We start from the raw sequence: 115343 nt of genomic DNA on the forward strand, positions 1-115343 counted from the left end.
CGATGCCGGCGCTCTGCTCGTGGCTGGCGTTGGCGATGTCGCCCATGATGTCCGTCACGCGACGGATGCTGGCGACGATTTCTTCCATCGTCGCGCCGGCCTGGTCGACCAGCACACTGCCCGTGTTGACTTTATCCACGGAATCCTCGATCAATCCCTTGATTTCCTTGGCCGCAGCCGCCGAGCGCTGCGCCAGGTTGCGCACCTCGGTGGCGACCACGGCGAAGCCACGGCCCTGCTCGCCCGCGCGCGCCGCTTCGACAGCCGCATTCAGCGCCAAAATGTTGGTTTGGAAGGCAATGCCGTCGATCACGCCGATAATGTCGGCGATCTTCTTCGCCGATTCGTTGATGGAACCCATCGTGCCCACCACTTGCGCCACTACGGCGCCACCCTTGCGGGCCACGTCCGAGGCGGACACGGCCAGGGTATTCGCCTGGCGCGCATTGTCCGTATTCTGGCGCACGGCCGAGGTCAGCTCTTCCAGGCTGGAGGCGGTTTCTTCCAGCGACGACGCCTGCTGCTCCGTGCGCACGGACAGGTCCGCATTGCCGGCGGAAATCTGCGCGGCCGCAACGCTGACCGTATCGGCCGAGGTGCGCACGGTGGCGATCACGTCGACGATGCGCTCGAGGAATTTATTGAAGGCGGTGGCCGTACGGCCCACTTCATCCATGCGCTCGACGGGCATGGCGGCGGACAGGTCCAGCGAGGCGCTGACGCGCTCCAAGGTGTTTTCGATATTGCCCAGGCCGCCGCTGATGGTGCGGTAGATATGCCAGGCCAGCGCGCCCGTCAGCAGCACGGCTACACCCAGCACGGCCAGCATGGTATTGAACGCCGTGTCGTAGGCGGCCAGGCTTTCAGCCTTCACGTCATCGACCAGCTTGTTGTTGTAGGCGATATGGTCATCCATGCTCTTTTTCGCGGCAGCGGCCGTGATGGCCAGCGGCGTGCCGGCCAGCAAGGTGGCACGCACGCCATCCATGTCGCCCGCGTAGGCGGCGGCAAAGAATGGCACCAGCGCGCGGCGGTACGCTTCCATGGCGGCCTGGTCGGCGTCGAGCATCTTGCTGTCCGTCGCGTCGTACAGGCGCTCGGCGCGGTAGGTGGCGATGACCTTGTCGAAATTCGTGTTGGCGCTGGCCACGGCCTTGTCCAGCGCCGTCTTGTCGGCCAGGTTCGAGAATACGGACAAGCGGTAGCCGGCCAGACGCGAATCGGCCAGGAAACCCTTGGCCGCATTTAAGCCCTGGATGCTGGGGATGATGCGGTTTTGCACGGTGTCAAAACGTTCCTGGGCGCGCTGCAGCTGGATGGCGCCGCCGGCGCCCAGCAATAGCAGGGCCAGCAAGGCGATGGTGAGGGTCAGAATTAATTGCTTGGTGATATTCATGGTGTTTCACAGTCAAAAAAGCAGCCTGGCAGGGCCAGGCGGGATGAGTAGCTGCCGATCAGGTGGCCGGGACCGGTTGCAAACGGCGCGCGCTTTAGGCCGCCAGCGGGGAAACTTCAGGCGTGCGGCGCAGCAAGTCGCCATGCTGGCGGCAAAACGCCAGGCCCGCCTTGTGGCCCACGTCGAACAGCAGCTGCATGTTCGAACTGGACCAGTCCAGGGTGTCGGGCCAGTGTTGCTCCGGGATGCCGCCCATCAGATCGAGTTTCAGCAGACGCCGCTTGGGCTGGCCCGTGCGTGCATCCGTGTTGTGCTCAAGCTCGAACAGGCGCAGTTCGCTTTTGGAAATTTTCACCAGTGGCGTGATGATGGAGCGCACCCAGGCGTCGTACAGATTGCGCGGCTTGCGCAGCAGGCGTTCGTCGCCGAGGATGTCGAGGATGACCAGGGTGTCGGCGTCAGCGTGTTCGCCCTTGCCTTCGATAAACGGCTCGAAATTGAGCGTGTCGAGCGCCGCGCCTTCGATGTAGTCGTCGCCATCGATGGTGGTGGGCGCATACAGAAAGGGAAACGACAGGGCCGCGCGCACGTGGATCGGTGCGATCTCGTGCTTGCCCCAGATTTGCATGCGGTGCTCGCTGAGGTTGTAGGCATTGATGTAGAAATCGGGGCGCATGCGCGCCACGCCCGAGAAATCCACGGCTTTTTCCAGGAAGGGCAGATGCGCGCACAGGCCCAGGCTTTTGGCCGACAGGTCCGATGGCGACAGCGATGACACCATCAATTTCCCCCAGTCCGACCAGGCCGTGGGCACGCCCGCAAACGTTTGCTGGAACGCCTGAAAAAAAGGATTGTTGGCCGGCGGCTGGAAGGCGTCGCGGAAAGTGCTCGCCTGCATGCCCGGCTTCTGGAACACCTTGTAGTTAATCGGAATCATCTTGTAGATGCTGTCGGCCACGCCCGTGTCGGCCCAGCTTTGCAAGGCCTGGCGCGGCGCGGCTTCGTGCGGCGTCGTGTAAAGCAAGCCCATCAGCACACCGGCGCCGGAGGCGGAAATGACGTCGAATTCGATGCCTTCATCGAGAAACGCGGCCAGCGCGCCCGCGATCAAGGTGGAATTTGGTGCACCGCCACCAAGCAGCAGGCCCGTCTTGCGGGCAGGTGTCGCGGCTGGCGCCGGATGTGGCGGCGTCGTGCTTGCTGTCTTCATGCACACTCCCTGAATGGAACCGGGCTCACGCCCTAATTGTTGGTGACTACGCTGATGCATGCCCATGTTCCAGCAACAGGAAACTATTGCAATATTGCCGAAACAGATATGAAATTAACATAATTAAATTCCTTATGGCAATTTAATTAACGCATGATGGGTATTCAGAAAGGGTATAAGTTGACGGCACGCGGCGTGGCGTGACGCATCGCAGCAAATAAATATTTCGCAATGTTAAGAAAAATCTCTTTGGGGTAGGAATATTCCGCAACTGGCCGCCATGGCGGCGGCCAGGCCGCTCAGGGGACGGGAGGTGGGGCTGAAAAATGCAGGTGGGTACACAGATGGTCAACAAAGACGCGGATTTTCGGTGACAGATGGCGGCTCGATGGCCACAGCACCCAGAACTTGCTCGCGTACAGCAGGTAGTCGCCGAGCACGGCTTGCAGTTCGCCCCGCCCGATAGCGTCGCGCACGATAAAGTCGGGCAAATACGCGAGGCCCACGCCCTGCGTGGCGGCGCCGATCAAGGCTTCGATATTGTTGCAGGTCAAGGCCGTCGGCAAACGCAGTTCGCCGCCGCTGTCGCCCTCGGCACGCTGCAGCGTCCATTCCTGCAACTTGCCCGTGGTGGGGAATTTATAGCGCACGCAGGCGTGCCCTTCCAGCGCGCGCGGCGTGGCCGGCACGCCATGGCGGGCAAAATACGCGGGAGAGCCCACGATGGCAAACGCGAACGGCCCCAGTTCGCGCGCCATCAGCCGCGAATCCGTCAAGCTGCCGCTGCGTACGGCCACGTCGACGCCTTCGGCCACCACGTCGACCAGGCGGTCGTTGAAATCGAGGTCGAGCTCGATCTCCGGGTACTTGCGCGTAAAGTCCGCCAGCAGGGGCAGGATGATGCGGTAACCGATCACGGGCAAGCTGACCTTGAGCTTGCCGCGCGGCGCCTCGGCCAGGTGCGACAATTCCGCCTCGGCATCACCGAGGTCGGCCAGGATGCGCTGGCAGCGCTCGTAAAACAGCGCGCCCTCGTTGCTCAGGCTGATGCGCCGCGTGCTGCGGTTGAGCAGGCGCACGCCCAGCTTTTCTTCCAGCCGTGCCACGCTCTTCCCAACGGCCGAGGCCGACACGCCAAGCAGCCGGCCGGCCGCCACATAACTGGAAGTTTCCGCCGCGCGCACGAAGGCGGCAATGCCGTTCAGATTATCCATGCCACCTCGCCATCTCCATTAAGGAATATTTGTCCGTTATGAGTGGATTTTCAGCCACTTTTTCATCGATTGCGTCCATATTATCATCAGATTCCCTCTTTCTGGAATCACTCCCATGGATACAAACTACCGTATGAAGCCAGCCTCCCCGGCCCGGCGCGCCTTCGTGCTGGCCGCCGTCTGCCTGGCCGCGCTGTGCATGCCGCTCAGTTTTACGGGGCCGGCCATCGCCATCCCCGCCATCGCCGCCGACTTGCATGGCACGCCGCTGGCGCTGGCGTGGATCACGAATGCCTTCATGCTCAGCTTTGGCGGCTGCCTGATGGTGGCCGGCGCGCTGGCCGACCGCTATGGCCGCAAGCGCGTGTTCTTGCTGGGCATGGGCGTGTTTTCCGCCGCCGCGCTGGCGCTGTCAGCCGCGCCCGGCATTGTGTGGCTCGACGTGCTGCGCACCGTCCAGGGCCTCGGTTGCGCCATGGCCCTGTCGAGCGGACTGGCGGCCCTGGCGCAGGAATTCGATGGCGCGGCCCGCGCGCGCGCCTTCAGCCTGATCGGCACGGCCTTCGGCGTGGGCCTGGCTTTCGGTCCCTTCCTGGCCGGCACCTTGATCACGCACACGGGCTGGCGCGCCATCTTCATCGCCACGGCCGTGGCCGGCCTGACCGCCCTGCTGGCCGCCGCGCGCGCCATGCGCGAATCGCGCGACCCGCAGGCGCAGGGCGTCGATTGGCCCGGCGCGCTGACGTTTACCGGCGCGCTGTCGCTGTTTACGTATGGCTTGCTGCAGGCGCCCGACAGTGGCTGGGACAGCGCGGCCAGCGTGGGGCTGCTCGGTAGCGCGGCCCTGCTGCTGGCCGCGTTCATCCGCGTGGAGCGCCGCGCCGCGCGGCCCATGCTGGACTTGACCCTGTTTCGCCTGCCCGCCTTTGCCGGCGTGCAACTGCTGGCCGCCGCGCCCGCGTTTTCCTTTGTCGTACTGCTGGTATTGTTGCCGGCCCGCTTCATCGGCATCGAAGGCTACAGCGCGCTGGAAGCGGGACGCATGATGATCGCCCTGTCGGCGCCCATGCTGGTGCTGCCTATCCTGGCCGGCATGGCGGCGCAGCGCATTGCCGCCGCGCACATCTGCGCCTGCGGCTTGCTGCTGGCGGCAGGCGGCTTGCTGTGGTTGTCCACCTGCGCGCCAGGACAGTCGCCCGCCAGCTTGCTGGGACCGCTGCTGCTGATCGGCTGCGGCATCAGCCTGCCCTGGGGCTTGATGGATGGCCTGGCCATCAGCGTCGTGCCCGTCGAGCGGGCCGGCATGGCGGCCGGCATCTTCAATACGACGCGTGTGGCGGGCGAAGGCCTGGCGCTGGCCATCGTCAGCGCGCTGCTGGGCACCTTTGCCGTGGCGGCGCTGGGCCGCGCCGGCCTTGCCGGCATCGGCGCGCAACAGGCGGCGCATGCGGGCCCCTTCCTGGCGCTGGGCGAGCTGCGCCATGCGGCTACCCTGTTGCCGCAGGCGGGCGCGGCCGAACTGGCGCAAGCGTATGGCACGGCGTTCCGCCACTTGCTGTATGTGCTGGCCAGCATTACGACGGCCTCGGCCCTGCTGATCCTGGCATTTTTGCGTCATCCTGCGCCTGCCGCAACGGACACGGCCGCCCTGCCCGCCTGCAAGGCACAGCAATAATTCACCATCGTAGTTTCTCTTGCCGCACACGGCGGCGCCCCCGCGCCGCCGCCCGCCTTTGATGTTTCTCCGCAACACATCAAAAGTTCAAGAAGAATTCAAAGAACAAAACTAGTTTACTCATCAAAGCGCTTTGAACTATACTCAAAGCGCTTTGAAACATAGTTAAAGCGCTTTGGTTGTGCAAAGTGATGCGCACCGATCCCACACCTATAAAAACACTGGAGACGCAATGAACAAACATTTCTTGAAAACTTTGCCTGCCGCCGTGGCGTTGGCCTTGAGCGCTTCGGCTGCCCAGGCTGCCCTGCCGATCGACTTCGGCGGCTACATCCGCTCGGGCCTCGGCACCAGCAGCGAAGGCGGCAAGGAAGCCTGTTTCGGCCTGGCTGGCGCCTCGTCCAAGTATCGTCTGGGCAATGAGTGCGAAACCTACGGCGAGCTGAAATTCGGCGGCGAAGCCTTCAAGGCAGCCAACGGCACCACCTTCCGCATCAACACCCTGGTGGCGTTTTCCGTCAACCAGAACCAGGACTGGGAACAGTCGGACCCGTCGTGGCGCGAAATGAACGTGGTGGCTGACAAGATCGGCACGGGCGCCTTCGCCGAAGCGCGCGCCTGGGTCGGCAAGCGCTACTACGACCGCCAGGACGTGCACATCACCGATTACTACTTCTGGAATAACAGCGGCCCCGGCGCCGGCCTGGAAAACATCGACCTGGGCGCCGCCAAGCTGGCCTACGCCGTCGTGCGCACGGCCGATGACGGCGACAGCAAGCGCATGGGCCTGTCCCACGACTTGCGCTTTTCCGGCATCAAGGTCAACCCGGACGGTGAACTGACGCTGGGCCTGCAATTCAATCAGAAACGCAACGCGCAAGGCGCGGCCCCCATCGCCAGCGGCCACTTGCTGACCATCATGCATACGCAGGGCAACCTGCTGGGCGGCTTCAACAAGGTGGCATTGCAGTATGGCAAAGGCAGCGCCGCCAACACGGGCGGCTTCAGCCTGGGCGCCGGCAAGGATGACAAGGTCGTGCGCCTGACGGAACAGATCATGATCCAGCCCAAAGGCGCCTGGTCGGGCATGGGCACCTTCGTCTATGAAGACAAGGAAACGGCGGGCGTCAGCAGCAAATGGACCTCGATCGGCGCACGCCCCGTCTACCACTTCACGGACAACTACAGCCTGGCCGTGGAACTGGGCCACGACATCGTCAAGCCGGAAGGTGGCGAGAGCCGCAACCTGACCAAGCTGACCTTCGCGCCGCAACTGTCGGCCGGCAACAGCTTCTGGTCGCGCCCCGTGCTGCGCGCCTTCTACACCTATGCCAAATGGAACAAGGCAGCCCAGTCGGCCGCCGCAGCGGAAACCGCGCTGTCGTCGACGGGCGTGTTCGGTGGCAAGACCAACGGCAGCTCGGTCGGTTTCCAAGTGGAATCCTGGTGGTAAGCGCGAGACTCTAGAACTTTGGCAAGCGTCCCTGGACACTTGCCACAGGCAGCAACACCGCCCGCTTTTTCAGGGGCAAGGAATATCCGGACCCACCATTTCGCCGCTGCACGCGATGGCCGGCAGCTTCAATGTAGTGATTCAGCAGTATCCTCTTTTAGCGCGGGCGCCCCTGGGTTTGCCCGCGTATTTTTTTGGGCGCCGCCGCCGCTGGTCATCCCCCTGATCATTCCGGCATTTATCAGATAAACTACCCGTCATTGCACGACACCGCAACGCTCCCGACCCACCCTGGATAGACCCCGACTGCAGCATCCATGAACCTCAAAAATCTCGCCAAAACGCTAGGAATATCCGAAACCACCGTCAGTCGCGCCTTGAATGGCTATCCGGAAGTGAGCGAACGCACGCGCGAGCGGGTGCTGGCCGCCGCGCAGGCCGCCGGCTACCGTCCCAATCCCATGGCGCGCAGCCTGGCCGTGGGACGCACGAATATCGTCGGCATCATCTACCCGCTGATGCCGAACGACCTGGCCGACCCCATGTTCATCGACATCGTGGGCGGCATGTCGGAAGCGCTGGAAGCGCAGCAGATGGACATGATGATCGCGCCCGCCTCGGCCACGAATGAATTCCACACCTATCAACGCATGGTCAAGGGCCGCCGCATCGATGGCCTGATCGTCGGACGTACGAAACCGTACGACGAGCGCATCGCCTACCTGGCGCAGCAAGGCATGCCGTTTGTCGCGCATGGCCGCACGCAGCTGAACCAGCCGCACGCCTGGTTCGACTACGACAACGAGGCGGGCATGCGCCTGGCCGTCGAGCGCCTGGCGCAGCTGGGCCACCAGCGCATCGGCCTGATCAGCGCAACGCCCGACCTGAACTTCGTGCGCCAGCGCGTCGAGAGTTTCCAGCACGCCATGCAGGCGGGCGGCCTGGCCGTCGATCCGGACAACCTGGTCGACAATGCGCACGACCGCCGCGCCGGCTACCAGGCCATGCAGCGCCTGCTTGCCCGCTCGCCCCGCCCCACCGCCGTCATCGTCGACAATCACATGTCGGGCGTGGGCGCCGTGCGCGCCCTGCTCGACGCGGGCATCGCCATCGGCAGCGAGATGTCGCTGATCGTCTGGGGCGTGATGGAAGATTCCCTGGCCGGCCACAACGTCACCACCGTCGTCCAGCCCGACCCGCGCGGCGCTGGCGCGAAGATGATCCACATGCTGCTGGCCCTGATGGATGGCACGCCCGTCAGCGACTTGCAGGAACTGTGGCCGTGCGAACTGTTGCCGGGCGAGTCGGCCGGGCCGGTAGCGGCCTGATGCCCCTGCGCCGCAGCCCTTGAGCAGCGTGGACGGCGTGCGCCTCAGCGGGCCTGGCTTGGCGAGATAATCTGCAACTGCTGCGCGCTTGCCGCGGCCTGTCCAGCACATTGGCTGACCTTGTCTTCGCTCCCCTCGCAGAACAGGACGGAAACTCCTTTTTTCAAGGCCAGACCATGGGTGGGCGCCAGAAAATATACGCCGCCTTTGCGTTGTGTAATCCTGTTCATCGCCGCCGAAAAATCAGGTGGCGAAGGCTGCCCGGTCCTCGCTTCCAGCCATGCAAGCAAGATCGGCTTGGTCTCCAGGGCCGGCACCTGGCTCCCTGGCTCAAATCCAGGATGAAACATCAGGGCCGAATCGGGCTGTTCGGAGGAAAATTCCCTCACCTCGCCGCCCATGAATGCGATTGCGCATGCCGATGCGCAAATGCCTTCGGCAACCGTTGTTAATTTTTTCTCTGCAATTAATTTCCCGACCCTGAGCCCCCAGGAAAATGAACCGCCGCCTGAATTCTTGAAGACGACCTTGGAAATTTTCTCAGTTGCAAGAATTGCAGATAACTTTTCATACTCTTCCAATCCGATGCGGCCGCTGACGGTGACGGCATGCCCGTCGGCAACCACATCGGCCCTGGCCGCATGGGCGCCAAGGATGAACAGCAGGAAAAATATCGCGATGAAACGATAGAGTAATGCTTGGCGGTAAAGAATTTTCATCGGTGGAAAGCGCAACCCTCGAGTCTTCGCCTTGCGCAGGGCCAGAACAGGTTTCCTCGACGCACGACGATGCCGCCATTATGCAACTGTTCCACCCGCACAGGCGCTGGAAAACAGGGACAGTGCAGGCGCCACGGCGCCGGGCCGCGGCCTCGAAAAAATTTCACGGTTTCGGCACACGGTATCGCTTTACTTTTCAAAGCGCTTTGAACTATACTCATTTCATACCCAAAGCGCTTTGAATTTTAAAATAAGACGTTCGCCTACCAACCAGCAGCGCTGCCCTGATAGCCAAGGCTACAGGCAACTTTTAAGAAATCATTCATGCCGACCATCCAGAACAATCTCGCCAACCTGCCCGCCGACTGGTGGCGCAGCGCCGTCATCTATCAGGTCTATCCACGCAGCTTCCTCGACAGTAATGGCGACGGCATCGGCGACTTGCCCGGCATTACCTCCAAGCTCGACTACATCGCCGCCCTCGGTGCCGACATCGTCTGGATCTCGCCCTTCTTTACGTCGCCGATGAAAGACTTCGGCTATGACGTGGCCGACTTCTGCGACGTCGACCCCATGTTCGGCAGCCTGGCCGATTTCGACCGCCTGGTGGCGCGCGCGCATGAACTGGGCCTGAAAGTGATGATCGACCAGGTGCTGTCGCATTCGTCCGACGTCCACCCGTGGTTCGTGGAAAGCCGCTCCAGCCGCGACAATGCCAAGGCCGACTGGTATGTATGGGCCGACCAGAAACCGGATGGCACGGCGCCCAACAACTGGCTGTCCGTGTTCGGCGGTTCCGCCTGGCAATGGGAGCCGCGCCGCGGCCAGTACTACCTGCACGATTTCCTCGTCAGCCAGCCCGACCTGAATTTCCATAACCCGGCCGTGCAGCAAGCGCAGCTGGACAACCTGCGTTTCTGGCTGGAACGCGGCGTCGATGGCTTCCGCTTCGATTCCTGCAACTTCCCGTATCACGACCAGTTGCTGCGCGACAATCCGCCAGCCGCCCAGCGCGATGCCAGCAGCGTGTCGGCCATCAACCCGTATGGCATGCAAGCGCACGTGTACGACAAGACGCAGCCGGAAAACATCGCCTACCTGCAGCGCGTGCGCGCCATACTCGATGAATACCAGGCCATTTCCATCGGCGAAGTGGGCGACGACAATGCGCTGGCCACCATGGCTGCCTACACGGGCGCCGACAAGCTGCACATGGCTTACAGTTTCAACTTGCTGACGGCGGAGTTTTCCGCCGCGCACATCCGCACACAGGTGGAAGAGTTCGAAGCGCAAGTGGCCGACGGCTGGGCTTCCTGGTCCGTGGGCAACCACGACAGCGTGCGCGTCATGACGCGCTGGGGCGGCGAAAACCCGTCGCCATCGCTGGCCAGGGTGGTGCTGGCCGTGCAAGCGGCGCTGAAAGGCACGCCGTGCCTGTACCAGGGCGACGAGCTGGCCCTGACGGAAGCGGACATTCCTTTCGAGGCGCTGCAGGACCCGTACGGCATCCCATTCTGGCCCCAGTTCAAGGGCCGCGACGGCTGCCGCACGCCGATGCCGTGGGTGGCTGACGCGCCGCATGGCGGCTTCAGTTCGGCAAAACCCTGGTTGCCCGTGCCGCCCGAGCATCTGGCGCGCGCCGTCGACGTCGAAGCGCGCGATAGCGCCTCGCCCTTGACGTTTGCGCAGAACATCCTCGCCTGGCGCCGCACCCTGCCGCAATTGCTGCGCGGCGATATCGTCTTCTTCGATGCGCCGGAACCCGTGCTGGCCCTGCGCCGCGACTTGGCCGGCCAACCGTCCGTGCTGGCCGCCTTCAACCTGGGCACCGAAACGGTCACGTTTGACTTGCCGGCCGCCGCAGCAGCGACCGACCTGGCCGGCCACGGCTTGCCGGGTAGCAAAGATGGCCAGCAGATCAGCCTGCCACCGCATGGCGGCTGGTTCGGCACTCTGGCGTAAATCGCAGGCTTTGGCGGCCGTGCCGCCAATTACAATAACGAGCCCCGCGCATCAGCGGGGCCGAATTGACAGAATGAGGATGGAGACATGGCTGGACTGAAGTTAACAGGCCTGAAGAAGGCATATGGCGACGTGCATACCCTGCACGGCATCGACCTGGAGATCGCCGATGGCGAATTCATGGTCTTCGTGGGCCCGTCGGGTTGCGGCAAATCGACCTTGCTGCGCAGTATCTGCGGCCTGGAAGAAATCAGCGGCGGCGATTTGTTCATCGGCAAGACGCGCATGAACGACGTGCCGCCCGCCAAACGGGGCATCGCCATGGTGTTCCAGAGCTACGCCCTGTACCCGCACATGAGCGTGGCGCAAAACATGGCGTTTGGCCTGAAACTGGCTGGCATGAGCAAGGTGCAAATTGCCGATGCCGTGCAGCGCGCCGCGCAAATCCTGCGCATCGAACCGTTGCTCGAACGCAAACCGAAAGACTTGTCGGGCGGCCAGCGCCAGCGCGTGGCCATCGGCCGCGCCATCGTGCGCAAGCCCGACGTCTTCCTGTTCGACGAACCGCTGTCCAACCTGGACGCCTCGCTGCGCGTGCAGATGCGCATCGAACTGGCAAATCTGCACCGCGAATTGCGCTCGACCATGATTTACGTCACGCATGACCAGGTCGAAGCGATGACCCTGGCCGACCGCATCGTCGTGCTCAACGCGGGCCGCATCGAACAGGTGGGCGCACCGCTGGAGCTATACCACCACCCCGCCAACCTGTTCGTGGCCGGCTTCCTCGGTTCGCCCCGCATGAACTTCCTCAAAGGCAAGATCCACAGCTACGTCGACGGCGTGGCCACCATCGCCACGAATGCGGGCGGCATGCTGCAGGCGGCATTGACGCAGCCATTGGCCAGCGGCACACAAGTTACCATCGGCGCGCGTCCCGAACACGTGCAGGCGTGCGCGCCCGGCGCTGCGGCCGCCATCACGGCTACCGTACAGGCGGTGGAAAAATTGGGCGACATCAGCTATCTGTATGTGCAGGTACCGGGCGGCGACGAGCCGCTGGTGGTGCGCGCCGATGCCGATACGGACTGGGCGATTGGCCAGTCCGTGGCGCTGCAGGTGGCGCCCGCGCGCGTCCACGTGTTCGACGAACACGGCCAGACCCGTACCTGATTGCGAATTTAAGGGGCCAGGCGCTACAGGCGCCGCCTGGCCTGGTTGCATCGTTTCAGCCTTGATACTCAACATAAACTTAGCATAAAAAAAGATACTGGAGATTGACATGTCCTTCACGCACCCGAAACGCAGCTTCATCAAAACCACCCTGATCGCCGCCGCCCTGGCCGGCATCGGCAACCTGGCCGCCGTCAGCATGGCGCACGCGGCCGAAGCAGGTACCCTCCTGATCTGGATCAATGGCGACAAGGGCTACAAGGGCCTGGCCAAGGTCGGCGAAGAATTCACCAAGAAGACGGGCATCAAGGTCGTCGTCGAACACCCGGAAGATGCACCGAACAAATTCCAGCAGGCAGCCGCCGCCGGCAAAGGCCCGGACATCTGGATCTGGCCGCATGACCGCATCGGTGGCTGGATCGACGCCGGCTTGCTGCAACCAGTAACGCCAAGCAAGGAAGCGCGCGCCGCCATCCTGCCGCTGGCGTGGAACGCCTTTACTGTCGGCGGCAAGACCTGGGGCTACCCGATCTCCATCGAAGCCGTCGCCCTCGTCTACAACAAGGACCTGGTGCCGAACCCGCCCAAGACGTTCGAGGAAATCGCCGCGCTGGACAAGAAACTCTCGGCACAAGGCAAGAAAGCCATCCTGTGGGATTACACGAATACCTATTTCACCTGGCCTTTGCTGGGCGCGGGCGGCGGCTTCCCGTTTGAAGTCAAGAGCGACGGCCGCTACGATGCGGCCAAGACGGGTGTGAACAATGCCGGCTCGCAGGCGGGCGTCAATGCGCTGATGACCCTGATCAACAGCGGCGCCATGCCGAAGGGCGCCGGCTATGCCGAGATGGAAGCGGGCTTTAACCAGGGCAAGATCGCCATGATGATCAACGGCCCATGGTCGTGGGACAATGCGCGCAAATCGAAGATCAATTACGGCGTGGCAACGATTCCTACCGTGGCCGGCAAGACGGCCACCCCATTCGTTGGCGTGCTGGGTGCGATGATTTCGAAAGCCAGCCCGAACAAGGACCTGGCGACGGAATTCCTGGAAAACCAGATGCTGCAACTCAATGGCCTGAAGACCATCAACGCCGACGTCCCGCTGGGCACGCCAGCTAATAAAGTGCTGTTCGCGGAATTGAAAACCAATCCGAACATCCAGGCGACGATGGAAAGCGCCCAAGCGGGCCGTCCGATGCCGAACAACCCGGAAATGGGCCGCTTCTGGTCGTCGATGCAATCGGCGCTGGAAAACATCACGCAAGGCCGCCAGACGACCAAGGATGGCCTCGATGCGGCGGCGAAGCGGATTACGACCGCGAATTAAGCGATTATCGTTGGCTTGGTTGATGCTTTCAACATGAATTAACCCTAAACCCAAAACGACATCCGGGGTCGGACCCTCAGGGTCCGACCCCGGCCGTTCAACGGGTTCAGCCATCAACACGCCAACATCGTTTTAGCACCATCCTTACAGCGCTTCATTTTCACAGGTATCCATCGTGCGCAAGTTTATCGGCCCTACGGTATTGACCATCAGCATGGCGCTGGGTCTGTATCTGCTCTTCATGTTGTACATTTCCGGCCAGACCATGCTGGCCGCCGTTTTCCTCGGCTTGCTGACCCTGACGACGTTTGTCTTCACGTCGCCGCGCGCCTATGCCTACCGTTATCTGTTTCCCGGCATCACGGCGGTCATCGTCTTCGTGCTGCTGCCGATGGTGTACACGGTGTCGATCGGCTTTACCAATTTCAGTTCGCGCAACCTGCTCACCTATGAGCGGGCCACGCAATATTTGCTGGACGAGACGCAGCGCGTGGAAAGCACGGGCTACGCGCTGACCGTGCACCCGGACAACAAGGAATACCGCTTGCGCCTGGAAAGCCCGGACACGGGCGACGTGCTGCTGTCCGAGCCGCTGGCCCTGAAGCGCGCCGTACCTTTGACCGTGGAGGTAGCGCCGCTGGACCCGGTGCAGGCGCCCGTGCTGGCCCCGCCGCTGGGCATCAAGGACATCATCGCGCTGCAAAAGGATATCAAGCTGCTCACGCTGGTCATGCCGAACAAGATCGAGCTGCGCATGGTGGGCTTGCGCGAATTCGGCCCCGTCGCGCATGTCTACAAGCAGCTGCCCGACAAGACCCTGAAGAAAATCGCCACGGGCGAACTGGTCACACCGAACTTCAAGACGGGCTTTTATGAAATGCCCGATGGCACGAAACTGGAACCGGGCTTCAAGGTCAATGTCGGCTTCGCCAACTTCGTCAAGATCTTCTCGGACGAAGCGTTCCGTGGCCCCTTCCTGCGCATTTTTGTCTGGACCGTCGTTTTCGCCCTGATCAGCGTGGCCACCACGACGGGCCTGGGCATGGTGCTGGCCGTACTGCTGAACTGGGATGCGCTGCGCTTCCGCGGCTTGTACCGCACCCTGCTGTTCCTGCCGTACGCCGTACCGGGTTTCATTTCCATCCTGGTGTTCAAGGGCCTGTTCAACAACAACTTTGGCGAAATCAACCTGGTGCTCGACGCCCTGTTCGGCATCAAGCCCGCCTGGTTCTCGGACACCACGCTGGCCAAGGCCATGATTTTGATCGTCAATACCTGGCTCGGCTACCCCTACATGATGGTGGTGTGCATGGGCTTGATCAAGGCGATCCCGTCGGACCTGTACGAAGCCTCGGCCCTGGCCGGCGCGGGACCGCTGACGAATTTCTTCAAGATCACCTTACCGCTGATCATCAAACCGCTGACGCCCCTGATGGTGGCCAGCCTGGGTTTCAATTTCAATAATTTCGTACTGATCAGCTTGCTGACGGGCGGGCGTCCCGATTTCCTCGACACCACCTTACCGGCCGGCACGACGGACTTGCTCGTGTCCTACACCTACCGCATCGCGTTCGAAGATTCCGGCCAGAACTTTGGCCTGGCCGCCGCCATCTCGACCCTGATCTTCTTCCTCGTGGCCGCGATTTCGCTGGTCAACATGCGCCTGACGCGCATGAACAAAGCATAAAGGACAGACCATGGCTATCGTTGTCGACCGTTCCAACCGCTGGCGCATCCTGGCGGCCCACGTCGCCGTGATCGCGCTGATCGCGCTGGTGATGTTCCCCTTCCTGATGATCTTGTCGATCTCGCTGCGACCCGGCAACTTCGCCTCGGGCAGTCTGATCCCGCCCGAGATCAGCTTCGAACACTGGCGATTGGCGCTGGGCATGTCTTACCAGGCGCCCAACGGCACCCTGGTCGAACCGGACTTCCCCGTGCTGCTGTGGCTGTGGAATTCCATCAAGGTGGCCAGCATGAGCGCCACCGTGACCGTGCTGCTGTCGACCACCTGCGCGTATGCATTCGCGCGCATGCAGTTCCGCTTCAAGTCGCAGACGCTGTCCGCACTGATGCTGCTGCAGATGTTTCCTGCCGTGCTGGCCCTGGTGGCCATCTACGCCATCTTCGATGTGCTGGGCAACTACGTGCCATGGCTGGGTATCGACCACCACGGCAGCCTGGTGCTCGCTTACACGGGCGGCATCGCCCTGCACATCTGGACCATCAAGGGCTACTATCAAACCATTCCCATCGAAATCGAGGAAGCGGCCAAGGTCGATGGCGCCACGCAATGGCAGGCGTTCATCTACGTGCTGCTGCCGATGACGGTGCCCATTTTGATGGTGGTGTTTTTGTTGTCCTTCATCGGCGCCATCATCGAATATCCGATCGCCTCCGTACTGCTGCATGAACAGAACAACCTGACCCTGGCCGTCGGTTCGAAACTGTTCCTGTACGAGCAAAAATACCTGTGGGGCGACTTCGCCGCGGCAGCCATCTTGTCCGGCTTGCCCATCACGGCCGTATTCCTGCTGGCGCAGAAGTGGATGATCTCCGGCCTGACGGCTGGCGGCGTGAAGGGCTGACCATGCGCCGCACCCTGACTACGCTGGCCGCCCTGTTACTCAGCGCTTCGGCGCAGGCAGGCAAGGTTTCAGATAAATTCGCTGACAACCCCATCGTCTACTTTGCCGTGACGGACCGTTACGCCAACGGCAATCCCGGCAACGACCACAGTTATGGCCGCGCAGCCGACCCGCAAGGCGGCGATGTCGGCAGCTTTCACGGCGGCGACATCGCCGGCATCACGCAACAGCTGAAAGCCGGCTATTTTCAAGAGCTGGGCGTCAACGCCCTGTGGATCACGGCGCCGTATGAACAGATCCACGGCTGGGTGGTGGGCGGCAAGCAGCAATTCCAGCACTACGCCTACCACGGCTACTGGGCGCTCGATTACACCACCATGGACGCCAACATGGGCACGCGCGAAGAATTGCGCGAGATGATCAACACGGCGCATGCGCAAGGCATCCGCGTGCTGTTCGACGTGGTGCTGAACCATCCCGGCTATGCGGACTTGCGCACCCTGGCCGAATACAAGGTGCCCGTGCTGTGGCCCGGCCACGAAAAGGCCGGCCTGCGCGACTATCACAGCTTCATCGACTACAACAACTTCGCATTCGCGCAGTGGTGGGGCCCGGACTGGGTGCGCGCCGGCTTGCCCGGCTATCCCGATGGCGGCAAGGACGACTACACCATGCAGCTGGCGTATCTGCCCGACTTCCGCACGGAAAGCGGCAAGGCCGTCGGCTTGCCGCCCATCCTGCAGCGCAAGGCCGACACGCGTGCCGTGGCCCTGCCCGATGCGACAGTACGTTCTTACCTTGTTCATTGGCTGGCCGACTGGGTGCGCGAATTCGGCGTCGACGGTTTCAGGGCCGACACCGTCAAGCACGTGGAACCAGCCAGCTGGCTGGCCCTGCGCGCGGCAGCCACCGATGCCCTCAAGGATTGGAAGGCGCGCCATCCGCAGCAAAAGATCGATGACGCGCCGTTCTGGATGACGGGCGAAGCGTGGGGCCACGGCCCCGAACGCAGCAGCTGGCATGACGCGGGTTTCGATTCGATGATCAATTTCGATTTCCAGAATCGCGCCGGGGCCGACTGGAAAAGCATCGATGGCGTGTACCGCCAGTACGCGGGCTTGCTGAATAAGCGTCCCCGCTACGACATCCTGTCGTATATCTCCTCGCACGACACCAGCCTGTTCCCGCGCAATCAATTGAAACATGGCTTGTCCGCCCTGCTGCTGGCGCCGGGCGGGGTGCAGCTGTTCTATGGCGATGAAAGCGCGCGCCAGCCTGGCGCGGCACCCGCCGGCGACGAACAGCAGGCGACACGCTCCGACATGAACTGGACATCCATGGACTCTGCAACTCTTGCGCATGCGCGCAAGCTGGGCCAGTTCCGGCTGCGCCACCCTGCCCTGGCGCGCGGCGAGCACCGGTTCATCAACGACAAGCCGTACGCCTTCGCCCGCGTGATGAAGGACGACGCCGTCATCGCCGTGCCCGAAGCGCAAGGCGCGCTCGACCTGCAGGTGCACGGCGTGTTCGCCGACGGCGCCCTGCTGCGCGACGCCTACACCAATCAAACCTACCTGGTGAAAAATGGCGCCGTCGCCGTGAACGCGGCCGGCAGCGTCCTGTTAGAAAAGGCAGCACCATGAGTAGCTATGACATCTTAGTGGTCGGCGGTGCCGGCATCGACACCATCGTGCGCGTCCCCGACCTGCAATTGCCCGTCGCCGATTCGCTGCACGTGCCGCCCATCCGCGACTACGTGGCGCACACGGGCAATGGCGTGGCGCTCGGTTGCCACGCGCTGGGCTTGCGCTGCAAATTCATCGACTTCATCGGCGACGATGCGCAAGGCGCGGCCATCCTGCAGCGCTACAAGGAGACAAAGCTCGATTTTTCGCATCTCGTGGAACCCTCGGGCACGCGGCGCAGCGTCAACCTGGTCGACCAGCAGGGACGCCGGCTGTCGCTGTACGACGGCCGCCATCCAGAAGACCTGCGCATGCCGGCCGCCTTTTATCTGCCCTACCTGGGACCGGCGCGCCACGCGCATTTTTCCATCATGGGCTGGGTGGCCGCGCTGTTTGACGACGCGCAAGCGTGCGGCACGACGGTATCGACCGATTTGCACGACTGGGATGGCGTCAACCCGCACCACAGGACATTCGCGTTGCGCGCCGACCTGGTCTTCCTCAGCACGGCGGCGCTGGGCGACCGCATGGAGGCCGTCATGCGCGCGATTGTCGCGCAAGGCCGCGCGCAGCTTGTCGTGGCCATGGCGGGCGCCGACGGCGCCTACCTGCTGGAACGCGCCAGCGGCGAAGTGCGGCACTACCCGACGGCATGCTTGACGCTGCCCGTGGTGGACACGAATGGCGCCGGCGATTCGTTCGTCGCCGCCTTTTTGCACGCCTGGCTCGATGGACGGCCACTGGACGAGGCCATGCGCCGCGGCGCCATCGGCGGCGCATTCGCCTGCGCCCAGCATGGCACGCATGAACGGTTTATCGGCCAGGCACAGCTGCATGACTTAGATCAAGACGGCACTAGCTTATGACTTAATATTCTATCAAGCGTAGCAACGGGCTAACGGACGCATGGCACAATGGCTGCGGATTTCACCACACAGACTATTGAAACCGGAGACCACATGAGAATCGAAACCCTGGCCGTGCACGCCGGCTACACACCCGACCCGACCACCAAGGCCGCCGCCGTCCCCATCTACCAGACGGTGGCCTACGCCTTCGACAATGCCCAGCATGGCGCCGACCTCTTCGACCTCAAGGTAGCCGGCAATATCTACACGCGCATCATGAACCCGACGCAGGACGTGCTGGAAAAGCGCGTCGCGGCGCTGGAAGGCGGCGTGGCCGCGCTGGCCGTGGCGTCGGGCATGGCGGCCATCACCTACGCGATCCAGACCATCGCGGAAGCGGGCGACAATTTCATCTCCGCCAGCCAGCTGTATGGCGGCACCTACAACCTGTTTGCCCACACCCTGCCGCAGATCGGCATCGAAGTACGCTTCGCCGACGCGCGCCAGCCCGAGACCTTCGCCGCGCTGATCGACGCGCGCACCAAGGCCATCTTCTGCGAATCGATCGGCAACCCGCTGGGCAATGTCACCGATGTGGCCAAACTGGCCGAGATCGCGCATGCGCACGGCATCCCGCTGATCGTCGATAACACGGTACCGAGCCCCTATCTGTTCCGCCCCATCGAGCATGGCGCCGACATCGTCGTCCATTCGCTGACCAAATACCTGGGCGGTCATGGCACCACCGTGGGCGGCGCCATCGTCGACAGCGGCAAGTTCCCGTGGGCCGAGCACAAGGAGCGCTTCAAGCGCCTGAACGAGCCGGACGTGTCGTATCACGGCGTGGTCTACACGGAAGCGTTCGGCCCCGCCGCCTTCATCGGCCGCGCGCGCGTCGTCCCGCTGCGTAACATGGGCGCGGCCATTTCGCCCTTGAGCGCCTTCCAGCTGATCCAGGGCATCGAGACCCTGGCCTTGCGCATGGACCGCATCTGCGACAACACGCTGGCCCTGGCCAAACACCTGAAAAACCATCCGAAAGTCGCGTGGGTCAATTACGCGGGCCTGGAAGACCACCCGGACCACGCCCTGGTGAAAAAATACATGAACGGCCGCGCCTCGGGCATTTTATCGTTCGGCCTGAAACTGGCCGATGGCGAAGATCCGCGCGCAGCCGGCGCCCGCGTGCTCGACGCCCTGCAGCTGTTCACGCGCCTGGTCAATATCGGCGACGCCAAGTCGCTGGCCACCCACCCGGCGTCGACTACGCACCGCCAGCTCAATCCGGCGGAACTGGCCAAGGCCGGCGTGTCCGAAGACATGCTGCGCCTGTCGGTCGGCATCGAGCATATCGACGACTTGCGCGAAGACCTGGAACAGGCGTTGAACGCGGCCTGACTCCGCTTGAAATCAGGCTGAAAACCCGTCCCGGCATAGGCATGCAGACCCCGCCGGGACAGGTTCCTGCAAACCGTAAAGCCAAGCCGGCGTTCACGCAGAGCGCCAGCGACGCGTCTGTCATCGTCCCCATGGTGGCACTGGATCGCCCCCCGGTCCAGCCCGGAACCTCCTTGTCGCTCCCTCCCCGCATCCCCTGATATCACGCCTATGCCATGGCAAGTGCCGGGCAGCTGACGTATGCGCCGCCCTTCATGGTCGATATGCTCGTGTTGCGAAAACGAATCGAAACGAACAAAAAAGAAGAATTATATGTTGTTAAATTTTCGAACGTGCGTAGAATAAACAAAAAAAAGGCGCGTTATTCTTCACTTCAGCGCAGTTCTCTTTCTGTTCGCATGAACGCCCGGATGCGCCCATGGCAGTGGCAGGCAGGCGCATGGCAGCGACTGCGTGGCACGATGAGAAACACCTGAAACCATGCACTTTTTATAGCCCATAGCGGCCTATCACCACCTTCAGGATCATGATGCAATCGACAATCAAGCAGCTAGCGCAACAGGACTGTGATCTTTTAATCGTCGGCGGCGGCATCAACGGCGTCGGTATCGCGCGCGATGCGGCCGGCCGCGGTTTGCGCGTCATCCTGTGCGAGCAGCACGATCTGGCCCAGCACACGTCCTCGGCCAGCACCAAACTGATACACGGCGGCCTGCGTTATCTTGAATATTACGAATTCAAACTGGTGCGCAAGGCCTTGCAGGAACGCGAATTGCTGTTGCGCACGGCACCGCACATCATGTGGCCGCTGCGCTTCGTCATGCCGCACGATGCCGGACAACGGCCGGCCTGGATGATCCGTGCCGGACTGTTCCTGTATGACCATCTGGCGCGACGCGCTTTCCTGCCGGCCTCGCAAGGCGTGTCGCTGCGCCGGCACGTGGCGGGCGGCCCGCTGAAAGGCGATTTCGGCAAGGGCTTCGTCTACTCCGACGGCTGGGTGGACGATGCGCGCCTGGTGGTGCTCAATGCGCTGGACGCCAGCGAACGCGGCGCCAACATCCTGACCCGCACCCGCTGCGCGGCGGTGCGCCAGGAAGGCCAGGGCTGGCACGCCACGCTGGAGAGCGAGCAGCATGGCCGCATCGAGGTGAAGGCGCGCGCCATCGTCAACGCCGCAGGCCCCTGGACCGCGCAATTCGCCAACGCCGCCTCGGGCGTGAGCAATACGCACGGCCTGCGGCTGGTCAAGGGCAGCCACATCATCGTGCCGCGCCTGTTCGACCATCCTTACGCGTATATTTTCCAGAACCAGGACAAACGCATCATCTTCGCCATTCCCTATCAGGACGAGTTCACCCTGATCGGCACCACCGACCTGGAATACACCGGCGCGCCCGGCAAGGTGACGATCAGCGACGGCGAAGTGAGCTACCTGTGCGAGGTGGCCAACCGTTACTTCACCAAACAGATTGCACCGAGCGACGTGGTCTGGACCTATTCCGGCGTGCGACCGCTGCTCGACGACAGCGCGCAAAACGCCTCGGCGGTGACGCGCGACTACCTGCTCGAATGCGACCCGAACACCGCCCCCTTCCTCAATATCTGGGGCGGCAAGATCACCACTTACCGGAAACTGTCGGAAGAGGCGCTGGCCATGCTGCAGCCGCGCCTGGGCGGCGATGCGCCGGACTGGACCGCCTCGGCACCCTTGCCGGGCGGCGACTTGCAGCAAGCGGGTGCGCTGGTTGAGAACATCGACTTCGAGCGCTTCGCACAACAACTGCACGCCCAGTACCCATGGCTGCCGGGCAAGCTGGCGCAACGTTATGCGCGCTGTTACGGCACCCGCGCCAGGCGCATGCTCGGCACGGCAAAGAATATGACGGATCTGGGCGAGGAACTGACGCCCGGCGTGTACGAACAGGAAGCGCGCTATCTGTTTGAGGTGGAATGGGCGCGCTGCGCCGAAGACATCCTTTGGCGCAGAACCAAATGCGGCTTGTATTGCCAGCCGCGGCATGTGGCGCGTCTGGAGGAATGGATCAAACAGATGTCGATGCCTGAGATGAGCGCTTGAAAAAAAAGCCTGAGAGCCAGGCGGCTTTTCCTTGTCTGGGCCATCTCCATGGACACGGGATACCAGTTTACCGAGTGACCGGCGCGGCAAAGACCGGCAAAAAAAATCAACTATAGACGGAGAAGAAGACATGCAGAAAATGGCGATGCAGGACCAATACATTCTTGCGCTCGATCAGGGAACGACAAGCTCACGCGCAGTATTGTTTGATCGGGCCGGCAACATCGTCTCGGTAGCACAAAAGGAATTTCCGCAAATATATCCGCAGCCGGGTTGGGTCGAACATGACCCGCAGGATATCTGGTCGACGCAGGCCGGCGTCGCCGCCGAAGCCGTCACGCACGCGGGACTGAATGGCGCATCGATCGCCGCCATCGGCATCACCAACCAGCGCGAAACGACCATCGTCTGGGACCGCGAGACGGGCCGCCCGGTGTACAACGCCATCGTCTGGCAAGACCGCCGCACGGCCGATTTCTGCGATGAACTGAAAGGCCGCGGCCTCGAAGCCATCGTGCGGGAAAAAACCGGCTTGCCGATCGATTCGTATTTCTCCGCCACCAAGATCCGCTGGATACTCGACAATGTTCCAGGGGCGCGCGAACGCGCCAACCAGGGCAAGCTCGCCTTCGGCACTGTCGACAGCTGGCTGGTCTGGAATCTCTCGCAGCAGGGATTGCACGTCACCGATGTCACCAACGCCTCGCGCACCATGCTGTTCAACATCCACACGCTGGAATGGGACGACGAGTTGCTGGCCATGATGGATATCCCGCGCAGCATGCTGCCGGAAGTGCATCCTTCTTCCGCCGTCTACGGCACCACCAAAACCACCTTGTTCGCCTCCGCCGTGCCGCTGGCCGGTATCGCCGGCGACCAGCACGCGGCGCTGTTCGGCCAGATGTGCACCAAGCCAGGCATGGTCAAGAATACCTACGGCACAGGTTGCTTCCTGGTGATGAACACGGGCGACAAACCGATCGAATCGAAGAACAATCTCGTCACCACGATCGCGTGGCAGATCGGCGAGCAAGTCAACTACGCGCTCGAAGGCAGCATTTTCATCGGCGGCGCGGTCGTGCAATGGCTGCGCGACGGGCTCGGCATCATCAAGAGCGCCTCTGAAATCGAGGAACTGGCACGCTCGGTGCCGCATGGCGACGGCGTCTATCTGGTGCCGGCCTTCGCCGGCCTGGGCGCACCGCATTGGAATCCGCGTGCCCGCGGCACGCTGTTCGGCGTGACGCGCGGCACCACGTCGGCCCACATCGCGCGCGCTGCGCTCGACAGCATCGCCTACCAGTCGCTGGACGTATTGAAGGCCATGGAAGCCGACTTGGGCGGCAAGATCACCGAATTGCGCGTCGACGGCGGCGCGGTGGCCAACGATTTGTTGATGCAATTCCAGTCGGACCTGCTCGGCGTGGACGTGGTGCGCCCGCAAATCACCGAAACGACGGCCCTGGGCGCGGCATATCTGGCCGGCCTGGCGGTCGGCTACTGGAAGGATGTCAGCGACATACAGGACCAATGGAAACTGGACCGCCGTTTCACGCCGGCGCTCGACGCGAACACAGTGAAGAGCCACATACAGGGATGGCAGCGTGCGGTCAACGCCAGCAAAGCCTGGGCCGATGCGGTCTGATCGACCACAAGCCCATCCCCACCACCTCACTGGAAGTTTCACATGCATCCTTTATTCGCCGAATTCATCGGTACCACCTTGCTCGTCCTGCTGGGCAATGGCGTAGTCGCCAACGTCATCTTGCAAAAAACCAAGGGCCACAACAGCGGCCTGATCGTGATCGCCATCGGCTGGGCGATGGCGGTCTTTGTCGCCGTGCTGTGCACCGCCACCGCCAGCGGCGGCCACCTCAATCCGGTGGTGACCGTGGCGCTGGCGGTGGTCGGGAAATTTCCCTGGGCAAATGTCCCCGCCTATGTCGCCATGCAGATGCTCGGCGGCATGATGGGAGCGTTTCTGGTCTGGGTCATCTACTACAAGCACTTCGAGGCCACCTCCGATGGCGACACCAAACTGGCGGTCTTTTGCACCGGCCCGGCGATCCGTGGCACCTTCGGCAGCCTCGCTTCCGAAATGATCGCCACCTTCGTTCTCGTGTTTGCCGTGTTGAACATGGCGGCGCCGAGCTTCGGACTGGGCGCCATGAGTGCCTTGCCGGTCGCCCTGCTGGTGCTGGGCATCGGCGTGTCGCTCGGCGGCACCACCGGTTACGCGATGAGTCCGGCGCGCGACTTCGGTCCGCGCATCATGCACGCGATCCTGCCCATCCCGGGCAAGCGCGACAGCGATTGGCGCTATGCCTGGGTGCCGGTCGTCGGCCCGCTGCTGGGCGCCGTTCTGGCGGCACTGCTGTACAACTATAAATCTTAAATTCCACTACTCCCCCGCGTCTGCCGTACAGGGCCGTCTTGCCATGCAGGACGGATGACGACGCACGGCCGACGCGGCGTGGAGCAGGCACTTTCACCAGGAGACACACATGGCAGCGAAAAAAATCTTGTTTTTGACCGGCGATTTTGCGGAAGATTATGAAATGATGGTGCCGTTCCAGGCATTGCAGATGGTCGGCCACACGGTGCATGCCGTCTGCCCGGGCAAGAAGAGCGGCGACAAGATCAAGACCGCGATTCACGACTTCGAGGGCGACCAGACCTATACCGAGAAGCCGGGGCATCTGTTTGTGCTCAATGCCAGCTTCGACGAAGTCGAGGTGGACAACTACGACGCCCTGATGATCACGGGCGGTCGCGCACCGGAATATCTGCGCCTGAACCCGCGCGTGATCGAGATCGTGCGCCAATTCGCGGCGGCCGGCAAACCGATCGCGGCCATCTGTCATGGCGCGCAAGTACTGGTCGCCGCCGATGTCATCCGCGGAAAGCGCATTGCGGCGTATCCCGCGTGTGCGCCGGAAGTGCGCCTGGCCGGTGGCGACTATGTGGACATTGCAGTGGACCAGGCAGTCACCGATGGCGCTTTCGTCACGGCGCCGGCATGGCCCGCGCATCCGCAATGGCTGGCGCAATTTCTCCAGCAACTGGGAACAGCCATCACGCTCTGATCCGTGACAAAGATTGGCCTAGCGCCCGTTCCGGACGCGAGGCCACCCGCAGCGCCGCCTTGAAAGCCGAACCATCATGCCCTTGCATTGTCCCCGCTACAGAATCGGTCTGGCTGCAAACCGGGCGCATCAGGATGCCGCCGACTCGGCCCTGGTGCGCTTGCTCCAGGGTGGGCAGGCGGCGATCGAAAACCACCTGCAGCCGCAACTCGTCGTCGTGGGCAGAACCCTCGATGCGATCCTGAGCCACGGTTTGCTGCCGCACTACCCGTCGATCGAGCGCTTTCCTTATGGCCGCGAAGGCGGCCTGATGATGCTCGTGTCGCGCGTCGTCGAGAGCGATCCGGCCAAGGCGCTGGACGCAGTGATTTACCTGATGGACCCGCTGGACCCGTCGTCCAATTTTCCCGAAGCGCTGGCCTTGAAACGTCAATGCGTCATTCATGGCAAACCATTCCTGTCGACCCTGGCCGGCGCCAGGGAGTGGCTCGAACTGGAAGCGGTGGCCGTTGGCGCAGCGCCCGATGCGACGCTCGATTCCACCTTTGACCTGGCCAATGAAAGCATCGCCCTGATTGCGCACGACGCGATGAAAGGCTGCATGCTGGCCTTGGCGGAGCGGCATTTCGCATTGCTGGACAGCTTCGCGATGCGCTGCGCCACGGGCACCACAGGCGGCTTGCTCAATCAGCTGGCGCAAAAGATCAAGGGAGAAGTGGCAGGCCGCAACTGGGTGCGACCTTTCCGCAGCGGTCCCCTGGGCGGCGATGCGCAAATTGCCGAACTGATCCTGAACCGCCAATGCCGCCGCGTGCTGTTTCTCGAAGACCCGCATGTGGCGCGCCAGCACGAGGCGGACATTCAACTGCTTGAACGCGCGGCGCGCACCGTCACCGACTATGCATCGTGCAGCAGCGATGTGAAAGGCGTGGAACGCTGGCTCAATTTGCTGGCCCTGCGCTGCAAGCGGGTGGCCTGAACGCCCTTGCGTGACGGAAGCGTTGGCATGTCAGCGATAACAATGAGCATGGCAAGGCCATGATGGTAGTGGCTTCTGTCTTGCCGAAGATAATCAACAGGAGTACGCCAGCATGAACCGATCGAACACCGCAGCAACCACCCCGAACCCGGCCTTGATCGCGGCGCTGCGCGCACGCTTGCCGGACGCGCGCGTCATCACCGATGAACTGCGCCGCCTGAGCTGGGGCAGCGACGCCAGTTTCTACCGCATGCTGCCCCAGGTGGTAGTGGTGGTGGACGACGAGGCCGACGTGGCGCATGTGCTGCAGGTGGCGCGCCAGCATCAGATGCACCTGACCTTCCGCGCCGCCGGCACCAGCCTGTCCGGGCAAGCCGTGACCGACGGCATCCTGGTGTTGCTGGGCGACGGCTTCGCGACCTATGCGCAGGACGACGGCGCGCTGAGCGTGCGACTGGGGCCGGGCATGATAGGCGCCGAAGTGAATCGCCGCCTGGCGCCGCTGGGCCGCAAGATCGGCCCCGATCCGGCCTCGATCGCCACCTGCAAGATCGGCGGCATCGCCGCCAACAATGCCTCGGGCATGTGCTGCGGCACCTCGCAAAACAGTTACCGCACCCTGCGCGCGATGCGCGTGATGCTGGCCGATGGCGCCCTCCTCGACAGCGCCGACCCGCTCAGCGTCGCCGCCTTTCAAGCCAGTCACGGCGCACTGCTGTCGACACTGGCGCAACTGGGCCGGGAAACGCGCGCAAACCTGGCGCTGGCGGCCCTGATCCGGCGCAAGTACAAGATCAAGAACACGACCGGATACAGCCTGAACGCACTGGTCGACTTTGACGATCCGATCGACATCCTGTGCCATCTGATGATAGGCTCGGAAGGCACGCTCGGTTTCATTTCCAGCATCACCTACGACACCGTGCCGGAACACCGGCACAAGGCCAGCGCGCTGGTTTTTTTCGCCGACATCGCCGGCGCCTGCGCCGCCGTGCTGGCGCTCAAGCCACTGGCCGTGTCGGCGGTGGAGTTGCTCGACCGCGCCGCGCTGCGCTCGGTCGAGAACAAGGCCGGTCTGCCGCCGATGCTGCGGCAACTGGACGCCGGCGCGGCCGCCCTGCTGATCGAAGTGCGCGGTGGCGACGAAGCGGCCCTGGAACGTGGCGTGGCGGCGGCACTCGCAGCGCTGCAAGCGTTTGACACGCTAGCACCGGCGCGCTTTTCGAGCGACCCGGCGCAATGCGACATCTACTGGAACGTACGCAAGGGCATCTTCCCCAGCGTCGGGGCGATGCGCGCGACAGGCACCACCGTCATCATCGAAGATGTCGCCTTCCCGCTCGATTCGCTGGCCGCCGCGACGCTCGATTTGCAAGCCTTGTTGCGCCAGTACGCATACCACGAGGCGGTCATTTTCGGCCATGCGCTCGAGGGCAATTTGCACTTCGTGTTCACGCAGGATTTCGGCCAGGCACAGGAAGTGCAGCGCTACCGCCGCCTGATGGAGGCACTGTGCGACCTGGTGGTGAACAAGTACCAGGGCTCGCTGAAGGCTGAACATGGCACCGGACGCAATATGGCGCCTTTCGTCGAGCTGGAATGGGGCCGCGAGGCGACCGCCCTGATGTACCGCATCAAGCAAAGCTTCGACCCCGCCGGTTTGCTCAATCCCGGCGTCATCCTCAACGACAGTCCCACATCCCATCTGGAGCATCTCAAGCCGCTGCCAACCGCCTCCGCATTGGTCGACAAATGCATAGAGTGCGGCTTTTGCGAACCGAAGTGCCCCTCGCATCAGCTCACGCTGTCGCCGCGCCAGCGCATCATCGCCTGGCGCGAACTGTCGCGGCGTGAACTGGCCGGCGAGGCACCCGGCAAACTGGCCGAAGACTACGTGTACATGGGACTGGGCACCTGCGCCGGTTGCAGCCTGTGCGCCAGCGCCTGTCCGGTCGGTATCGATACCGGCGCCCTGGTGCGCGATTTGCGCGGCCGCCGGCACAGCGGCGCGGCGCGCCGTATCGGGCGCTGGAGCGGCGACCATTTCGGCGCCGTCGCCCTGCTCGCGCGTCTGGGATTGCGGCTTGGGCACAGTGTCGCCAGTATCGTCGGCGAACGGACGCTGGACACGGTGTCGGGCGGCGCCTGGCGCCGCAGCATGCCGCGCGCCGCCGCCAAAGTGACGCAGCATGCTCCCGGCCCCGGCGAACCGGTGGTGTATTTCCCCAGTTGTGCCAGCCGCATCTTTGGACCGGATCAGGCCGGCGAAGCACCGCTGCCCGAGGTGATCCAGACATTGCTGCAGCGCGCCGGCTACGCGCCACGGCTACCGCGCGGTGTCGAACAACTGTGCTGCGGCCAGATGTTGGCCAGCAAGGGCATGACGGAACAAGCCGATGCCAGCGCCAGGCGGCTGGAAGCGGCGCTGGCCGAAGCCTCCGAAAACGGGCGCTATCGCATCGTCACCGATGCCAGCGCCTGCACCCTGCGCCTGCAACAGCACATGGCCGGGCGCCTGAGCGTGTCCGATTTCCATGAATTTGCGCATGACGCCTTGTTGCCCAAGCTCAGCCTGGTCAAACAGGCTGGCCCGATTGCCTTGCATATCAATTGCTCGGTTCAGAAAAGCGGTTCAGACAAAAAACTGCGGGCCGTGATGAGTGCCTGTGCCGAACAGATCGTGCAGCCAGCCAGCGTGGGCTGCTGCGGTTTCGGCGGCGACCTGGGCTTCGCGGCGCCTGAACTGAACCGCCACGCGCTGCGCAAGATCGAGGCCGAACTGCCCACCGGCTGCGCCTGCGGCGTATCGACCAACCGCACTTGCGAGATCGGGCTCTCGTCCGAAACGGGCCGCCCGTATCGCTCGATCGCCTGGCTATTGGAACTGTGCAGCCGACCAGCGGGCCAGGTATCACTGCCGGCATAAATCGACGACTGGCGCGACGAGCTGGAACCGGCCTTGCACGCGGCATGAGGCCCTGTTGCAAACCGCACGCAGGGGACTTCATGCCATAATCGGCGGCATGTCTACTCCTCCTGCTCCCCCTGAACAGCCGCTATCTTGCCAGGTCCGTGGCCAGTTCCGCGCCGAATATGCGCGGCGCATGAATGCCGTGCTCGATCATATCGACCGCCACCTTGACACGCCGCTGGACCTGGCGCAGCTGGCCGACGTCGCGCATTTTTCGCGCTTCCACTTTCACCGCGTGTTCGCCGCCTGGATGGGCGAAACGCTGGGCGACTATGCGCGCCGCCGGCGCCTGGAAACGGCCGCCTTGCGGCTGGCCTGCCGCGCCGACGAAGCGATACTGGACATTGCCCTGGCGACGGGCTTCGGTTCCGGCGAAGCGTTTGCGCGCGCCTTCAAGCTGAAATTCGGCTGTACGCCGACAGCCTGGCGCGCCGGCGTCGCCGCGAAAAACGCCGCCATGCTCACGGCCATGCGCCAGCGCCGGCAAGATAGCAATCCGGATCAGGCCATGCGCAATGCGGATCAGGCAGACCTGTCGAACTTCCAGCACCATGGGTACTCCAATCCATTTTATAGAGAGCGTCCCATGCAAGTTACCATCCTCGATCTGCCGCCCGCCAGCGTGGCGTGCCAGCGCCATATCGGCCCCTACGGCCCCGCCATCAGCGCCTTCTGGCGCGACACCGTCGCACCGTGGATGCAGTCGCACGGCCTGGCCGACGCCATTTGCTACGGCATCGGCCATGACGATCCCAGCATCACGCCACCGGACAAATGCCGCTACGACGCCTGCGTCGCCTTGCCAGATGGCTTCCAGGCCGGTGGCCGGGCAAGCATCACCACCCTGCCCGGCGGGCGCTATGCGGTAGCGCAGTTCAAGGGACCGTCCAGCGCCATCGCCGAGACGTGGACGCGCATGACGCGCGAATGGCTGCCGGCCAGCGGCCTGCAGTGGGACGAGCGCCCCTGCTTCGAGCGCTTTTCCGCCGCCACGGCAATGGACCCGGCCACCGGCGAATTCTCTTGCGAGATCTGCATTCCCGTGCGGCCGCTGTAGCTTCGGCGCGCGGCGCTGGCCGCCCGCCGGTCAGCCAGTGAGGCCGTAGCGCGATGCCGGCTTGCCGTGCATCGCGCCTGCGAACAGCGCTAGGCGGGCCGCGTCGAAGCGCTCCCACAGCGCCTGGTCTTCGACGGAAGGCAAGGTCACCAGCTCGCCCTGGTCCAGGCCCGCCAGGGCCGCATCGACGCAGTCTTCCGCGCGCATGATGGTGGCCTGGTCCAGCTGCGCCAGCGGCACGCCGCTCAATTCCCAGATTTCCGTCGCCGTCGATGCGGGTAGCACCAGTTGCACCGTGATGCCCGTGCCGGCCAGTTCCTGCTGCAAGCCCCGCGTGAAATTCATCACATAGCCCTTGGTGGCGCTGTAGATCGTGCTGACCGGCAGGATGTGGAAGGACAACACGGAACCGATGTTGATGATGGTGCCGCTGTTGCGCTGCTTGAATTGCGGCAGCACGGCGTAGGTCAGCTGGGCCAGCGCCGTCACGTTGACCCGGTCCATCGCGGCGATGCCCTCGCGCGGCGAGTCCACCACGGCGCCGAGGGTCGAGACACCCGCGTTATTCACCAGCATGGTGATGGCCGGGTTGCCGGCCAGTTCATCGGCCACGCGCTGCAGGTCGGCCGGAGCAGACAGATCGGCCGCCATGGCGCGCACGGCCACGCCATACTTTTCCGCCAGCGACTTGGCCAGCACGCCCAGGCGCTCGACCCGGCGCGCCACCAGGATCAGATCAAAGCCACGGCTGGCCAGGCGGTCCGCATACACGGCGCCCAGGCCAGACGATGCCCCAGTGACGAGGGCCGTTCCTTGGATATTGCTTGTACTCATGATGATTCCTTTAGGATTCTCAAATTGAAATGCAGGGACAGCAAGCATGATGCTGATCATGCTTCGATGCGACATTAAACATGATGATCATCATGTTTAATGTCGCAAGCATGACGTACGTCATGTATGATGTCAACAGAAATGTGCAATGAGCGGAGAACACCATGCGATACCCAGCGGCCGAGACGGCAGAAAAACACCAGCGTATCCTGCGGGAAGCGGCACGGCTATTCCGTGAGCAAGGCTTTGACGGCGTCAGCGTGGGACAGATCATGCAGGCGACGGGGCTGACGCATGGCCCCTTCTACAACCACTTCGCCTCGAAGGAAGCGCTGATGGCCGAAAGCACCCTGCACGGCTCGGAACACTCGCGCGCGGCGCTCGATGCGGCAACCCTCAGCCCGGAAACCATGCGCCAGTATGTGCGCGACTATGTAAGCGCGGCCCACCGCGATGCGCCGGGCAATGGCTGCCTGCTGGCGGCCCTGGCCGGCGACGCGCGCAAGCAGCCGGCCGTGCGTCCCGCCTTTACCTTCCACCTGAAATCCATCATCGGCAAGCTGGCGACGCATTTTCCGTGGCAGAAAAAGCGCAACCCACGCCAGGACGCGATCGTCATGCTGTCGACCATGGTGGGCGCCGTGGCGCTGGCGCGCGCCGTCGACGATGAAGCGTTTTCCGATGAGATCCTGAAAGCCGTGAACGCTGCTTTTACGACGTAGGTCGGATTAGCGGCGCAGCCGCGTAATCCGACAACATTGTTGACGTATGTGGTGATGTCGGATTACGGCCCTTCGGGCCTAATCCGACCTACGCGCGAGCCACTGCGCGACTTGCCCGACCCTGTCTGCGATCGTGCCGGACATATTGACATAGAAGATGCCCCGCCGCGCCAGCTCGACCTGGTACCACGCATGCTGGCGCGCGCGGAAATCGCCGTCACGGCGCGTGCCATCCTGGATGAAGGGAAAGTCGGGCGCGCACAGCAGCACCAGGTCGTAGCGATGTTCGGCCAGCTGCGCCAGTTCTTGCTCGGCCCTGCCGAACATCTCGACACAGTAAAAATAGGTGGTCAGGGGCGACGTGTCGCAAAACAGCCAGCGCTGCGCGGCCATGGCGGCTTGCGCTTCGCGGCGCAACTGTTCCCTGCCGATGTTCAGCAGATCGTCGTAGTGCAAAATGCCATCCTGGTTTTCCCACAGCTCGCGGCCATACTCGGCCACCCAGCCGGTATCGAAATGCGCTGCCAGCGCGGCGGCCAGGGTGGTCTTGCCACTCGATTCGCCCCCCAGCACGCACACCCGCGTGACGAAGTCGGCGCGCACGACGGGCGACAGGAAGGCGCTGTGCGCCTGCGCGTCTTGCCTGACCTGCGTTCCGGACACGGGCACCAGCGTTCTCGCCTGATCCACGCTGACATGCGCCACCGGGCCAGCGGCATAATGCCGTTCCAGCACCTGCGCAAAGCCGGGACCGTAGTCCTCGCTGCTGAACACCGCATCGACGGGCAGCGCCAGCACCGTCCAGCACAGCCAGCCCATGAAGTGGCGATGCGCATCGCCCTCGTCGTCGTTGTGCGGCAACGGACGCGCAGGCACGCCGCGCGCCGCGCACAGGGCGGCCAGGCGCGCATCGTCGAGCACCACGATATGCGCCTGCGGGAACTGCGCGCGCAGCCAGGTTTCCCGGCGCGCCGGCTCCAGGCCGGGAAATTCAGGCTTGGTGTAGCTGACCACCAGCAGTTCTTCGCAAGCGTCTTGCGCACGCTTGATCAACAGTTCGTGGCCCAGATGCAGCGGACAGAATTTGCCCACCACGAGGCCGCGTTTATAAAGGTTCATGCCACTGCTTCCCGCAAATCCGAGGTGTATTGAATGATCTTGTCTTCCGCCAGCAAGGTCTCGACCGTGATGACGCCGAAAAAAGGCGCGAGCAAGGTGCGCGCCCGGTCAGCCTGCGGCATGGCGCCCGGCGCCAGGCGCAGGACGACGCTGCCATCGCCATGCTGGTGCACGCCGAACAGGGCGATGGCCAGCGGCTTCAAGGCGTGCGTGATGTCGATATTGTTGATCCATGCGCCATTGATCGTCCTGTAGCGCAAGGGACTGCGGCCCGCCAGGCCCACCAGCACGGGACCGTGCGGGCCATGCGCCAGCGAGGCGTAGTCGCCCGTGCGGTAGCGCAGCAGGGGCAGGCAAAAGTTAAAACCTCCCGTCACGGTGATTTCGCCGCGTGTCCCATCCGGCACGGGCTGGCCCGCACTATCGAGGATTTCCACATACAAGCGGTGCTGCAGCAGCACGTGGCCCCCCGCCTGCTCGTCGTAGACGGCCACCGGTCCCACTTCATTGAGCGAATAGATGTCGAGTACGGGGCAGCCGAACGCCGCCTCCAGGCGCGCGCGCATGCCGGGCAAGAGCATCATCGAGACGGACAGCAGCGCGGCCGGCTTGTGCGTCATGGGCAGGGATAACAGCTCGGCAAACGAGATGGGGTCGCCCGCGATCAGCTCGGGCGCCATGGCGTCCAGGTAGCGCGCGCGGTCGTCAGCTTGACGCCAGTCGTCCGGGTGCAGATTGATCTTCGCCAGGCCCGATTCGTCCATCGTGGGCGTGACGGAGACATAGGTGAAGCAGCGGCGCTGGTGCCCCAGCAGCATGACGCCCACCTGGCCCGCGCCATGGCGCAGGGTCACGCCGAAGCGGCGCAGCGCGCGCTTGTGGAAGGCCAGGTAGCGCCCCGCCACCAGCGGGTGCGAGGCGATCAGCAGCGGGTGGCCCGTGGTGCCCGTGGTCTGGAAATTGATCATGCGCGCCAGATCCGCCTCGTCGGGCACGAAGGCGGCGATATCGTGCGCCAGCTCGGCGCGGCTGATGGGCGCCACGTCCTGCAAACGCGCTGGCGGCGAACCGCAGGCGCGATAGTACGGCACCGTGGCATAAGTCGCCTTGAGAAAATCGGGCAGCCAGGATGGCGGCGCAGCCGCGCTCCAGGCGATCATCGCCTGCATGACTTCCTGCTCATAGGCGCGCAGCGCTTCAACCTCCCCGGCCAGCAGCTTGTTGCCGCTGCGGTTGCGGTACTGGGGCGCGCAAGGATGGCCGCGCAGTTTTTCCAGCATGCGCGCGCCCGCCAGCGTCAGGGTGGGACAGTAGTCGCGGTCCGATTCCCAGGCGCCGCCCGGCAGATTGACGTCAGGTTTGCCAGCGAGCGTCATTCGCGCGACCACTTGTCGGCCGATTCCTCGGCCGCCTTTTTCGCCAGCGCCTCGCGGATTTCGCGCGCGCGCTGCTCGGCCAGGCGGCTCGCTTCGAGCAGGCGGCGGCGCTCCGTGCCGCTGATGGCGGACAATCTGTCCGTGGCCTGCGCCACGCTTTCGTCGCGCGGCCGAAAGCCCAGGCGCGCCAGCACGATGCGCGCCAGTTCCTCGCGCCGCTCCGGGTCTTGCGTGAACTGGTGGGCCGGCGTGGCGGCTGCCAGTTCGCGCGCCGCCTCGCCCAGCACCTGCAGCAGATCCTGCTGCGGCAACTGCTGGCCGATGAACCAGTCGTCGGCCAACAGCCAGCACAAGATCATGGCCAGGGCCAGACGGTTGCGGTCCGCCTTCACTTGCGCGCCGATAAAACCCTGCAGGGACGCGGCCGGCGCACGTGCGCCATGCAGCAGCAAAATGTCGTTGACCAGCGCGGCAACCGCCACCGCCTGCGCGTTGGCGACGCCGGCGATGCGGGGTTCGGCGAGGAACTCGACGGGGGTGTCGGCCAGGCGGTGGGTCAGGGTTTCGAGCAATGGGCCAGGAGTATTCATCTTTTTGCTTTGAAATTCCAACCCCAAAATGCAACTGCCGGGGTCGGTTCCTTCGGAATCGCAATACGGTCCATTGGACCGTATTGCCCCGCCGGGTCCGACCCCAGGTTTAGACGTTGGGGTAATTTATACATAATGCCTGCGGCTGAACGCGCGCGCAAAGTCCAGCAAGTCCTCGTAGCGCTCGACGGCGTGGATATCCCAGCCCTGCTCGCGGCGTGCGCGCTTTAAATCGTCATAGGTTTGCTGCAGCCACTTGTTGGCCGCCGCGCCATCCCAGTCGCGCTCCAGGTTCAGGGCCATGGTGCCGCCCGCGCCGCCCTGGGCCAGCGCCTTGGCGGAAATATCCCAGCCGCTGTTGCCCAGTTCATCGTTGTCGAACATGGTGGTGATGCCATCGTCGGAAATCATCAAAATGTGCGCGGGCCGTTCGCGCTTGCCCGCATAAGTCTGGCGCAGGCGGTGGATGGGAAAGCACGTGCCGCCGCCAAAGAATTCCGTCAGCACGCCGAGGATCATGTCTTCATCGCGCACGAAACCGGGCGTTTGCATCACCTCGTTCTTGCCGCTCCACAGTGTCACTTGCACTTTCGCGCCGGCGCGCAGGGCGGACAAGGCGATGACGGCGCCGGCCAGGGTCAGGAACGAGGTGTGCGCCTGCGGATTCGGCATGGAGCCGGAACTATCCACATACATGTCCAGGTCGACGGGCACGGCGTCGATGGCGCGCGCCGGTTCGCGGCCATATACGCGGCGCACGGTGGTCACGCCCGGCACGGGGCGCGGCGACTGCATCACCGATTGCAGCCAGTCGATGTCTTCCAACGGGTCGCCGATTTCCCACGCTTCCAGCCCTTCCATCTGCGGCTCCTGCGACTCGGGCGCGGGGCGGCTGGGAAACGCCACCAGGTGCGGCAAGGCCCGCTCGCGGTAATAGCGGATGGCGATTTCATGGTCGCTCAGGTCCACGCCCGAGGCCCTCAAAATGTCGCCCAGCTCGAACGGTTCGCGCAGTTGCCCGCCACCCGATCTGGCAGGCGCCTCGGCCGGCGGCTCCTCGCCATCAAGGCCCGAGATGCGTTTGTCGTGCACGGGATGGATGGCGCCGCCCTCCTCGTCATCCTCGATCTGCTGCGCGCCGTAGGTCTGGCAGCCCCTGGCCGCGTCGCGCGTGTCGAGAAGGTAGCGGCTCGGGCTCAAGGCATCCGTATCCTCGACCAGGTAAGGCAGCAGCAAGGTGGCGAAGCGCCCCGCCGCCAGCATCCAGTCGTTCGCGTAGACGCGGATCAGGCGCGCGCCCAGCCAGGCGTCCGTGTCCAGGCGCTCATCCACATTGGCGCCACCCAGCTCGCCCTTTTCCAGCTGCCACAGGTTTTCATAGATGCGCATGTACAGGGTCCATACGCCGCCGCTGGCCTTGTCCTTGGCGTCAGCTTGCGCCGTGGGCCCCTGCTGCAGCTTGCGGTAGATGTCGGCCATGCGCAAATTCGCCTGGCGCTGCAAGCGGTCGTTGATGAACAGGTCCGTGTACAGGTTGGCCACCATGGGCGCGTGCTGCTCCAGGGTGGGCAAGGCGCGGCGCATGCGCGCCAGCAGGCGGAACTGGTCGCTCGCGCTGCCCGGCGCGAGGATATGGTGGCCGATTTCATGCGCGAGGATTTCCAGCGCATAGCCGTCCAGCCCCAGTTCCGTCACCAGCGGCAAATCTACCACCACGCTCTGGTCCAGCAGGCGGATCATGGCGAAGCTGCCGGACAGCCCCTGCTTGCTGGCCTCGACGCGGCTGGCGCACAGATTCGGGTCGCGCAGGCGCGTAAATTTGCTCCACACGGCCAGCGCTTCGGGCCAGGCGGCACGCCAGGCGTCGATCAGGGTGGTGTCGGCGCTCGTCTTCATGCGAGCGGCAGCAGGCGGATCGCGTGCGTCCACGGCGACGTGATGGCCAGCGTATGCGCATTCGCGGCAAGCGCGATGTCGCCGGCCGGCAGGTCGAGCGCGATGCTGCGCGCGCCGAGATGCACGGTCGCGCCATCGAGGCGCACAGACGATGGCATGCCGGTATTGGCCTGCTCATACTCCTGCGCCGTGGCGCCATGCAGCACGGCGCCGTAGGCATCGGCCACCAGCAGATAATGGCGTTCGGCGCTGCGCACGACAAAGCCATCATCCGTGGCGCGCACTTGCGGCGGCGTGCCGAAGTCGCCGCCCAGGCCCGTAAAGGAACCGAACTCCCTTCCCTCGGCACTACCGCGCCACGGATTTTCCTGTAACTGCGCACGCACCTGCGGCCATTGTGCACCGGGCTCGCCAAAGGCGGCCAGCGCCAGCGCGGGCGGCAAGGTGTCGGCGGCCGCCAGCGCGCCCTGGCGGAAATGCGCGACGCCGGCGCGCCACGCCAGCACCTGGCCCACGGCGCGCAGCTGCGCCAGCGTGGCAATCTGCGCTGCCAGGGCAGCCAGCTCGCGCTGCCACTGCGCGGGACGCGCACCGGCCACGGAGGCGATGTGGATGGCGGCATTGCTGAGCATGCCCAGCACGTCGACGGGGGCCGTCGCCAGCAGTGGCGCAAACGATGGTGCGAGTTCGCGCCAGACGGTATTGACGAAAGGGTTTTTCGCGGCCGGACCGGCCAGGACATGGCCCACCAGTTCCAGGGCCATGTCATAGGCGGCCAGGGTCACGCCGCCCACGCGCTCGGGCGCAGCGGCGGCCACGGCCACCACCAGCGGATCGACGCCATCGTGTAAAAAGGCACCAAAGGCGGCCATGTCGAGCGAGGGAAAGCGCCGACGCGCTTCCACCGCGCGGCCGTTGAACTGGGCGCGGCCGCTGGCGAGTATCGAGGCAAAGGCAGGAGAAATCATCGCAGCCTGTCAGTCGCTGTGCGAAAAGTGCAGCAGATAGCGTTCATCCCCCAGTTCGAACGCGATCTCGTCCCAGTGGATCGCGTACCAGAAACCGGAGGGTGGCGTCATCGTCACGGCGTGCAGGGAAAATCCGCACAGCGCGTCGTCGATCGACTCGATGAAGGCGGCCACCAGCTGCGCGCGGAAGCGCCCGGCCGGCGCCACCTGCATGTGCCGCGACGAGAAAAACCAGCGCTGGCACACTTGTTCCAGGTGCGCGCGCGCGCACGGCGCCGGCTCGATGTGCCACAGTGCTGCCGGCAAGTCGCGTGCGGGTGCGATGACGTGCAAGGCGTAATGCTCGACGCGCAAGCCCAGCGCCGTGGCGAGATCGGGCGCATCGGGCAGGCGCTGCAACGCGTAGCTCGCACACAGGTCGCTCGCTTCACTATTGAGTAGCGCCAGCGCTTCCAGGAAGCCTTGACAATGCAGGACACTCATTGCGAACGCAGCCAACTACGGTAATTCGTATAGCGCTGATGCAGGTATTTGAGCTTCAGCAAATCGTCGTACAGGGGGCCATACAGTTTTCTGCCCTTCGTGCGTTCGCCGATCAGCTTTTCGATGCGGTTCAGGCGCGCCAGGGTTTCGCGCTCGCTGACGCCATCGAGACCCAGGTCGAATTCGGCCGACAGCACGCCCACCGGGTCATCGCGGTCCAGGTCCAGGCGGTTGAATTCATCGTTCGACAAATCGAACAGACGGCGCAGCCAACCCAGTCTGTCGCTGCGGTAGGCGGCGTTTTCCGGCAACGCGAAGAATGGCGCGTCCGGGTCCGGCTGCAGCTTGTTATGCAGGACGAAGGGCAGCACCTGGCGCAAGTCTTCCAGCTCCACTTCACCGTTACCGCGAAAATATGCCATGGCCTTGGCGTAGATCATCAGCGCCATCAGGGTGCGCACGGAAATGCCATTCAAGGTCTGGCAGCCGAGGTCCTTCAAACGGTCGCGCCCATTGTCGGCCGCCTGCGCGGCGCCCCGGTCTGCGCCGGCCAAACGGGCCGTATCCTTGGTCATGTATTCGAACTGGCCACCGGCCGTCTCGAACAGCTCGAACTGGCTGGCGAAAAATTCCAGGCGCCGGCGCACGGCGTCCGGTATGCCCACCTGGCGGATCGCTACGCCGATCTGATCGACCTCGCCTTCCGTGAAGATGATATCGGGCGGCACCAACTCTTCGGGGCGCACGTTTTCTTCCACGCGCAGCAGCAGCTCATTCAAAAAGCGCGGGTTGAAGGCCAGCGCCTGCACTGTCACGTCGACCCGGTCGCGCAGCGCTTCGATCACCTGGTAGGTGCCGCCGCCCTGATCGTCGTTGGCCGTCAGATACCAGGCCGCTTCCGGACACTCGTAAATGTGGTTCAGCACTTCCGCGTAATTGTCGCCCATGACGGTCAGCAGCGCGCTTTGCGTGCGCGTGGGAATGCGGTTGTATTCATCGACGATTTTCACGCGCATGCCCAGCCAGGCACGCCAGGCGATGCGGATATCGTCCATGCTTTGCGCGTTGACCAGGTCCGCCGGCAGCGGATTGCCGAGCAAATCGGCCACCGTCATTTGCGGGTGACCATGCTGCATGGCGCGTTTCACCTCCTTGACGGTGGAACCGGCCAGCACGCCCATCAGCAGCGCGCTGGCCGTCTTGCCCCGCCCCGGTCCGCCGACGAACAGGCATTTGCGGCGCGTGGCAAACGTCAACAGCGGCAGCAAGATAAAACTGGAATAGCTTTGCGCCGACGGCAAATTCAAGGTGCGGCGGCTGTCGCCCACGGAGTACGTCTGCGACGGGCCATCGTTGTATTCGATGTCGTAATGGGGGCTGATGATGGCGTGGTTGACGATCCAGAAATACGCCTGGCGCAGCTTCTCATCGAAAGGCCGCGCTTGCGCCTCGCCTTCTGTTCCCAGCGCAATGGGGCCCTGGTACAGGTCCGCCACGTCGAACTGCCGCGCAACGGGGGCCACCTTGGGCTTGGTGGGGGCTTGAGAAAGACGCTGGAACAAGTTAAAGGCGGACATAATGTACAGGCAACGTGAGGGAAACGAAATTATTGCATATCGTTCCCACTACGCCTTGTTCAAATCAACAACCGTTTCTTCCAGCTTGCGCCAGCGCCACCAGCCCAGCGCCACGCACGCTAGAAGCAAGGCCAGCAAGCCTGCCACTTCATGGCGGATTTCATACAGCGAGGCGCCCATCTGGTTCAGTGCGACAAAGCCCTGGATGCCGGCCGTCGATGGCAGCAGCCAGCGCAGCCATTGCAGCACGACGGGCATGGACGACACGGGCCAGGTCAGGCCCGCCAGGAACAGCACCGGCATCGAGGTCGCGATCATCAGCTGCGTGCCCCGTTCGCGCGTGCGGAACAGCATGCCCAGCAGCATGCCGAAGGCCGCTTCCGCCAGCGAGAACAGCACAAGCAGCAAGAGCATGCCGCCAAAGTTGCCGCCACGGGGGTAATCCTGGAACCAGAAGACGAAACCGAAGAAATAGCAGCAGTTGAGAAATGCCACGCAGGCAAACGCCAGCAGCATGCCCGCATAGCCGCCAGCGGTGCGCTTGCCCGCCAGGGGAAAGCTCTTGCGCTGATACCAGGTGCCGAACAGCATGGTCATGCCGATCAGCAAGGTCTGCTGCACGATCAAGGTCGCCACGCCCGGCACGACATACGCGCCATAGCCTTCCTTGACGTTAAACAGGGGCACGGCGTCAAACGCAATGGGCGAACGCTGCTGGCTGGCCTGCACGCTGGACGGCGTGCCCGCGCCCAAACGTTTCAATTCAATACCGGCCGACACGGTGCCCACCACTTCGGCCAGGCCGTTCAAGGCCACCTTGTTGAGCATCAAATACAAGCCATTGCCCGCCACTTGCGCATGGGCGGCGCGGCCGGCCAGCACGTCCGTCTGCAAGCCCTCGGGCAGGATCAAGACGCCCATGACCTCGTCGCGCCACAATAAATCCTGCGCGACCGGCAAGTCCGGCGTGACGGCCACGACTTGCAATGAAGGATGGGCCATGGCGAAGCGCGTCAGCTGGCGCGACATGGCGCTGCGGTCCTGGTCGACGACCGCCACGGGCACGCGCTGGACGATTTCCGTCGAGTACGGCAAGGGATAGAAGAAGGAATAGATGATGCCGCCGATGAACAGCAAGGTCAGCGCGCCCTTGTCCGTCAGCATGGCGCGCCAGGTGGCGAGGAAGGATTGCCACATCATGTGCGTCCCCAGGCGGCAGGCGTATTCGCGCGGCGCGCCAGCAGGAAGACGCCCACGGCGCCGCAGCCGACGGCAAAGCCAGCCAGTATCAGCATTTCCTGCACGCCATAGCGCCACGGTGCGCCGGCCAGCCAGTATTTCGTTTGTAGTTGCAGATAATGCGTGAGCGGCAAGGCTTCCGCCCAGGCGCGCGCCGGCGCCGGCATGGCCATCAAGGGAAAGGCCTGGCCCGCAAACGCGAAGGCCGGCGCCGTGATGAAGGCCGCGCCCGACAGGGCCAGGCGCAGCGACAGGGTGGCGGCGATCAGCAAGGTAGCCAGGCCACAGTAAGCAAGCACCAGCAGCAGCATACTCATCAGCAAGGCGGGCAAGCTGCCCGCCACGGCCCAGTCCCGCACCAGGCTGAAGAACAGCAAGTACAGCAGCGCCAGCGCGCAATAGGCGATGACGGGGAACAGCAGCTTGGCGCCGACGGCGCGCAGCCAGCTGCCATGGGCCGAGGCCAGCCATTGCGGCACCGTGCCGTCGCGCAACTCACGCCCGATGCTCGTGACGACGGCGACGACGATGAAAATCTGCAGCATGGCCGGCATCAGGGCCAGGGTCAAAAACGCTTCATAGCTGGTGTTTTCATTGTATAGACTGTTCAGTGTCGTGCGGATCGGTTCGAACTGGGCGGCCGCCTGCACACCCGACATGCCCTTTTTCACCCGTGCCGTCATCTCGATGCCGGCCGACAAGGTCGTGCTGACCGTGCGCACGTCGCGTAGCAAGGCGCCCGCGTGCGAGGAAAATTGCGCGTTGTACAGCCATTGCACGGTGGTTTGGCGGCCGCCCAGCAGCTTCTGTTCGAAATCGCCGGGAATGACCAGATAGCCAAACGCCGTGCGTTCGCGCAGCCGGTGCAGGGCTTCGTCGCTGGACGCCACTTTCGCCGCCACGGCAATGCCAGGCGAGGCGTCGAGCCAGCGCGTGAGCTGGCGCGATAGGGTGGAGTTGTCGTTATCGATGACGACGATGGGCAAGTCGCGCGCGATGCCGGCGGAAAACACCAGCCACAACATGGCGCACAGCGCGACGGGAATCCAGCTGAGCATGCCGAAGTCCCAAAAGTCGCCGCGCAGCCGCCGCCACTCGCGCGCCAGCGCCGCCGGCTGCTCTTTGTCAATCTCGCTCATCGGCTATCAGAGCGGTGGAAACACGACTGACATGCCCGGACGCAAGCCATCGACCTTGATGGCGGGACGCAAGCGGATTTCAAACGTGCGCAAGTCCGTGCCGCCCGGACGGGCCGCGCGCCACGTGGCAAAATCGGGCAGCACGGCCACCGAGCTGACCTTGAAGCTCACTTGCTGTTTCAGCGCCGGCACGTTGGCCGTATGCGTGCTGCCCATGCCAAACGCGGCCATTTCATCTTCGCGCACCTGCAGCACGGCCCAGGCGTCATCAAGGTTCACCAAAGTAATCACGGGGAAACCTTGCGGCGCCAGTTCGCCGGGCTGTATCTGGATCTTGCTGACCTGGCCCGCCACCGGCGCAGCGATCTTCGTTTCCGCCAGGGCGATCTGCGCTTCCGTCAGCACGGCGCCCACCTGGCGCGCCTGCGCGGCGGCGGCCGTCTTGTCTTCCGGACGGGCGCCTTTTTGCGCCATGTCATATTGCGCGCGGGCCGCTTGCGCCAGCTGGTCGGCGGCGCGCCATTGCGCTTGCGCCTCGTCACGTTTCTGCTGGGCGATCACGCCTTGCTCGAACATATTGTTGACGCGGGTATACGTGGTCTTGGCGATGGTGGCACCCGTTTGCGCCCGTTCCCAGTTGGCTTTTGCGGCCGCGACTTCTTCCGGACGCGCCCCCGCTTGCGCCTTTTGCGCCACGGCATCGGCTGCCTGCGTGGCGGCCGTCGCTTGCGCGATCTTCGCGTCCACTTCCGGACTCGTCAGCTGGAACAGCAGCTCACCTTTCAGCACCGTCTGGCCCAGCTTGACGTACAGCTCGCCCACCCTGCCCGGTACTTTCGACGAGACATTGACTTCCTGCGCATCCATCTGTCCCTGCAAAGGCAGGCGCTGCGGCTGGAACGCCTGGTACAGGCCCCAGCCGACGAAGCCCAGAACGATGACAGCGGCGACTATGGCCAATGGTTTTTTGGAGGTACTCATTATCATTTGTCCACAGGTAATTGGATATCGGCCGCGGCGGCCAGGCTGCCCAGGCGTTGCGTTTCGCCCGTCGCTTCCAGCAATTGCGCCAGCCCCATCACATAGTGATAGGCAGTCTGCGCGCGCTGGGTCTCGACCTTGGCCAGGTTCAGGCGCGCGTCGACCACTTCCAGCGACGTCACCTGCCCTTGCTGGAAAGCCACCGTTTGCAAGCGGATATTTTCGCGCGCCAGCTCCACCGACGAGGCCGTGGACAGATACTGGATACGGGCATTTTCCAGCGCGCGCCAGTTCTTCTCGATCAGAGTGGGAATGTCGCGCTCGGCCTGGCGCGCCACCACTTCCACCCGTTCCTGGTCGAGCTTGGCGGCGGCGATCATCTTGCCCGTATTGATGCGGTGCACGAGGGGCACGGACACGACCAGACCGATGGCCCAGTTCGAGCGCACGAGCTTTTCGCTGCCGCGATTCAAATTGTAGTTACCGATGGCAAACACGGTGGGCGCATATTCCTTGCCATGCAGCTTCAAGGCTTGCTCGGCCTGCACGCGCTTGCTGTCGATCTTTTTCCAGTTCGCATTTTCGCGCATGCCCGTGCTGATGAACGATTGCAAAGTGCCAACCGGCAAGCTGTTGACGAACAGCGGCGTGCTGGGCAGCACTTGCGAGTTGACGGAAAGCAAGCGGTCGAGCGCCACCTGGGCGATTTCCTCATCGCTGCGCGCCTGCGCCTCCTCGCTGCGGGCGCTGTCCAGGGCCACGTCGGCGCGCAGGCGTTCCGCGCGCGAAATCAGGCCGCCCTTTTCCAGCTTGGCCGCATCGCGCTGGTGCTGCGTCACGCCGGCCGTCACTTCGGCCCGCACGGCCACCACCCGCTTGGCCAGCAACAACTGGAAATAGCGCTGCGCCACCAGGGTGGCCAGCTGTTCTTCCGCTTCCGTGTGCTCGGCCTGTGCGGCCAGGGTCCGGCTGGAAGCGAGGCCCTTGACGGCATCGAGGCGCCCGCCCGTGTAGATGGGCCACATGCCCAGCAAACCGAACGAGGTCAGATCCGTCACCACTTCGCGGTTCAGGGAATTGGGAATCTGTGGCGTGGGCAAGCCGGGAATCGGCGGCAACACCGATTCGATGCCGCCCACCACGCCGGCCAGGCCGCTCGTATCGATACTCAAATCGGTCGACAAGCGGCCGCGAAACGCCGTCAAGTCCACGGACGGGCCATCGATATTCGACAAGGCTTCGGCCTTCAGTGTTTTGGCGCGCACGTCGAGCGCGGCGCCCTGCACGGCGCCCGAAGCCTTGGCCGCTTGCTGCAGCGCTTCGCTGAATGTCAGCGGTTCCGCCAGGGCGGGCATGGCCGCGCCCAGCGCGCCCGCCAGCAATAATGATAAGTGTCCTTGCAATCTGCCCATGTAGCGTCCAGTCAATGAATGAGGGGAAAGCACGGGGTTGCCATGTTTATACTTTCACAATAGCAATTATATCCACGGATGTCCATTCCACCCTGCACTATTGGTTACTGGCGCTGCCACGTAAAAACAGGCGCCTCTTGCGGGGCGCCCGTTTTATTCAGACTAAGCGGCTAGCGGCTTACTTCTTGGCTTTCTTGCCGCCCTTTTCCTTTTCAAACACGGCAAAGAACTCGGACGCCATGTTGCGGATGGCGCGGCCGATGTTGGCGTAGTCGTATTCGTTCAGGTTGGCCAGCGAGACGCGGCCGGACGGATGCGTGGTACCGAAGCCGCGGCCCGGCAGCAGGATGACGCCCGTTTCCTCGGCCAGGCGGAACAGCGCTTCGTTCGGTTTGAGTTTTTTCAGCAGCCACTGCGAAAACTCCACGCCATGCATCTGCGCGGCCAGCGATTCCATGTCCAGCAAGTGGTAGTAGCGCACGGAATTGGCGTCGTGCACCATCGGCAAGCCCAGTTCGCGGTACAGCGCTTCCTTGCGGCGCAGCACGATGCGCTTCATCGACTGCTTGTACTTTTGCTCTTCATCCATCAGCGAGAACAGCGAGAACAAGGTCATCTGCGCCTGCACGGGCGTGGACAGGCCGGCCGTGTGGTTCAGTGCCACGGTGCGGCTGTCGGCCACCAGGCGGTCGATGAATTTCAGCTGACGCGGCTCCGTCGTGATCGAGTGATAGCGCGCATCGAGCTGCTTCTTGATGGTTTCCGGCAACTTGGAAATTTTGTCGTCGAGCACATTGTTTTCATGCGTGGCCACCACGCCCATGCGCCAGCCCGTCGCGCCGAAGTATTTCGAGAACGAATACACGAGGATGGTGTTGAACGGACAAATGGCGAACAGCGAGACGAAATTGTCGGCAAAAGTGCCATACACGTCATCGGTGAGGATGATCAGGTCCGGGCGCTTCTTGATGATCTTGGCGATGTATTCCAGGGTCTCGTCGTCGATCTTGACGGAAGGCGGATTGCTGGGGTTGACGAGGAAGAAAGCTTTCACTTTCGGGTCCAGCAGCTTGTCCAGCTCCTTCTTGGTGAATTGCCAATTGTTCGATTGCGGCGCATCGATGTGCACGGTGTTCAGCTTGTAGTCGTTCAGCTGGGGAATCTCGATGTACGGCGTGAAGATCGGCATGCCCAGGGCGATGGTGTCGCCTTCCTGGATGATGTGGTTCGATTTCAGGCTGGAGAACAGATACGTCATGGCCGCCGTGCCGCCTTCGACGGCGTACATGTCGAAGTTGCCGATAAACGGATGGTCGCCGATCATTTCGCGGTGGATATACTGGCCGACGATTTTCTCGGACAGGCGCAGCATGCGGTCCGGCACGGGATAGTTGCAACCCAGAATCGCTTCGCACATTTCATAGATGAAATCGCCCGCGCTCAGGCCCAGCTGGTCGCGCACATACGATACGGCCGCCTCGATGAAGTGCGCGCCCGGGTTGCCCTCGTGTTTACGCACGAAAATTTCAAAGCGCGCCTCGATGCCCTCGCGCGTGGGAAAGCCGCCCACGTCATCCATGTAGACATACGAACGCTCCGCTTCCGTCATGGCGAACTGGCCGAACTGGAAGAAGCCGTGGCGTGGCGTGGTCGCCAGGAAATTCGGGTTGCCGCGGCCCGCGTTGAGCATCAGGCGGTTGCTTTGCTTGGCCGTCTGGATCAGCGCATCCTTCAGTTCGAAGGGGCTCAACAGGGCGAGTTTGGCAGGGTTACTGAAATCCATTTTTGCTACTCCTTTAGACAGACAATGTGCAGGGTTCTTGCAGACTCAGACGAAGGCCACAATCAGCGGCCCCAGCAAGGTCAGGAAAACGTTGGCCAAGGCATAGGTAATGGCAAACGGTACGGTGGGAATCGAGTTTTGCGCCGCATTCAGCACTTCGCCGAACGCGGGATTGGCGCTGCGCGAGCCGGACAAGGCGCCCGCAAAGATGGCCACGTTGTCATAGCGCAAGATGTACCGGCCGATCAGCATGGTCAAGATCATCGGCAGGATGGTCACTACCACGCCCACGCCAAACAGCGTCAGGCCGTGTTCGCGCACGGTTTGCACGGCTTGCAGGCCGGACGTGAGGCCGACGACGGCAACAAAACCGGCCAGACCCAGGTCCTTCAGGATTTGCACGGCGCCGCTGGGCATGTAGCCGAACGTCTGGCGCTTGGCGCGGAACCAGCCGAATACCAGGCCCGACAGCAGAACGCCGCCGCCGCTGCCCAGGGTCAGCGGAATCGAACCGATGCGCGCCACCAGCAAGCCCACCAGCAGGCCGACGACGAGGCCGGCGCCCATATAGACGAAGTCCGTCTTGGCGCTCGGCACGATCATGTAACCCACTTCGGCTGCCACGCGCTTGACGTCTTGCTCGGCGCCATAAATGGTCACCACGTCGCCCGTCTGTACGATGGTTTCCGGTTGCATGGGCAAGATCTTGCCCATGCGGCTCAGCTGCACGACAAAGATGCCGTGACGCACGCCCGGCGCCGTCGCGCTGCGGATTTCGCCCACCGTCTTGTTGTGGTAAGCCTTGTTGGTCAGCACCATGTCGCGGCGCTGCATCACCAGTTCCATGCCTTCGACGGCCAGCAATTCCTTGCCCAGCTGAGAAGAGACGCTGAGCATGGCTTCGCGCCGGCCCACCAGCAGCACGATATCGTCGGCCGCCAGCACCAGGTCCGGGCTGACGTCGATGATCTGGCCATTGCGCTTCACGCGCTCGATGGTAATGGCCGTGTTCGGATGCGCGCTTTCGATCTCCGCCACCGAGCGTCCTGCGCCCGGGCCCACATCGTAGATGCGGCCGATCAGGTCAGGCGCGGCCGGCGTCTGGCCAGGCCCCAGCACCTGCACGCCTGCCTGCAGCGCCGTTTCCGCCTTGATCGCATCTTCGCGGATGGTGCGCCCCATGAGTTTAGGCAAGATATTGACGCAGACGATGATGGCGCCAAACGAGCCGAACACGTAGGTGACGGCATAGCCGACGGCCACGTTGCCCTGCAAGCGCGCCACCTCGTCGGCCGCCAGGCCCAGCTTGGTAATCGCGTCACCGGCCGTGCCGATGATGGCCGACTGCGTCAAGCCGCCCGCCGCCACGCCGGCCGCCAGGCCCTTGTCCAGGCCAAAGACCTTGGCCATGATGACCACCGTCAGCAGCGCCGTCACTGCCAGCACGACCGCCAGGATGATTTCGCGCACCGACTGGCGCCCCAGGGAATTGAAGAACTGCGGTCCGCTTTCATAGCCAACCGCGTAAATGAACAGCGCGAACAGCACCGACTTGACACCAGGATCGATGGCGACGCCTACCTGGCTGACGAGGACCGCCACCAGCAGTGAACCGGCGACCCCGCCCAGCTGAAACGAGCCGAACTTGATCTTGCCGATGTAGTAACCCACTGCCAGGGAGAGAAACAAGGCAATTTCGGGCGACTTCTTGAATAACTCATGCAACCATTCCATACGGACCGCCTTTCGTGTTGAAGGAATTCTTTACTGCCTGTGCTCTTGCGTGCTTCACGCGTGGACCGAGCCGGCCAGGGCCACGATGAGCGGCCCCAGCAGAGGCAGCACCACGTTCGAGATCGCATACGTGATCGTGTAGCCCAGCAAGGGCGTCGAGTTGCCGGCCGCGTTTTGCACGGCCGACAGGGCCGGCGTGCTGCACTGCTGGCCGGCGATGGCGCCCAGCAGCACGGGCGCTTCCAGCTTGAGGAAAAAGTGGCCTACCAGCAACGACAGCGAGGCGGGGACGACGGCGATGAGCACGCCCATCAGCGGCAGCGACAGCCCGTATTGGCGGATCAGATCGATCGCCTGCGGTCCCGACGCCAGGCCCACGCAGGCGATGAAGGTGGCCAGGCCGATATCTTTCATCATGTCGAGCGCGCTGGGGTGGATGCCCGGCATGCCCGGCTTTCTCGCCTGGTACCAGCCGAATACCAGGCCCGTCAGCAAGGCGCCGCCGCCCGTGCCCAGCGAAAACGGGATGCCGCCCAGCTTGGCGGTAAAGCCGCCGATATACACACCGAGCACGATGCCGATGCTGGCGTAGACGATATTGCTGCGGTCCCCGGTGGGCACGCGCTTGCCGATGGCGGCCAGCGCCGTGTTCAGTTCGCGCCCTTCCGCCGTGCCGTACAGGCGCAGCACGTCGTCGCGCTGCAGGGCCAGGTCCGGCAGGGGCGGCATGCTGTGCTCGCCACGCACGACGGCCGCCACATGCACGCCGGAAGGCAAGGCCAGCTTGCGCAGGGGCTGGCCCACGAGGGCCGCCTGCTGCAGCACCACTTCGACGGCCGAGACGGCCATGTTCAAGCCCGTCGTGTCGGCAAATTCTTCGCCCAGGATGGCTTCGGCCGCCACCAGCGCGGGACGGTGGCCGATCACCAGCACTTCATCGTTATTGCGCAGGCGCAGTGCCGGTTCCAGGTCCAGCACCTTGCCGTGCCGGCGCACGCGCGTGATGCTGGCGCGGCCCGCAAAAATATGCTGCAAGGCATCGAGACGGCGTCCCGCGCCACGGCTGATGCGGTAGGCGCGGCCCACCATGTCCGGCGTGGCCTGCGCGCCGTCGCCATCGGTCTGCGCGCCGCCCATCTTTTCCCACAGCTTGTCCGCTTCCTCGCGCAGGTTGACGCGCAGCAACAGCGGGAAAATCTGGCTGGTGACGATGACGATGGCGATCAGGCCGAAAATGTACGTGATGGAATATGCGGTGACCACGTTGGCCTGCAGCTCGGCGATGCGCGCGGCCGGCAGCGCCAGTTTCGAGATGGCATCCGTGGCCGTACCGACGACGGCCGATTCCGTCGCCGCACCCGCCATCATGCCGGCCGCCGTGCCCTGGTCCAGGCCGAGGAAACGCGTGGCCAGCAGCACCAGCGCCAGTACCACCACCACTTCGATCAGGCAGAGTATTCCCAAGCGCAAGCCCTTGGCATTCAGGTTGGCAAAGAACTGGGGACCGCCCGCATAGCCGAGGGCAAAGATGAACAGCATGAAGAAGACATTCTTGACGCTGGCGTCCAGCGTGATGCCCAGCTGGCCGATCAGCAGCGCGGCGATCAGGGTGCCGCACACGCCGCCCAGCTGGATGGGACCGAAGCGTATCTGCCCTACCGCGTAGCCGAGGGCCAGGGCCAGGAACAAAGCTAATTCCGGCACCTGGTGCAATACCGACGCGATCGAATCGAGCATGGACGAACCTTCGAAAAGTGACGGTTGGTTACCCGTTCTCGGGCTGGCAGGCGCTGGCGGATGAACGGGCGTACAGGAGCCCACGCAGCACCGGCCCTGAAGGCCCGTGCCGGGGAAATGTTGTTACGAGGAATCATGTTCGGTGAAAATTTTACAAGTGTCAACAGGTGTTCTGTTGAACTCGCCTTGCGTTTCATCAAACATCCTGCGCACGATTGAAGCGGTGGTTTGACACCGATCAACAAAACCACTAGTAATGATTTGGACGGTACCAAAGTGCCTTGCGCGCCAGCGGCGTCTCTTCCGGCAAGTCGGGATTGGCCAGTTCCAGCGTGTAGCGATGGGCCAGCTTCAGGCCATCGGCGAGACGGCCGAAATGCTGCTGGAACAGCTGCGCGAAACTGCCATCGGCAAGCATGCTTTCCAGTCCGATTTCAATATGGCGCGCCAGTTCCGGCCGGTGCTTGCCAACAAAAAAATACAGCGCGGCGGGGTAGCGGATGACCAGGTGGGTGTCTAAGTAACCCCCAATAAATTATTGTGATTTCTGACTTCCATAACCGGCGCTCTGCGGCGTTGCCCGCTGCTAGCAGTGCTTGCACTGCGTCGCAGTGGGCGCCTTGCATAGCATCCGGTTCTGTTCGTCATAAATTCACAATAATTTCCTGAGGATTACTTAGCGCCAGCGGCAATGGCGCGTGGCTGGCCAGCTCGCTTTGCGCCTCGATCACGGAACGGGGAAAGTAATCGATGCGCCCTGCCGCCAGTTGCCGGATCAGGCCACGGTCGATGGGGATGCGCACCGGCAGCAATTGCGTTTCGCGCTCACGACTCGTCATGGCCCAGACGACATCGACGCTGCCCGACGCCGTGGCGATTTCCTGCATCGCGCGCGTCTGCACCATGCGCAGTTCGGAACGGCGCAATGCATACGCCTGGCCCGAACGCGCCAGCGCCAGTTGCAGCAAAGCCGTCACATAGCCTTGCTGCGGATCATTGAGTGCCTGATGGCGCGGATACACGAGCGGCAGCGGCGACGACGTGCCGGCGGCGACCGCGCCCAACGGCCACAGGGCGGCAAGTTTGAGCAGGGGGCGGCGCTGCATGGCCCCTCCTTTCCAGCGCTTTCATAGCGTTCTTAACAGAATGACAGTATCGCGCAGCAGAGTACGCTTGTCGACTGGAACAGGGCAACTGTGTATCACGCGACAGCAGTTTCAGGCTGACCAGGAGCGGCTGGAATTAATCCAGATCAATAAAACCGCAAATAGAAAATAAATCTTGCGTGCTGCTCTGGACGACATGCGCACCGCTCGCCTACGCTGTTTTTTTATCTGAAAAACAAGAGGAACCCATGCAGACAGCACGCTTGAATATTATCGGGATGGATCACGAAGGCTGCGCCGACAGGCTGACGGGCGCGCTTGAGGCCGTCACGGGCGTGGCCACCGTATGCGTCTCGCTGGCGCGCCACGGCGCCACGGTGCAATTTGACGAACGGCTGGCCACGCAGGAGCGCCTGCTGGCCGCCGTCAACGACGCCGGCTTCATGGGCGAGGCCTCCGATGAGGAACAATTGCCATCTTGCAGCGGCGCCTGCGGTCACTGCCGCCATTGAACGCCGGCTGCGGCAATTCTCCGCTCCCCCTGCTCCGCTCAGCCTTCCCGCGCGCCCCGGTCGCGCAGATGCGCCAGCACGCGGCGCGGTCCCAGCGCCTGTAAATCGAACGGCGGCAGCTCGATGGCGTCGAGCGTATTCTTGAACAGCAGACCCAGCTCCGTATCGCCTTCCAGGCTCAAACGACGGCTGAAGAACAGTGTGTCAGGATCTTCCTGGCGCCGCGCCAGCAGCATCAGGTCATGCACGCTGGCGGCGATGCACAGGTCCGGCACGTCCACATAGCGCTCGGCCACGAACACCGTGCCCTGCCACTCGAAATCGAAGGCGATGCCCGCGTCGACCAGGCGCAAGCGCAGGCTGCGCCCCTCCAGGCTGCGCCGCACATCGTCGGGCAATTGCGGCGCCAGCAAGCGGTTCAGGCCTTGCACGAACAGCCAGGAGGCGGGATACGGCGGCAGCTTGGACAGCAATTCGGCCAGCGGTTCGGGCAGCCGGTACGACATGGCGGGCTTGCTCATGGCGGGCTTGGCCGGGATGGGCAATCTTTCCAGTTGATCTTGCATGGTGCTTCCTTTCGATGCGTTCAATGAGCGGCGTGCTGTTCCATGCCGGGCTGGCCGTGCCAGTAGCCGTCGCAAGCGCCGGCCGGCTGGCAGGCCGCCAGCTGGGCCTGGGCGCCCACGCCGCTGACCTGGCCACGGCGGGCGCGGTCGAAAATGGCGATGACTTGTTCCGTATGCATGGCCTGCGGGCTGATGCGCGCCACCGCCACGCCCATGTCGCGCATGGCGTCGAGTTCACGCACCAGGTTGTAGACGAGGGCAGACTGCGTCTGCGTGCCATTCAGGACGAGGAACGGCACCTCGTCGCGCGTGCGCAGCAGCAAGCCGTCCGGCTCTTCCAGGCAGCTGTAGCCGCAGTCGTCCTTCGGCAGGTTGCGGTTGCGCGCCGTGAAACAGCGCGCGGAAAACGCCAGCGGCATGCGGCCGTAGGCGAACACTTCCGTCTCCAGCCCTTCCGGTTTCTGGCGCTGCATCTCGGCCAGCGCCGTCTGCCCCATTTCCAGCGGCATCACCCAGCGCCGCGCGCCCAGGCGCGCCAGCAGTTGCAGGCTGGGGCCATTGAACAGGTTCAGATGGGGACCGGCGACGAAAGGCGCGCCCTTTTCCATGCAGTGCACGGCGCCCATGTCGTTGGCTTCGACCGTATAGCGGCCATTGCCCGTGATGCGGCGCAGGGTCGCCAGTTCGGCGCCCGCCTCGATCAGCGCCTGCGTCGACAGCACCACCTCTTTGCCGGCAGCGGCCAGCATGTCGGCGATATCGAGCCAGTCGGCCAGGCGCACTTCATGCCGACGCGAGCACACGGTTTCGCCCAGATACACGATCTCGACGGCGCTGCCGGCGATCTGCTGGTAAAACTCGAAGACGGTGGCGCGCGGCCAGTAGTACAGCAAGGGACCCAACGATAGTTTTAGCATGCCTTTTCCAGTATTTTTCAAGTTACAAAACCGTAGCGAGCGGCTCGCGGCGAGGCCGAGAAGCGCAGCCGTGCTCAAGCACGGTGAGCATCGCAGGCCGCGCCCCGGGACGCGCAGTAGGTTTTGCTATTTCCAGGAGCGGTGGTAAGCACCTAATGTGTGCTGCTGGCCTTCGGCCAGCTTGTCCATGGACGCCATCCAGCCCGGCTTGACGGCGTAGCGCGGATTGCCTTCGCGGCAGGCGTCGATCGCTTCGCGCCACACGCGCGTGACCTGCGCCACGTAGGCGGGACTGCGCTGGCGCCCTTCGATCTTCACGGCGCGCACGCCCATGGCGATCAGTTGCGGCAGCAGCGCCAGGGTATTCAGGCTGGCCGGCTCCTCGATCGCGTAATACTCTTCGTCATTGACTTCGAAACGCCCCTTGCACAGGGTGGGATAGCTGGCGTTTTCACCGGGAGCGTAGCGGTCGATCAGCACGCCGTTCAGGCGCGACTCCAGACCGTTCGGCGTTTCCAGCCAGCGCACAGCCTTGGCCGGCGAGCACACACCGTGGGTGTTCGGCGCCTCGCCCGTCGCATACGACGACAGCGCGCAGCGCCCTTCGACCATCACGCACAGGCTGCCGAAACCGAACACTTCGATCTCGACTTCCGTCTTGCTGATCAATTGTTCCACCTGCGCCATCGACAGCACGCGCGGCAGCACGGCGCGGGCGATGCCGAAGTGTTCATGATAAAAATTGATGGCTTCGTAGTTGGTGGCCGAGCCCTGCACGGACAGGTGCAGGCGCAGCTGCGGCTGGTGCTGGGCCGCGTAGGCCATCAGGCCCGGATCGGCCACGATCATGGCGTCGATGCCCGCTGCGGCGGCGCGGTCGATGGCGCTGCGCCACACGGCCCAGTTGTGCGGCTGCGGATAAGTGTTCAGCGCCAGCAGCACCTTGCGTCCATATTGATGGGCGTAGCGCACGCCCTCGGCGATGGCCTTCTCGTCAAAATTGAGGCCCGCGAAATTGCGCGCATTGGTGGCGTCGCGAAAGCCCAGGTACACGGTATCGGCGCCATTGTCGACGGCCGCTTTCAGGGCAGGCAGGCTGCCGGCGGGGCAGACCAGTTCCAGCGGTCCGGCCACGCGGGTGGCGGTAGTTGATTCAAGCATCATGATGTTCACAGTCCCGTATCGGCTCAGGGTGCAGACTATAGCCCCGCCCATGCCGCCCAGTCCTTGACGCAGGTGAAGGAATGCATGCATGGCTGGAGCACCTTCAACTTGCTTGACCTGGCTGTAAAATGCCCCACTTTTCTTCCTCTTCGATTGCCCACCATGACCCGCAAACCGCTGCTGATTTTCCTTCTGACCCTGTTCCTCACCGCGCTGCAAGTGCAGTGGGCCGGTCCGGCCGATGGCTATGACGCGGGGACCATCTCCGTGCTGTCACCGGAAGTGCTGGGCGCCTATCCGGGCGTGCTGCTGCTGTTCCTGCTGGCCGTGTTCGCGCGCCGCCAACTGCCGCTGCTGCGTCAGGCCGCCATCTGCACGGGCCTGCTGGCCATCTACTGGCTGCTGGCGAACTACGTCACGTTCGATACGCGCGTGGCCAGCTGGAGCACCTATACGCCGCTGGAAATCTGGGCCCACGTGCTGCCCGCCTCCGTCGCCAGCATCGCCGCCTGCGGCGCCGCGTTCTTTTGCGCGAGCTGGCTGATCCTGCGCGAAACGCGCTGGAACAAAACCGGCTGAAGTGGTTTTTTCACCTGGATCAAGGATACGCGAATCGCTTGCACGCCACCTTTGACGTCACTACATTTAGTAGATAACCTTCATAAAAACACCGCATGTTGTGTTTATTGGAGGTTTCATGACGACGAATGCAGTTTCCCCCACACGCGGCCAGGTCGATGTCGCCGCGTCCATCAATGAATACCTGGAGCGGCGCGACTGGCGCGTCAATGCCAACGCCAACCAGGGTTACTCGCTGGGTGGCCTGATCCTCAATGTGTCGGGCAAGGTCATCGCCAACTACTGGCTGGACCAGGTGTATCCGCCGGAAGTGGGCGCGGCGCACCGCGAAGCGGCGCTGCACATCCACGACCTCGACATGCTGGCCGGCTATTGCGCCGGCTGGTCGCTGCGCACCCTGCTGCATGAAGGCTTGAATGGCGTGCCGGGCAAGATCGAATCGGGCCCGCCGAAACACATGTCGAGCGCCATCGGCCAGATCGTCAATTTCCTCGGCACCCTGCAAAACGAATGGGCCGGCGCGCAGGCATTCAGCTCCTTCGACACCTACATGGCGCCCTACATCCGCAAGGACGGCCTGCGCTACGAAGACGTGCGCCAGTACATGCAGGAGCTGATCTTCAACCTCAACGTGCCATCGCGCTGGGGTACGCAGACGCCGTTTACCAACCTCACCTTCGACTGGGTCTGCCCGGACGACCTGCGCGAGCAGATTCCCGTCATCGCCGGCCAGGAGATGGACTTCAGCTATGGCGAGCTGCAGGCGGAGATGGACATGATCAACCGCGCCTACATCGAGATCATGATGGCGGGCGATGCCAAGGGCCGCGTCTTCACCTTTCCCATCCCGACCTATAACATCACCGAGGATTTCGACTGGCATAGCGACAACGCGGAACGCCTGTTCGAGATGACGGCCCGCTACGGCCTGCCCTACTTCCAGAATTTCATCAATTCGGAACTCAAGCCGAACATGATCCGCTCCATGTGCTGCCGCTTGCAACTGGACTTGCGCGAACTGCTGAAACGGGGCAATGGCCTGTTCGGTTCCGCCGAGCAGACGGGCTCACTGGGCGTGGTGACCATCAACTGTGCGCGCCTGGGCCACCTGTGGCGCGGCGACGAAGCGGCACTGATGGCCGACCTGGACCGCCTGCTGGAGCTGGGCAAAGTCAGCCTGGAAATCAAGCGCCGCACCATCGAAGAACTGATGCAGCAAGGCTTGTTCCCCTACACGAAGCGCTACCTGGGCACCCTGCGCAACCACTTTTCCACGCTGGGCGTGAACGGCATCAACGAGATGATCCGCAATTTCAGCGGCGACGCTTACGACATCACGTCCGCCGAGGGCCATGCGCTGGCGATACGCCTGCTCGACCACGTGCGCGCCCGCATGGTGGCATTCCAGGAAGAGACGGGCCACATGTACAACCTGGAAGCGACACCGGCCGAAGGCACGACGTACCGCTTTGCCCGCGAAGACCGCAAGCGCTATCCGGCCATCCTGCAGGCCGGCACCGTCGACAACCCGTATTACACGAACTCGTCGCAACTGCCCGTGGGCCACACGGACGACCCTTTCGAAGCGCTGGAATTGCAGGACGCGCTGCAGCGCAAGTACACGGGCGGCACGGTGCTGCACCTGTACATGACCGAAGCGCTGTCGGATGCGAATGCCTGCCGCGAACTGGTGAAACGCGCCCTGAGCCGCTTTTCGCTGCCCTACATCACGGTCACCCCCACGTTTTCCATCTGCCCGCGCCACGGCTACCTGGCCGGCAAACATGAATTCTGTCCCACCTGCGACGCGGAACTGATCGCCCGCAAACAAGCCCACCCTGTTCCATCACTTGAGGAAACACCATGAACGCACGTCCCGACTTCACTCCCGCCATCACCCTGCTCGACAGCGAACGCCAGCGCTGCGAAATCTGGACCCGCGTGATGGGCTACCACCGCCCCGTCGCCTCGTTCAACATCGGCAAGCAAGGCGAATTCCACGAGCGCCAGTACTTTACGGAAGCGAGCGCCCGGGTTGGCCAGCCCGCCTGCCGTGGCTGAGTTGAAAGTGGGCGGCCTGACGCCCTTTTCCGCCACCGACTACCCGGGCAAGCTGGCCGCCGTGGTCTTCGTGCAGGGCTGCCCCTGGCGTTGCGGCTATTGCCACAATCCGCACCTGCAGACGCGCACGCCGCAGGGCACCATGCCCTGGCAGGATGTACTGACCTGGCTGCGCCGCCGCGTGGGCCTGGTCGACGCCGTCGTCTTCAGCGGCGGCGAGGCGTGCATGGACCCGGCGCTGGCGCGCGCCATGCTCGACGTCAGGGAACTGGGGTTCGGCATCGGCCTGCACACGGCTTGCATCTATCCGCAGCGCCTGCAGGAAGTGCTGCCCCTGGTCGATTGGGTCGGCTTCGACATCAAGGCGCCGTTTGCCGACTATCGTCATGTGACCCGCGTGGCCGGCAGCGGCGACCCCGCGCGCGCCTGCCTGGACGCCATCCTCGCCAGCGGCGTCGCCTACGAATGCCGCACCACCACCCACCCGGACTTGCTGCCGGACGATCAGTTGCTGGCCCTGGCCACCACCCTGGCCGCGAAAGGCGTCGACAACTACGTGCTGCAGCAGTTCCGCGCCGAAGGCTGCGCGGACGCGGCGCTGGCCGGCCGCCCCCTGCACGGCTATCCAGCGGCGAGCACGGTGGCGCAAATCGGCGCCATGTTTCCGCGATTTACATTCCGTAATCATGGCAGTTGATCCCGCCGCCACATAATTGCCGAAAGCTCTACAAAATTCCCCGTTCTGCAACGCTGAAATGTCTGGCGTGCTGTAAGGTATCGACTGTGCCACGCAGCATGCGCAGCCCGTCAGATTCCTCACACCGCATTACAGATAAGCGTCATCCATGAACGATTTCACCGCAGTCAGCCCAGGCACCCCTTCCACCCACGCCGACATCCTGTACGGCCCGCCGCGACCGGATCTGCTGCGCGAAGAAGTGCTGGCCGACCTGCTGGAGGCGACGGCCCGCCGCTGTCCCGGACAAATCGCCCTGATCGACGGCGCGCGCCGCATCACATATGCCGAACTCGAAGCGCAAGCTGGCCTGGCCGCGTCGCGCCTGGTGGCGGCCGGCGTCAAGCCCGGCGACATCGTGGGCCTATGGCTGCCGCGCGGCGCCCCTCTGCTGCTGATGCAGGCGGCCATCGCCAAGGCGGGCGCCGCCTGGCTGCCCGTCGATGAAGACACGCCAGTGGAACGCCTGCAGGTGTGCCTCGATGACGCCAACGGCTTTGGCGTCGTCAGCTGCGCGCAGTTCGCGCCGCGCCTGTTTGACGCTGGCATCGTGCGCCCCGTGTGGACGGCGGAAAGCCTGCTGGCCCCCGCCGCACCGGGCGAACTGCTGCCCGCGCGCGCCACCGTCCTGCCCGAACACCCGGCGTATGTGATCTACACCTCGGGTTCCACGGGCAAACCCAAGGGCATATTGATCAATCAACGCAGCATCTGCCACTTCCTGCGCAGCGAAAACGCCGTGCTGGAAGTGGCGCAGTCCGACACCGTCTACCAGGGCTTTTCCGTCGCCTTCGACATGTCGTTCGAAGAAATCTGGATCGCCTACCTCGTGGGCGCCACCCTGTGGCTGGGACCGAAGGAAATCTCCGGCGACCCGGAAGCCTTGCCGCGCGCGCTGGCAACCAACCATGTCACCGTGCTGCACGCCGTGCCGACCTTGCTGGCCCTGTTTGCGGAGGAAGTACCGAGTCTGCGCCTGATCAACCTGGGCGGCGAGATGTGCCCCGAGTCCCTGGTCGAGCGCTGGTCGCGCCCGGGCCGCGCCATGTTCAACACCTATGGCCCCACGGAAGCGACCGTCTCGTGCAGCCTGGCGCGCCTGCGGCCCGGTGAACCCGTCACCATCGGCACGCCGCTGCCCAACTATGGCTTGCTGGTGCTGCAGGTGGCCGAGCCGGGTGAAAACCGTCCCCTGGTTTTGCTGGCGCGCGGCGAAACGGGGGAGCTGTGCATCATCGGCCCCGGCCTGGCGGAAGGCTACCTGGGCCGGCCCGACCTGACCGTGGAAAAATTCCTGCCCAATCCCTGGAGCACGGGGCCAGACGACGCACGCCTGTACCGCACGGGCGACCTGGCGCGCATCGATCTTGATGGCCAGGTGCTGTGCCTGGGGCGCGCCGACGACCAGGTGAAAATTCGCGGCTTTCGCGTGGAGCTGGGCGAGATCGAAGCCGTGCTGGCGCAGCAGGCGGGCGTGGGCACCGTGGCCGTGTTGCTGCGCAAGGACGATGGCATCGACCAGCTGGTGGCCTACATCGTCGGCAGCGACGATGCCCCCGACGATGCCCTGTCCACAAAAACCCTGCGCGCGGCCCTGAACCTGCATTTGCCGCCGTATATGGTGCCCGGCCGCTTCGAATTGCTGCCACTGATGCCGCGCCTGACTTCCGGCAAGATCGACAGAAAAGCCTTGAAAGCCATGCCCCTGTCCGCACCGCCGGCTGGCGAGGCGGGCGAATCGGACGTGCCGGAAACGCCGGCCGAAGCGGCCCTGTTCGCGGCGCTGGCCAAGCTGTTCCCGGGCCAGGCAATCTTGCGCCAGCTGGATTTTTTCAGCGACCTAGGAGGCCATTCCTTCCTGGCCGCCCGCCTGGCGTCCGCCCTGCGCGCCAATCCTGCCTACGCCCACATGACGGTGCGCGACATTTATCACAATCGCCAGATCGGCAAGATCGCCGCCGTGCTGAACGAAGCGCCCGCGCTGGCCACGCCGGAAGCGGATTGGACACCGCCATCGGCCATGAAGCGCTGGCTGTGCGGCGCGGCGCAGGCGGCGGCCGTGCCGGGCCTCGTCACCCTGCGCATGGCGCAGTGGATGGCGCCCTTCTTTACCTATCACTTCTTCACGGGCGACACGGGAGACACCGTGCCGCGCGCCATCGCCGCCTCGATAGTCGTGTTCTTGCTCGCCACCCTGGCCGAATTTGCCATCGCGATTGCCGGCAAGTGGCTGATTGCCGGGCGTTTGAAGCCGGGCAGCTATCCACTGTGGGGCGTCACCTACTACCGCTGGTGGCTGGCCGACCGCCTGGTCGAATCGGCGCCCACGTATCTGCTCAGCGGCTCGTCGCTGAACAGCTGGTGGCTGCGCGCGCTGGGCGCGAAAGTCGGCAAGGAAGTGGTCATCGGCTCGATGACCCTGCGTGCGCCCGACCTGCTGTCCATCGGCGACAACGTCAGCGTGGGCAATGCCGTCAACTTTGAAAACGCCCGCGTCGAACGGGGCCGTTTGCTGCTGGGCCAGATCAGCATCGGCGACGATGCCTGCATCAGCTCTTACGCCATCATGGAGGGCAATACCAAGGTGGGCGCCTTCGGCCACCTGGAGGGACAGTCCGCGCTGGCCGATGGCGTGAGCGTGCCGGCGGGCAGGGTCTGGACCGGTTCGCCCGCGCGCGACATCGGCCCCTACGACCGGGCCAGCCAGCCGCCGCGCCCCGCCGTCTCGCGCCTGCGCCTGACGGGCGAAACCCTGTTCTTCTGCTTCGGCATGGTCCTCATCGCCGTGCTGTTCTTCATGCCCGTCTTCCCAAGCTTCGTGCTGATCGACTGGTTCGACGAGCGCGAAATGATGCCGTGGCTGCAGGGCCGCGACGTGACGACCCAGCTGGCCCGCTACTTCCTGCTGGCCTTCCCCGCCAGCGCCGTGCTGATCGTGCTGACGGCCCTGCTGTCGGCCGCCATCCGCTGGGGCGCGCTGCCCCGCCTGAAGCCGGGCAGCTCGCCCGTGCACAGCAATATCTATTGCGCCAAGTGGCTGGTCAGCCATATCCAGGAATCGAGCCTGAACGTCCTGCACGGCATCTACGCCACCGTGTACGCGCCGTACTGGTACCGCCTGCTGGGCGCCAAGGTCGGCAAGGGCGCCGAGATTTCCACGGCGCTCGGCGTGGTGCCCGACATGCTGACCCTGGGCGACGACACCTTCATCGCCGACGCCGTCATGCTGGGCGACGAGCAGATCGACGGCGGCTGGATGACCATGCGCCCCACCGTCATCTCGCACCGCAGCTTTGTCGGCAACGGCAGTTATATCCCGGACGGCACCGTGCTGCCCGAGCACGTGCTGATCGGCGTGCACACGCATGCGCCGCGCAATGAACAGATGCACAGCGGCGATACCTGGCTCGGCTCCCCGCCCATGCATTTGCCCGCGCGCGAACAGGTCAGCGGTTTTGCCGAGCACCTGACCTTCAAGCCATCGCTGTTGCGCCGCCTGGGCCGCAGCCTGATCGAAGCGTTCCGCATCGTCGCGCCGCACGCGGTGGTGATCGCCGTCGGCTATACCCTGGTGCTGGACGTGATGCCGATCGCGGGCGCCGGGCGCTGGGGCGAAGTGGTGGGCGACCTGGCCATTGCCGGCATCGCCTACGGCATCGGCAATTTTTTGGTGGTGGTGCTGTTCAAGTGGCTGCTGCTGGGACGCTACCGCAAGCACGCGGCGCCCATGTGGACGCCGTTCGTGTGGATTTCGGAAGGTGTCACCAACCTGTACGAAGGCATCGCCGTGCCCAACTTCATGCGCTACCTGCGCGGCACGCCGTGGCTGCCGCTGGCTTTCCGCCTGTTCGGCTGCAAGATCGGCCGCGGCGTCTACATGGACACGACGGACATCACGGAATTCGACTGCGTGCACATCGGCGACTACAGCGAATTGAACGCCCTGACCTGTCCGCAAACGCATTTGTTCGAGGACCGCGTGATGAAGATCGACCACGTGGACATCGGCCAGCGCGTCTACATGGGTCCGCGCAGCTCGGTGCTGTACAGCGCCAAGGTGGGCGACAATGCGCGCCTGGGGCCGTTGACCCTGGTGATGAAGGGTGAACACATCCCCGCCGGCAGCAACTGGGCGGGATGTCCGGCGGCGCCATTGCGTAGCTGAGCGCAGCGGATGGATGCCACCGTGCTGTGGTCGGGCGACGGCGTGCTGGTGATCGGCATCGCCGCCGTTCTGCCGCGCTGGGAGGCCCGCTTGCGCATCCGCGCCGCCGTGCGGGCAGCGGCGGCGCAGTGGCTGAAGATGGATATTGAATCGATTTCGCTGGAGTCGATGCCGGGTGCTCCTCCCCGTTTGCTGCTGGCCGGCCGCGCGGCAGGTTTGTCATTGACCCATGATGACGGCATGTCGCTGGCCGCCATCCATCTGCATGGCGCTGTCGGCATCGACGCGATGCGCGTGCAAGATATTCCCGACTGGGCGAATCTGGCACGCGATTACCTGGGGCCGCAGGTGACGCAGGAACTGGCCGCCTGCCCCGATGCACAGCGCCCGCTGCGGTTGGCGCAGGCGTGGACGGCGCGCGAGGCGGCGCTCAAGTGCGTGGGCAGGCAGTTGACGGAGTGGGATGGGGTGGCATTGAATTGCAATGTACAGCACATCGCCTTGCAGGACGGATTTGTCGCGATGCTGGCAACCCCAAAGACGGAAACTGGGGTCGGACCCTGAGGGTCCGACCCCGGCCTTTTTGCCGTTGGGTTGATTCGCTATCAATCCTCTTTACCGTCAGCCGCCCCACCGATCTGGACGAAAATCAGTTTTGCGATAATACTGACGAGCAGTCCCAGCACCCCGATCAATTCCAGCATGGTCTTTCCTTTGCAGTGACAGCAGACCAGGCCACTGTAACGCGAACGACGGGGCCGGGCCAATATCAAATCCGGCAGTCTCCGATCTCGAAAAGGCATACGATTGATTTCCATCAGACAGTTCCGCTATTTTGTCGAAGTCGTCGATGCAGGCAGCTACTCGCGTGCGGCGGAAAAGCTGTACATTGCGCAGTCGGCCCTGAGCCGGCAGATCAAGGAGCTGGAAAGCGAGGTGCAAGCACTGCTGCTGACGCGCGACGCGCGCCATATCGAACTCACGCCCGCCGGACAGGTATTTTATGAACGGGCAAAGCGCATCCTCGAAGACATCGATGAAACCGTGCGCCAGACGCGCCACGTGGGGCAAGGCGCGCAAGGCATCATCCGCCTGCTGCATTCAAGCTCCGTCACCCTCACGCCCGCCATCGGCGCCGTGCTGAACCGCCTGCTGGCGCAGTTTCCCGGTGTGACGCTGGACGTGTCGAAAGGCTCGTCGGAAAACCAGGCGGCTGACATCGAAGAAGGCCGTGCCGACCTGGGCCTGGTGCGCCTGCCCACCCTGCGCAAGCACGCCAATATCGTCGTGCGCGAACTGTTTGCGGAAAAGCTGGTGGTGGCCGTGTCAGCGATGTCGCCGCTGGCCGCGCTGCAGCGCACGACGATTGCCGCCCTGCGCGACGAGGCCTTCGTCTCGATCCCGCACAAGGACCGCGGGGGCCTCAGTTACCTGGTGGCGGGCCTGTGCCTGGCGCAGGGTTTCTTTCCGAAGGCGGCGCGCGCCCTGTCGCGCAAGACCTCGCAGCTGAACCTGATCGAGGCCAACATGGGCATCGCCATCGTCCCCGACAGCATGCGCCTGGTGGCGCCGCCCGGCGTGCGTTTTATTGCGCTGCCCGACGAGGAGTCGCATTCAGTCGTGGGCCTGATCTCGCCGCGCGCGGCGGGCGGCATGGTGGCCGCGTTTACGGAAGCGTTCGTGCGCGAAATGAACGCATTGGCAATAACGGATTAACCTTCCGCATACAGCGCCGCATCCACGTCGCGCACGGCCGCCATCAGCAGGGCCAGTTTCATGACATCGAGCTTGCCATCGGTGCGCACGCGCGAGCACAGGTCGATGCCGTAGGGCCGCACCTGGCGCAGCGCGTCCGTCACATTGTTGGCATCGAGGCCGCCGGCGAGGAAGACGGGACGGGGACTGGCGCGCACGAAGCGCGCACTGATGGACCAGTCGTGCGTGCGGCCCGTGCCGCCCAGTTCCGGGACCGGCGCGCCAGGGCGGCCGGAGTCAAGCAGGAAGGCATGCACATGGGGCGCGTAGGCGGGAATCAATTCCAAAGCCTCGGGCCCTTCCACATGGATCACCTGTACGCGCCGCACATGCGGCAGCAGGCGCGCCAGCTCCTCGACTTCACGCGGGTCGATATGCCCGACGATCTGCACGGTCGATGGCTGCGTGGCGCGCACGTGTTCGGCGATGGCTTGCGCCGTCGTCTCGGACGTCAGCAGAAACGTGGCCACGGGTGGTGGCGTCCAGGCGGCGATCTGCGCGATGCACGCGTCGGGAATCGGACCGGGGCCGGACGGCATGGCCGCCACCAGGCCCAGCGCGTCGGCGCCGGCGGCAATCGCCAGTTGCGCTTCGTCGATGGAAGCGATGCAGCAGATCTTGATGCGGGTTCTCATGGCCTTGCGTGTTCAAATGGGATGAGCAACATTACAACACAGGGCCGCGCGCGCACCAAGACACGCGGTCAAGGCCGCACACGATGTGTGCCAGAATGGGGACATTTTCCACTTACCGACGATTCCATGGCCGACTACAAAAACCCCAGCTACGTGGCCCGCTCCATGCACCCGCGTTTCGATGAACTGACCTCGCCCGGCGAAGCCGTGCCGTACTCGGGCATCTACCGCTGCGACGGCTGCGCGCACGAGATCGTGTCGACGGAAGGCCACATCATGCCACCGCAAAACCACCATCAGCACAGCAGCGAGCAAGGTGCCATCCGCTGGCGCCTGATCGTCAGTCCGCGCTGATTGACAGGCGCCTGTTGGCGGACGATACTGGATTCAGCCGGCATCGCCATTGGAACGTCACTGGAACACCAGCATGCGCATCGTCGATTTTGAAGTCCGCAAGGAGTGTCCGCCGCAGCTGTGCGACTGCGAACGCGAGCGCCTGCTCGACGATCCGCAGGCGGACCTTGCCATCCTGCGCCTGAACCTGACGGAAGAAAAGCGTTTGCTGGCGCACATCGAGGGCATCGCCACGTATGCGCAGTTGCAAAAGCTGCAACTGCTGTTGAAGAGCAACCTGGGCGTGCAATTGCAGATCGCACCGGGCAGCGGCGAAGTGCGCACCGTGCGCGGCTTCCAGATCCGCCTGCTGGAGCAACCGGGCCTGTGCCGCAAGACGCGCGCCGCCATTCCGGCCGCCGTGCGGCGCTGCCTGGCCGCGCATCCCGAGATCGCGTTTGCGATATTGAATGAAAACGATTTGCTGGGCGGAGTGTGAGCAGAGTAGGTCGGATTAGCGGAGCGTAATCCGACACAATTGTTGGCCTCGCAATGTCGGATTACGCGGTTCCCGCTAATCCGACCTACGCCTACGCCGCTGACCCCTGTTTTACGCTGCGTGTATCTCGATCACTTTCTTGCCCTTGGCCTCACGCGCGCGCAGCTGCCCGCAGCCCCCTTCCACATCCTGCCCGGCCGAATCGCGCAATTTGGTCAGCACGCCGCGCGCATGCAGGGCGGCGGCGATGGCGCGCGCCTTTTCCCAGCTGGGACGCTTGAACGGCAAGTCGTCGATGGTGTTGTACGGGATCATGTTCAGTACCGCGTACTTGCCCTGCAAGAGCGCCACGATGCCGTCCATCTCGTCCTCGCCATCGTTGATACCTTCCATCAGGGTCCACTGGTACTGCACCGGGTAGCCGGTCAGGCGCGCATACGACTCGCCGAACTCCACCAGTTCGCGCGGCGTCAGGCGCGGCGCGCGCGGCAGCAGCTGTTCGCGCAGCTCCGGCTTGGTCGTGTGCAGGGACAGCGCCAGCGCCGGCTTGACCCTTCCCTGCGGCAAGCGCTCGAAGGCGCGCGGGTCGCCCACCGTGGAAAACACCAGGTTCTTGTGGCCGATATTGCCCTCGGTACCCAGCAGCTCGATCGCTTCCATCACATTGTTCAGGTTATGCGCCGGTTCGCCCATGCCCATGAAGACGACTTTTTTCACGGGGCGCATGGTGCGCGCCAGTACCACCTGCGCGACGATCTCGCCACTGGTGACTTGCCGGATCAAGCCGTCGCGGCCCGTCATGCAGAACTGGCAGCCGACGGCGCAACCGACCTGGCTGGACACGCACAGGCCGTCGCGCGGCAGCAGCACGCTTTCCACCGTCTGGCCGTCGTGCAGTCCCACCAGCAGGCGCGCGGAACCGTCCGCGCCCGGATGGGTGCTGAGCAGTTTCAGCATGCCCTGCAATTCGAGGTCGAGCGCGGGCAAGGCCTCGCGCACGGGCAACGGCAAAAAATCCTCGGCGCGGCGCCGGCCCTGGTCGTGCGGCTGCCCCTGGATCCAGTCGCGCAGCACGCGCTGTTCGTGCAGGGGCTTGGCACCCAAGGCGCGCAGGCGCTGACGGAGATGATCGATTTGCATGGATTCTGAATAAAAAAACGGCGCGCAGGAATGAAGCCAGCGCGCCGTGTTACAGGTAAAAGCGTTAGACCTTCTTGACGAACTCAGTTTTGAGGCTCATGGAACCGAAACCGTCGATCTTGCAGTCGATATCATGGTCGCTGTCGACCAGGCGGATGTTCTTGACCTTGGTGCCCATCTTGACGACACCGCCGCCGCCCTTCAATTTCAAGTCCTTGATGACGCTGACCGTGTCGCCATCCTGCAGGATATTGCCGGCCGAATCGCGGTACACCTTGGCGCCCTCTTCCGCTGCATCTGCAGCCGTGGCCGACCATTCATGCGCGCATTCAGGGCAGATCAACTGGCTGCCGTCTTCATACGTGAATTCGGATTTGCATTGCGGGCATGGTGGTAATGTGCTCATTTTCTTCTCTGTCTGGTGAACAGCGCGTGCTGTAAAAGCCGACATTATACTGCCTACGCCCTGCATCAGCTTGCTTTTTTCACCATCATTATCAAGGGCGGCGAATAATCTCGATGGTGCTGTGGACAATCTCCTCGTGGATGCCGATGCGCGCGCGCAGCTCGGCGCCTGTCAGCGTGGGGTCGCGGCTGACGACGGACAAGGCGCACGAATACAGCTGCTTGCCGACTCGCCACACGTGCAGGTCGACGATGCGCGGCGTGTCGCCGGCGCTTTCCACCTCCACGGCCTCGCGGATTTCCACCACCACGGGATGGTCCATCTCGCGGTCCAGCAAGACCTTGCCCGTCTCGTGCATCAGCTTTTTCGCCCACAGTGCCACCAGCACGGCACCGACGATGCCCATCACGGGATCGAGCCAGCGCCAGCCGTAAGCCCACGCGCCGCCCAGCGCAACGATGGCCAGCACGGACGTGGCGGCGTCGGCCAGCACGTGGATGTAGGCGGCCTTCATGTTCAGGTCTTCTCCATGGTGGTGGCCATGGTGATCATGATGGTCGTGCTGCTCGTGACCATGGTGGTGATCATGGTCGTGGTGGCCGCCGAGGATCAGCGCGCACACCAGGTTCACCAGCAAACCGAAAGCCGCCACCGCCATCGCCTGCGGATAGTGGATGGGCTGCGGCGAGAACAGGCGTTCCAGCGAAGCGAACACCATCAGCGCAGCCACGCCCAGCAGCAGGATGGCGCTGGTGTAGCCGGCCAGCACCTCGATCTTCCACGTGCCGAAAGCGAAGCGGGGGTCGCGCGCATAGCGGCGCGCCGCCGCATACGCAAACGCGGCCAGGCCGATGGCCAGTGCGTGCGAACTCATATGCCAGCCATCGGCCAGCAGGGCCATGGAGTTGTACCACCAGCCGGCGACGATTTCCAGCACCATGGTGGCCAGGGTGATCCACATGACGATGCGCGCGCGGCGTTCCGCCTTGTCGCTGGCCCCGCCAAAGACGTGTTCGTGCTGCCAGGCGGATAGGTCTTCCTCGATATGCTGCAGTTGCATGCTGATCTCTCCGGCGGATTATTTGAGGTAGGTACGCAGGATGCCCGCGATGTCGTCGGCGCCCCTGGCCCGCTCCTCGCCGGAGATATCGGGACTGGCCACGTGCTCGCGCAAATGTTCTTCGATCACTTCGGCCATCAGGCCATTCACGGCGCCGCGCACGGCGGCGATCAGCTGCAGCACTTCGCCGCAATCGCGGCCCTCTTCCAGGCCCCGCTCCAGGCCTTCCACCTGGCCGCGGATGCGCTTCACGCGATTGAGCAACCTGGTCTTGTCATGCGTTGTGTGTCCCATGCTTCCGCCCCAATAAATACCATAGGGGGGTATACTATCAGAGAGAACCGGACGGCGCGATCTTTTGCAGCTTGCTGGCCAGCGAGGCATCGGACAATTCGCCCAGGTGAGTATCGACCAATCGCCCCTGCGCGTCGTAGAACAGGGTGGTGGGCAGGGCCGAGGAGCCGGCCGCCTTGCCCAGCGCCGCTGCGCTGTCGAGCACCACATTGCGCAGGGTCACGCCGCTGCTGTCCAGGAAAGCGCTGGCGGCCGCCGCATCCTCGCGCTGGTTTGCATACACGAAGACGATATCGGCACGCGCCTGCTGCGCGGCGGCCAGCACGGGCATCTCGCGCCGGCATGGCGGGCACCAGCTGGCCCACAGGTTGACCACCATCGGCTTGCCGCCGGCCAGCGCCGCCAGGGTCGTCGGCGCGCCGTCGAGCGCCTGCAGGGCCACGGATGGCAAGGCCGTCGGCTTGTCGTAGGCCAGCCCCATCCCTGCGCTCAACACGCCCCAGGCCAGCGCGCCGGACGCCACGCTGATGGCCAGGGGCCGGCGCATGGCCGCCATGGCGGGACGCCGGCAGCGCCACGCGGCGATGGCCAGCGCAGCGGCGACGCCGGCCGGCGCCAGGAAGCCGCCATCGCGGATATTCAAAATGGACCAGGGAGCCGCGAAGTATTGTTCGTGCCAGCGCAGCACGAACGCCAGGCGCGCCGCCAGCAGGCCGGCGATCAGCAGGTCGGAAACGAGGGGGCCGGCGTCGGGCAGTTGGCGGTAGCGCCGCAGCCACCACGCCACGCCGTAGGCGACGCACAGGGAAAGGAACAGCAGGACCAGGCCCGTGGGCAAAGCCAGGGGGCCGATTTGCAGGGACAGCATGGGCGCTCTCTATCACATCGAATGGACGGCCATTGTGGCCCCTGCGGATTAAGCGTGCATTAACCCGGCGTCAGGAAGCGGCCAGTGCTTCCAATCCACGGCATGACCAGGCGGCGTTGTGGATAGTCCGACAGCGAGATATCGACAACTGTGCTGGCCAGCTTCCGCGCGGCGCCCCATCGGCTTCCGTCACAATCAGACTTTAGGCAAGCAGGTTCGCAAACGCGCCAACACAGCCTCTTGCATCGCAATAGCTTCCCGCATAGTCGTGTAGCTGGGCAGTCGGGCCCATTCGATCTGGACAAATAATTGGCGCTTCTGATCGACAATCAACGACAGGCCTGCGTATTTCCCTTTGAGTATTTTTTTATTTGCCGTCAACAAGCGAGCACCGTCAGCCAGTGGCGTCTCTTGCACAGGCACGTCCATGAGGCTCGCCGTATGCTGTAACAAGCGCTGGCGCCACACCATTTGTTCCTGAAACTCTTCAACGACGGGACGGTCCAGCCTTAGCGTCGCCACTGGCGGCGCATCACGGCTGGCTTGCAAAGGCAATACGACCCTGTCCATCACCGCCACCCAATAGCGATCGCCATCAAGGTCGATGCCAAAGCCGGTAACGCCTTCGTCAAGCAATTCGCCTGCTTGAAAAGATGGTTGCGCGCAGGTACTAAACTGCTGCGCCATGGTCTGCAGCGATGGGGGCGCGGCGATGGCCGAAGCCGGTACAGACAGCAGGCTGACGCACAACAGGAACACAAAGCTCGACAATTGGGCGACATGCGTGGATTTGGGCATATGGACTCCAGGACTTGTGTGAGGAAGATAAAAGCGGACCGAGCATCTATTGTGTTTCACATGAGCAAGGTGTCGCTTGATGCAGAGCAATCTGGAGTGCCCCACCCACAGGAGAGGGACAAAATAGCAGTAGTTATTGAGCCGGGTACGACTTGGGCTTTGCACTATCGACCGAACCGAAGGGATGAAAGGGGACTGCGCGCCTCGCAGGCGCATAAAAAGCGGCGGATCATGCGAAGAATCGTGTTACCTGAAGGTGCGGAGGAACGTATACATACCCGGCTGGAGCCTCAGCCGGCCAGTGCTTCCTTGCGTATGAAATGCATGGCTTGCGGCTGGTCCACCAGCACGCACTGCTTGCCCGTGCGCTGGCAATGGTCATGCACGCGCCAGTAGGCGTCGTGGCTGACGCAGCCCGTCTGGCAAATCACCAGGTCGGCCGCCACCAGACCCGCTTCCAGTGCCGCCACGTCGTCGGCGCCATCGTCGCCGCCCGCATGGTGCAGGAAGCGCCCGCCTGCCTGCTCGACGGCCTGCTGCGCCATCAGCGCGCCGTCCGCAGCCTGAGTCAGATAGCTACCCACATACAGCACGGCTTTTTCACGCACGTCGGCCTGCAAGCCTGGCGCGGGCAGCCACTGCAGGCGCAGCAACTCGCGCATCAGGTCCTGCACGCGCTCGCCGAGCCATTCGACCCGGCGCGCCAGCCTCGCGCGCGTCGGCAAGCCCGGCACGCTGGCCGCCAGTTCGGCCAGCTCGTCGCGCGCCAGCGCCAGCTTGGTATCGCGGATCACGACCTGCGCCCGCGCGCGCATCAATTCCGATTCCAGCTGCGCGATGCGCGCCGCCTGTGCAGCCAGCTGCGCACTGCAGCGCGCCTGCGCCCGGCCATACTCGCCCATCAGCACGCGATGCTCATGCGCGATCAAATCCTCGTTGCCATACATACTGCCCATTATGCCCTCCCTCACCACGCATGGCGCCATGGCGCCGACCCATCGCCACCCCATAGCACTACATTATAAATGAGAATCATTATTATTTGTGTATGCGCATGCGCGCAGCAGGGGTATGCGGGGCTGCCAGCGTCACGCTGTCGGCGGGCAAGACAGCTCACCTGCTCCCCGAACTGCGCCACTGGACACTGGAGGCCGGTCCGACTTGACGACGGCCGCCACGGGACCGTCAATCCCCGCCTACGGCGAAAAGCCCATGCGTTCCTGCAATTCGACCGTGCAGGCCTCGCCCTTGACGTCGATCTGGTAGCGCCCCGTCCCATCCTGTACCAACAGGTCAGCCTGATGGTAGGAAGGTTGGACGCAATGGGCGTACTGATAGACGAACACGTCGAGGAACGGCGGTGCGGCCGGGGTGGATACCGCGCTGGCGCACGAAGACGGCGCGCGTGCCGCTGGCGTCGACCACCACACCAGGCCGGCATGGATGCTGGCCGCGCGCCGCGCGTGGCGCCGGCGGGAGAACTGGCCGCTACTGCCTGAGATGAGGGGACGGCGTTGGCCGCTGCGCGGCCAACGGGGCCGCGCGGGGCGCGGCAGATGGGCGATTCGGAGAGCCTGCGCGCCCTTCAGGGCGCTCCGTCTTCGAATCCCACCGTTCCGTCCAGACAAATAAAAAAGCCTCCCGCAGGGGAGGCTTTTTTATTTGATTCTGGCGGAGACGGTGTCCGTAGAACATCCCTATGAAATGCGACTCACTTTTGAGCGCTACCCCCCTGTCTACCCCCCCCACACACAATTACTGGATTGAGAGGTCGCTAAGTGTTTAGTTTCGTGCGATCATATTTCTCGTCATTCAGACACGACCTTAGCCATGCCAATGTCCCAACCTCTGCGCGATCTCGGTGCCAATGCGTACGGATCAGATAACGTCTACCGCGTGACGCGCCCCCTACACCTCAAATTTCCCGGCGCCCTCTACCACGTTACTTCGCGCGGAGACCGGCGTGGCACCATTTACCGGGACGATACCGATCGCCTTGACTGGCAAGAGGTACTAGCCCTGGTCTGCGAGCGGTACCATTTTGTCGTGCACAGTTTCTGCCAGATGAGTAATCATGATCATCTGCTCGTTGAAACGGCGGAAGCGAATCTGTCATAGGGCATGCGCCAGTTGAATGGCGTTTATGCCCAGCATTTCAATCGGCGCCACAAGCTTGTCGGGCATGTATTGCAAGGCCGCTATCAAGCCATCTTGGTGCCGCAAGAAAATTATCTGTTGGAATTGGCCCGCTACATCGTCTTGAATCCAGTCCGGGCGCACATGGTGGCATCACCCGACGACCGGTACTGGAGCAGCCCTCACTACGTTTTGGACAAAGCAGTGCCTCCATGCTGGTTGGCGGGTGTGGCGGTTGAGAACCGACGGGCCATCAGTCGATTAAAAGACTTCCGTGCTGTCGCCATACGCTTCAAAAAACGCGGGCATAACTTTCTCGCCGCCGTGTCGGTGGCAACAATGATGCTACGGCTCCAGTGAAGAGAGTCAGACACGTCCTAGTCGAAAAATCCCTATCGCAGCAATGCAGCCTTGATCATATGAGACCGCGAGACTGCATCCACCATGCCAACTCGTCGAACCAGTGGTCACTTGTCGTGCCTTTCTGCTTGAGGTCGAACCCATGACCGCCACGCTCGTAGACGTGGAGTTCGGCTGCTGCTCCCGCCTGCCGCCAGGCAGCGTAGAGCTGTACGGCATCGTTAGGCTGATACTCGTCATCGGCCGCGGCGGCGATGAAGGCCGCTGGTGCATCAACAGGAACAGGCGTTCGTAACCCGCCGTACAGCAAAGCGACGAAGTCAGGTCTCGAAGCCTTTTCTCCAATGGCAAGATCCGCGGCGAGATATGCTCCAGCGGAAAATCCGATAAAACCGACCCGCTTGGGGTCGATGCACCATTCTGGCGCGCGCTGTCGCACGATCCTCATGGCGCGCGCGCCATCCTCCACCGCGTGTTGCTCACCGGCAAAGCGCGGTAGCTCGATAGGAACTCCGCTCTTAGCCCGCGCCATGACTACTTCCATCTCCTTCATATGAACTTCGGGCAGTTGCATCGCATCAGGAACACTTCGGATCGTACGGTATTTGAGCACAAAGGCGGTGACGCCACGCTGCACCAGCAGACGCGCAACCGCGGTGCCTTCGGCCTCGTAACCCAGCCCAACAAAACCGCCGCCTGGAGCGACAATCATGGCTGTGCCATTCGCTTGGCCCGGCGCGGGACGGAACAGTTCAAGCGTGGGCTCACTGACGTTGCGGATCATGGTGTCGCCTGTTTTATCCAGATGCTCTCGGATTTCTGGTACGCCGAGCGAGACGGTTGTGCCTTCGGGATAGAGCGGGATAATCAACCCATCGTCTGTCGATATCTGTGCAGTAACTGTCGACGAAAGCAGTATCGCTGCGATACATAGGCTGATTCTTCTGATGTGGTGCTTCGTAAGCATTGTCGGCTTTCAGAACTTGGTTTTGAGGATGATGAATGCAGAACGTGGCTGAGCCGGCATCACGAGCGGGTTTCCGAAATACTGGTAGGTATCAAATGAGCGTCGCCCAGCCAGATTAACAACGGACGCCTGTATCGTAAATCGTCCGAAGTCATAGGCTGCCTGGGCGTCGATCATTGCGTAACCGGGTACACTCAGCGTGTTAGGAAGCGTAAGCTGACGGGCGCCGAGCGCGGTTACGCCTGCGCCGAACGACAAGCCTTTGGCCGCTCCGCTAAGGATGCGGTAGTGCGCAGCGATGCGCCCACTATTGCGAGGCACGCGGGTCAATTCGCTGCCGACAGGAATCGCATTATCTGCCGTAACCCTGGTGTTCGTGTGGGCATAATTGGCGAGCAACGAGAACGCCGGCGTGGGTTCCCAGATCAGGTCTGCTTCAACACCGCGTGCCCGTTGCTGGCCAGTCTGGATATTGAACCCAAGATTGTTCGGATCCGCCGTGGCGACATTGTCGCGGGTCTGGTTGAAGACCGCGATAGTGCCCGACAAGCCGGCTGTCGGTAACGCCAGCTTTATGCCGCCATCGACGTTACGCGAGGTCTCAGGCTTGGGCACAGCCACGCCAACGAAGCCAAATGCCGCGCGAAAGGCCGTCGCATAGCCCGCAAAGAGCGCGACACCGGGAGCGACATCAAAGGTCGCCCCGACCTTGGGCGAAACGCGGTGGTAGGTGTCCTCATTCGCCACCCCGATATTGCTGACTTCCTCGAATTTGAGCTGCGTATAGCGCAACGCGCCTGTCACGTGCAGCCTGCCGTAGGTCGCCTGATCCTGCAGATAAAAAGCTATCGTCCGATAATGGTCGGTCTGGAGGGAGTTGACCGGTAACTGCGGTGTGTAGACGACGTCATAGACCGGCTTGGCAAGGTCGATGCTGCCCTCTGGCGTGTTACTGACGAATAGTCCCATATTGCTGGAGAAACGAGTCCAGTCATAGTTAGCACCTACGAGAAAAGTATGCATTCCCCCTAGTATCTCGGCCTTTGCCAGCAAGTTGGCGTCGAATGTCGCCTCCTTCGTATCGGTGATCATGGTAATGGGGAGGATCGGATAGATGGTGGGCGTGGCCGGATCTGGCGGCATCATATCGGGATCGACAAAGCTGCCATACTGCCGGATCGCGCTATTGTAATAGCGGCCACTGACAGTCAGTTTGACATTGTCGGAGAAGATACGGCGCAGCGTCGCCTGCCCCATCCGATTGTCGTTCGTGGTCAGTGGCTGTGCAACCGGCGATCCAGGAAATGCGTTGCGGTCGATCTGCCCCGCCAGTGCCTGCCCAGCAGGAAGGCCCGAGTATTCCAGTTGGCTGCGGTGATTGGCCTGGGCCTGAAGCAGAAGATCAGTCCGGGGATCGATCTGGAACGACAGACTGGGCTGCACAGACCAGCGTCGACCATGGACCTTATCTATCCAGCTTTGGTTGCTCTGGTATTCGGCCGCGACCCTGGCCGCTATCCCTGGCGCTAGAGGCACGTTGAGATCGCCATAAGGCCCCCAAGTGGAGAAACTGCCAGCACGCATCGCCAGGAAGCCGCCGAGCTTGTCGTTCGGGCGCACAGATTCAATATTGATGATGCCGCCCAGCGGCGTACCCAGACCGCCGCCGTAGAGCGTGGCGCTAGGCCCCTTGAGTACGTCAATTCGTTCCACGCCCACCAGGCTGGTGGGATCGAACGCCTGCTGGTTGCCAGCGTAAATCGGCAAGCCATCCAGATAGACCTCGGCGGGAAAGCCACGTACGAGCGGCGGGATCAATAGCTGCTCCTCGGATCGCGTGGGGACAACGCCGGAAACATTGACCAGTGCCTCGCCCAGAGTGCGCCGGTCCTGTTCCTCGATCAGCGAGCGGGTCAGTACTTGCACCGACTGCGGCACCTCGATTAGTGGTGTATCGGTGCGAGTAGCGGCCGCTGCGGTAGGTACGGTGTAACGCTCGCGCCTCGCAGTTACAACCACTTGTTTAATCGTCCAGCTTGATGCACCCTCTTTTTGATCGGACGGCGTGTCCGTCTGGTTGGCCGCTGCATACGGAACGGGAGAAAGATCCGCGACCGGCACAATTGCGGCTTGCGCGTGGAGGTCAAAGCTGGTGGCATAGGCCGCAGCAACGCAGATGCACAGATAAGTTTTTTTCATGAGATGCCTGATTCAAGTCGTTTTTGCGCCAGGATGGCGTGGAAAAAAATTGAGAGCTAACCTTGGTTTAGCGCGCTAAAGATAGGGGCCGTCGCCTGTTCTCGTGCGTGGAACCGTCACTGGGTGCAGCCCATCGAGCCGCTCATGTGAAGCCGGCCATTGCTGGCCTGGTCCCGTGCATACACGGCGATGGTCTGATAACGATCGTTCTAGGTGAAGCCCGGAGGGTCACTCATGCCATCCTCCTTTCCTTGTGCCGCACCTTGTCGCGCAGCCAGATACGCAGGCGACGCAAGCCAATCACGACGCCGGTGACGCTCAGGGCCAGGCCCCCCATGCTCAACAGGATCAGGACCGCGTCGCGCCATGGCCCCGTGCGCAACAACGGCGGCAGATCCCAGCTGTGCAGGAAACTGAACAGCCAGCGGCTCACACGCTGCGACCGGTCCAGCGCCAGCGCCACGTCGCCCGTGTAGGGGTCGATATAGGCCCAATTTCCATGAGGATCGAGGAACTGCACGCACAACACGGGCAGGCGCCGCTCCGCAGCGCCCATCATGGCCTCGGGCTGGCGCCCATAATAATAAGCATCGTATTGCCCAAGCCAGGCATGGCCCGCTCCGATACCAGGCAGTAGCTTGCTGGCTGCGTGCAGCAATGCCTCTGCCCCCCACTGTTCCCGCACCTGCACGTTGCTGCCACTGTTCACGATCAGGCGCGTGCGCGCCGCCGCATCGCGCGCCAGCAGATAGGGCTGCCCGTCGAGTACGCGCCACTCAAGCTCGCTGGCATGAAATCCCTCTGCCTCCAGCATGTACAGTGCCCGTTGCGGTTCCAGCGCAAGGCGAGCTGTCGCCGGCGTGCCGCCGCGATAGGCTGCCAGGTCCGGCCGCTCGCCCTTGGCGTCGAAGATGCGGAAGGGATTCATGGACATCAGCCCGCTGAAGATCCAGGTACACACGATGGCCGCAAAGAGCAGTCCGATGATGTGGTGCCAATGCATATAGGATTCGCGATACGGTGACCTTGCGCCGGACTTGTAGCGTTGTGTAAAACGCCAGCGCCAGATACCCACCAACGAACCCGACAGCGCCGTCACGGTAGCGATAGCTGAAAGTATGATCACCGTCCAGCTCCATAGCGGATCAGTGGAGCGCTCGCGCAAGGGATACACCCAATGCAGCCAGGCGCCAACGAAATTCCACAGGCGCTGGGTACGCGGCGCATCGATCACGACCTCTCCCGTGACGGACGACAGATACAACAGCGTATCGTCGGCATCATCCATTCGTACCATGTGCAATGGTCGATGCGGATCCAGTCCGCGTGAATGCGTCCAGCGATCTTCGCGTACCTTGCCCAGATAAGCTGCCTTGGCGCCGGGCAGGAAAGCCTGCGCCGCAGCCAGCGCTTCAGCAGGGCCGGCAAGGCCGGCAGGTGTGCCGCTGCGCGCATCAAACAACTGAAAGTGGCCGCGGTCGTCCCGCACGCGATACACAGGGCTGCCGCCTACCGACGTCAGGACCAGATCGCGCACGCCGGCCGGCGCGGCCAGTTGTTCAAGTATTTTGTCCGGGCTGATGCAGCATGTCGCCGGCTGCAGCGCCGGCATGTTGACCAGACGTTCCCAGGGCGTCAACTTGGGATAGCCGACAAACAGCATCACCATGCCACTGATAAACCACAATGCCATCAGGACGCAGGCAAACACACCCGTCCAGCGGTGCAGCTGGTAAGAAAAACGCTTGGCGGCAGACATCACGGCGGACATCCTATAGCGTTGTACAACCATCAGTAGCGATAATGCACTGTAGCCTCGACGCGACGGCCAGGCCCGTTGAACCACTGGTTGGTGGTGTAGTAGGCGGTCGTGAAGTACTGTTTGTCGAAGGCGTTCGTGGCGCGCAGCGTCAATGTGGTATCGCGCGCGGCCTTCCAGCGCAGGGCAAAATCAGTGGAGGCATACGCAGGCATCACTATCCTGTTGGCATTGTCGGCGTAGCGGTGGCCCACGTAACGCACGCCGCTGCTGGCGCTCCAGTCGGGCAGGAAATTCCAGCTCAGCCACACATTGGCCAGTTTCTCGGCAACGTCTGGTGGCACCTTGCCCGCGCGTGACACGGCTGCACCGGCTTCTGCTTCGACAAAATCATCATATTTGGCGCGCAGCACCGTGGCATTCGCGTCCAGTTGCCAGCCGGACGCCAGTACCAGCGACAGCGTGGCTTCCACTCCGGTAGACGAGCGTTGACCGACCTGTACGCGCAACTGCGGATTGCTCGCATCGCGGGCCAACAAGTTGTTTTTCCTGATCTGATACGCTGCCAGCGTCCACTCACCTTGCTTGCGCCAGAAAGACTGTTTCAAGCCCACTTCCAACTGCTTGCCGGTGGACAAGTCGAACTTACTGTTGGCCGCACTGATCGACAACAAGCCACCGACCGGATCGGCTGCCTGGGCGTACTGGGCATACAGGGCTAGATCCGGTGACAGGTCGTACACGCTGCCAAGGCGCCAGCCGATATTGGTATAGGTCTGCTCGAATTCCGTCTTGGCACTGATCAAATTGCGGCGCGAAATCTCCGCGTGGTCATAACGCAATCCTGCCAAGAGGGCCCAGGATGGCGTCAGCTCCAGGCGGTCTTCGGCGAAAATGGCGTATTGCCGGGCCTTGTTGCGATAGCGGGGAATGGTCGGCACGGCGCTCACGAACACGCCCGCCACCGGCAGGTATGGATCGACCGCAGCCGGGTCCGGGCTGCCAACATAGGTGTTATTGGTGTGCTTGAAGGTGCTGGCGTTCAGGTCGAAGCCCACGGACACCTGGTTTTTCAGGCCCCACAACACGCTGCGGTGGCTGATGTCGGCACCCGCCCCGGTTTGGTCCTGGTCGTGGAAGATTTCCGTGTCGCCGGAACGGTCAATCAGCCCAGTGGTGGCATTGTAGGCATAGGTTTCGGCGTTGCGGTAGTGACGTGCACTGCGAATGTCATACAAGCGCGCACGCACGGTCGTGTCGTTCGATGGCGTCCATTCCATGCCCAGTTCGCCCCAGCGGTCATCATAGCGAATCACGCTGTTGCTCACGTTGTAGTTTTTTTCGCGCAGTGCCGGCAGTTGACGACCATTCACCAGCGGCGTGCCAAAGTAGCGCATGGGATGCTGCAAGCCCTGGGCATAGCTCAGTTTCAGACGCAGCTGCGGTGTCGCATCGAACTGCACAGCGCCCGCAAATGCGAGGTCGCGCGATTGCCCCATGTCGACCCAGCCATCCGAACGGTTGCCGCTCAGGTCGACGCGATACGACAGCTTGTCATTGATGGCGCCACCGCTGCCCAGGCCGATACGCTGCGTATTGTCACTGCCGATCGTCGCCTGCACTTCGTTGCGGATGGCCCCGGGCGTGGGCTTTTTGGGAATGACGTTGACCACGCCGCCGATGGCACCGTCGCCGTACACGACGGAGGCCGGTCCGCGCAGCACTTCAATGCGTTCCACTGACCAGGTATCGAAAGGAAACGTCAGGCCGATGCCGCCGTACTGGCGCACACCGTCATACAGGCGCATGACGGACGTGGTGTCCGTAAAGCCGCGTGCCGACAGCGAGCTGCCGCCATTACCAGGATGTGCCATGCCGCTGATCCCCGCCGAGCGGGTAATCGCGTCGACGAGGTTGCTGTCGCCGCGCTCTTCGATCTGGGCGCGGGAAATGACGTCGACGCTGGCCGGCGTCTGCATCGGCGTCAGGTCCAGATTCGAGCCGGTCGATGCTGGCGACTTGAGCGTGACCGCTTTGTCAGCCGTCACCAGCACCGCTGGCAGGGTCGGTGCTTCGGCGGCGCAGGCGCCGCCAGAGAACATGGCCAGCGATAACGCACCATGTGCACACAGTGCTACCCGGGCCAGCAACTGTTCCGTTAATCGGGTCTTGCGTAAGTTAATCATGATAAGTCTACAAAAAAAGAGGCATGGGGTTTGCCGCAGGTCATATCCGGCGGCAGGCACAAAAAGAGGTTAGCAGCGGCTTAAAAGCGCATGGTCGCCGACACGTACAGGGCCCGGCCATCGCCAGGCGCATGACGTGTGACGTTATTGACCCAGACATACTCGTAGTAGCGATCAGCCAGATTCTTCAGTTGCATGTCCAACGAGAGCGAGCGGGAAACACGGTAAGTCAGGCCCAGGTTGAGCAAGGCATAGGCGCCGTACTTGGCGCCGGTATTGGCGGTCGTCAGAAAGTAGTCGCCCTGTCCATTGCCCCAGGCGGACAGCTTGACTGCCGGACTCAGCTCGAAGTCGTAGCCGGCAGAATAGAGATGGCCAGGCACATGATCGATTTCTTTCCCCAGTGTGGCCGGCGCAGCCGGATCCGGTTCGACGATGCGTGTGCGCTGGCGTGAATAGGCAAACCAGGCGCTGTGTCGTTCGCCCTGGTGCACATTCAGTTGCAGATCTATGCCTTCGCGACGAGTCTTGCCGACGTTTTCCGAGTCTCCCGTCGGATCGTTGAGCTTGCGTTTGACCTCATCGGAGGCGTCCTGGCGCCACAGGGCAATGCGGCCATCCGCCCAGGCTATGGGCTTGAATTTGACGCCGGCCTCCCAGCCTTCATTCATCGAGGGACGCAAGCGGTTCGCATTGGACTGATACGCCCCCGCACCCGCACCAACCTGGAAGGTCTTGCCCCAGTTCGCGTAGATGCTGGCTGCCTGCCATGGACTGTAAACGGCGCTGAACTTCGGTTGCCTGATCAGGCCATAATCCTGAATCGGGTAGTGCACTTGCTTGGAAGGGTCCGAGAAGTCGCCTTGCACCTTGTCGACGCGGTAGCCCGGAATGATCTTCAGGCCGGTAACAGGCAGGAAGACCGCTTGAACATAGGTGCCGTAGGTATCGAAGTCAAAGCGCTGGTCGCGCGTCGTGGCCTTGCGTACCTTGTCCACCGTGCTGTAGCGCGGGCTGCGGTCTTGCTGATGTTCCGCATTCGCGCCAACCTCGACCGACATGCCGCGCGCCCATGCTGCAGAGAGTGCTTGTGGCCGATATGTCAGGCTTGCCAGTACGCCAACATGCCTTTCGTCGATGATGCGCTCTTGCTGTGATGCAAGTAGCGAATAACGTAGCCAGCGCTGGTCGCGCACGCTGTTGACATATGCCTTGGCCGACAGCGACAGGCTCGGGGTCAGGTCGGAATCGAGGTGCGCACTCAACTGGCTCATCTCACGGTTGCCACCGTCCGACTGCGCATACGGATAAGAGGCGGTCGGCGTGCGATGCGCATCGGCCGCTTCCAGATAGCCCGCCTCGTCGCCATGGCTTTGCGTGTGGCGCGCGATCACGCCGATGCGGGTGCGCGCGTCGTTGGTGGTGTAAAACAAGTTCGCCGACAGTGTATATTTGTCAAAGGCGGAATTCTGCCGATAGCCGGCAGACTGCAGATAACCGGCGAAGTAATTTTGCGTCCAGTTACCTTGTTCCATGCCTTGGGCCAGCTGCATTTCGCGGGTGCGGAAACTGCCATAGCTGAGCCGCGCTTCGCCGTCATTACCTCCCGTGCGCGTATGCATATTGACATTGCCGGCGATATTATGCAGGCCATAGCGCGGATCGTTGGTGCCGCGCACGATTTCGATGCGGCTGATCTCCAGGGGGAACAGCATGTCCAGGAAGGGCATGCCGCCGCCGTTGTCATTGCTGGGTATGCCATCGATCAGGAGCTTGACAGCGTTAACCTCGCCTTCGCCGTTAAAGCCGCGGAACGACAGTTTTCCCGATTCATTGCCTTGCCTGAATTGGGTCAGCATCACGCCTGGCGCGCGCGTCAGCAGTTCCCAGGTGTGATTGACCTGCTGTTGCTGGATCACTTCCGGTGCGAGGATATCCACCGAGCTCAGTATGTTACGCGACGACAGCGGGCCGCTGCTGCGTGCATTGACTTCGACCTTGCCCATCTGCAGCACGGCGTCATCGCCTTGTACTTGCTCCTGCGCATGGGAAAAAGCCGGGAGCGCGATGGCACCGATCTGTGCACACAGCAACAAAACGCGCGGCGCTGTAACGCTCCGGCGGAGGGGGGAAACAGGAAAATTTTGATTCAACATAAACATCCAATAAAGCGCCGCCAGCGATGGCTGGCAGACGCAAGGGGTAATAAAGAACACCGGTATTAGAAACTGGCCGAAGCACCTATCTGTGCGCTACGTCCGGGCATCGGGTAGCCCGGACGGTAGGCGTACTTGCGGTCAAACAGATTCTCCAGCGCCAAAAACACTTCCCCTTTGCGGCCAAGTGCAGGCACGGGATAGGCAATACGCGTATTGGCGATGGCGAAGGAGGACACCTGCTCGTTGTTCACGGCCCCGGCGGTGCGGGTGCGGTTCAGCGCCCATACTTCCGATTGATATTGCGCATCGACAGCAACACGCAACAGGCCCAGGTTGCCGTTCAGTCCCGCAGTCAAGGCGCGTTTCGGGGTGTACGGCAAATTGTCAATCTCTGGATTGAGCAGAGTCACTCCTGCAAATGTCGACCAGCCTGTGGCAATCGCCTGGCGCAAAGACAATTCCATGCCGCGCATACGGTAGGATCCCAGATTCAGGAACTGCGGCGGCGGTGGCACATCCGGCGGGAAGCCAAACACATAGCGGTTCTTGACCTTGTCCTGGAACAGGCTCAGATCAACTTGCGTGGCCGGGACAGGTGAAAACTTCGCGCCCAGCTCCAGATGGTCCAGCTGCTCCGGCGCCAGCTGTTTCCAGCTGCTGCCCAGGGCGGGGATGAGCGAGGCCAGCAGCGGCGCTTCCAGGCCGGGATAGTTGATACCGCGCGACAGGCTGGCGAATACAGTCAATTTGTCCGATACCAGGGACAGCCCCGCATGCGGCGCCGATTTCGAGGCGAACTGGCTGTGCTCATACCAGCGGATGCCTGCCGATGGCACCAGACTCCAGCGCTGGTCCAGCGCCCATTTCTGTGTGTAAGCAAAATACGGCGAAGTCAATGTAAAAGTGGGCGCATCGAAGCGCGCCTGCGGCGCCGGCGCGATGCGCAGGAATTGCACATCGCCGGACAGGCGTTCGTAATCGATTCCTCCGAGCACCGTGGCACCGTTACCCAGCACATACTGCTCCTTCCAGCGTGCGCCGCTCATGCTGAAATGGCTCGGCGTGTCGCCGTCGGGCGCTGGCTGCTTGAGCCAATTGCCGTCGCCGCTGTTGTGGTACACCTTCAGCTCGCCGGACAGTTCGCCATGCACGTGCGCTAGCGACGCGTGCAACATGTTGGCGCGCGTGTTGTATTCGGGTATCTGCGTTAGGGCTGGCTGGCGGTTGTCGCCGGGATCGCGTGCCTTGTTGTCGACGTACAAAAAGCCCGCGCCCAGCGTCCAATGGGGATCCAGGCGCCATGCCAGGCGTCCCAGCAGATTATTCAATTCGCCATCGGCACCACGGCGGTGCCCGTCCGACTTGGCATGGCCCTGGGCCAGCAAGAAATCCAGGTTGCCCTGGCGTCCGACGATATCGGCCTGTTCGATCAACGTACCGAAGGAGCCGGCGGAGATTTTTCCGAAGCCGTGAACGCCTTCTTCGCTTGCCTGCTTGGTGTCCAGGTTGATCGAGGCAAAATTGTTGCCATTGACCTGGGGCTGGGGGCCTTTCATCACCTCGATTGCGCGCATGCCGTTGATGGGCAGCAGGTCGAGCAAGGGGTGGTTCCAGACGCCCATATAAAACGGTATGCCATCGATATAGGTCTTGATCTCGCTACCAGGACGGCTCACGCCCATGCCGCGGATAAATACCGCGCCACCCTGGTCGCCGCCAAAAGCACCGACCGGATTGTAGCGCGACACCTGTACGCCAGGCGTGCGGCGTAGTGCCGAGGCGAGATCGACGGCGTTCTGATCGCGCAACTGCGCTTCGGTGATGATGGCAGTATTGCTGGAAAAACCGTCAATATCGACTTCTTCAACAATGGGTTGTCCTGTGACGGTCACGGTTGGCAATACATCGGTTTGCGCGCGCGCGGTGCTGGAAAAGGCCAGGGAAAGGGCCAGCGCAATGTGGTGTGGTTTCATATTTTAAGAATGGAATGTTGTTTTTTAAAAATGAGTTACTGTTTTAATGGTGAGCGTGATGGGCATCTGTACTGCTTTGCTGGTCGAACAGGCCGAAGCGACGCAGCCGCTCTTTGCTGACAGTGCGTTCCACCTCGCCAAGTTTGCGCAGTAGTTCGCTGGCGTCCTTGGCCGGAATGCCAGCGTCGTGCAGGGCATCAGCCTGCTTCAGTCCATCGCCACCACAAACAAGGATTTCCCATGCGCCGCCTGTCTTACGTAGCAGGGCCCGCCCACCGCGTTCTCCCTGTATCCAGTCGGCAATGGCGTAGTTGCCAGTAATAGCGATGGGATCCGTTTCGACCTTGTGCGCAGGTTGATCATAGGTATGCGCAATCAGACCGCGCACTTGCTGCTGGTCGGCGCGCTCCGTCGCTGGCGCAGCGCCGACCGGCGCCGTGAAGAAAAGCAAAGCCAATAGTGCAGTTGCGACGAAGGTAGTGCCAGATGGAGCGCGGGCGAACAAAGTGTCCGAAGTGAACGGCGACGGACGTTGTGGGTCGATAGCATAAGGCATGAAAATCTCCTTCAGGTGGTGGTGGACGACAACGGCAGCGGCGTCAGCGGCAGATGGACCGCTGGCGCGTTGTTGAGGCAATAGGCGGCGAAGTAATAACAAGCCAGGGCGATAAATGCGGCCGTATTGAAACAGCGAACGGCATGCAGCAGCACCGCGAGGAGCGGCAGATTCTTGCGTGAAGAAGTCATCTTGTCTTCCTGGGACATAGCGGCAACTCTCCCATTGAGAGAGGCATTGCCGACCATCATCTTGGGATCGCGCGCGTCAGCATGATCGCCGGGCAGCAATTGCGGACGTTGCTATCGGCAGACGGTATGACACCGTCCTTGGAACAACCATGCAAACATCAGAGCCAGGAGTCAACAGGCGCGGGCGACTTTGAACTGCAGCGTCACAACCGGTTGACGTGACGTCCGCAGGCAAGCATTTACATTGCTAGCGGAGGCCCACGGGGATTCGCCGACGACCAGACGAAGAGCGTGCGGGGGGCACGATAGAATAAGGGAGGAAATATGGCACGCGTGCCAGGGATGGCTAACGGCAGGTCTGAAGTTGGCAGCAAGGCAAAGGAGCCTGCATGCGTGAAACAATACGGACAGTGTTCAAACGCGTGTACGACAGGGTCGACTGCAGGCTGTCGTTCAGCATCGCCTGCAGGCGCCGCCTTGAGGCCATCGACAGTACAAATTTGCAGCAACGCCGAAGGCATCGCCGATGGTGAGGACGCGGCCAAGGCATGTGAAATGGTAGGCGCGAGCGCAGCGAACAGCACGGCCAATACGGCCAGCCATATGTGCAACACGCGTTTTCTTACCATTTTATGCATGCTGCATTATAGCCAATAACTGGTTTCTATCGCCACCTTTAACGCTACTTGCCTAAAGGATACGCATATTTTGTGGCCCGTCTGACCGCCAACCGGCTTGCCTTGGCAAGTCGCCAGGGCCACATTCTGTGCCCTCCTTCGGCCGCTGGGCCTCGCAGAGCAGGCTACCGTTGAGCACGAAGTGCGAATAAGCAGGTGTGAAGTTAGCCAACCGAAGGTTAGCTAACTTCACCTATCCTGCCCCGCTTCGCGCAGCGACTGAACCACTAAAATCGTCGGACGCAACGTCGACCAAACCCCTTTTTTGGCACGGCGGAAAGCAAATAAGGCCTTATAAGGCCTTATTTGTGCCATATCTGCTTCAACCGTGGCATTTTAGGCTTCAACCGTGTCAGATTTGTGGTTCAACCGTGGCAGATTTGTGGTTTAACCGTGCAAGTTCCGCACGACATGAGGGCGATTAAATACCATGAAGAATCCTGTGCAGAACAACTGCATGCCTGGCTCAAACGCCACCATCAGCGAAGCGCGTCCAGGATTTCGTCGCATTTCTGGCCTTCAGCGACGATACCCGCAGCAACAAGCAACTGGTGACGCCAGGATGGCGATCCGCTCTGCGCCAGTGCCGTCGTACTGGCACCGATCCTGCCTCACCGTTGAAGAGAAACACGTCCCAAGTGACTCCTACCTCCCGCCATAGTACCTTGGCGCGCTTCAGCCGCCTGCCTGGAGTGTCGGCAAGCAGCGGAAAATGGGGTAGCAGGATCTAAGCAAGCGCCAAGGAAGCTACCGTCCTGGCCTCCGTAAGACTCCAGGGCCGCTTGCAGGCCTGGTTCAGGAACGCGTGCCAGCACGGGATGCGGACAGTGGCTGCAAGGCGCCTGAACACGCATGCCAGTCCTCAGCCCGCGCAAGGATACTCCATGGGGCATGCCATCACACGACAGACGGTGCGGGATTGCTGCAAAAGTCAGACCATGCCTGCATCAGCACGATACGCTTGTCGAACAAGTCGCCGCGCCGATAGGCGGCTTCCACCCTGTCCGGCAAGCGGTGCGCCAGCGCATGCTCGCATACCTCACGTGAAAAGGCATTGGCCGCCGCCTCGGCGCACCAGTCACGGAAGGAAGAACGGAAACCGTGCACGGTGATGTCGTCAAACTGCATGCGGCGCAAGACTGCCGTCAAACTCATGTCCGACAACTGCGTGCCACGCTTACGGCCTGAAAAGATGATGTCCCCCTGACGCGGCACTGCGCGCAGCAGCGCAAGCGCCCCACCAGAGAGCGGCACGCGATGCTCCTTGCCTGCCTTCATGCGCTGCGCTGGAATCGTCCACAGGGCCGCCTCCAGGTCAATCTCCGGCCACCGCGCACCCCTGACCTCTCCTGAGCGCGCAGCCGTCAGGATGGCAAACGCCAGCGCCCTGGCAGCAATCCCTTTCTGACCCGATAAGGCGGCCATGAATCTGCCGATCTCTTGCCACGGCAGGGCCGGCCTGTTTTTCACCGGAGAAACCTTGTTCGGATTGGCCAGCAGATTTTCCAGATGGCCTTTCCAGCGCGCCGGATTTTCTCCCTGACGAAAGCCGCTGACCGTTGCCCAGTCGAGTATGCATTCGATTCTGCCGCGTATGCGCGTTGCCGTCTCCGTCTTTGACAACCAGATTGCATCGAGCACCTTGACGACCAGATCGGTGTCGATCGCCGCGACAGGCAGCGCCCCCGCCAATGGGAACACATAGGCGGCCAGGGTGTTTTCCCACTGCGCCACATGTTTGGCATTTCTCCAGCCATGCCGGTGCGCCGCGATATACGACGCCGCACACTGTTCAAAGGTCATTTGACGCGCACGCGCCAGCATCCCGGCCTGTTTTTCCTGGCGGCGCATTGCCAGCGGATCGCGCCCTTCGCTCAGCAGCAAACGGCATTGCCGCGCCTTTTTGCGCGCCTCGACCAGATCGACTGCCAGACAAGAACCCAGCCCCATTTCGTGACGCCTGCCAGCTACGCTGTAACGAAACAGCCAGCTCCTGGCGCCAGCGCCGGATACTTGCAGCACCAGTCCGCCGCCATCCCCGTAATACCCTGGCTCCCTGGTGCGACCGACGACCAGCGCCGACAGCTTGTTCATCCTGATTGCCATGACACCACTCCCGCATTGCGAGAACCGGTACTAATTTTAGCGCGCGATCAAGCGCGTGCTGGCAACGACACTTGATCCTGCACAAGGCAAGTTGCGGCAACAGGCTGGACATAACAGGACCGGTGACGTACGCCTGAAGGCAGCGCACACAGCCATACCTACCCCCCAGCCTACCCCCCAGCAGATGCAGGATTGACGCGGCAGGCAGCGGACGCTGGCGGATGGATTTACGTGGTTTCTCCTATGAGGAGCGGAAATGAAAAAACCCGCCGAAGCGGGTTTTTAGAAATACTGGCGGAGACGGTGGGATTCGAACCCACGATACAGGTATAAGCCGTATGCATCCTTAGCAGGGATGTGCCTTCGGCCACTCGGCCACGTCTCCTAGCTGATTACTCAACTATGTCTCTGTAGCTAACTGCGCTGCAGCGACGAACGTCATAATATCGATTGCCCCCCCTTTGGTCAAGGGCGTGGGGCAATATTTTTAGATATTTAAGCTTTTTCCAGCTCGAACGCTTTATGCAGCGCGCGAACGGCCAGTTCCATGTACTTTTCATCGATCAGCACGGAGATCTTGATTTCGGAAGTGGAGATCATCATGATGTTGATGCCCTCTTCCGACAGGGTACGGAACATTTGCGATGCCACGCCAACATGGCTGCGCATGCCCACGCCGACGACGGACAGTTTCGACACTTTCGCGTCGCCCGTGATGCTGGCCGCGCCCAGCGATTCGCGGTTCGCTTCCAGCACGGCCAGCGCGCGCGTGTATTCGCCGCGCGAGACGGTGAAGGTGAAATCCGTTTTACCGTCGACCGACTGATTCTGTATGATCATGTCGACCTCGATGTTCGCGTCCGCCACCGGTCCCAGGATATGGTAGGCCACGCCTGGACGGTCGGGCACGCCGAGCACGGTGATTTTGGCTTCATCGCGGTTGAAGGCGATGCCGGAGATGACTGCTTGTTCCATGTTTGTATCTTCCTCAAACGAAATCAGGGTGCCTGAATTGGCTTCTATTTCCAGCGGCAACATCGGGTCGGTCAGCGACGACAGCACGCGCGTGGGCACGCGGTAGTTGCCGGCAAATTCCACCGAACGCGTTTGCAGCACTTTGGAACCCAGCGAAGCCAGTTCCAGCATTTCTTCAAAGGTGATGGTCTTCAGGCGGCGCGCCTCGGAGACCACGCGCGGGTCTGTCGTGTAGACGCCGTCGACGTCCGTGAAGATCAGGCACTCGGCCGCCTTCATGGCGGCGGCGATCGCCACGGCCGAGGTGTCGGAACCACCGCGACCCAGGGTCGCGATATTGTCGTTCTCGTCGACGCCCTGGAAACCGGTAATGATGACAATCTTGCCCGCATCGAGGTCGCGTTTGACTTTTTCGTCATCGATCGACTGGATGCGTGCCTTGGTAAAGGCGGAATCGGTCTTGATCGCGACTTGCCAGCCAGCATAGGATACGGCTTGTTTGCCGATCGCCAGCAGTGCCATCGACAATAGGCCGACGGACACCTGTTCGCCTGTCGAGGCGATCATGTCAAGTTCACGGGGATCGGGTTGATCCATGATTTCCTTGGCCAGTCCAATCAGGCGGTTGGTTTCGCCCGACATGGCCGATGGCACCACCACGATTTGATGCCCCGCGTCGTGCCACTTGGCAACGCGCTTGGCGACATTCTTGATACGGTCAGTCGAGCCCATCGACGTACCGCCATATTTGTGGACGATTAAAGCCATAAGAGTGAAGTTTCCGCTCAAGAAGAATAAAAAAGGAGGGCTTTACTCTACATGCCGCAATGCAAAATAACAAGCTAAAAAGCGCATTAGCTCATACCGATTGCGCATATGGAAATAACCAATCCATGCAGTCGGGAGCGCATGGGCAGCCACTTGCCAGCCACCCCGAGAGTGGCCGTGGCGGCTGTCCTTACGCTCAGCAGGAGAGCCAGCGCAGGGTCACGCGGGGACGCTCTAGCAGGCTCAGACAATGACAATCGAGGCCAATCCCCGCCGCATACAGCAATTGTTGCGCCGCACAGACAAGTGGCAGGCGTTCGCGCTCCCAGGCGGGCACGTCAAACGCCTGGTAATGGTATTTCAGACTTTTAGTCGGGCGGTTCAGGGCCAGTTTCAGGCGCTCGCCCCCCTGCCGGAAATCGATCGTCAAGGTTTGAGATTGCAACCAGGCAATATCGATACCCTGGCCGCCCGCTTCCACCGCATCGAAATGCAGCACGCCGCCATACGCGGGAAAGGCCAGGCTCGCTTCGCCTTGCCAGACAAATTGCTGGCCAGCCTTTTCCAGGCCGGGAATGCCCGCGTCGTCACGCTCGCGCATGCCGGCCAGGTCATCGAGCTTCGGCGTCAGATATAAACGGTCGCGGTGGCGCCGCACATGGCACTCGGGATGCGTCACCAGCAATTGCGCATCGGGCCGCGCTTCCAGCAATTGCGCCAGCATTTCCGCCAGCCATGCCGTCGACGGCATGCGCAAGCCGCGCGTGCCGAACCAGTGGCGCAGCAGGTTGTAACAGCGGTCCGCGCTCAGCTCGCGCAACTTCGCCAGTTCGATGCAGTCGCCTTCGAGGCAAGCAGCCAGATCCTGCGTCGCCAGTTCCGTCAACAGGCGCTGCGCCGACTGGGCATGCTGGGCGCTGCGGGCGAAGCGCTCCTGGAAACCGGGAAACGCCTGCGCCAGCACGGGCATCACCTGATGCCGCAGAGCATTGCGGGCAAAACGGGGATCGTCGTTCGACTCGTCGTGGATGTGTGCGATCGCATGTTGCGCCACGTAGGCTTCGAGCTGTTTGCGTGACACGGACAGCAGCGGGCGCGCCATCACCAGGTCCGGGTTACCCAGCAGCTCGGGCGCGCTGTTGGCGCCGTCCATACCGGACAGGCCCGCCGTGCCGGAGCCGCGCAGCAATTGCAGCAGCACCGTCTCGGCCTGGTCGTCCTGGTGGTGGGCGGTGAGCAGCAGGCGCACGCCGTGCGCCGCGCACAGCTCGCCCAGGGCCGCGTAGCGGCGCTTGCGGGCCGCCTCTTCCGTGCCCGTCTTCGCATTCTTTTCCAGGGTGACACGGCGCGCCTCGAAGGCGATGCCCAGGCCGGCGCACAATTGTTCGCAATGGGCCAGCCAGGCATCCGCATTCGGGCTCAGGCCGTGGTGCACGTGAAACGCGTGCAAGGCCACGCCGTGCTCCTGCGCCCAGGCATGCGCCAGGTGCAGCAGGGCTGCGGAATCGAGGCCGCCGCTGAGGGCGATGCCGACGGAACTGCCGGCTAGCGGCACACAGGCGTCCAGCGCGCGGGCGAAGATATCGGGCACGGTGGCGGTTTGTTGTTTTTTCAATCAGGACTCCGGGAATGCAAAGAGGGACAGGCGGCTAAACGGATGGTGTCGTTTAGCGGACTGTCCCTGGTGTTGTCTTAACCCAAGACCTTGAAAAGCCGGGGTCAGACCTTAAGGTCTGACCCCAGACTCTGCCGTTGGGTTTACATAAATTACTCGCTCGGCGTGGTTTCCTTGAACTTGCCGTAGCTCAGCAGTTTCTCGTGGCGCGCGGCCAGCAGGTCTTTGGTTTTCATGCCGTGGAACTGGCGCAGGGTGTCGGCCAGTGCGCGTTTCAGCAAGGTCGCCATCTGTTTCGGATCGCGGTGGGCGCCGCCCAGCGGTTCGTTGATGATCTTGTCGATCAGGCCCATGGCTTTCAGGCGATGCGCCGTCAAGCCCAGCGCTTCGGCCGCGTCGGAAGCGCGCTCGGCGCTCTTCCACAGGATCGAGGCGCAGCCTTCCGGCGAAATTACGGCGTAGGTCGAGTACTGCAGCATCAGCACGGCATCGCCCACGGCGATGGCCAGCGCGCCGCCGGAACCGCCTTCACCGATGATGGTGGCGATCAGCGGCACTTTCAGCTCGGCCATCACGTACAGGTTGTGGCCGATCGCTTCCGACTGGCCGCGCTCTTCCGCATCGATGCCAGGGAAGGCGCCTGGCGTGTCGACGAAGGTGAAGATGGGCAAGTTGAATTTTTCCGCCACTTTCATCAGGCGCATGGCCTTGCGGTAGCCTTCCGGCTTCGGCATGCCGAAATTGCGCAGGGCGCGCTCTTTCGTGTCACGGCCCTTCTGGTGGCCGATGACCATGCACGGCTGGCCGTTGAAGCGGGCCAGGCCGCCCACGACGGACAGATCGTCCGCGTAGCTGCGGTCGCCATGCAATTCGTGGAAATCGGTAAAGATTTCATTCACGTAATCCATGGTGTAGGGGCGCTGCGGGTGGCGCGCGATCTGCGCCACTTGCCACGGCGTCAGCTTGGCGTAGATATCTTTGGTCAGCTGCTGGCTCTTCTTGGCCAGGCGGTCGATCTCTTCCGAGATGTCGACGGCCGAATCGTCTTGCACGAAGCGCAACTCTTCGATCTTGGAATCGAGTTCCGCGATCGGCTGTTCAAAATTGAGGAAAGTCGTTTTAGTCATTGTACCTCCAGGTTTTACCGGCCACGGCGCCAGGGCGCGCGGCGTCATCTATGTTTATTTTACCGTACCGGCTGCTGCGCCGGGGGCTGCATCGGGTGCGGCAGGGGCGGCTGCAGGGTCGAGACTGCGCCACAAATACCACGTCGCCACGGTGCGCCACGGTTCCCAATTGGCGGAAACTTCGCGCGCATCGCTGCGGGAAACTGGTTCGCCGGAGAAATAATTGACGCTGATGCCCTGGATCAAACCGGGGTCGTCGAGCGGCAAGACATTCGGCCGTAACAGATTAAATATCAAAAACATCTCGGCTGTCCAGCGGCCGATGCCGCGGATCTGCACCAGTTCGGCGATGACGGCTTCGTCATCCATCTGGTCCCACTGGCTCGCGTGCACGCGCTTGGCCTTGAAATGGTCTGCCAGGTCAAGGATGTATTCGGTCTTGCGTTTGGACAAGCCGCAGGCGGACAGTTGCTCGGCGCCCGCCTTCAGCACTTGCGAGGGCGTGCATTTCGGGCAAGCCAGCAACAGCTTTTTCCAGGCGGCATCCGCCGCCTTGGGCGTGATCTGCTGCCCCACCAGCGAACGGGCCAGGGTGGTAAACGGGTCGCTATGGCCGACCAGGTGCAGGTCGCCAAATTGCGGGATGAGCTTTTTCATGATGCGGTCGCGCTTCATCAGCTCGATCTTCGCCTCTTCCCAGTAGTGCGGCACCTGGATCACTTGCGCCAAGTCCGTCACCTTGGGGGCTTCCCCGTTTTCCCTGGACGTTGGCATCATGCGCGGCGCCAGTTGGTCGAGCCGTCAGGCTTGTCTTCAAGAATGATGCCCGCCGCCAACAGTTCGGCGCGGATCTTGTCGGACTGCGCAAAGTCGCGCGCCTTTTTCGCCGCGCTGCGCGCCGCGATGGCCGCCTCGATGCCGGCAGCCTCGTCCTGCCCACCGGCGGCAGCGCCGACGGTCGCTTGCAGGAATTGCTGCGGCGTACGTTCCAGCAAGCCGAAGACGCCCGCCAGGCCCTTCAATTGACGCGCCAGGGAAGGCGACTTGCTCTTGTTGACTTCCGTCGCCAGGTCGAACAGGGCGGCCACGGCCAGCGGCGTGTTGAAATCGTCATCCATGGCGTCGCGCACGCGCACGGCATGCGCTTCGCTCCAGTCGATGGCGCCCTCTTCCACCGCCACGTCGGCCAGCGCCGTGTACAAGCGCGTCAGGGACAGGCGCGCATCATCGAGGTGCACGTCCGAGTAATTCAAGGGGCTGCGGTAGTGTGCGCGCAGGATGAAGAAGCGGATCACTTCGGCATCGAATTTTTGCAGCACTTCGCGGATGGTAAAGAAGTTGCCGAGCGACTTGGACATTTTTTCATTGTCCAGACGCACGAAACCATTATGTATCCAGTAATTGACGCTGGTATGGCCGAACGCGCCTTCGGATTGGGCGATCTCGTTTTCGTGGTGCGGGAATTGCAAGTCCGCCCCGCCGCCATGGATGTCGAACTGTTCACCGAGCAAGGCGCAGGACATGGCCGAACACTCGATATGCCAGCCCGGGCGGCCGCGGCCCCACTTCGAATCCCATTTGACTTCTTCCGGCTCGGACTCTTTCGACGACTTCCACAGGACGAAGTCGAGCGGATCGCGCTTGCCCGTGTTCACGTCGACTCTTTCGCCCGCGCGCAGGTCGTCGAGCGACTTGCCCGACAGCTTGCCGTAGTGAGGGAAGTTGCGCACAGCGTAATTGACATCGCCGTCAAGCCCCTGGTAAGCCAGGTCTTTCGCTTCGAGCTGTTCGATCAGGCGCAACATCTGCGGCACGTACTCGGTGGCGCGCGGCGTGTGGTCGGGCGTCAAGATGCCCAGCGCGGCCGTGTCTTCATCCATGTACTGGGTGAAACGCGTCGTCAGCTGGGAAATCGTCTCGCCGTTTTCCACGGCGCGGCGGATGATCTTGTCGTCGATGTCCGTAATGTTGCGCACATACGTGACGTCGAAACCGGAGGCTTTCAGCCAGCGGTAGATGACGTCGAACGCCATCATCATGCGCGCATGGCCGATATGGCAATAGTCGTAGATGGTCATGCCGCAGACGTACATGCGTACCTTGCCAGCTTCCATCGGGACGAATACCTGCTTCTCGCGAGCCAGGGTGTTGTAAATCTTTAGATTGCTCATCGTACTTTGCAAGTGGAGCGGCCACCAGCCTGGCAAAACGACAGACAGGCGCGGACACCGGGGGTGCCGCGCCACTGAACTGCCGTGTGCGCCAAGACTGGTCGAGCCGCTATAGTGTTGTTCTTGTTTGTTAGAATTAGGGCGTTAGCGGTCAAGTATAACATTGATAAAAACCATACTGGCCCGATATGGATCAGGTTTTTACGATGTTCAACCGAAACTCACTTCTTTTAGCATTAAAGCAAGTTTAGAGAAAAATAACGATCAAGGACACCTTCATGCAAGAAATCAAATCGAAACGCCTGTCTTTCCTGGCGCGCTTTTGCACCCTGTTTGCCGGCCTCACCCTGGGTAGCGCCGTCGTGGCAGCCGCCCCCGCAGCCCCTTCGGCTACCCTCGACACCACGCCGCATGTGGCCCTGAAAACCAGCATGGGCGAGATCGTGCTGGAACTGGACCAGGAAAAAGCGCCGCAAAGCGTGGCCAATTTCTTGCAGTATGTCAACAGCGGTTACTACAAGGGCACCGTATTTCACCGCGTCATCGACGGCTTCATGATACAGGGCGGCGGCTTCGACAAGAACATGAAGCAGAAAGCCACCAAGGCCCCGATCAAAAATGAAGCGCAAAACGGCTTGCAGAACGTCAGCTACAGCATCGCCATGGCGCGCACGGGCGACCCGCATTCGGCCACCTCGCAATTCTTCATCAACGTCAACAATAACGGTGCGCTTGACTACCCTGGCCGCGACGGCTTCGGCTACACGGTGTTCGGCAAAGTCGTCAGTGGCATGGACGTGGTCGACAAGATCAAGGCCGTGCCCGTGGCCGACAAGGGACCGCACCAGAACGTGCCCGTCACCCCCGTGGTGATCGAATCGGTGACTTTACTCAAATCAGCGCCCGCAAAACTGTAAAATAGCGTTTTTGCGGCCCTGAACCACGGGGGCCGTCGAATCATTCTTCATCTAATTTATTAAGGATCATCATGACCTCCGTCATCATCACCACCAATCTGGGCAAGATCACCGCTGAACTGGACGCCGAAAAAGCACCGAAAACGGTTGCCAACTTCCTCGCCTACATGCAAGCCGGTCACTATGACAACACGATTTTCCACCGCGTCATCGACGGCTTCATGATCCAGGGCGGCGGTTTCGAGCCAGGCATGAAACAAAAGCCTGCCGACACCACCGTGGAAAACGAAGCCAAGAACGGCTTGAAAAACGATACCTACACCTTGGCCATGGCCCGCACGTCGGACCCGCACTCGGCATCGGCCCAGTTCTTCATCAACATCAAGAACAACAGCTTCCTCGACTACCCAGGCCAGGACGGCTGGGGCTACGCCGTGTTCGGTAAAGTCACCGAAGGCAAGGAAGTCGTCGACGCCATCCGCGCCGTGAAAACCTCGCGCACCGGCATGTTCGCCGATGTGCCAGTGACGGACGTCATCATCGAGAAGGTAGAAGCCGCGTAATCAGGCTTTGGTATCATGAATAACAGGCATTGCAGCGTTTTCGCCTCTCCATGCACATCACTTTTTGGGAGCGTTGAACGATGACAATGCCTGCCGCACTCTTTATTTCCGACCTGCATCTGCAGAGCTCGCACCCGCGCACCAGCGCGGCGTTTCTTTCTTTCCTGGAACACCATGCGCAATATGCGCAAGCGCTGTATCTATTAGGCGACCTGTTCGAATACTGGGCCGGCGACGATGACCTGGAAGACCCGTTCAATGCGCGCATGACCGCCGCCATCCGCGCCGTCAGCGATGCTGGCGTGCACGTGTACTGGATCGCCGGCAACCGCGACTTTCTTGTCGGCTCCGGCTTTGCCGCCGCCGCCGGCGCTACCCTGCTCAGCGAACCACATGTGGCCACCATTGCCGGCCGGCGCATCGTCTTGCTGCATGGCGACGCCGAATGCACGAAAGACGTGCAATACATGGAGTTTCGCGCCATGGTGCGCCAGCCTGCCTGGCAAAAACAGTTCCTGTCCATGCCGCTGGCGCAACGCAAGGCCATCATCGATGGTTTGCGCCAAAGCAGCCGCGCGCACAATGGCGAAAAATCCATGGATATCATGGATGTCACCCCCGATGCTGTCGCGCAAGTGTTTGCCGAACAGGCGAGCACCATCATGATCCACGGCCATACGCACCGCCCTGCCGTGCATAAAGTTGACGAAACCTTGCGCTATGTCTTGCCCGACTGGGAATGCGACGTGACGGCACCGCAACAGCCACGCGGCGGCTGGATCGCCATCGATGCGCGCGGCAATATCACGCGCCATGACCTGAGCGGCGAGATCATCGACTAGGCTTGCGCCGACCGCTGCACGGGCGTTTGTCCGATAGCCGCGCCCGCCTGGCCTTGCTGTAATGGCGCCATGCACACTATTTACATCGGCACGGCCGGCTGGAGCCTTTCCAGCGCCGCCGCCAGCCACTTCCCCCTCGATGGCAGCCATCTGCAGCGCTATGCCAGTGTCTTGCCCTGCGTGGAAATCAACAGCTCCTTCTACCGCCCGCACCAACCCGCCACGTATGCGCGCTGGGCGGCCAGCGTGCCCGAACATTTCCGCTTCAGCGTGAAATTGCCGCGCAGCATCACGCACGAACGGCGTTTGCGCGACTGTGCGGCCGAACTGGAGCGCTTTGCGGGAGAAGTCATGCAACTGGGGAATAAACTGGGCTGCGTGCTGGTGCAACTGCCGCCCAGCCTGCGCTTTGATGGGGACGTGGCCGCCGCATTTTTCCGTGCGGTGCGCCAGCGCTTCGATGGCATGCTCGCTTGCGAAGCGCGCCACGCCAGCTGGTTCGCGGCGGATGCCACCGATCTGCTAACGATGCAGCGCATCACGCGCGTGCGCGCCGATCCGCCCGCCGGCCAGCCGGGGCCGCATGTGGCGACGACAAGCCAGGCCTACCTGCGCCTGCATGGCAGCCCGAGAATCTATTACTCTGACTACCCGCCCGACTACCTGGCAAGCCTGGCCACCTCCTTGCATGAACAGGCGCAGGCAGATAGCTGGTGCATCTTCGACAACACGGCAGCCGGCGCCGCCCTGTTCAATGCGCTGGATTTGCAGGCGCAGATCACCGCCTAAGGCAACGGCGTCTGCAGTACCGCCTGGTTCGTGAAACCGTACAAGGTATCGTTGCCGAAGGCGAGGATACTGATGTCAGGATGGCCCCATGCCAAGGCTGGCGTGGAAATGACGCCAGCCGCATCGATCTTGCGCACCCAGCCCTGGCCGCTCAGGTACAGATTGTCGCTCGCATCGACAGCCAGGCTGGACGTGCCGGAAAAGGACAGCCCCCCAACGCCTGGCGGACCATCGCCGCCGCTGCCCTTGTTGAGGGTGCCGGCAAAAACGCTGGCCTTGCCTGCGCGATCGACATTGAAGACGACTTGATGCACATGATCGTCAAAATACAGATTGCCCTTGCTGTCAAAAACCAGGCTGTTCGGGTCCATGCGCTCCCAATTGTAACCAGTCTCACCCAGCGAGCGCATCATGGCTTCAAATGACACAAACGCCGAGAACGTTCCGCCGGGAGGACGGCGGAAGATGCCGTCACGCCCCCAGCCCAGCCAGGCCATATAGCCATCCTTGTCGATCGCCAGCCGATACTGCAAAGGCTTGCCGGTGCCGGTAGGCAAAGCTTCCTGTGTCGACACCTGGCCATCCTTGCTGATCTTGCGCAAGTTAATCGCGGTGCCAGCCGCTGCCTTGTCGGCAACATAGACGGCGCCATCCTGGTCGCAAGCGATTGCGACAGGACCAGACATGGTCGCGCTTGCACGCGGCCCGTCATTGCTGCCGGCGACACCAGCAATACCCGCGTAAACGCTGAATGCGCCATCCGGAGTGACACGGCGCAACACCTTGTTTGGCATATCGAGCAAATAGACGTTGCCGGCAGGATCGCTGCACATGCCCGAGCTCCCCACAGATCCCACACGGGCCGCCCCGCCGACAGCTTCGATCACCCCCCTGTTGCCCGGCATGAAAGGCATGGCGGACAACACCTTTGCCGTGTCCAACCTGTTCAAACGGTGCTTGCTGGCATCGTGGACTAGCATGCTGCCGGAAGGTTCCAGCAACAGCGAACCGAGGTTCGTCCAGCCAGCCGAAGCCCCCGCCGCATCGGTCACCGTCCCGCCCACCAAAGTCGTCACACTGCCATCGGCCGTCACGCGGCGAATAGAGGCGGTATCGGCCAGCAGCACATTGCCTTCACGGTCGGCCACCATGCCGCGGATGTTACTAAAACTGGCGGCGGTGCCTTTGCCGTCCGCGCTCACGCGCTTGTTGCTTCCCGCAACCACGACGGCCACGCCTTGCTGCCAGCGGAATAGCCGGCTGCCAGCGCCTTCACTGAAGTAGATGGTGCCGCTGGCATCGACAGCCAGTTGCGATGGGTATATCCGCCCGCCCCTGCCATCGACCAGCTTCTCGGAACGGACCAGGCCACCGGGCGTCACCCTGCGAATGGCCTGGCCCGTAAAATCGGCAAGCAGGATATCGCCATTGCTATCGATGACCATGCCCATCATCCAGCCCAATTGCGCCTGCGCGCCTTGTCCATCGGCGACCACCGCTTCCGGGGCGGACCAATCGCAGGCTGCGCTGCGCTGCCCCGCCACCGTGCTGACCACGCCGGCTGGCGTAATCTTACGCAAGAGTGCATTGCAATTGTCGAAGAGATACAGATTCTCTGCACGGTCGATGGCCAGGACCGAGAAACCGATACTCATGTGAAAGGTGGCTGCCGCAGCGGCGCCATCGTCGGCGCCCGGCTTGCCGGAGATGCCCGCGTACACGCTCAAGGCGCCGGCCGGCGTGACCTTATGGATGACTTGCCGGACAGCATCGGCAATGTAATAGTTGCCAGCCGCATCTTGCACCATGCCGGATACATTCTGGATTTTTTCCTGCACGCCGGCCAGCACGACGGGCAGGCAGCGCACGGCCAAGGTGTTGACGTCGGCATTGCCCACCGTCGCCGCGCCCTTGGCGATGCTGCAACCGAGACCCTCGGACGTGCTGTCGATCTTGCCGTCGTAGCTGGCGCCCGGCGCCAGCTTGCCCGCAAAGTGAAAGGCGCCGTTGGCGCTGACGGTGACTTTATCGCTGCCGTTGGCCAGCACCACCTGGGCGCCGGGCACCAAGCCGCTGACCGTGCCGCCTACCAGGTAGCCAGCCGCTTCAGCCACCGTCACGACCGGCACACCAGCATCGCTGGAATCACCGGAACCGCCGCCGCAGGCGCTCAGTCCGATTAACAAGGTGACGCCGCAGGCCGCGCGCCCGAACAGATTCTGTTTCTCCATGCACTTCATTCTCATCGTTGCTTTCATTACTGTTGAAGAAGATTTCTGTCGAATAGTTGCCACTTGGAATTATTCGAGAGCCAGCATATTACCCGTTTAACAATGTTGAAAATACACAGATTGTATTGACATGCGATTTTTTACTGTTATAGTTAACTACAACACCGATCAACTACATCACGGAGCTTCGATGCCTACAGCATTTTTCACGCGCCGCACCGCCCCGCCCTTGTCGGAGCGCATTCCATGAGCGCGGCATGGAACGACAATAGCCCCATCTACCGCCAGCTCAAGGCCCGGGTGGTGGGCATGATGCTCGATGGCGTGCTGCAGTCCGGCGACGCCCTGCCGTCGGTGCGCCAGGTGGCGGCCGATTATCAATTGAATCCCATCACGGTTTCGCGCGCCTATCAGGAACTGGTCGACGATGCCCTGGTGGAAAAACGCAGAGGACTTGGTATGTATGTCTTGGATGGCGCCCGCGATAAATTGCTGGCCAGTGAACGCGAACGCTTCATGCGCGAAGAATGGCCGGCGATGCTGGAACGCATCACGCAACTGGGCCTGGACCTCGATCAACTGCTGCAAGCGAGCCGCGACAGTGGCGCACAGGGAGAGAGCGCATGAATGCATTGAACAACGATAGCGTCATCAGCGCACGCGGCTTGCGCAAGCAATATGGCAAGCAGGTGGCCATCGATGGCATCAGCTTTGATATCGCGCCAGGGCGCATCGTCGGCCTGATCGGGCCTAACGGCTCCGGCAAGACCACCACCCTGAAAGCCATCCTGGGCCTGACGGGCTTCGAGGGCGAGCTGTCCGTGCTGGGACGCGACCCGCGCGTGCAGCGCGACGCGCTGATGGAGGACGTGTGTTTCATCGCCGATGTGGCCATCCTGCCGGGCTGGCTGCGCGTGCGCGATGCGATCGATTTTGTCGCCGGCGTGCATCCGCGCTTCGACCGCAGCAAAGCCGAGCGCTACCTGGCCCACACCAAGCTGGCGCCGAAGATGCGGGTCAAGAGCATGTCAAAAGGCATGATCGTGCAATTGCACCTGGCGCTGGTGATGGCCATCGACGCCAGGCTGCTGGTCCTGGATGAACCCACCCTGGGCCTGGACATCCTGTACCGCAAACAGTTTTACCAGAACCTGCTGGAAGACTATTTCGATGAAAACAAGACCATCATCATCACCACGCACCAGATCGAAGAAGTCGAGCACATCCTCAGCGACCTGATGTTCATTCGCGACGGCAAGATCGTGCTGGCCTCGTCGATGGAAGAAGTGGGCGAACGCTACATTGAAGTGATGGTGGGACCGCAGCACGTGAATCCGGCGCGCGCGCTGCAGCCGATCAGCGAACGCAGCGTCTTTGGCAAGTCCGTGATGCTGTTCGATGGCGTCGCCCGCAGCCAGCTGGCCACCCTGGGAGAATTGCACACGCCGAGCCTGGCGGACCTGTTTGTCGCGACCATGAAAGGATCGTACCCATGAGCATCACCCCTGTGAACAAAATGAAATGGCTGATCCGGCGCGAATTGTGGGAGCACAAGGGCATGCTGCTGTGGACGCCCGCCATCATCGGCATCGTCATGACGGCGCTGGCCGCCCTGATGACGGCAGGCGCCGTCGCCAAGCTCAAGATGCGCACGGCGCTGATCATCAACGGCGAAGAAATGTCCTGGAGCGCCGTCTTCAACACCCGGACCTTGAGCCCGCGCCGGACGGAAATCATCGACACCATCGCCAACAACTATACCTACGTGGCCGCGCCGCTGTTCCTGGCCCTGGGCTTCCTGGTATTTTTCTATTGCCTGAGCGCCCTGTATGACGACCGCCGCGACCGCAGCCTGCTGTTCTGGAAGTCGCTGCCCGTCTCCGACGCCCAAACGGTGCTGTCGAAGCTGGCCATCGCCATCGTCGTCACGCCGCTGATCGTGGTCGCCGCGGCCTGCCTGACCTCACTGGCGCTGATCCTGATACTGAGCGGCGTGCTGGCGCTCAACGGCATCTATGTCTTGACGGAACTGCTGGCCGCGCCGGGCTTGTATCTCGGCCCGCTGCGCCTGTTCGGCCTGATTCCCGTCTATGCCCTGTGGGCCTTGCCCACCGTGGGCTGGTTGCTGATGGTATCGAGCTGGGCACGCTCGAAGGTCTTGTTCTGGGCCCTCGGCGTGCCACTGCTGCTGCTGGTCCTGACCGTCTGGGTCGGCAAGCTGAGCATGACGGAAGCCGATATCGGCTGGATACAAATGAACGTGATCGCGCGCGCCCTGCTGGGCACGATTCCAGGCAGCTGGTACCTGTTCGAGCCGGGACTGCTGCCACACATCAACACCATGGGACCAGGCTCGCAGATGGCGCGCATCGACATCTTCGCCAACTCCTGGTCCAGCCTGGCCATGCCAGCGGCCTGGCTGGGCGCGGCGGCCGGCGCTGCCATGCTCTACGCCGCCATCCGCCTGCGCGGCTGGCGCGAAGAAGGCTGAGCTGGGTGGCGCCCTGCGCGTATGCCAGCCCGGCATACGCGCAGCTGGCCGGCTGGAATCAGGCCCGCGTCAGCTGGCCGATCACGCTGGCCACCTTGGCGGTGATCATGTCGACGGCGGGGCCATTCGCACCATGCGGCAAAATGACATCGGCATTGCGCTTGGTCGGTTCGATGAATTGCTTGTGCATCGGGCGCACGGTTTCCAGATACTGCTCGATGACGCTTTCCACCGAGCGGCCGCGTTCCGTGATATCGCGTTGCATGCGGCGGATGAAGCGCACGTCGGAGGCCGTATCGACAAAGATCTTCAGCGACATCATGTTGCGCAAGTCTTCGTCATACAAGGCAAACAGGCCTTCGATGACGATCACCGGCGCCGGTTTGACGCGAATGGTCCGGCTGGAGCGGTTGTGCAGCGTGAAGTCGTACTCGGGCATCTCGATGGCTACACCATTGCGCAAGGCCTGGATATGCTGCACCAGCAAAGACCATTCGAACGCCTGCGGATGGTCGTAATTCTGCTGGCGCCGCACTTCAGGGGTGAGGTGCGTCTGGTCGCAGTAGTAATCGTCCTGCATCACGACGGAGACCATGTCGGCGCCAAACGACGCCAGCACTTGTTGGGATACGGTGGACTTGCCACTGCCGCTGCCGCCAGCGACACCAATAACAAACGGTTGGAAGGAAATAGTATTCATGCCGAATGATACCGGAAACATGAGCGGACCGACAGGGAGCGGCTGCAAAGCCGGGCCTGTCACGCGCCATGCACCAGCCGCGCATACAGCTCGGCCACCCGCTCTGCCGTGATGCCGTCGCGCTGTTCGATGGCCAGCGGATGCTCCGTCGGCTCCAGCTCGATGGATGGGCGCACGCCATCGTCGCGCAGGTGGACGCGGGTTTTCAGGTTCAGGGTATCCGGGTACACGGGCAGCTGCGTGCTCAGCCAGCCGAAGAAGGGGCCGATGTGCGCCCGCTGCGCGTCATTGAAGCAGGCATCCCAGGAGTCGAAGCTCTCGCCGCTCAGTGACACCCACACGCCCCAGCTGAACGGCTCATCCGAGCCATGCACGGGGATGTCGATGGTGGCGCGCACGAAACAGTGCGCTTCATCGACGATGCAGGCGTCGCTGTCGAGCTGGCAGCGCGCTTCGCGCTCTGCGGGCGCCATCTGCTCATACAGCCACGGCGCATCGGCGCCGAAGCTGGGCATGCCCGTGTGGGTTTCGCCGCAGGAGCGGCACAGGAAGGAAAACGTCACGCGCCGATGCCGCTTTACTCGAACTGCTTGCGGAACGCTTCGAATTGCGCCGCCAGGCCATCGAAGTCGCTGCGCAATTGCAGCACTTCCTGTTCCAGCTGGGCCACCCTGCTGCCCTGCTGCGGCGCGCTGACGGCGCCGGCGAAACCGGCCGCCGTCTCGATCTGCGCCAGCGCTTCTTCGCCGCCCAGCAAATGGCCGTAGCGCGGCTCCTTGGCGCCGGGAGCGACCGCCAGCTTGGCCACCAGCGGCGGGTATTTGTCGATCAGGAACTGCAAGCCGGATTCCACTTCCGCCACGGACTTGAATTCATGCACGCGGCCGCTGCGGCTGCGGATCTCGCCCGCCGTCTGCAAGCCGCGCAGCATCAGGATCGTCAGGATGGCCAGCTTATCCTGTTCCAGCGACCACTTGATGCGCATGCGGTGTTCATACTTGGCGACCCTGGCACCGGCCTGCGTGATGCCGTTGACGAATTTGCGCTGCATCAAACGCTGCAGCACGTCGTACACGGTTTCCTCGGACAGGGCCATGACGGGGTCGCGGCTCGACAGCTGGTTGCAGCCGTTCGTCAGGGCATTCAGCGAGAGCGGATAGCTGTCCGGCGTCAGCGCTTCCTTTTCGGCCAGCACGGCCAGCACGCGGATCTCGAAGGGGTCGAGCAGATTCGGATTGTCGCTGCTCTTTTCTGCTGCGTTTTCAGCTATGTTTACGTCTGTAGTCATGCCTGTATCCTTAATCAACCAGCTTGTTCATTTGCTCAGAATCAAATTTATCACACTCAGGCACAGCCTGGCAGCAGATGCCCGCCGCCTTCAGGGTGGCGACGATGGTTTCGATGCGCTGCTCCTGCGCCACGGCATGCGTGATCAGGCCCTGCAGGGCTTTCGACAGCGGATCGTCGCCGTTCGGCGTGACGCCATACGCGGCGAACAAATGCGCCGTGCTGCCCTCGCGCAAGGCGCTGACATCCTTTTGCACGATGTGCGCGGGGTTGCCGACGGCCGTGGCGCCGGACGGCACGGGTTTCAACAGCACGGCGTTCGAGCCCACCTTGGCGTACTCGCCCACGGTGAAACTGCCCAGCACCTGGGCGCCGGCACCGACGATGACGCCGCGCTCCAGGGTCGGATGGCGTTTGCTTCCGCTGTGCAGCGAGGTGCCGCCCAAAGTGACGCCCTGGTAGATGGTGCAGTCGTCACCGACGACGGCCGTCTCGCCGATCACCACGCCGAAGCCATGGTCGATGAAGACGCGCCGGCCGATGACGGCGCCCGGATGGATCTCGATGCCCGTGATGATGCGGGCGATATAGGAAATGAAGCGCCCCACCCACTTCATGTGCCGCTTCCAGCACCAGTGCGCCCAGCCATGCATGACGATGGCGTGCAAACCCGGATAACAGGTCAGCACCTCCCAGCCATTGCGGGCGGCGGGGTCACGTTCAATGATGCTGTTGATATCTTCGCGCAGGTGGTGGAACATAATGACAATGGATAAGGTGGAACGCAAATGGTAGCGTATTCGGCGGCGTGCTGCCGGAGAGGCAGATAAACAACCGCCGCCTCAAGGGCGGCGGCTGATCAAATGCACTCAACCCAACGGCGAAAGTGCCGGGGTCGTACCCTGAGGGTACGACCCCAGGATTTGCTTTTGGGGTAAAAATAGATCAAGCAAATGGCACGCCGAGGACTTGTACTCTTATTTCGGCTCCAGCGCGATGCGCTGGCGGCGGGCTTCGTAGAGGCACACGCCGGAGGCGACCGACACGTTCAGACTCTCGACGGAGCCGAACATCGGGATGCTGACGAGGATGTCGCAGGTGTCGCGCGTCAAACGGCGCATGCCTTCGCCTTCGGAACCCATGACGAGGGCCGTCGGGCCAGTGAAATCGGCTTCATACAAGCCTTTTTCGCCATCGTCGGTGGTGCCGATCAGCCAGATGCCACGCTCTTTCAATTCACGCATGGTGCGCGCCAGATTCGTCACGGTGATGTACGGGACGGTTTCGGCGGCACCGCTGGCGACCTTGGCAGCCGTGGTATTCAAACCCACGGCGCGGTCCTTCGGCACGATGACGGCATGTGCGCCGACGCCGTCGGCCACGCGCAGACAGGCGCCCAGGTTGTGCGGGTCGGTAATGCCGTCGAGTATCAACAGCAGCGGCGGGCCGTCGATGGCGTCCAGCAGCTCATCGAGATTGCGCGCCAGCGACAGCTGCGACGCAAAGGCGATCACGCCCTGGTGGCGGCGCGTGCCGACGATCTTGTCCAGACGCGACGAATCGACGGGCATGACGCGCACGTTGGCAGCCTTGGCGGCGGCGATCATGTCTTTCATGCGGCCATCGACGCGGCTGGCATCGACGAAAATTTCTTCCACGGACGACGCTTCATGACGCAGGCGCGAGGTGACGGCGTGGAAGCCGAAAATCATTTTATTCTTCATGTGTTATCGCTTCTTTTAACGCTTGCTTTTGCTTGTTTTTGATACAGTTTTTGCTGCACGTGGTGCCGCTGCGGCAGGTGCCGCAGCAGGTTTCTTGCTGCGCTTGGTCGCGGCGGCCTTGGGGGCTGCCGCCTTGGGGGCTTCCTTCAGGACGGCCTTGGCTGCAGGCTTGGCTTGCGCCTTGGCGCCGTTGGAACGGCCGCCGGAACCATTGCCGGGTTTGCCACCGTTGTTGACGCTGGCTTTGATCTCATGGCGCTGCTCTGTCGCAGGACCAGGCTTGAGCATCGATTTCTTTTCGCCCTTGCGCTTGCCGCCGCCGTTCGGCTTGGCTGGCGCTTCTTCGCCCGCCAGTTCCGCATCGGTCACCAGGCGCAGGTCGATCTTGCGCGTTTCCAGGTCGACTCTTGCCACTTGCACCGTCAGACGGTCGGTCAATTGATAACGCTTGCCCGTGCGTTCGCCGCGCAATTCATGGCGCGCATCGTCGTACTGGAAGTAATCGGTGCCCAGCTCGGTGACGTGCACCAGGCCTTCGACAAACAAGGTGTCAAGTTGCACGAACACGCCGAAGGTGGTCACGCCGGTGATGGTGCCGGTGAATTCCTCGCCCAGTTTGTCCTGCATGAAGTAGCACTTCAGCCAGGCTTCCACGTCGCGCGACGCTTCGTCGGCGCGGCGCTCGTTGGCCGAGCAATGCACGCCCAGCGCGTCCCAGATCGTCAGATCGGTCTTCTTCGGCTTGCCGTCGGCCTTGTCCTTGGCTTGCTGCTTGCGCGTGGCGTTCGACACGTTGGTGTTCAACACGACGTTATCGGACAGCTTCGGCTCGTACTTCTTGCCTTGCAAAATAGCCTTGATGGCACGGTGCGTCAGCAGGTCGGGATAGCGGCGGATCGGGCTGGTGAAGTGGGCATACGCCTCGTATGCCAGGCCGAAGTGACCGATATTGTCGGGGCTGTAGACGGCTTGCTGCATCGAACGCAGCAACATCGTTTGCAGCAGGGCCGCGTCGGGACGCAGCTTGATCTGCTGCATCAGGGTCTGGTAATCCGAGGCCGATGGCGTGTCGCCGCCCGTCAGGTTCAGGCCAACCTGCTTGAGGAAGGTGCGCACTTGCGTGAGCTTTTCCTTGGTCGGGCTGGCGTGAATGCGGTAAGTGCCTGGATGCTTATTGCGCAGCAACAAGTCGGCCGCGCAAACGTTGGCCGCCAGCATGCACTCTTCGATGATCTTGTGCGCTTCGTTACGCGTGCGGGGAATGATCTTTTCGATCTTGCCCGCGCTATTGCAGACGATATACGTTTCCGTCGTCTCGAAATCGATGGCGCCCCGCTCCGTGCGGGCTTTCAGCAAGGCGCGGTAGACGGCATCCAGGTTTTGCAGGTGCGGCAGGATGTCCGCGCGGCGTGCCGCTTCGGGTCCTTTGGTGTTGCCCAGCACGGCAGCGACTTCGTCATACGTGAGGCGCGCGGCAGAGTGAATCACGGCCGGGTAGAACTGGTACGCCTTCAGTTCGCCCTTGTCGCTGACGACGGCGTCGCAGACGAGGGTCAGACGGTCGACTGCCGGGTTCAGCGAGCACAAGCCATTCGAGAGTTTTTCCGGCAGCATCGGAATCACGCGGCGCGGGAAATACACGGACGTGCTGCGCTCAAGCGCATCGATATCGAGCGCGTCATTCGGCTTCACGTAATGGCTGACGTCGGCAATCGCCACGATCAGGCGGAAGCAGTTGGCGCGGCCGATCTTGACGGGTTCGCAATACACGGCATCGTCGAAATCGCGCGCGTCTTCGCCGTCGATGGTGACAAGTGGCACGTCGCGCAAGTCGACACGCTCTTTCAGGTCGGCGTCGCGCACTTCGAACGGCAGTTTTTCTGCCTGTTTCAGGGCGGCGGCGGAGAAAATGTGCGGCACATTGAATTTGCGCACGGCAATTTCAATTTCCATGCCTGGGTCATCCAGGGCGCCCAGCACTTCGACGATCTTGCCGACCGGCTGCTTGAAGCGCATCGGTTGCTCGGTCAGCTCGACGCTGACGATCTGGCCGGCTTTCGCCTTGCCCACCGAACCGGTGACTAAAATGTCCTGACCGATGCGCTGGTCTTCCGGCGCCACGACCCAGGTGCCGTTTTCCTGGATCAGACGGCCGATCACGTGGCTATTGGCGCGGTAAGTGACTTCGACGATCGTGCCTTCCGGGCGGCCGCGGCGGTCGGTGCCGACGATGCGGGCCATGACCTTGTCGCCATGCAGTACTTTCTGCATTTCTTTCTCAGGCAGGAACAGGTCGGCGCTGGCGTCGTCGGGAATGACAAAGCCGAAGCCATCGCGGTGGCTGGTGACGCGACCGGCGACAAGCGCGCTCTGGTCGGCCAGGCTGAAAACACCGCTGGCGTCAGACTTGAGCTGGCCGTCGCGCTCCATCGCCTTCAGGCGACGGACCAGGACATCCATGGAATCGGCATGCACTTGCAGCGTTTTCCCGAGAGACTGCGGGTCAAGAGGCGCGTTGACGCTGCGGAATATGCCGAGAATGTCCTCCCGGCTGGGGATGGTGTGGGTATTTTGGCTCAAAAGTATTTCTATAGTTGTTATTGACAGTGATCAAACGGAAGACAAAGACCGATGACATCACCGTCAATATTGACACGGTGATGTGCGGTAGTGTACCGGAGGACGCCTTGGTTTGCCTAACGGACAGCGTGTCGGAAACAGTACAAGACGCCCGCCGATGAAAAAAAGGAGAAAAGCTGCGCAATGCATTTGACTTCGGCAAATATTGCTCTATAATCCTGGTCTCTTGCAGCGACAAACCCTCACGGGAATGCAGTTGCAGGAAAGCGGTACAGGGTTGATGTGCAGTATGGAGCGAAAGCTCATCTGGCGCAAAACTCTTCAAGTCGCTATAATAGCAGAATTGTTGCTAAGTTATTTTGCAACAAGTAATACAGCAGCATCAGTGCCCACGTGGCGGAATTGGTAGACGCGCATGGTTCAGGTCCATGTGCCTTCGGGTGTAGGGGTTCGAGTCCCTTCGTGGGCACCATTACCTAATTCGCAAAAAGGCCGCAAACTTTCACGAGTTTGCGGCTTTTTTCATTTCCGCAGCGAAAAGCCCTCGCCCCCCCCAAGCAAGTCGCCAGACATGGCCGCAGACAGAAACCTGCAAGAAAACGCTGAAAAAAGAGGCAAATTTGAGCTTTTTTCATAGGCAGCAGCCGTTTTCAGGCGAAAAAACATGTTTCTTGAAGAAAAGTGCAAAATGTTGATTGACCGAATGCGCGCCAGCCCTTATGATTTTGTCCTCGCTGCAGAACACGCAGCGACAAGCAGCAAGCAGTAACAATGCCCACGTGGCGGAATTGGTAGACGCGCATGGTTCAGGTCCATGTGCCTTCGGGTGTAGGGGTTCGAGTCCCTTCGTGGGCACCACCAGCAACAAGTTGTTGATTGTTGTGATCCGCAGTACAGTAGCAAGATAGTAGTAACAAGCAGCACAATGCCCACGTGGCGGAATTGGTAGACGCGCATGGTTCAGGTCCATGTGCCTTCGGGTGTAGGGGTTCGAGTCCCTTCGTGGGCACCACCAGCAACGAGCTGTTTTCGTTGTAGTCCGCAGTACAGTAGTGAGATACAGTAGCAAGTAGTAGCAGCATCAGTGCCCACGTGGCGGAATTGGTAGACGCGCATGGTTCAGGTCCATGTGCCTTCGGGTGTAGGGGTTCGAGTCCCTTCGTGGGCACCATTACCTAATTCGCAAAAAAGCCGCAAACTTTCACGAGTTTGCGGCTTTTTTCATTCCAGAATGCCGCGCAGTCTTCCCGACCCGCGGCACCCTCCCCTTACTTGGCCAGCGCCGCCTTCACGGCGTCAAGCAGGCGCGTCGTCGGACGGCCAATCAGCGCGCTCAATTGCTTGCCATGGTCTTCCAGGCCACCCCTGGCCGCGCCCGCATCGGAATCGGCCAGCAGATCGGCAAAGCCTTCCGGCACGCCCACGCCCACCAGCGCCGCCTTGAAGTCAACCTGCGGCAAATCGTTATACACAATCGCCTTGCCCGACTGGCGCGCCACTTCGGCCGCATATTCGGCCAGGGTAAAGCTCTGGTCGCCAGCGAGTTCATAGATGGCTTGCGGTTTGTCGGCCGTCAGGACGGCGGCAGCGGCGGCTGCGTAGTCAAGACGCGCGGCGGACGAAAAACGCCCGTTTTGCGCCGCGCCCAGCACCACACCATGCTCGAGCACGGGCGCCAGGTGTTCCGTATGGTTTTCCAGGTACCAGCCGTTGCGCAGGAAAGTGTACGCCAGGCCGGACGCGCGAATCGCCGCTTCCGTAATAACGTGCTCGGCAGCGAGGCCCAGCGGCGACGTGTCGGCGCGCAACACGCTGGTGTAGGCCAGCAGGGCCACGCCGGCCCGCCTGGCCGCATCGATGACGTTCTGGTGCTGCTGCGCACGCTGGCCCACTTCGCTCGACGAAATCAGCAAAATCTTCGTTGCACCTTTGAACGCCGCGTCGAGACTGGCGCCATCGCTGTAGTCAGCCTGGCGCACTTGCACGCCCAGTGCCAGCAGGTTGGCGGCCTTGGCCGGATTGCGCACGGCGGCGATGATGCTGGCTGCGGGAACGGATGTGAGCAGGCTGGCGATGACGTGCTGGCCCAGCTTGCCTGTGGCGCCGGTGATGACAATCATGATTTCTCCTTGGTACGTGGGTGGTAAAACCCTATAATAGGAGTATTACTTACTTATTGTAAGTACGTACCTTTTGGTAAGTATGAATTAAAACGACAATTGTAAGGCCAACTATCATGTCCACAGACACCCCCGGCGCCAGCCTGCGCGCCGCCCTCGCCCGGCAAAACCAGGGAGCGCATCTGCTGGCAGCCGCCTGCCCGTCGCGCGCCGTGCTCAGCCACCTGACCAGCCGCTGGGCCGTGCTGGTACTGGTATTGTTGCTGAGCGGCACGCGGCGCTTCAGCGAACTGCGCCGCGAAGTGGGCGGGGTCAGCGAAAAAATGCTGGCGCAGACCCTGGAAGCGCTGGCGGGCGACGGCTTCGTGCTGCGCCAGGCCTATCTGGTGATACCGCCCAAGGTGGAATACAGCCTCACGCCGCTGGGACGCGAAGCGGCCGAACGCCTGGCCGTGCTGGTCGACTGGATCGAAGATAATTACCCGCGCATCGAACAGGCGCGCGCCGAACTCGCGCTGCCGTACGCACAAAACGCAGCGTAACACGGCGCGCAAACGCATTGCTTTTGACCATCAAGAATTATCGTTTACTCCTCCTTGCCTTGATGTAATACTAGCCTCACAATACGCGTAAGGACGCGACATCATGAATCAGTTGATTTCTTCCATCGCCGACCGGGCCAACGTGCTACTGGTCAGCAATTCGCCGAACGATGTGCGCGAACTGCTGTATGTGCTGGACCGGCATAATCTGGGCACGGGACTGGCGGGCGATATCGACGAAGGTGTGGAACTGGCCGCTGGCGGCACGGACCTGATCCTGCTCGACGCGGCCCTGGCCGGCACGAATATCGGCGCCACCTGCATGCGCCTGCGCAATGCGGGCGGACGCCATGGCGTGCCCCTGCTGCTGATGTCAGCAACCCCCAGCGCCGAAGAACAGGGGCGCAGCGTGGGCGCCGGTGCTTCCGACTACATCAAGATGCCCTTCAATGCGCGCGATGTGGCGGAAAAAATCCTCATGGAACTGGCGCTGCACAAGGCCGAGGCGTCCGCCGCCCGCCCTTCCGCCACCCTTGCCACACCGCCGCGCCCCCTGCATCCGCAAACGCTGGAAGTCAATTACCACTCCATCCTGGCCGGCTCGCCCGATGCCGTGCTGCTGTTCGATATCGACAACCGCCTGCTGATCGACGCCAACCACCTGGCCGAAGAACTGTTCGACATGCCGCTGGCCAAGCTGCTGCAAGGCGGCATGGAGCCGCTGTTCCCCAAACATCAGAGCGATGGCCGCGCCTCGCCGCAATTGCTGGAAGAAAAGATCCGCGATACCTTGCAAGGCAAGATCGTCGTCTTCCGCGCCAGCTGCTGCCACCGCGACAACCACCCGATCGCCTGCGAAATCCGGCTGATGCGCTTGTCCGTGCCGGGCCGCCAGCTGGTGCATGCGCGCATCATCGACTTGACCGAACGCAACCTCGCCGACGCGATGCGCGCGGGCCAGAGCGCCTTGCTGGAAATGGTCGCCAAGGGCGCGCCCCTGATCCCCACCCTGAACCAGCTGCTGCTTTTGATCGAAGGCCAGTCGCGCGGCGTGCTCTGTTCCATCATGCTGCTCGACGATGACGGCATCCACATGCACAGCGCGGCCGGCCCCAGCCTGCCGCCCGAGTACATGGCCCTGCTCGAAGGCATGGCCATCGGCCCCGGCGTGGGTTCCTGCGGTACGGCCATGTTCCTGCGCGAACCGGTAGTGGTCAGCGACATCATGCACGATCCGCTGTGGGCCCCCTACTGCGAGCTGGCCGCACCGTTCGGCTTGCGCGCCTGCTGGTCGCGCCCCATCTTCGGCCAGGATGGCAGCGTGCTCGGCTCTTTCGCCATGTACTACCGCGAAGTGCACCAGCCCGGTGCGCGCGACCTGGAACTGATCGACACGGCAACCGACCTGGCCGGCATCGCGATTGGCCGCATGCGCCACGAACGCGAGCTGCAGCGCCACCGCGCCCACCTGGAAGAGCTGGTGGCCGTACGCACGGCGGCCCTGACGCAGGCCAAGGAGCATTCGGAGCAAACCAACCTGGAACTGGCCGCGGCACTGGAAAACCTGTCCATCACGCAAGCAGAACTGGTGCGCCGCGACAAGCTGGCCGCGCTCGGTGCGCTGGTGGCCGGCATCGCGCATGAACTCAATACGCCGATCGGCAACGGCCTGGTGGTGGCCACCACCATGGCCGAGCGCACGCGCGAAATCCAGGCCAGCTTCCTCGATGGCTTGCGCCGCTCCGAACTGGGCGCCTACCTGACCCAGGCCAGCGAGGCGGACGCCATCATGCTGCGCAACCTGCAGCGCGCCGCCGACCTGGTCTCGAGCTTCAAGCAGATCGCCGTCGACCGCGCCAGCTCGCAGCGCCGCCATTTCCTGCTGCGCCAGTTCGTCGCCGAACTGATGCTGCCCATGTCCACGCCCCTCAAGGCTGCCGGCCTGAGCCTGACGCAAGACGTGCCGGACGGTCTGGCCATGGACAGCTACCCCGGTCCGCTGGGCCAGGTGCTGAGCAACCTGCTGGAAAACTGCCTGCGCCATGCCTTCGAGGGCCGCAGCGGTGGCAATATCGCCATCGCCGCGTCCAGCAGCGACGACGGGCAGACGATCAACCTGTCCATCAGCGATACGGGCGTGGGCATCGCCGCCGACGACCTGGTGCATGTCTATGACCCCTTCTTCACGACCAAGCTCGGTTCCGGTGGGTCGGGCCTGGGCCTGCATGTGGCACACAACATCGTCACGGGCGTGCTGGGCGGCCATATCGACGCCATCAGCAGCACCGGCGCCGGCAGCGGCACCACCTTCACCCTGCAGCTGCCCGCCGCCGCGCCGCAATCGCCCGCCCCCTGAATGGCAGGCACGCTACAATGCCCGCAGGCTTTTCTTTCGGAGCACCCATGAAATACCTGATCGCCACGGCCCTGCTGGCCGCTTGCGCCTGCGCAATGGCCGGACCGGCGCCCTGGTACCAGTGGCGCAGCAAGGTCGACGGCACCCTGTCATGCGCCCAATCGACCTTGGGATTTGGCTGGGAACTGGCCTCTGGCCCCTACAAAGATAGCCGTTGCGAAAAACCGGCGCTTGTTAAATAATGGGGACATGACCACACGGGGCACCGGCTTGAGAGCAAGCGATGGCATTGCGGCGTCGAAAGAGTATGGAACGATAAGAACGTATCTATTCAAACCGAGGAGACCACATGTTTACGAATCCCGAACAATTCGCATCGGCCACCAAGGCCCTGTTTGAATTCCAGCTGATGACCTTCAACACCCTCACCTCCAAGGCCGTGCAAGGCGTGGAACAGGTGCTGGCGCTGAACATGGCCACCGCCAAGTCCGGCATCGAGGATGGCCTTGCCGCCGGCAAGGAAATCAGCCAGGCCAAGGATCCGAAGGCCGCCATGGCCGCCGCCGCCGCCCAGCTGCAACCGGGCGTGGCCGGCGCGAAAGCGTATAAACAGCAACTCGACGACATCATCAAGGAAATCCACACGGAATTCACCACGGCCGCCGAAGCCCATGTGGCCGAAGCGAAAAGCAATTTGAGCGCCCTGATCTACGACGTCACGAAAAACGTGCCGCCAGGCTCGGAAAACGCCGTGGCCATCGTCAAGGCTGCCATCGACAATGCCTTCCTCGGCTACGAGCAAGTCACCAAGGCCACCAAGCAAGCCGTGAAAACCGTGGAAGATCAAATTGCCAAGGCCAGCGCGCAAGTGGCGCAAGCCACGGCGGGCGCGCAAGCTGCGGCTGAAAAGGCGGCGCCGGCGGCCAAGCCGAAGGCGGCTAAAAAGTAAGCGATGTAGGTCGGATTAGCGCGGCAACGCCGCGCGTAATCCGACGCATTGTTGGCGCTAACGGTGATGTCGGATTACGCGCTTGCGCGCTAATCCGACCTACCCGACCTACAACGAATCCACCGGCACGATCCAGTACCCGCACCGCCCCCTCCAGCAGATATTCGCAGCCCGCCAACACCCACCGAAAGATAGCCAACTCCTAGCTGCAGAAATCCTCGCATGCCTTCGCGCCCACGGCGCCGTCCAGCTGCCGGCGCCAGGCCACCATGCGCCACGCAGCCCAGGCGGCGGACACGGCGCCCGCAACGAGGATCAGGCGCGTGTCGATCAAGGTCAGCACGGAGCCGCTCAGGGCGACGATGATGTTGGCGATGCAAAAGGTGGTGGCCAGCAAGCCCATCACGGCACCCTGCCCGTGCGCGCTGAAGCGCTCGGCGCACCAGCCCTGGATCACCGTGTTGTACAGCGCATTCGGTATGCCGAACAGCACGATGGCGGCGATGCCCACCCAGATATTGCCCAGCGCCAGGATCCCGACGGCCAGCGCCACGCCGCAGGCATACCAGCTGGCGCGCAGCAAGGGCGCGTGGCGGCTGGGCCCGCCTGCCAGCAAGGACGTGATGGTCATCGTGCCGCACAAACCCACATTCACCCAGGCAATCTCCTGTGCATGGTAAGCGGCCGTCTCGACCAGCCACAGCGGATAGAACTCATAAAAACTGGCCACGCCGCAAGTGAACGCCAGTTGCACGATGAACAGGGTGCGCAGTTCCTCATGGCGCAGCAAGTTCAGCGAATGGCGGTCGCGCGCCACTTGCCACCACGACGTCGTCAAGAGCGAGGGCGTTTCGCGCGGCAAGCCCACGGCCACCAGCACGGCGACGAGCATCAGGGCGGCGGCAGCGATCCAGAACGGCACCGTCACGCCCCAATGCAGGGTCGCGCCCGCCAGGATCGGGCCCACCAGCCAGCCCAGATAAAACGCGCCATTCAACCACGACATGGCGCGCAGGCGCAGCGGTCCCGTCAGCTGGTCGGCCAGCATGGCGCGCGCTACCGCACCGTTTCCCTCCAGCAAACCCGTGATGAAACGGGCGACAATAAACAGCGGATAGGACTGGATCACCAGCGCCCAGGCCGTAATCGCATGGCCGATGGCGGCGCCCACGGCCGTGCGCATCAGCAAGGGACGGCGGCCATAGCGGTCCGACAGCGGCCCCAGCAAGGCCGAGCCGATCAGCAAGCCCAGCGGGTTGATGGTCAGCGCCAGGCCGAACAGCAATTTGGAGGGCAAGCCGAGGAAATTGTTGAAGGCATTCGGCGCCTCGGCGGCGAACAGCGGCGGCAGGATCGGATAGGGCAGCGAGGCGCCGATGGTCGACAGCAGCGCCAGCAGACAGGCGGCGGAAATCAGGATGATGTTTTTCATGCGGGTTTGGCGGATTTCAATCTGGCAAGCATACGTGACCATGCCACACCAGCAAACTTAAATGTTTATGAATGATGCCCATCATTACCGCCGTGAAGCGTGCCAGACACCGCCTCGGCTATCATGCCAACATGAATCACGATTTCACGATTAACAGGGCAAACATGACACTGTCAGAAATGGAACAGCAACACGGCTTTACTTACCCTTCGCTGTACCGCCAGCTGGAGCGCGACGGCATGCTGGCCGTGGGCGAATATGGCCCCGACTGGTACAAGCTGGTCTATCCCACATTAAAAGATAAACCCACCCTGCTGCTGCATGCCGATGATTTCGAATTGCTCAATATCGAGGCCGTTGCCGAAGCAGCGGACACCTTGCGCGACGCGGACGATTATCGGCAGATCGACCCCGCCTTGCAGTTCATCCCGTTCGCGCAAACGGGCGCGGGCGACCATTACTGTTTTTTCGCTTCCAGCGAGCAGGACGGCGAGATACCGATCGTGCTGCTGTGGCATGACCAGAATGAAGCCCAGTACCTGGCGAAAAACCTGCACGA

At 62.5% G+C, this 115343-nt stretch carries 100 protein-coding genes and 5 tRNA genes (2 of these 105 only partly in view); 48 read left to right on the forward strand and 57 right to left on the reverse strand.

Features of this window, described 5'->3' with window-relative positions; genetic code table 11:
* The 3 genes from CLU93_RS01825 to CLU93_RS01835 form a co-directional block, all read right to left on the reverse strand.
* Positions 1-1396 carry the 5' portion of a methyl-accepting chemotaxis protein gene (locus CLU93_RS01825; RefSeq protein WP_099759759.1) on the reverse strand. The gene continues 251 nt to the left of window position 1, outside the view, so the window shows 1396 of its 1647 coding nt (coding positions 1-1396); its start codon is at positions 1394-1396; the stop codon falls past the left edge of the window.
* 94 nt (positions 1397-1490) lie between these two features.
* A complete protein-coding gene (locus CLU93_RS01830; protein WP_099759760.1) occupies positions 1491-2606 on the reverse strand; it encodes a patatin-like phospholipase family protein in 1116 nt (371 codons plus the stop codon).
* 299 nt (positions 2607-2905) lie between these two features.
* Positions 2906-3820 carry a LysR family transcriptional regulator gene (locus CLU93_RS01835; RefSeq protein WP_099759761.1) on the reverse strand — a complete coding sequence of 305 codons (915 nt, stop codon included), beginning with the start codon at positions 3818-3820 and terminating at the stop codon, positions 2906-2908.
* Positions 3821-3953: 133 nt separating this feature from the next.
* Between CLU93_RS01835 and CLU93_RS01840 the strand changes: the two genes are divergently transcribed.
* The 3 genes from CLU93_RS01840 (at position 3954) to CLU93_RS01850 (ending at position 8276) form a co-directional block, all read left to right on the forward strand.
* Positions 3954-5495, forward strand: a complete 1542-nt coding sequence (locus CLU93_RS01840) for an MFS transporter (RefSeq protein ID WP_218968320.1) — start codon at positions 3954-3956, stop codon at positions 5493-5495.
* A gap of 232 nt (positions 5496-5727) precedes the next feature.
* Positions 5728-6948, forward strand: a complete 1221-nt coding sequence (locus tag CLU93_RS01845; protein WP_099759763.1) for a maltoporin — start codon at positions 5728-5730, stop codon at positions 6946-6948.
* Positions 6949-7265: 317 nt separating this feature from the next.
* Positions 7266-8276 (forward strand): substrate-binding domain-containing protein, encoded by a 1011-nt coding sequence (locus tag CLU93_RS01850; RefSeq protein ID WP_099759764.1) that lies wholly within the window; start codon positions 7266-7268, stop codon positions 8274-8276.
* A 44-nt stretch (positions 8277-8320) separates the two neighbouring features.
* Here CLU93_RS01850 and CLU93_RS01855 read toward each other — a convergent pair whose 3' ends face one another.
* Complete coding sequence (locus CLU93_RS01855) at positions 8321-8995, reverse strand: hypothetical protein (protein ID WP_099759765.1); 675 nt, start codon at positions 8993-8995, stop codon at positions 8321-8323.
* A gap of 324 nt (positions 8996-9319) precedes the next feature.
* Between CLU93_RS01855 and CLU93_RS01860 the strand changes: the two genes are divergently transcribed.
* The 16 genes from CLU93_RS01860 to CLU93_RS01930 all read left to right on the forward strand — a co-directional run bounded on the left by CLU93_RS01860 (position 9320) and on the right by CLU93_RS01930 (position 30152).
* Complete coding sequence (locus CLU93_RS01860) at positions 9320-10957, forward strand: alpha-amylase family glycosyl hydrolase (RefSeq protein ID WP_099759766.1); 1638 nt, start codon at positions 9320-9322, stop codon at positions 10955-10957.
* Between the two features lie 87 nt (positions 10958-11044).
* Positions 11045-12130, forward strand: coding sequence for an ABC transporter ATP-binding protein (locus CLU93_RS01865; RefSeq protein WP_099759767.1), 1086 nt, complete (start codon positions 11045-11047; stop codon positions 12128-12130).
* A 109-nt stretch (positions 12131-12239) separates the two neighbouring features.
* Positions 12240-13460, forward strand: a complete 1221-nt coding sequence (gene malE, locus CLU93_RS01870; protein WP_180287786.1) for a maltose/maltodextrin ABC transporter substrate-binding protein MalE — start codon at positions 12240-12242, stop codon at positions 13458-13460.
* A 175-nt stretch (positions 13461-13635) separates the two neighbouring features.
* Complete coding sequence (gene malF / locus CLU93_RS01875) at positions 13636-15147, forward strand: maltose ABC transporter permease MalF (protein WP_099759768.1); 1512 nt, start codon at positions 13636-13638, stop codon at positions 15145-15147.
* A gap of 10 nt (positions 15148-15157) precedes the next feature.
* A complete protein-coding gene (gene malG, locus CLU93_RS01880) occupies positions 15158-16048 on the forward strand; it encodes a maltose ABC transporter permease MalG (protein WP_099759769.1) in 891 nt (296 codons plus the stop codon).
* On the forward strand, positions 16006-17691 hold the full coding sequence (locus CLU93_RS01885; RefSeq protein WP_257224833.1) for an alpha-amylase family glycosyl hydrolase: 1686 nt from the start codon (positions 16006-16008) through the stop codon (positions 17689-17691). The genes malG and CLU93_RS01885 overlap by 43 nt, the downstream gene beginning before the upstream one ends.
* On the forward strand, positions 17688-18599 hold the full coding sequence (locus tag CLU93_RS01890; RefSeq protein WP_099759771.1) for a carbohydrate kinase family protein: 912 nt from the start codon (positions 17688-17690) through the stop codon (positions 18597-18599). The genes CLU93_RS01885 and CLU93_RS01890 overlap by 4 nt, the downstream gene beginning before the upstream one ends.
* Before the next feature lie 93 nt (positions 18600-18692).
* Entirely contained in the window at positions 18693-19979 is a 1287-nt protein-coding gene (locus CLU93_RS01895; protein WP_099759772.1) for an O-acetylhomoserine aminocarboxypropyltransferase/cysteine synthase family protein, read from the forward strand.
* 215 nt (positions 19980-20194) lie between these two features.
* Positions 20195-20455, forward strand: coding sequence for a hypothetical protein (locus tag CLU93_RS27770; protein WP_143451683.1), 261 nt, complete (start codon positions 20195-20197; stop codon positions 20453-20455).
* Between the two features lie 50 nt (positions 20456-20505).
* Positions 20506-22059, forward strand: coding sequence for a glycerol-3-phosphate dehydrogenase (gene glpD / locus CLU93_RS01900; protein ID WP_257224834.1), 1554 nt, complete (start codon positions 20506-20508; stop codon positions 22057-22059).
* 145 nt (positions 22060-22204) lie between these two features.
* Complete coding sequence (gene glpK, locus CLU93_RS01905) at positions 22205-23704, forward strand: glycerol kinase GlpK (RefSeq protein ID WP_099764188.1); 1500 nt, start codon at positions 22205-22207, stop codon at positions 23702-23704.
* 42 nt (positions 23705-23746) lie between these two features.
* Positions 23747-24454, forward strand: coding sequence for an MIP/aquaporin family protein (locus CLU93_RS01910; protein WP_099759773.1), 708 nt, complete (start codon positions 23747-23749; stop codon positions 24452-24454).
* Between the two features lie 109 nt (positions 24455-24563).
* The gene (locus CLU93_RS01915) at positions 24564-25145 is read left to right on the forward strand and encodes a DJ-1/PfpI family protein (RefSeq protein ID WP_099759774.1); all 582 of its coding nucleotides are present in this window, start codon (positions 24564-24566) and stop codon (positions 25143-25145) included.
* Between the two features lie 76 nt (positions 25146-25221).
* Complete coding sequence (locus CLU93_RS01920; protein ID WP_099759775.1) at positions 25222-26124, forward strand: methylglyoxal synthase; 903 nt, start codon at positions 25222-25224, stop codon at positions 26122-26124.
* Between the two features lie 112 nt (positions 26125-26236).
* Positions 26237-29050, forward strand: coding sequence for an FAD-binding and (Fe-S)-binding domain-containing protein (locus CLU93_RS01925; RefSeq protein WP_099759776.1), 2814 nt, complete (start codon positions 26237-26239; stop codon positions 29048-29050).
* 97 nt (positions 29051-29147) lie between these two features.
* A complete protein-coding gene (locus CLU93_RS01930; RefSeq protein WP_218968321.1) occupies positions 29148-30152 on the forward strand; it encodes an AraC family transcriptional regulator in 1005 nt (334 codons plus the stop codon).
* Between the two features lie 30 nt (positions 30153-30182).
* On the opposite strand, the gene CLU93_RS01935 is transcribed toward CLU93_RS01930, so the two are convergent.
* A complete protein-coding gene (locus CLU93_RS01935; RefSeq protein ID WP_099759778.1) occupies positions 30183-30986 on the reverse strand; it encodes an SDR family NAD(P)-dependent oxidoreductase in 804 nt (267 codons plus the stop codon).
* Positions 30987-31150: 164 nt separating this feature from the next.
* Between CLU93_RS01935 and CLU93_RS01940 the strand changes: the two genes are divergently transcribed.
* On the forward strand, positions 31151-31708 hold the full coding sequence (locus tag CLU93_RS01940; protein WP_099759779.1) for a TetR/AcrR family transcriptional regulator: 558 nt from the start codon (positions 31151-31153) through the stop codon (positions 31706-31708).
* Positions 31709-31786: 78 nt separating this feature from the next.
* Here CLU93_RS01940 and CLU93_RS01945 read toward each other — a convergent pair whose 3' ends face one another.
* From CLU93_RS01945 to CLU93_RS02020, 16 genes are all read right to left on the reverse strand, one after another.
* A complete protein-coding gene (locus tag CLU93_RS01945) occupies positions 31787-32827 on the reverse strand; it encodes an AAA family ATPase (RefSeq protein WP_099759780.1) in 1041 nt (346 codons plus the stop codon).
* Positions 32824-34203: an AMP-binding protein gene (locus tag CLU93_RS01950; RefSeq protein ID WP_099759781.1), complete on the reverse strand. Its 1380-nt coding sequence runs from the start codon at positions 34201-34203 to the stop codon at positions 32824-32826. Before CLU93_RS01950 ends, CLU93_RS01945 begins: the two co-directional genes overlap by 4 nt.
* The gene (locus CLU93_RS01955; protein ID WP_099764189.1) at positions 34200-34793 is read right to left on the reverse strand and encodes a hypothetical protein; all 594 of its coding nucleotides are present in this window, start codon (positions 34791-34793) and stop codon (positions 34200-34202) included. The genes CLU93_RS01950 and CLU93_RS01955 overlap by 4 nt, the downstream gene beginning before the upstream one ends.
* A 126-nt stretch (positions 34794-34919) precedes the next feature.
* On the reverse strand, positions 34920-36689 hold the full coding sequence (locus CLU93_RS01960; RefSeq protein ID WP_099759782.1) for a vWA domain-containing protein: 1770 nt from the start codon (positions 36687-36689) through the stop codon (positions 34920-34922).
* Positions 36686-37657, reverse strand: a complete 972-nt coding sequence (locus tag CLU93_RS01965; RefSeq protein ID WP_099759783.1) for a hypothetical protein — start codon at positions 37655-37657, stop codon at positions 36686-36688. Before CLU93_RS01965 ends, CLU93_RS01960 begins: the two co-directional genes overlap by 4 nt.
* A 9-nt stretch (positions 37658-37666) precedes the next feature.
* A complete protein-coding gene (locus CLU93_RS01970) occupies positions 37667-38140 on the reverse strand; it encodes a hypothetical protein (protein WP_099759784.1) in 474 nt (157 codons plus the stop codon).
* Positions 38137-39717, reverse strand: a complete 1581-nt coding sequence (locus tag CLU93_RS01975) for an AAA family ATPase (protein WP_099759785.1) — start codon at positions 39715-39717, stop codon at positions 38137-38139. The genes CLU93_RS01970 and CLU93_RS01975 overlap by 4 nt, the downstream gene beginning before the upstream one ends.
* A 48-nt stretch (positions 39718-39765) precedes the next feature.
* Positions 39766-40917 (reverse strand): ABC transporter permease, encoded by a 1152-nt coding sequence (locus tag CLU93_RS01980; protein ID WP_099759786.1) that lies wholly within the window; start codon positions 40915-40917, stop codon positions 39766-39768.
* Complete coding sequence (locus tag CLU93_RS01985) at positions 40914-42095, reverse strand: ABC transporter permease (RefSeq protein ID WP_099759787.1); 1182 nt, start codon at positions 42093-42095, stop codon at positions 40914-40916. Before CLU93_RS01985 ends, CLU93_RS01980 begins: the two co-directional genes overlap by 4 nt.
* A 6-nt stretch (positions 42096-42101) precedes the next feature.
* Positions 42102-43076 carry an HlyD family secretion protein gene (locus CLU93_RS01990; protein WP_099759788.1) on the reverse strand — a complete coding sequence of 325 codons (975 nt, stop codon included), beginning with the start codon at positions 43074-43076 and terminating at the stop codon, positions 42102-42104.
* Positions 43077-43078: 2 nt separating this feature from the next.
* Positions 43079-44488, reverse strand: a complete 1410-nt coding sequence (locus CLU93_RS01995; protein WP_257224836.1) for a TolC family protein — start codon at positions 44486-44488, stop codon at positions 43079-43081.
* 178 nt (positions 44489-44666) lie between these two features.
* Entirely contained in the window at positions 44667-46271 is a 1605-nt protein-coding gene (locus CLU93_RS02000; RefSeq protein WP_099759790.1) for a bifunctional aspartate transaminase/aspartate 4-decarboxylase, read from the reverse strand.
* A gap of 45 nt (positions 46272-46316) precedes the next feature.
* Positions 46317-48005 carry an aspartate-alanine antiporter gene (gene aspT, locus CLU93_RS02005; RefSeq protein ID WP_099759791.1) on the reverse strand — a complete coding sequence of 563 codons (1689 nt, stop codon included), beginning with the start codon at positions 48003-48005 and terminating at the stop codon, positions 46317-46319.
* Positions 48006-48059: 54 nt separating this feature from the next.
* Positions 48060-49742: an aspartate-alanine antiporter gene (gene aspT, locus CLU93_RS02010; protein ID WP_099759792.1), complete on the reverse strand. Its 1683-nt coding sequence runs from the start codon at positions 49740-49742 to the stop codon at positions 48060-48062.
* A 250-nt stretch (positions 49743-49992) separates the two neighbouring features.
* Complete coding sequence (locus tag CLU93_RS28125) at positions 49993-50160, reverse strand: hypothetical protein (RefSeq protein ID WP_180287787.1); 168 nt, start codon at positions 50158-50160, stop codon at positions 49993-49995.
* Positions 50161-50386: 226 nt separating this feature from the next.
* The gene (locus tag CLU93_RS02020) at positions 50387-50848 is read right to left on the reverse strand and encodes a hypothetical protein (protein ID WP_099759794.1); all 462 of its coding nucleotides are present in this window, start codon (positions 50846-50848) and stop codon (positions 50387-50389) included.
* A 248-nt stretch (positions 50849-51096) separates the two neighbouring features.
* Here CLU93_RS02020 and CLU93_RS02025 point away from each other — a divergent pair, with 248 nt between their 5' ends.
* Complete coding sequence (locus tag CLU93_RS02025) at positions 51097-51360, forward strand: heavy-metal-associated domain-containing protein (protein WP_071078113.1); 264 nt, start codon at positions 51097-51099, stop codon at positions 51358-51360.
* A gap of 38 nt (positions 51361-51398) precedes the next feature.
* On the opposite strand, the gene ubiT is transcribed toward CLU93_RS02025, so the two are convergent.
* The 3 genes from ubiT to ubiU all read right to left on the reverse strand — a co-directional run bounded on the left by ubiT (position 51399) and on the right by ubiU (position 54007).
* The gene (gene ubiT / locus CLU93_RS02030) at positions 51399-51926 is read right to left on the reverse strand and encodes a ubiquinone anaerobic biosynthesis accessory factor UbiT (protein WP_099759795.1); all 528 of its coding nucleotides are present in this window, start codon (positions 51924-51926) and stop codon (positions 51399-51401) included.
* Positions 51927-51946: 20 nt separating this feature from the next.
* Positions 51947-52843, reverse strand: a complete 897-nt coding sequence (gene ubiV, locus CLU93_RS02035; RefSeq protein WP_099759796.1) for a ubiquinone anaerobic biosynthesis protein UbiV — start codon at positions 52841-52843, stop codon at positions 51947-51949.
* Positions 52844-52969: 126 nt separating this feature from the next.
* A complete protein-coding gene (ubiU, locus tag CLU93_RS02040) occupies positions 52970-54007 on the reverse strand; it encodes a ubiquinone anaerobic biosynthesis protein UbiU (protein WP_441326502.1) in 1038 nt (345 codons plus the stop codon).
* Between the two features lie 162 nt (positions 54008-54169).
* On the opposite strand from ubiU, the gene CLU93_RS02045 reads away from it, so the two are divergent.
* The 7 genes from CLU93_RS02045 (at position 54170) to CLU93_RS02075 (ending at position 63264) form a co-directional block, all read left to right on the forward strand.
* Complete coding sequence (locus tag CLU93_RS02045) at positions 54170-54586, forward strand: hypothetical protein (protein WP_099759797.1); 417 nt, start codon at positions 54170-54172, stop codon at positions 54584-54586.
* Between the two features lie 118 nt (positions 54587-54704).
* On the forward strand, positions 54705-56453 hold the full coding sequence (locus CLU93_RS02050; RefSeq protein ID WP_099759798.1) for a ribonucleoside triphosphate reductase: 1749 nt from the start codon (positions 54705-54707) through the stop codon (positions 56451-56453).
* Positions 56450-56647 (forward strand): anaerobic ribonucleoside-triphosphate reductase, encoded by a 198-nt coding sequence (nrdD, locus tag CLU93_RS02055; RefSeq protein ID WP_071078116.1) that lies wholly within the window; start codon positions 56450-56452, stop codon positions 56645-56647. Before CLU93_RS02050 ends, nrdD begins: the two co-directional genes overlap by 4 nt.
* Positions 56640-57344 (forward strand): anaerobic ribonucleoside-triphosphate reductase activating protein, encoded by a 705-nt coding sequence (locus tag CLU93_RS02060; protein WP_373629710.1) that lies wholly within the window; start codon positions 56640-56642, stop codon positions 57342-57344. Before nrdD ends, CLU93_RS02060 begins: the two co-directional genes overlap by 8 nt.
* A 148-nt stretch (positions 57345-57492) precedes the next feature.
* On the forward strand, positions 57493-61548 hold the full coding sequence (locus tag CLU93_RS02065; protein ID WP_099759799.1) for a Pls/PosA family non-ribosomal peptide synthetase: 4056 nt from the start codon (positions 57493-57495) through the stop codon (positions 61546-61548).
* A 9-nt stretch (positions 61549-61557) separates the two neighbouring features.
* Positions 61558-62112: a 4'-phosphopantetheinyl transferase family protein gene (locus CLU93_RS02070; RefSeq protein WP_099759800.1), complete on the forward strand. Its 555-nt coding sequence runs from the start codon at positions 61558-61560 to the stop codon at positions 62110-62112.
* Positions 62113-62355: 243 nt separating this feature from the next.
* A complete protein-coding gene (locus tag CLU93_RS02075; RefSeq protein WP_099759801.1) occupies positions 62356-63264 on the forward strand; it encodes a LysR family transcriptional regulator in 909 nt (302 codons plus the stop codon).
* Here the strand turns inward: CLU93_RS02075 and CLU93_RS02080 are convergent.
* Positions 63261-63938, reverse strand: a complete 678-nt coding sequence (locus tag CLU93_RS02080) for a phosphoribosylanthranilate isomerase (protein WP_099759802.1) — start codon at positions 63936-63938, stop codon at positions 63261-63263. The genes CLU93_RS02075 and CLU93_RS02080 overlap by 4 nt on opposite strands.
* A gap of 126 nt (positions 63939-64064) precedes the next feature.
* On the opposite strand from CLU93_RS02080, the gene CLU93_RS02085 reads away from it, so the two are divergent.
* Both CLU93_RS02085 and CLU93_RS02090 read left to right on the forward strand, forming a co-directional pair.
* Positions 64065-64292, forward strand: coding sequence for a hypothetical protein (locus CLU93_RS02085; protein ID WP_071078121.1), 228 nt, complete (start codon positions 64065-64067; stop codon positions 64290-64292).
* 73 nt (positions 64293-64365) lie between these two features.
* Positions 64366-64770, forward strand: coding sequence for a hypothetical protein (locus CLU93_RS02090; protein ID WP_099759803.1), 405 nt, complete (start codon positions 64366-64368; stop codon positions 64768-64770).
* Positions 64771-64881: 111 nt separating this feature from the next.
* Here CLU93_RS02090 and CLU93_RS02095 read toward each other — a convergent pair whose 3' ends face one another.
* From CLU93_RS02095 to CLU93_RS02125, 7 genes are all read right to left on the reverse strand, one after another.
* Positions 64882-65910: an RNA methyltransferase gene (locus tag CLU93_RS02095; RefSeq protein ID WP_099759804.1), complete on the reverse strand. Its 1029-nt coding sequence runs from the start codon at positions 65908-65910 to the stop codon at positions 64882-64884.
* Positions 65911-65974: 64 nt separating this feature from the next.
* Positions 65975-66316 (reverse strand): zinc ribbon domain-containing protein YjdM, encoded by a 342-nt coding sequence (locus CLU93_RS02100; protein WP_099759805.1) that lies wholly within the window; start codon positions 66314-66316, stop codon positions 65975-65977.
* Between the two features lie 91 nt (positions 66317-66407).
* Positions 66408-67376 carry a CDF family Co(II)/Ni(II) efflux transporter DmeF gene (gene dmeF, locus CLU93_RS02105; protein WP_099759806.1) on the reverse strand — a complete coding sequence of 323 codons (969 nt, stop codon included), beginning with the start codon at positions 67374-67376 and terminating at the stop codon, positions 66408-66410.
* Positions 67377-67394: 18 nt separating this feature from the next.
* Positions 67395-67670, reverse strand: a complete 276-nt coding sequence (locus CLU93_RS02110) for a metal/formaldehyde-sensitive transcriptional repressor (protein WP_099759807.1) — start codon at positions 67668-67670, stop codon at positions 67395-67397.
* 37 nt (positions 67671-67707) lie between these two features.
* On the reverse strand, positions 67708-68538 hold the full coding sequence (locus CLU93_RS02115; RefSeq protein WP_099759808.1) for a TlpA disulfide reductase family protein: 831 nt from the start codon (positions 68536-68538) through the stop codon (positions 67708-67710).
* Between the two features lie 195 nt (positions 68539-68733).
* Positions 68734-69336, reverse strand: coding sequence for a hypothetical protein (locus CLU93_RS02120; RefSeq protein WP_099759809.1), 603 nt, complete (start codon positions 69334-69336; stop codon positions 68734-68736).
* Between the two features lie 290 nt (positions 69337-69626).
* A complete protein-coding gene (locus CLU93_RS02125; protein WP_306594669.1) occupies positions 69627-70292 on the reverse strand; it encodes a DUF2325 domain-containing protein in 666 nt (221 codons plus the stop codon).
* Between the two features lie 880 nt (positions 70293-71172).
* On the opposite strand from CLU93_RS02125, the gene CLU93_RS02130 reads away from it, so the two are divergent.
* Both CLU93_RS02130 and CLU93_RS02135 read left to right on the forward strand, forming a co-directional pair.
* Positions 71173-71454, forward strand: coding sequence for a transposase (locus CLU93_RS02130; protein ID WP_243420175.1), 282 nt, complete (start codon positions 71173-71175; stop codon positions 71452-71454).
* A 3-nt stretch (positions 71455-71457) separates the two neighbouring features.
* A complete protein-coding gene (locus CLU93_RS02135; RefSeq protein ID WP_099759810.1) occupies positions 71458-71832 on the forward strand; it encodes a hypothetical protein in 375 nt (124 codons plus the stop codon).
* Between the two features lie 55 nt (positions 71833-71887).
* Here CLU93_RS02135 and CLU93_RS02140 read toward each other — a convergent pair whose 3' ends face one another.
* The 16 genes from CLU93_RS02140 to cysS all read right to left on the reverse strand — a co-directional run bounded on the left by CLU93_RS02140 (position 71888) and on the right by cysS (position 93261).
* Entirely contained in the window at positions 71888-72799 is a 912-nt protein-coding gene (locus tag CLU93_RS02140) for an alpha/beta hydrolase (RefSeq protein WP_099759811.1), read from the reverse strand.
* A gap of 9 nt (positions 72800-72808) precedes the next feature.
* Positions 72809-74998: a TonB-dependent siderophore receptor gene (locus CLU93_RS02145; protein ID WP_099759812.1), complete on the reverse strand. Its 2190-nt coding sequence runs from the start codon at positions 74996-74998 to the stop codon at positions 72809-72811.
* A gap of 232 nt (positions 74999-75230) precedes the next feature.
* Complete coding sequence (locus CLU93_RS02150) at positions 75231-76757, reverse strand: PepSY domain-containing protein (RefSeq protein ID WP_306595331.1); 1527 nt, start codon at positions 76755-76757, stop codon at positions 75231-75233.
* A 32-nt stretch (positions 76758-76789) separates the two neighbouring features.
* The gene (locus tag CLU93_RS02155) at positions 76790-78943 is read right to left on the reverse strand and encodes a TonB-dependent receptor (protein WP_099759814.1); all 2154 of its coding nucleotides are present in this window, start codon (positions 78941-78943) and stop codon (positions 76790-76792) included.
* Positions 78944-79023: 80 nt separating this feature from the next.
* Entirely contained in the window at positions 79024-81159 is a 2136-nt protein-coding gene (locus CLU93_RS02160; protein ID WP_257224837.1) for a TonB-dependent receptor, read from the reverse strand.
* Between the two features lie 5 nt (positions 81160-81164).
* Positions 81165-83075 (reverse strand): TonB-dependent receptor, encoded by a 1911-nt coding sequence (locus CLU93_RS02165; RefSeq protein ID WP_099759815.1) that lies wholly within the window; start codon positions 83073-83075, stop codon positions 81165-81167.
* A gap of 43 nt (positions 83076-83118) precedes the next feature.
* Positions 83119-83631, reverse strand: coding sequence for a copper uptake system-associated protein (locus CLU93_RS02170; RefSeq protein ID WP_099759816.1), 513 nt, complete (start codon positions 83629-83631; stop codon positions 83119-83121).
* 11 nt (positions 83632-83642) lie between these two features.
* A complete protein-coding gene (locus tag CLU93_RS02175) occupies positions 83643-83822 on the reverse strand; it encodes a hypothetical protein (protein WP_133250737.1) in 180 nt (59 codons plus the stop codon).
* 239 nt (positions 83823-84061) lie between these two features.
* Complete coding sequence (locus tag CLU93_RS02180) at positions 84062-84460, reverse strand: DUF2946 domain-containing protein (RefSeq protein WP_099759818.1); 399 nt, start codon at positions 84458-84460, stop codon at positions 84062-84064.
* 936 nt (positions 84461-85396) lie between these two features.
* Positions 85397-86593 carry a tyrosine-type recombinase/integrase gene (locus CLU93_RS02185; protein ID WP_243136321.1) on the reverse strand — a complete coding sequence of 399 codons (1197 nt, stop codon included), beginning with the start codon at positions 86591-86593 and terminating at the stop codon, positions 85397-85399.
* A 304-nt stretch (positions 86594-86897) separates the two neighbouring features.
* Positions 86898-86990: transfer RNA gene (locus CLU93_RS02190), tRNA-Ser, on the reverse strand.
* 110 nt (positions 86991-87100) lie between these two features.
* Complete coding sequence (locus CLU93_RS02195; protein ID WP_096234796.1) at positions 87101-88348, reverse strand: aspartate kinase; 1248 nt, start codon at positions 88346-88348, stop codon at positions 87101-87103.
* A 196-nt stretch (positions 88349-88544) separates the two neighbouring features.
* On the reverse strand, positions 88545-89963 hold the full coding sequence (gene tilS / locus CLU93_RS02200; protein ID WP_099759820.1) for a tRNA lysidine(34) synthetase TilS: 1419 nt from the start codon (positions 89961-89963) through the stop codon (positions 88545-88547).
* A gap of 152 nt (positions 89964-90115) precedes the next feature.
* Entirely contained in the window at positions 90116-91090 is a 975-nt protein-coding gene (locus CLU93_RS02205; protein ID WP_010396889.1) for an acetyl-CoA carboxylase carboxyltransferase subunit alpha, read from the reverse strand.
* Between the two features lie 54 nt (positions 91091-91144).
* Complete coding sequence (locus CLU93_RS02210; RefSeq protein WP_243420405.1) at positions 91145-91864, reverse strand: DNA-3-methyladenine glycosylase family protein; 720 nt, start codon at positions 91862-91864, stop codon at positions 91145-91147.
* The gene (gene cysS / locus CLU93_RS02215; RefSeq protein ID WP_099759821.1) at positions 91864-93261 is read right to left on the reverse strand and encodes a cysteine--tRNA ligase; all 1398 of its coding nucleotides are present in this window, start codon (positions 93259-93261) and stop codon (positions 91864-91866) included. The genes CLU93_RS02210 and cysS overlap by 1 nt, the downstream gene beginning before the upstream one ends.
* Positions 93262-93539: 278 nt before the next feature.
* Between cysS and CLU93_RS02220 the strand changes: the two genes are divergently transcribed.
* From CLU93_RS02220 to CLU93_RS02235, 4 genes are all read left to right on the forward strand, one after another.
* Positions 93540-94178 (forward strand): peptidylprolyl isomerase, encoded by a 639-nt coding sequence (locus tag CLU93_RS02220; RefSeq protein ID WP_099759822.1) that lies wholly within the window; start codon positions 93540-93542, stop codon positions 94176-94178.
* 71 nt (positions 94179-94249) lie between these two features.
* A complete protein-coding gene (locus tag CLU93_RS02225) occupies positions 94250-94741 on the forward strand; it encodes a peptidylprolyl isomerase (protein WP_099759823.1) in 492 nt (163 codons plus the stop codon).
* Between the two features lie 86 nt (positions 94742-94827).
* Positions 94828-95583, forward strand: coding sequence for a UDP-2,3-diacylglucosamine diphosphatase (locus CLU93_RS02230; RefSeq protein WP_099759824.1), 756 nt, complete (start codon positions 94828-94830; stop codon positions 95581-95583).
* Between the two features lie 69 nt (positions 95584-95652).
* Positions 95653-96372 carry a DUF72 domain-containing protein gene (locus CLU93_RS02235; RefSeq protein ID WP_099759825.1) on the forward strand — a complete coding sequence of 240 codons (720 nt, stop codon included), beginning with the start codon at positions 95653-95655 and terminating at the stop codon, positions 96370-96372.
* Here the strand turns inward: CLU93_RS02235 and CLU93_RS02240 are convergent.
* Complete coding sequence (locus tag CLU93_RS02240; RefSeq protein ID WP_099759826.1) at positions 96369-98603, reverse strand: hypothetical protein; 2235 nt, start codon at positions 98601-98603, stop codon at positions 96369-96371. The two genes, CLU93_RS02235 and CLU93_RS02240, sit on opposite strands and share 4 nt — an antisense overlap.
* A 246-nt stretch (positions 98604-98849) precedes the next feature.
* On the opposite strand from CLU93_RS02240, the gene CLU93_RS02245 reads away from it, so the two are divergent.
* Genes CLU93_RS02245 through CLU93_RS02255 form a run of 3 tightly spaced genes read left to right on the forward strand, consistent with a single transcriptional unit; the run spans position 98850 to position 101094 of the window.
* Positions 98850-99230, forward strand: coding sequence for a GntR family transcriptional regulator (locus tag CLU93_RS02245; RefSeq protein ID WP_071078177.1), 381 nt, complete (start codon positions 98850-98852; stop codon positions 99228-99230).
* Positions 99227-100099 (forward strand): ABC transporter ATP-binding protein, encoded by an 873-nt coding sequence (locus tag CLU93_RS02250; protein WP_099759827.1) that lies wholly within the window; start codon positions 99227-99229, stop codon positions 100097-100099. Before CLU93_RS02245 ends, CLU93_RS02250 begins: the two co-directional genes overlap by 4 nt.
* The gene (locus CLU93_RS02255) at positions 100096-101094 is read left to right on the forward strand and encodes a hypothetical protein (RefSeq protein ID WP_099759828.1); all 999 of its coding nucleotides are present in this window, start codon (positions 100096-100098) and stop codon (positions 101092-101094) included. The genes CLU93_RS02250 and CLU93_RS02255 overlap by 4 nt, the downstream gene beginning before the upstream one ends.
* A gap of 58 nt (positions 101095-101152) precedes the next feature.
* Here the strand turns inward: CLU93_RS02255 and udk are convergent, their stop codons facing one another.
* From udk to rnr, 6 genes are all read right to left on the reverse strand, one after another.
* A complete protein-coding gene (gene udk / locus CLU93_RS02260) occupies positions 101153-101794 on the reverse strand; it encodes a uridine kinase (RefSeq protein WP_099764195.1) in 642 nt (213 codons plus the stop codon).
* A 59-nt stretch (positions 101795-101853) separates the two neighbouring features.
* Entirely contained in the window at positions 101854-102357 is a 504-nt protein-coding gene (locus CLU93_RS02265) for a DUF2199 domain-containing protein (protein ID WP_099759829.1), read from the reverse strand.
* A 14-nt stretch (positions 102358-102371) separates the two neighbouring features.
* Positions 102372-103082, reverse strand: coding sequence for a YceH family protein (locus CLU93_RS02270; protein WP_099759830.1), 711 nt, complete (start codon positions 103080-103082; stop codon positions 102372-102374).
* A 10-nt stretch (positions 103083-103092) separates the two neighbouring features.
* Positions 103093-103842 (reverse strand): serine O-acetyltransferase, encoded by a 750-nt coding sequence (cysE, locus tag CLU93_RS02275; RefSeq protein WP_099759831.1) that lies wholly within the window; start codon positions 103840-103842, stop codon positions 103093-103095.
* A gap of 216 nt (positions 103843-104058) precedes the next feature.
* Positions 104059-104805, reverse strand: a complete 747-nt coding sequence (rlmB, locus tag CLU93_RS02280; protein WP_099759832.1) for a 23S rRNA (guanosine(2251)-2'-O)-methyltransferase RlmB — start codon at positions 104803-104805, stop codon at positions 104059-104061.
* 15 nt (positions 104806-104820) lie between these two features.
* Positions 104821-107385, reverse strand: coding sequence for a ribonuclease R (gene rnr / locus CLU93_RS02285; protein WP_099759833.1), 2565 nt, complete (start codon positions 107383-107385; stop codon positions 104821-104823).
* A 387-nt stretch (positions 107386-107772) separates the two neighbouring features.
* Here rnr and CLU93_RS02290 point away from each other — a divergent pair.
* The 4 genes from CLU93_RS02290 (at position 107773) to CLU93_RS02305 (ending at position 108556) form a co-directional block, all read left to right on the forward strand.
* A tRNA-Leu gene (locus CLU93_RS02290) sits at positions 107773-107857 on the forward strand.
* A gap of 301 nt (positions 107858-108158) precedes the next feature.
* Positions 108159-108243, forward strand: a tRNA-Leu gene (locus CLU93_RS02295).
* Between the two features lie 69 nt (positions 108244-108312).
* Positions 108313-108397: transfer RNA gene (locus CLU93_RS02300), tRNA-Leu, on the forward strand.
* Positions 108398-108471: 74 nt separating this feature from the next.
* Positions 108472-108556 (forward strand) — tRNA-Leu (locus CLU93_RS02305).
* A 97-nt stretch (positions 108557-108653) separates the two neighbouring features.
* Here the strand turns inward: CLU93_RS02305 and CLU93_RS02310 are convergent.
* Positions 108654-109505: an SDR family oxidoreductase gene (locus tag CLU93_RS02310; protein WP_099759834.1), complete on the reverse strand. Its 852-nt coding sequence runs from the start codon at positions 109503-109505 to the stop codon at positions 108654-108656.
* A 116-nt stretch (positions 109506-109621) separates the two neighbouring features.
* On the opposite strand from CLU93_RS02310, the gene CLU93_RS02315 reads away from it, so the two are divergent.
* The 4 genes from CLU93_RS02315 (at position 109622) to phaP (ending at position 113352) form a co-directional block, all read left to right on the forward strand.
* Positions 109622-110047 carry a winged helix-turn-helix transcriptional regulator gene (locus CLU93_RS02315; RefSeq protein ID WP_099759835.1) on the forward strand — a complete coding sequence of 142 codons (426 nt, stop codon included), beginning with the start codon at positions 109622-109624 and terminating at the stop codon, positions 110045-110047.
* A gap of 103 nt (positions 110048-110150) precedes the next feature.
* Positions 110151-112403, forward strand: a complete 2253-nt coding sequence (locus CLU93_RS02320; protein WP_099759836.1) for an ATP-binding protein — start codon at positions 110151-110153, stop codon at positions 112401-112403.
* Between the two features lie 47 nt (positions 112404-112450).
* The gene (locus CLU93_RS02325; protein ID WP_071078190.1) at positions 112451-112645 is read left to right on the forward strand and encodes a hypothetical protein; all 195 of its coding nucleotides are present in this window, start codon (positions 112451-112453) and stop codon (positions 112643-112645) included.
* 107 nt (positions 112646-112752) lie between these two features.
* On the forward strand, positions 112753-113352 hold the full coding sequence (gene phaP, locus CLU93_RS02330; protein ID WP_071078191.1) for a TIGR01841 family phasin: 600 nt from the start codon (positions 112753-112755) through the stop codon (positions 113350-113352).
* A gap of 202 nt (positions 113353-113554) precedes the next feature.
* Here the strand turns inward: phaP and CLU93_RS02335 are convergent, their stop codons facing one another.
* Positions 113555-114784 (reverse strand): MFS transporter, encoded by a 1230-nt coding sequence (locus CLU93_RS02335; RefSeq protein WP_099759837.1) that lies wholly within the window; start codon positions 114782-114784, stop codon positions 113555-113557.
* Between the two features lie 164 nt (positions 114785-114948).
* Here CLU93_RS02335 and CLU93_RS02340 point away from each other — a divergent pair, with 164 nt between their 5' ends.
* A protein-coding gene (locus tag CLU93_RS02340; protein WP_099764196.1) for an SMI1/KNR4 family protein crosses the window boundary here: on the forward strand, positions 114949-115343 show its 5' portion. 310 nt of this gene lie beyond the right edge of the window; only the first 395 of its 705 coding nucleotides appear in the window; its start codon is at positions 114949-114951; its stop codon lies off the right edge, out of view.

This window comes from Janthinobacterium sp. 35 (assembly GCF_002754575.1).
In the GTDB taxonomy this organism is placed as follows: domain Bacteria; phylum Pseudomonadota; class Gammaproteobacteria; order Burkholderiales; family Burkholderiaceae_D; genus Janthinobacterium; species Janthinobacterium tructae.

What these genes read in the sequence shown, in the direction of transcription:
- CLU93_RS01895 (WP_099759772.1), top strand. Translation starts at nt 18,693, where the DNA reads ATGAGAATCGAAACCCTGGCCGTGCACGCCGGCTACACACCCGACCCG.
- CLU93_RS01890 (WP_099759771.1), top strand. Translation starts at nt 17,688, where the DNA reads ATGAGTAGCTATGACATCTTAGTGGTCGGCGGTGCCGGCATCGACACC.
- CLU93_RS02050 (WP_099759798.1), top strand. Translation starts at nt 54,705, where the DNA reads ATGACGACGAATGCAGTTTCCCCCACACGCGGCCAGGTCGATGTCGCC.
- CLU93_RS02250 (WP_099759827.1), top strand. Translation starts at nt 99,227, where the DNA reads ATGAATGCATTGAACAACGATAGCGTCATCAGCGCACGCGGCTTGCGC.
- CLU93_RS02270 (WP_099759830.1), bottom strand. Translation starts at nt 103,082, where the DNA reads ATGACTACAGACGTAAACATAGCTGAAAACGCAGCAGAAAAGAGCAGC.
- malG (WP_099759769.1), top strand. Translation starts at nt 15,158, where the DNA reads ATGGCTATCGTTGTCGACCGTTCCAACCGCTGGCGCATCCTGGCGGCC.
- CLU93_RS02220 (WP_099759822.1), top strand. Translation starts at nt 93,540, where the DNA reads ATGCAAGAAATCAAATCGAAACGCCTGTCTTTCCTGGCGCGCTTTTGC.
- CLU93_RS01860 (WP_099759766.1), top strand. Translation starts at nt 9,320, where the DNA reads ATGCCGACCATCCAGAACAATCTCGCCAACCTGCCCGCCGACTGGTGG.
- CLU93_RS01840 (WP_218968320.1), top strand. Translation starts at nt 3,954, where the DNA reads ATGAAGCCAGCCTCCCCGGCCCGGCGCGCCTTCGTGCTGGCCGCCGTC.
- CLU93_RS02025 (WP_071078113.1), top strand. Translation starts at nt 51,097, where the DNA reads ATGCAGACAGCACGCTTGAATATTATCGGGATGGATCACGAAGGCTGC.
- CLU93_RS02065 (WP_099759799.1), top strand. Translation starts at nt 57,493, where the DNA reads ATGAACGATTTCACCGCAGTCAGCCCAGGCACCCCTTCCACCCACGCC.
- rlmB (WP_099759832.1), bottom strand. Translation starts at nt 104,805, where the DNA reads ATGAAGAATAAAATGATTTTCGGCTTCCACGCCGTCACCTCGCGCCTG.
- CLU93_RS02090 (WP_099759803.1), top strand. Translation starts at nt 64,366, where the DNA reads ATGCGCATCGTCGATTTTGAAGTCCGCAAGGAGTGTCCGCCGCAGCTG.
- CLU93_RS02170 (WP_099759816.1), bottom strand. Translation starts at nt 83,631, where the DNA reads ATGCCTTATGCTATCGACCCACAACGTCCGTCGCCGTTCACTTCGGAC.
- CLU93_RS01965 (WP_099759783.1), bottom strand. Translation starts at nt 37,657, where the DNA reads ATGATTTCTCCTGCCTTTGCCTCGATACTCGCCAGCGGCCGCGCCCAG.
- CLU93_RS02110 (WP_099759807.1), bottom strand. Translation starts at nt 67,670, where the DNA reads ATGGGACACACAACGCATGACAAGACCAGGTTGCTCAATCGCGTGAAG.
- ubiT (WP_099759795.1), bottom strand. Translation starts at nt 51,926, where the DNA reads ATGCAAGATCAACTGGAAAGATTGCCCATCCCGGCCAAGCCCGCCATG.
- cysE (WP_099759831.1), bottom strand. Translation starts at nt 103,842, where the DNA reads ATGTTCCACCACCTGCGCGAAGATATCAACAGCATCATTGAACGTGAC.
- CLU93_RS01910 (WP_099759773.1), top strand. Translation starts at nt 23,747, where the DNA reads ATGCATCCTTTATTCGCCGAATTCATCGGTACCACCTTGCTCGTCCTG.
- CLU93_RS01990 (WP_099759788.1), bottom strand. Translation starts at nt 43,076, where the DNA reads ATGAGTACCTCCAAAAAACCATTGGCCATAGTCGCCGCTGTCATCGTT.
- CLU93_RS01925 (WP_099759776.1), top strand. Translation starts at nt 26,237, where the DNA reads ATGAACCGATCGAACACCGCAGCAACCACCCCGAACCCGGCCTTGATC.
- cysS (WP_099759821.1), bottom strand. Translation starts at nt 93,261, where the DNA reads ATGAGCAATCTAAAGATTTACAACACCCTGGCTCGCGAGAAGCAGGTA.
- CLU93_RS02235 (WP_099759825.1), top strand. Translation starts at nt 95,653, where the DNA reads ATGCACACTATTTACATCGGCACGGCCGGCTGGAGCCTTTCCAGCGCC.
- CLU93_RS02230 (WP_099759824.1), top strand. Translation starts at nt 94,828, where the DNA reads ATGCCTGCCGCACTCTTTATTTCCGACCTGCATCTGCAGAGCTCGCAC.
- CLU93_RS02150 (WP_306595331.1), bottom strand. Translation starts at nt 76,757, where the DNA reads ATGTCTGCCGCCAAGCGTTTTTCTTACCAGCTGCACCGCTGGACGGGT.
- CLU93_RS01845 (WP_099759763.1), top strand. Translation starts at nt 5,728, where the DNA reads ATGAACAAACATTTCTTGAAAACTTTGCCTGCCGCCGTGGCGTTGGCC.
- CLU93_RS01915 (WP_099759774.1), top strand. Translation starts at nt 24,564, where the DNA reads ATGGCAGCGAAAAAAATCTTGTTTTTGACCGGCGATTTTGCGGAAGAT.
- nrdD (WP_071078116.1), top strand. Translation starts at nt 56,450, where the DNA reads ATGAACGCACGTCCCGACTTCACTCCCGCCATCACCCTGCTCGACAGC.
- CLU93_RS01955 (WP_099764189.1), bottom strand. Translation starts at nt 34,793, where the DNA reads ATGAATACTCCTGGCCCATTGCTCGAAACCCTGACCCACCGCCTGGCC.
- CLU93_RS02125 (WP_306594669.1), bottom strand. Translation starts at nt 70,292, where the DNA reads ATGGGCAGTATGTATGGCAACGAGGATTTGATCGCGCATGAGCATCGC.
- CLU93_RS02310 (WP_099759834.1), bottom strand. Translation starts at nt 109,505, where the DNA reads ATGATTGTCATCACCGGCGCCACAGGCAAGCTGGGCCAGCACGTCATC.
- CLU93_RS01980 (WP_099759786.1), bottom strand. Translation starts at nt 40,917, where the DNA reads ATGATGTGGCAATCCTTCCTCGCCACCTGGCGCGCCATGCTGACGGAC.
- CLU93_RS01975 (WP_099759785.1), bottom strand. Translation starts at nt 39,717, where the DNA reads ATGTCCGCCTTTAACTTGTTCCAGCGTCTTTCTCAAGCCCCCACCAAG.
- CLU93_RS02020 (WP_099759794.1), bottom strand. Translation starts at nt 50,848, where the DNA reads ATGCAGCGCCGCCCCCTGCTCAAACTTGCCGCCCTGTGGCCGTTGGGC.
- CLU93_RS02070 (WP_099759800.1), top strand. Translation starts at nt 61,558, where the DNA reads ATGGATGCCACCGTGCTGTGGTCGGGCGACGGCGTGCTGGTGATCGGC.
- malE (WP_180287786.1), top strand. Translation starts at nt 12,240, where the DNA reads ATGTCCTTCACGCACCCGAAACGCAGCTTCATCAAAACCACCCTGATC.
- CLU93_RS02045 (WP_099759797.1), top strand. Translation starts at nt 54,170, where the DNA reads ATGACCCGCAAACCGCTGCTGATTTTCCTTCTGACCCTGTTCCTCACC.
- CLU93_RS02315 (WP_099759835.1), top strand. Translation starts at nt 109,622, where the DNA reads ATGTCCACAGACACCCCCGGCGCCAGCCTGCGCGCCGCCCTCGCCCGG.
- ubiV (WP_099759796.1), bottom strand. Translation starts at nt 52,843, where the DNA reads ATGCTAAAACTATCGTTGGGTCCCTTGCTGTACTACTGGCCGCGCGCC.
- udk (WP_099764195.1), bottom strand. Translation starts at nt 101,794, where the DNA reads ATGAATACTATTTCCTTCCAACCGTTTGTTATTGGTGTCGCTGGCGGC.
- CLU93_RS02155 (WP_099759814.1), bottom strand. Translation starts at nt 78,943, where the DNA reads ATGATTAACTTACGCAAGACCCGATTAACGGAACAGTTGCTGGCCCGG.
- CLU93_RS02000 (WP_099759790.1), bottom strand. Translation starts at nt 46,271, where the DNA reads ATGGATTTCAGTAACCCTGCCAAACTCGCCCTGTTGAGCCCCTTCGAA.
- CLU93_RS02335 (WP_099759837.1), bottom strand. Translation starts at nt 114,784, where the DNA reads ATGAAAAACATCATCCTGATTTCCGCCGCCTGTCTGCTGGCGCTGCTG.
- aspT (WP_099759791.1), bottom strand. Translation starts at nt 48,005, where the DNA reads ATGGAATGGTTGCATGAGTTATTCAAGAAGTCGCCCGAAATTGCCTTG.
- CLU93_RS02240 (WP_099759826.1), bottom strand. Translation starts at nt 98,603, where the DNA reads ATGGAGAAACAGAATCTGTTCGGGCGCGCGGCCTGCGGCGTCACCTTG.
- CLU93_RS01960 (WP_099759782.1), bottom strand. Translation starts at nt 36,689, where the DNA reads ATGAAGACGAGCGCCGACACCACCCTGATCGACGCCTGGCGTGCCGCC.
- CLU93_RS01940 (WP_099759779.1), top strand. Translation starts at nt 31,151, where the DNA reads ATGCGATACCCAGCGGCCGAGACGGCAGAAAAACACCAGCGTATCCTG.
- CLU93_RS02130 (WP_243420175.1), top strand. Translation starts at nt 71,173, where the DNA reads ATGTCCCAACCTCTGCGCGATCTCGGTGCCAATGCGTACGGATCAGAT.
- CLU93_RS01995 (WP_257224836.1), bottom strand. Translation starts at nt 44,488, where the DNA reads ATGGGCAGATTGCAAGGACACTTATCATTATTGCTGGCGGGCGCGCTG.
- aspT (WP_099759792.1), bottom strand. Translation starts at nt 49,742, where the DNA reads ATGCTCGATTCGATCGCGTCGGTATTGCACCAGGTGCCGGAATTAGCT.
- CLU93_RS02205 (WP_010396889.1), bottom strand. Translation starts at nt 91,090, where the DNA reads ATGACTAAAACGACTTTCCTCAATTTTGAACAGCCGATCGCGGAACTC.
- CLU93_RS01865 (WP_099759767.1), top strand. Translation starts at nt 11,045, where the DNA reads ATGGCTGGACTGAAGTTAACAGGCCTGAAGAAGGCATATGGCGACGTG.
- CLU93_RS02085 (WP_071078121.1), top strand. Translation starts at nt 64,065, where the DNA reads ATGGCCGACTACAAAAACCCCAGCTACGTGGCCCGCTCCATGCACCCG.
- CLU93_RS02095 (WP_099759804.1), bottom strand. Translation starts at nt 65,910, where the DNA reads ATGCAAATCGATCATCTCCGTCAGCGCCTGCGCGCCTTGGGTGCCAAG.
- CLU93_RS02195 (WP_096234796.1), bottom strand. Translation starts at nt 88,348, where the DNA reads ATGGCTTTAATCGTCCACAAATATGGCGGTACGTCGATGGGCTCGACT.
- CLU93_RS02320 (WP_099759836.1), top strand. Translation starts at nt 110,151, where the DNA reads ATGAATCAGTTGATTTCTTCCATCGCCGACCGGGCCAACGTGCTACTG.
- dmeF (WP_099759806.1), bottom strand. Translation starts at nt 67,376, where the DNA reads ATGCAACTGCAGCATATCGAGGAAGACCTATCCGCCTGGCAGCACGAA.
- CLU93_RS01835 (WP_099759761.1), bottom strand. Translation starts at nt 3,820, where the DNA reads ATGGATAATCTGAACGGCATTGCCGCCTTCGTGCGCGCGGCGGAAACT.
- glpK (WP_099764188.1), top strand. Translation starts at nt 22,205, where the DNA reads ATGCAGGACCAATACATTCTTGCGCTCGATCAGGGAACGACAAGCTCA.
- CLU93_RS02255 (WP_099759828.1), top strand. Translation starts at nt 100,096, where the DNA reads ATGAGCATCACCCCTGTGAACAAAATGAAATGGCTGATCCGGCGCGAA.
- CLU93_RS02175 (WP_133250737.1), bottom strand. Translation starts at nt 83,822, where the DNA reads ATGACTTCTTCACGCAAGAATCTGCCGCTCCTCGCGGTGCTGCTGCAT.
- CLU93_RS01950 (WP_099759781.1), bottom strand. Translation starts at nt 34,203, where the DNA reads ATGACGCTCGCTGGCAAACCTGACGTCAATCTGCCGGGCGGCGCCTGG.
- glpD (WP_257224834.1), top strand. Translation starts at nt 20,506, where the DNA reads ATGATGCAATCGACAATCAAGCAGCTAGCGCAACAGGACTGTGATCTT.
- CLU93_RS01850 (WP_099759764.1), top strand. Translation starts at nt 7,266, where the DNA reads ATGAACCTCAAAAATCTCGCCAAAACGCTAGGAATATCCGAAACCACC.
- CLU93_RS28125 (WP_180287787.1), bottom strand. Translation starts at nt 50,160, where the DNA reads ATGCTTGCCGATGGCAGTTTCGCGCAGCTGTTCCAGCAGCATTTCGGC.
- CLU93_RS02145 (WP_099759812.1), bottom strand. Translation starts at nt 74,998, where the DNA reads ATGAAAAAAACTTATCTGTGCATCTGCGTTGCTGCGGCCTATGCCACC.
- CLU93_RS27770 (WP_143451683.1), top strand. Translation starts at nt 20,195, where the DNA reads ATGGCAAGTGCCGGGCAGCTGACGTATGCGCCGCCCTTCATGGTCGAT.
- CLU93_RS01920 (WP_099759775.1), top strand. Translation starts at nt 25,222, where the DNA reads ATGCCCTTGCATTGTCCCCGCTACAGAATCGGTCTGGCTGCAAACCGG.
- CLU93_RS01970 (WP_099759784.1), bottom strand. Translation starts at nt 38,140, where the DNA reads ATGAGTGTCCTGCATTGTCAAGGCTTCCTGGAAGCGCTGGCGCTACTC.
- CLU93_RS02120 (WP_099759809.1), bottom strand. Translation starts at nt 69,336, where the DNA reads ATGCCCAAATCCACGCATGTCGCCCAATTGTCGAGCTTTGTGTTCCTG.
- CLU93_RS01935 (WP_099759778.1), bottom strand. Translation starts at nt 30,986, where the DNA reads ATGAGTACAAGCAATATCCAAGGAACGGCCCTCGTCACTGGGGCATCG.
- CLU93_RS02165 (WP_099759815.1), bottom strand. Translation starts at nt 83,075, where the DNA reads ATGAAACCACACCACATTGCGCTGGCCCTTTCCCTGGCCTTTTCCAGC.
- CLU93_RS02080 (WP_099759802.1), bottom strand. Translation starts at nt 63,938, where the DNA reads ATGAGAACCCGCATCAAGATCTGCTGCATCGCTTCCATCGACGAAGCG.
- phaP (WP_071078191.1), top strand. Translation starts at nt 112,753, where the DNA reads ATGTTTACGAATCCCGAACAATTCGCATCGGCCACCAAGGCCCTGTTT.
- CLU93_RS02225 (WP_099759823.1), top strand. Translation starts at nt 94,250, where the DNA reads ATGACCTCCGTCATCATCACCACCAATCTGGGCAAGATCACCGCTGAA.
- CLU93_RS02140 (WP_099759811.1), bottom strand. Translation starts at nt 72,799, where the DNA reads ATGCTTACGAAGCACCACATCAGAAGAATCAGCCTATGTATCGCAGCG.
- CLU93_RS02180 (WP_099759818.1), bottom strand. Translation starts at nt 84,460, where the DNA reads ATGCATAAAATGGTAAGAAAACGCGTGTTGCACATATGGCTGGCCGTA.
- CLU93_RS01830 (WP_099759760.1), bottom strand. Translation starts at nt 2,606, where the DNA reads ATGAAGACAGCAAGCACGACGCCGCCACATCCGGCGCCAGCCGCGACA.
- CLU93_RS02185 (WP_243136321.1), bottom strand. Translation starts at nt 86,593, where the DNA reads ATGAACAAGCTGTCGGCGCTGGTCGTCGGTCGCACCAGGGAGCCAGGG.
- CLU93_RS02135 (WP_099759810.1), top strand. Translation starts at nt 71,458, where the DNA reads ATGCGCCAGTTGAATGGCGTTTATGCCCAGCATTTCAATCGGCGCCAC.
- ubiU (WP_441326502.1), bottom strand. Translation starts at nt 54,007, where the DNA reads ATGATGCTTGAATCAACTACCGCCACCCGCGTGGCCGGACCGCTGGAA.
- CLU93_RS02100 (WP_099759805.1), bottom strand. Translation starts at nt 66,316, where the DNA reads ATGAGCACATTACCACCATGCCCGCAATGCAAATCCGAATTCACGTAT.
- CLU93_RS01930 (WP_218968321.1), top strand. Translation starts at nt 29,148, where the DNA reads ATGTCTACTCCTCCTGCTCCCCCTGAACAGCCGCTATCTTGCCAGGTC.
- CLU93_RS02245 (WP_071078177.1), top strand. Translation starts at nt 98,850, where the DNA reads ATGAGCGCGGCATGGAACGACAATAGCCCCATCTACCGCCAGCTCAAG.
- CLU93_RS02115 (WP_099759808.1), bottom strand. Translation starts at nt 68,538, where the DNA reads ATGCTGTCCCTGCAAATCGGCCCCCTGGCTTTGCCCACGGGCCTGGTC.
- CLU93_RS01985 (WP_099759787.1), bottom strand. Translation starts at nt 42,095, where the DNA reads ATGAGCGAGATTGACAAAGAGCAGCCGGCGGCGCTGGCGCGCGAGTGG.
- CLU93_RS02210 (WP_243420405.1), bottom strand. Translation starts at nt 91,864, where the DNA reads ATGCCAACGTCCAGGGAAAACGGGGAAGCCCCCAAGGTGACGGACTTG.
- CLU93_RS02325 (WP_071078190.1), top strand. Translation starts at nt 112,451, where the DNA reads ATGAAATACCTGATCGCCACGGCCCTGCTGGCCGCTTGCGCCTGCGCA.
- CLU93_RS01945 (WP_099759780.1), bottom strand. Translation starts at nt 32,827, where the DNA reads ATGAACCTTTATAAACGCGGCCTCGTGGTGGGCAAATTCTGTCCGCTG.
- CLU93_RS01855 (WP_099759765.1), bottom strand. Translation starts at nt 8,995, where the DNA reads ATGAAAATTCTTTACCGCCAAGCATTACTCTATCGTTTCATCGCGATA.